The sequence below is a fragment of the Devosia sp. SL43 genome, from assembly GCF_021729885.1.
Taxonomy (GTDB): domain Bacteria; phylum Pseudomonadota; class Alphaproteobacteria; order Rhizobiales; family Devosiaceae; genus Devosia.
Map to the genome: position 1 here is coordinate 2,162,501 of NZ_CP063401.1, position 115,343 is coordinate 2,277,843.

The following is a 115,343-nucleotide window of genomic DNA, read 5'->3' on the forward strand; positions in this document are numbered from 1 at the left end:
GATCCGCAACCAGCCCTTCATGCGCATTCGCGCGACGCTGGCGACGGCCGCGACATCTCTCTCAGATGGCATTCCCGATTACGATCCGGTGGCCATCCTCAATGCCACCCAGCCCATCACCGCCGCTGCCGACGCGATCGATATCAACACCGACGTCTATGGTGCCGAGGTCGAAGGCGAAGTCGCCGTTCGTCTGGCTGAAATGCCGACCACCTTCGTGCCGCCCAGCGCCATCTCCGACCAGTCCGCCGCCGCCTTCGTGCGCGGCCTGTTCGAATCGACCACCTCGATCGATGGCGGCGCTCCGACCCTGGCCTATGCCGCCCTCGGTCCGACCGTGCGTGATCTGGGCATTGTCGGCGATGGCACCACTGTCAGCGGCGTCGCCGAGAACGTTACCGTCGTGCCCAAGACCACCATCGCCTCCGAAGCCGGCCTCGGTCGCTCGGAACGCTTCCTCACTTTACGCGACGCTACAACCCTCGACGACATCCTGGGCAAGAACGGCTTTACCCCCAACCAGACAGCGCTTGTGGCCGACGCTCTGCGCAATGTCCTGCGCAGCACCGATCTCGCCGCGCGCACGCGCTTCCGCATTCTCTATGGTCCGCTCAGTCGCGATGCCACAAGCCTCGTGCCCTATCGCTTGAGCCTCTATCTTCCCACCGAAGACGGCAACTACGCGCATCAGGCCACCGTCGCGCTCACCGATACCGGCCAGTATGTGCTGGGCATCGAGCCGGACTTCGTCGAATTTCCTGAGGAAGACACCGAAGAGATCAACGTCGCCAACCTGCCCAGCGTCTACCGCTCGATCTGGGAAACCGGCCGCAAGCACGATCTCGACGACGCCACCATCGAGCGCATCATCGGTATGTTTGCCTACGACGTCGACATGACCAAGAAGATCGCTGCCGGCGACTCAATCGAGATTCTCGAAACCGCGCCCGATGCCGAGGGTCGTACCGAGTTGCTCTATGTCGGGCTGACCCTGGGGACGACCATCCGCCAGCTCTACCGCTTCGGCACCGATGATGGCGTTATCGATTTCTACGATCCGGATGGCGAAACCGGCAAACGCTTCCTGACCCGTCGTCCGCTCGAAGGCGGCGGCACCCTGCGCTCGCGCTTCGGCTACCGCATCCATCCCATCTTCAAGACGCGCCGCCTGCACACTGGCGTCGACCTGGCCGCCCGCTCCGGCACCCCGATCTATGCCGCCGGCGATGGCGTCATCAGCTATTACAAATGGCAGTCCGGCTATGGCAACAAGGTCGAAATCCAGCACGTCAACGGCTACGAGACGGCCTATGGCCACATGTCGCGCTACGTTGACGGCCTTGGAGTCGGCAGCCGTGTGCGGCAGGGCCAGGTCATCGGCTATGTCGGCTCGACCGGTCAGTCCACCGGCCCGCACTTGCATTTCGAGATCAAGATCAACGGCAACCTGGTCGACCCGCTCAGCGTCAAGCTGCCCAAGGACAATGTCCTTGCCCAGCAGTATGAGGGCAAGTTCCAGGAGACCATCGCGCAGATCAACGACCTGATGACCCGCGATCCGTCGCCGGTCAATGTGGCAGCCGTCAATTAGTGCCACGCCCTCGTGGTTCTGTTCTCGCGAAGAGCTCGCACCTCACCATGAGGGCTACTGTTAGCTCAATATCAGAGTAGCCCTCATGGTGAGGTGCGCTTCTTCAGCGCCTCGAACCACGAGGGCGTGGCGCGATCTACCCCACCTTCCGCTCGAGGGTGAACCAGGCGATACCAGCAGACACCAGGCTCAAGACCGCCGTGACATAGGCGACAACAGCAAAAGCGGCATCGGTCGCGCCAAGCCGCAGCGCTTCTTCGTCGGCACTCAATCCTTCGGCCGGCATCCCGAAAAAGATCGGCAGCTCCGCAGCGCGGTCCAGGCTCTGCTCGAACACCGCCGCCACCAACGCCCCGAGCAACGCCACCGCGACCAGTCCCGCCACACGAGCCACCGCATTGTTGACGCCCGACGCAGTGCCGGTGTCGCCATCCTCGACCGAGGTCATCACCGCCGTCGACAGCGGCGAAACTACCAGCCCCATACCCAGCCCAAGCAGCACTACCGACGGCAGCACCCCCGTCCACGGACTATGCATCGGCGCGGTGATGCCCATCACCGCAAAGCTCAGGGCAACAATCAGCGACCCCAGCGCGATCAGCGGCCCGGGTCCATACCGATCCGCCCACTTGCCACTGAACGACGACAGGAGGGTCAGGATGATCCCCAGCGGCAGCAGCGTCAGCGATACCGTGGCCGGTGACTCGCCCCAGCCGCCGATCATGGTCATGGGCAAAAAGAACATCGTGCCGCCCAATGCGAAATAGAGGGCGAAGGTCAGGCCATTGGCGCCGGAAAACCCGCGATTGGCGAAAAGCCGAAGGGGCAGCATCGGCAACTTGGCGCGCCATTCCCAGATGATGAAAGCCGCAGCCAGCACGATGCCAAGCCCGCACCAGAGCAGTGTATGCGACAAGGGCGACACGCTCTCGCTGCCGTCGCCGATGAAGCCATAGGCGATGAACATCAGCGCCACCGTGGCGAGTGCCGCGCCGAACACATCAAGCCGCCGCCCCGCTTCGACGCGATCCGGCGCCACCTTGAACCACAGCAGCGCCAGTGCCCCCACACCGAGCGGCAGGTTGATGGCGAATATCAATCGCCAGCTCCAGTCACCCAACCCGGTTAGCACCAGCCCACCGATGATCGGCCCGGCCACCGAGGTGATCGAGGACGCCGCCGCCCAGATGCCAATGGCCTGCCCGCGGCTCTCCTTGGGATAGGCCTTGGCAATGATGGCCAGGCTTCCCGGCACCATGAACGCCGCACCAATCCCCTGGATGGCCCGCGCAACGATCAGCCATCCCGGTGTCGGCGCCAGCGCACAGGCAATCGAGGCCAGCGTAAACAGGGCAATGCCCAGGCCAAATGTCCGCCGTAACCCGAACCGGTCACCCGCCGCACCGCCCAGCAGGGTGAGCGCCGAAAGGAAGAGCAGATAGGCATTGCTCACCCACTGCGCATCGGCCAGCGTGGCGCCCAGATCGGCGCGGACCGAGGGAATGGCGATGGAAATCACCGACCCGTCGATGAACCCCATGCTCGACGCCACGATCGCCGCCACCAGCACGAAGCGGCGGCTTTGCGGATCGGTGATATCCTGCGGCATGGCAATGTCCGGGGTACGAATCTGCGAGCCAGCCTATTCGCGCGCCACGTAAACCGCCATCTCGTTCCCACCCGGCTCGCGGAAGTGGAAGCGCCGACCGCCCGGAAAATCGAACTGCGGTTGCGTCACCACGCCACCGGCCGCCAGCACCCGGCGCTCCGCCGCATCCAGATCATCGGTGCGCACCACGGCCATCGTGGCGGCTACCTTGCCCTCAGCCTGATCGATGCCGCCGTCGATCCCTGCTCCATCCAGCCCATCGTAGTCGGGCCCGTAGCTCACAATGCCCCAGCCAAACGCCGCCTGAAAAAACGCGCTGCTCAGCGCCCGGTTCGCCGAGGGAAACTCGATATAGTCGATTCTGTCGGTCATGCTGTGCCTCTATGTTCTTTGTTTGTTCTTATCAAATCAAAGCGTGTTCCGCAAGGAACCGCGACCGTCGAACGTTCGATGCAAAATGTGAACTGTTGGGCTAGGCTAGCTCGACGCCACAGCTCTGGGAGGCATAGGCATGATCCATCTGACAACATTGGCGCGCCACGCGCGCTTGGCAGCAATCGCACTATCGTTGGCCGGCGCACTTGCCGTGCCGGCACAAGCCGACGAGGTCGCCGACTGCGCGGCCCTGATCGCCAGCCCCTTCGAGGCCGGTTACAAGGCCACGGGCATCAACCCCCGCGAGGCCGATCGCGTCGCGGCCGAAGAGGTCTGCAACGCCGCCATCGTTGCCCATCCCGATTCCATGGAAGCCCGCACCTGGCTGGCGCGCATCCACTTCTACTATGGCGAGTATCCCCAGGTCGTCGATCTGGTCGAACCGGCAGCCGCAGCCGGCAATCCGCTCGCCCAGCAGATGCTGGCCGACATTCTCATCGACGGCCTTGGCGGCATTCCGGTCGATGAGCCCCGCGCCATCGAATTGCTCGAAGCCTCGTCCGACGCCGGCTTCGCCCCGGGCCAGAACAGCCTCGGCGTCAGCTATGAGCGCGGCCAGGGCGTGCCGCAGGACGATGCCCAGGCGGCCAAGCTCTATGCGTCTGCGGCCAAACAGGGGCTGGCTGTGGCCGAGGTCAATCTGGGCATGTTCTACGCCGACGGCATCGGCGTGCCGGAAGACGATGTCCGTGCCACCAAGCTGTTCATGAGCGCCGCCGAGAAGGGCGATGCCGGCGGCATGAACAGCCTCGCCGTCAGCTACGAAATCGGCGAAGGCATCGAACAGGATTATGCCCTGGCGCTCGACTGGTACCAGAAGGCTTCCGAGGCCGGCTCGGTGATCGCCGGCGCCAATATCGGCAATCTTTACATTCAGGGCCTGGGCGTCGAGCAAGACTATGCCGAGGCTCTCACCTGGATCCGCAAGGCGGCGAAGGACGGCAATTCATACGGCCAGTATCTGCTGGGCAGCATGTATGAAGAGGGTCAAGGCGTCACCGCCGATATCGACAAGGCTATCGAGTTCTACACCCAGGCCGCCGACGGTGGCAGCAGCGACGCCGAGGATGCCCTGGTTCGACTGGGCCAGTAACAGACCTGGAAAATGCGAAGGGGCCGGTCTCACGACCGGCCCCTTTACCTATGCCGCGGCGTCGGCCTCAGGCGCCCGACCCGGCAGCAGCACGATGCCGTCGTCATTGGCATCAACCACCACATTGGAGCCGTCGCTGACCCGTCCGCCCAGGATTTCCTCGGCGAGGCCGTCCTGCACCGAGCGCTGGATCACCCGCTTCAGCGGACGAGCGCCATAGGCCGGATCGTAGCCTTCATTGGCGAGCCATTCGCGGGCCCGCGGCGTCAGCTCGAGGCTGATATCGCGATCCTTGAGCAGCTGCTTCAGCCGCCCGAACTGGATGTCGACGATCGACCCCATATGCTCGCGGCCCAGGCGGTGGAACAGCAGGATTTCGTCGATTCGGTTGAGGAATTCCGGCCGGAAAGCCGACTTCACCATATCGAGCACCTTGCCGCGCACCAGCTCCACCGATTCCCCGTCCTTGAGATCGACCAGATATTCGGCCCCAAGATTGGAGGTCAGGATGATCACCGTATTGCGGAAATCGACCGTACGCCCCTGCCCATCCGTCAGCCGCCCATCGTCGAGCACCTGCAGCAGGATATTGAAGACATCAGGATGTGCCTTCTCGATCTCGTCGAACAGCACGACCTGATAGGGCCGACGCCGCACGGCTTCGGTCAGCACACCGCCTTCGTCATAACCGACATAGCCCGGAGGAGCGCCGATCAGGCGAGCGACCGAGTGCTTTTCCATGAACTCGCTCATGTCGAGCCGCACCATGGCGGTCTCGTCATCGAACAGGAACTGGGCCAGCGACTTGGTCAGCTCGGTCTTGCCGACGCCGGTTGGCCCCAGGAAGATGAACGAGCCGATCGGCCGGTTCGGATCCTGCAGCCCGGCCCGCGACCGCCGCACGGCTTTCGCCACCGCCGCCACCGCTTCGGCCTGCCCGATCACCCTGCCGCCCAGCACGTCTTCCATCTTGAGCAGCTTTTCGCGCTCGCCTTCCAGCATCCGGTCGACCGGAATGCCGGTCCAGCGACTGACGACCTGCGCAATATGACTGGGCGTCACGACCTCTTCGGCCATCAGCGGATCGATCTTGCCGTCGCCATTGGGGTCTTCGGCCGTCTTGATCTTCTTTTCGAGCTCGGGAATGACGCCATAGGCAAGCTCACCCGCCCGCGCCAGGTCCCCCTGCCGCTGCGCAATCTCGAGCTGGCTGCGCGCGGCATCGAGCTCTTCCTTGAGCTTCTGCCCGCCCTGCAGGCGGTCCTTCTCAGCATGCCACTTGCTCGACAGGATCTGCGCCTGCTCTTCAATATCGGCGAGTTCGGCTTCGAGCCGGCCAAGCCGCGTCCGCGAACCGTCATCATCTTCCTTCTTCAGCGCCTCACGCTCGATCTTGAGCTGCATGATGCGGCGATCGAGTTCGTCCAGCGCCTCGGGCTTGCTGTCGACCGCCATGCGCAGCCGAGCGCCAGCCTCGTCCATCAGGTCGATAGCCTTGTCGGGCAGGAAGCGGTCGGTGATGTAGCGATTGGAAAGCGTTGCCGCACTCACCAGCGCCGAATCGGAAATCCGTATGCCGTGATGCAGCTCATACTTTTCCTTGAGCCCGCGCAGGATCGAGATCGTGTCTTCCACGGTTGGCTCATCGACAAACACTGGCTGGAAGCGACGGGCCAGGGCCGCGTCCTTTTCGACATGCTTGCGATATTCGTCGAGCGTGGTCGCACCGACGCAATGCAGCTCGCCGCGGGCCAAAGCAGGCTTGAGCAGGTTGGACGCGTCCATCGCGCCATCGCCCTTGCCGGCGCCGACCAGGGTGTGCATCTCGTCGATGAACAGGATGATCTGGCCATCGTCCGAGGTGACTTCATTGAGGACTGATTTCAGCCGCTCTTCGAACTCGCCACGATATTTCGCGCCGGCAATCAGCGCGCCCATGTCGAGCGACAGCAGGCTCTTGTTCTTGAGGCTCTCGGGCACGTCGCCATTGACGATGCGGATGGCGAGGCCCTCCGCGATGGCGGTCTTGCCGACGCCGGGCTCGCCAATGAGCACCGGATTGTTCTTGGTGCGGCGGCTCAATACCTGGATGGTGCGGCGGATTTCCTCGTCGCGGCCGATCACCGGATCGAGCTTGCCCTCGCGCACGTCCTGGGTCAGGTCGCGCGCATATTTCTTGAGCGCATCATAGCTGTTCTCGGCCGTCGCCGAGTCGGCGCTGCGGCCCTTGCGGATCGCTTCGATGGCGGCATTGAGCCCCTGCGGCGTCACGCCGGCCGAACTCAAAATCTTGCCGGCATCGGTATCCTTCTCGACCACCAGCGCCAGCAGCAGCCGTTCGACGGTGACATAGCTGTCGCCCGCCTTCTGCGCCGCACTTTCCGACGTGTCAAAAACCCGCGCCAGTTCACGGCTCAGATAGAGCTGCGAGCCGTCGCCGGATACGGATGGAAGTTTGCTGAGGGCCGCTTCGACAGCGGCGCGCACCGCCTTGGGATCGCCTCCGGAGCGTTCGATCAGGCCGCTCGCCATGCCCTGGTCATCATCCATCAGCACCTTGAGCAGATGGATAGGTGCGAACTGCTGGTGGCCTTTGCCCAACGCAATGGTCTGCGCGCTCTGGATGAAGCCACGGGCCCGCTCGGTATATTTTTCGATATTCATTCAACTCTCCTGGTCTCGCCCGCTGCCCGGCCCCGAAGGCATCTGAACACAGGGCGGAAGCGTCGTCTGACGAAGCGCCCGGACCGGAGTTTGACAGCAAAAGTGGTCACCACCTTTGCGCTTGGTCAAATCGCCGGCTTCAATATCGGCACTGCTTCATCACCGACCATATGTGGGGAGCGTTTGGCGAGGGAAAAGGGGCCTGCGGCCAACTCGCGGCCTCGCGGAGAGAGTTAGTTGCGGAGAGATCATAGGCAGGTCTTGGAGTGGATCCGTCTAGAGTTTGAGTGTGTTTGCCCACCCCCTCCCAACCTCCCCCATCGAAGGGGGAGGTGTCGCGCCACTCGTGAGGCACGATCCTGCCCCAACCACAGAACAGCACCTCACCCTTTATGGGGGAGGGTGGGAGGGGGTGATTGGAGTTGGCCCCGATGTTTCCGAGCTATGAAACGGCCTGCGCCAGCAAAGCCCAGAAGTTCTCGTTGACTGCCACCACCATTCCGTCAAGCTCCACCCAGCCGCTCCGGCCAATAGGAACCATCATGTCCGTTCAGGATAAGCCCGCGACCCCAGTCGTAAAGCCCAAGCCGCAGGTGACCCCGGTACCGCCCCTGCCCAAGAAGTAGGTCGGCAAAGAAGAAGGCCGGACATTGCTGCCCGGCCTTTTGGATTATTCTGCGGCGCTGGTGGTGCCCGCCGTCAGGAATGCCGGCAATTCGCCGACGTCAGGCTGATCGGCGCCTGCCAGATCACCGGCATCGCCCCCCGCCGGACGGCGGCGGCGCGGACGGCGCTCGCGTGGCTTGCGCTCACCATCGGCGGCAGCCTCAGCAGGCTGCTCGACGGGGGCTTCCACTGCTTCGATCACCGCAGGCTGGGGCTGCTCGCTGGCAACCATGGGCTGCTGCTGAACTTCGCCTTCGGGGCGGAAGCGGTCGCGATTGCGGTTGCGATCGCGACGGTCGCCGCGCTGCTGGCGCTCGCCATCCTGACGCGGTTCGCGCTGCTCACCATTCTGCTGCTGGCGCGGCTGCTGATCGCCCTCGCTTTGCTGCTCGTCACCATCCTGCTGCACATATTGCTGCTGCGGCGGGGGCTGGGGCGATGCGAAGCGCGAGTTCATATCGGGCATGTCGTCATCGAAATCGTCGTCCTGGCCATCCGGCCGCTGGCCGTTCTGGGCCTGCTGGGCGCTTGAGACGATGCGGAAATAGTGCTCGGCATGCTGGAGATAATTCTCCGCCATCACCGAGTCGCCGCTCGATTGGGCGTCGCGGGCGAGCTGCAGATATTTCTCGGCGACATGGGAGGCGTTGCCGCGCACCTTCACGTCCGGGCCGTTGCTCTCGAAATTGCGGGACAGCGGATTGACATGCTTGCGCCCGCCATTCCGGCTCCGCTGCCGGTTCTTGTTATTCTGATTATTGGGTCTCATCTGGTCGCTTTATCTAACTCTAGAAAAATAAGCGTCACACTGCTGGCGGACCGGCATCGTGCCTGGTCTGGCCGCTCCCCCTGCGAAGACAATCGTCTTCCATCGTGGGGTTCTAACTGGCTTCATGAAGACCGGTACCGTCTGACGGCGCTCCGAACCTGTCCTGCGTCGTTCCAGCCTCTGCTGAAACCGCGCTGCACCTGCAGCTTGATGGAAGTGTCGGGTGGCATGTCGCCGTGGCGCTCATGATGCGCCGTTGACAGCAAGGGCAAACTATCGTGTTCGCCCCGTCTTTGCCAGCACTAATTGCTGATCTCACAGAGCCGTGGTTTCACAACCCTCAAGATGGTGCGCCGATACCACACGATCAAGCCCGTTAAGATCGCGGTGCACCGCCACATCGTCGAAACCAGCTTCGAGGAAGAGCGCGGAGACCGATGCGCCCTGATCGTAACCGATCTCAACCAGCACACGACCATTGGGCTTGAGCCATGCAGCGGCTTCTGCCGCGATGATGCGATGGGGCGCGAGCCCGTCCGGCCCGCCATCGAGGGCCAGGCGGGGGTCGAAATCCTTGACCTCAGACGCGAGCGTCTCGACGACCGCGGAGGTAATGTAGGGCGGGTTGGAGACGATGAGGTCGAAGCGTTCTCTCCCATCGGGGGAGAGGGGCTCAAACCAGCTACCTTCAAGAAACGAGATTCGCTCACCCACCCCGTGCCGCTGCGCATTTTCCCGCGCCGCCGCCAGCGCCAGAGCGCTCAAATCCACCGCCACAGCCATCGCATCTGGTTGATTGGCCAGCACCGCGATCGGGATGCACCCGGTCCCTGTCCCCAGATCGAGTAGTCGGCCGCCTGCGGGTAGCGCACCCAGCGCCATGTCGACCAGCAGCTCTGTCTCCGGCCTCGGCTCCAGCGTCGCGCTATTGAGCGTGAAGGCCAGTCCGTAGAATTCGCGTACGCCGATAATGCGCGCGACCGACTCGCCGGTCATGCGTCGGCGCACCAGTTCGGCAATGTCAGCCGCGTGGGCCTCGTCCACCGGCTCGTTCTCGCGGATTGCGAGTTCGAGCGCACCAAGACCTAAAGCATGCTGGGTCAAAAGCTTGGCATCGAGCGCCGCCGTTTCGAATCCCAGCCGCCCCAACACATCGCGCCAGCCGCGCCACAAGGCGCCAATGGTCGGCGCCTCGGTCAGTTGGAAGTCTCCAGCGCCGCCAGCTGCTCGGCCTGGCTAGTGGTGATCAGCGCCTCGATCAATTCATCCAGCGCTTCGCCCGTAATCACCTTGTCGAGCTTGTAGAGCGTCAGGTTGATGCGGTGATCGGTCACCCGGCCTTGCGGGAAATTGTAAGTACGGATGCGCTCCGACCGATCGCCTGACCCCACCTGACCCTTGCGCTCTGCCGAACGGGCAGAATCGCGCTCTTCACGCTGCATCTCATACAGCCGCGAGCGCAGCACGATCATCGCCTGGGCCCGGTTCTGGTGCTGCGACTTCATCGCCGAAGTGACCACAAGGCCCGACGGAATGTGGGTAATGCGCACCGCCGAGTCGGTGGTGTTGACGTGCTGCCCGCCGGCGCCGGAAGCACGCATCGTGTCGATGCGGATATCCTCGGCACGGATTTCGATGTCGATGTCTTCGACCTCGGGCAGCACCGCCACGGTTGCCGCCGAGGTATGGATGCGGCCCGAACCTTCGGTGGCCGGCACGCGCTGGACGCGGTGTACCCCCGATTCGAACTTCATCCGGGCATAGACGCCCTTGCCCGAGACATTGGCGATGATTTCCTTGAAGCCCCCCATCTCGCCGGGGCTTTCTTCCATCACGGTGACCTTCCAGCCACGATTGGCCGAATAACGCTCGTACATCCGGAACAGGTCGCCGGCGAACAAAGCCGCCTCATCGCCGCCGGTGCCACCGCGAATTTCGAGGATGATGGACTTCTCGTCGGCCTCGTCCTTGGGCAGGAGCAGGATGCGCACGGCCTGGAACAGCGCTTCGATCTTCTCGTCGAGCTCCTCGATCTCGGCCGCGGCCATCTCGGCCATGTCCTTGTCGCCGCTCTTGAGCAGCGCCTCGGCCTCGGCCCGATCACTCAGCGCCTTGTTATAGGCGCGGATCTCGCCGACGATCGGGGCGAGTTCGGCATGTTCCTTGGAAAACTTGACGAACTCATCCGGCCCGGCCCCACCAGACAAGGCCGCCTCGACATACTGAAACCGCGTCTCGAGCGCGTCGAGCTTGTCCTGGGGGAGAGATGCCATAGTGAAGTCTTTCAAGTCTGCAGAGGCACGCTTTAGGGATAAGGCGGGTCAAGAGCAAGGGCGAGCTCCATACCACGTCCTCGTGGTTCGAGGCTCGCTGCGCTCGGCACCTCACCATGAGGACTACTGCAACACGGAGCCAAAAGTAGCCCTCATGGTGAGGTGCGAGTTCTGCACGAGCCTCGAACCACGAGGGCGTGGCACGATGCCCTACACTGGTAAATTCTGCTTCTCGATCCATTCCTGCAGCAATTGGCGGATCGTTACCCCATCGGCGCCATCACTGAGCGCCGCCCCCACCGACATCTGGATCGGCTTGAGATCGAGGTTCAGCACCAGCTCCTTGATCGGTCCGATTGAGGCCGGGCCCATGGATAGCCGGGTCATGCCGACGGCCATCAGCGCCAACGCTTCGAGCGGCTTGCCCGCCAGTTCGCCGCACATGGTGATGGGGATATTGTAGCGCCGCGCCGCATCCACCACGAGGCGGATCGCCCGCAGGCGCGGCATGCCGATGGGATCGTAATTCTTGGCGACGCGCGGATTGGCGCGATCGGACGCAGTGAGGAACTGCACCAGATCGTTTGAGCCTATCGAGACGAAATCGGCCTCGGGCAGCAGCTGGTCCAGTTCGAACAGCAGCGACGGGACTTCCACCATCACGCCCAGTTCAAGCCGGCTCGGAATTGCCTTTCCCTGCTTGCGCAACCGGTCGACTTCCTTCTGCACCACCAGCTTGGTCTGCATGAATTCGAAAGTCTCGGTGACCATCGGCACGAGAATCTTCAACGGGCGCCCGTCGGCGGCCAGCAACAGTGCCCTGATCTGCGTGCGCAGCAGCCCCGGCCGTTCCAGCCCCAGCCGGATTGAGCGGAACCCCATGGCCGGGTTTTCCTCGGCCATGGAGCGCTGATAGGGCAGCACCTTGTCGCCGCCGATATCGAGCAGGCGGAACACCACCGGCCGCTCGCCGGCAATCGCCATGGCCTCGGCATAGAGCTCCTGCTGCTCCTGCAGGCGCGGCAGCTTGGAGGCGATCATGAACTGCAATTCGGTGCGGAAGAGACCCACGCCCGCCGCACCGGTATCGTCGAGCATCGGCAGATCGGCCACGAGGCCGGAATTGTGCAGCAGCGTGATCTGCGTGCCGTCCTTGGTGATGGACGGCTTGTCCTTCAGCGCCGCATAATGCGCCCGCCGCTTGGCGGTGACGCGCACCTTGTCGATATAGGCCTGTTCAATATCGGGCGTGGGCCTGAGGTGAACGATGCCGGCGGTACCATCGAGGATGATGTCGTCGCCGCTTTCGCACATCGAGACGATCGACTGCGCCTGCCCCACCGCGACCATGCCGAGCGACCGCGCCACGATGGCCACATGCGCCGTGGTGCCGCCTTCTTCGAGCACGATCCCGCGCAGCTTAGTGCGGTCATATTCGAGCAGCTCCGCAGGCCCCATATTGCGGGCGACGAGAATGGCATTTTCGGGCAGCGACTTGCGCGACAAGGCGTGGCCATCGCCCGTCAGCACGCGCAGCAGGCGGTTGGCGAGATCATCGAGGTCGTGCAGCCGGTCGCGGATATAGGGATCGGTCTGGCGCAGCATGCGGGCGCGGGTATCGTTCTGCACCCGCTCCACCGCCGCCTCGGCCGAAAGGCCATTGTCGATCGCCTCAGTCAGCCGGTGCACCCAGCCGCGGTCATTGGCGAACATGCGGTAGGTTTCGAGAATTTCGCGGTGATCGCTGCCGCCGGCCATGTCGCCATGCTCGAGCATGGCGTCGATGGACAGCCGCATTTTTTCGAGCGACGTCTCCAGCCGAACCTTCTCGGCGTCGGTATCCTCGGCAATGAAGTTCGACACGACGACGCGCGGATCGTGCAACACGACGGTGCCCAGCGCGACGCCATCGGTAAAACTGACGCCGGTGAACATACGGGGCCGCCTGAGGTCGATATCGGACCCCGGCTTGATCAGATTGTCGAAATCGGAGGTGGCGATCATCTCGGCCAGGATTGTGGCCGTAGTCAGCATCGCCTCGATTTCGTCATCGCCATAATGCCGGCGCTCGGCATTCTGCACCACCAGCACGCCCAGCGTCTGACCAGCGCGCAAAACCGGCACGCCGAGGAAGGCGTTGTACTTCTCTTCGCCGGTTTCCGGGCGATAGGCATAGGCCGGGTGGGCAGGAGCATCTTCGAGACTGAGCGGCTCGGCTTCGGCCGCAATCAGACCGACCAAGCCCTCGCCCAGCCGCAGCGTCGTCATGTGGACCGATTCGGCGGCGAGGCCGCGCGTGGCGAACAGCTCAAGCGCACCGTCATCGCGCAGCACGTAGAACGAGCAGACGTCGGCGCGCATATTGTCGGCGATCAGGCCCACGATCTTGTCGAGGCGCGCCTGCGAAGCTAGCGGCTCCGCCATCGTCTCGCGCAATTGCCGCAGCAGCACCCGTGGGCCGCCTATGGTCGTGACCATCTACCCTAACAGACGGCCCGCAAAGCCGCCCCCCTTTGACCGGACGCGGCTCACTCCCCTCGACGGAGCTTATGCGTCCTTCTTGTCCAATCCGTAATACGTATGGAGCGCGCGAACAGCAAGCTCAGCATATTGCTCATCGATCAACACCGAGGTCTTGATTTCCGAAGTGGTGATCAGCTGGATGTTGATGCCCTTGTCGGCCAGCGCCTTGAACATCGAGGATGCAACGCCCGCATGGCTACGCATACCCACCCCCACGACCGAGACCTTTGCCCCGCCCTTGGAGCCGGAGATCCGCGCATATTCGATGCGATCGCCGGCATCCTTGAGTGTCTTGATCGCCTTGTCATATTCGCTGTCGGGCACCGTGAAGGTGATGTCGGTCGTCGCGCCATCATCGGCAATGTTCTGCACAATCATGTCGACGATGATGCCCTGGTCGGCCAGCGTGCCAAAGATTGCCGCCGCGACACCCGGATTGTCCTTGACGTCGCGCAGGGTGATCTTGGCCTCGGCCTTGGCGAGCGTCACGCCCGAAACGATCTGCTTTTCCATGATCTCATCCTCATCGCAAACGAGCGTACCGGGAACCCCGGGCGTACCATCGGGCGCCAGCTGTGGCGCGTCCGGGTCATCGAAAGTGGAGCGGACCAGCAGCCGCACCTTATAGGCCATCGCCATCTCGACAGAGCGGATCATCAGCACCTTGGCGCCGAGCGACGCCATCTCCAGCATTTCCTCGAAGGAAATCTTGGTCAGCCGCTGCGCCTTGGGCACGATGCGCGGATCGGTCGTATAGACGCCGTCGACATCGGTATAAATATCGCAACGATCCGCCTTGATCGCCGCCGCCACCGCCACCGCCGACGTATCGGAACCACCACGCCCCAGCGTGGTGATCCGGCCATGCGGCGACACACCCTGGAAACCGGTGATAACAGGCACCCAGCCATCCCTCAGGCGCTTGTCCAGCTCGGTCGGATCGATCTCGGTTATGCGCGCCGCGCCATGCGAATCGTCGGTCTTGATTGGCACCTGCCAGCCGGCGAAACTCCGCGACTGGATGCCCATTTCCGACAGCACAATTGCCATGAGCCCGGCCGTCACCTGCTCGCCCGATGCGACGACCGCATCATATTCACGGGCATCATGCAGCGGGCTGGCCTCATTGACCCAGCCGACCAGCTCATTGGTCTTGCCGCTCATGGCCGAAACCACGACCGCAACCTCATGGCCGGCCTCGACCTCGCGCTTCACATGACGCGCGGCCTGACGGATACGTTCGACTGTGGCCACCGAAGTGCCACCGAACTTGACGACGATACGGGCCAATTGCTTCCCCGAAACCCCGCCGAACCCGGCGGTACGCTTATTGTTGGCCGGGGACATGCCACAAAGGGCGCGCCGGATCAACGGGAATGGCGAAAGCGGTTAGCTGGGTGGGTATGGTGGATGGCGGGAGTGGGGTGGGTAGGGGAATGGCAGGTTTCAGGCATTATCATAGAAGCAGCTGCCAAAACGCGATCACGGAAAATATATGCGGCACGATCAATATCAGACGAAGGAAGCTCTTGAAGCCGACGCTGAGCTACTTGCGGGAATTCGGGTAGAAGCAATGCGGCCAAGCTTAGAGGCTGTGGGGCGATTTGATCTTGAAAGAGCAAGAGATCGCTTTCTTAAGTCATTCCGGCCCGACGATACCCAGATCATATGTGAAGGAGAAGCAGTCGTCGGATTTTACGTGGTCCAGAGGCACTCCGATCATCTTTATCTCGATCATCTATATGTCACCGCGCAGTATCAGGGGCGGGGGGTAGGTCGGCGCATCATTGATGAGCTGAAGGTCGAAGCCACAATGAGCACCTTGCCTATCCGGCTGACGGCTCTCAATGGCAGCCCCGCAAACAGCTTCTACCAAAAGTGCGGTTTTCGCGTCGTTTCTACTGATGCGCTCGACACCATTTACGAATGGCAAGGAACGATAGACGAGGACGGCACTGGGTCTGGACCTTGACCATGGAAAGTGTGGCCGTGGCAGCCTACAGGCACTACCAAGTTGTTCTTGAATGACGGAGATGGGGTCGGAAGCGGCGATAGCTTTGCCTCAGGCTTTTGCAGAAACCATCTGGCTGTCGCGCCTCCTGCACCGGCGATTCCCGCGTCGCCTCGCCTGCTCCAACCCTATTGCTCCAGATCGGGCGTCCACCAGCCGCCTGGTTCGTAGCCGCCGGACATCATCATGTCCTTTCCGGTTAGGGCCTGCTCGGCGAAGCAGTGGCGGGCGTTTTCGTGCAGGGCGGTGACCCATCCCTGCCCGACGAAATGCACCAGCTCGTCGATCTCATCGAGGCGACGCGCGATAGCAGCGGCGTGGCGGGCCTCGAAGGTGGCACCGGGAACACGGGCCAGAAGGATGCTCAGGAGGGGTTCCTCGGGCGTGGTGTCCCAGATGCCGCTCCGCACCCCGGTGGGCAAATGTGTGCCCCAGGTCTGGACGGTGATCCGCGGCTCGACAAACTCCAGTGTCAGCGGCGGGTGCACGGCCGATGCGGGGCCCTGGAACGGGCGACGCCGCGACACGTAATCGATGGGCGCACCGACGATATCGGCGAGGACGGCGCGCCATTGCGAGAACCGTTCGGGCTTGCCCGAATAGAGACCGTCGATGGCGACCTCGGCCAGCCAGGGGTGGCGTTCGTCATATTGCATCGCGGCAGCTCCTAGCAGTCAGTCATCAAGCCTTGCCAGAGGCGGGCAGTCGACGCTGTTTCTCGGGGAACAAGGGAGCAAAACCGCTTCATGGCCTTTGCGCGGCAGGCTGCGGGTTGGCCCGAGAGCGCGTACCAATGTCTCCTTTAGGCAAGCGCCAAATCGGTCAGATACGTCCGAGATGGGGTCGGTTGCGGCCTCTCGCAGCTTGTCGTGAACGACTGTCCGGTCAGGGCTCCAGTGGCACCCAGAATTCAATGTTCTGTGCTCGCTTAGCTGGCGAAAAGCCCGGTGGGAACATCACCAAATCCGGCTGGTCGGCGGCAGCAAGGCCCGCTTCGCCCATCAGCACTTGGTAGATCAGCGCCTGGGCATTGTGGATATCGCGTGCCGATCCAGTCAGGGTGAACACGGCATAGCGAGTCGCTGGCAGCTCCAACATCGAGAACATATCTGGCAGCCCGCTCCCTGCTGCGCCGACCAGAACCTGGCCGGCAAAGTAGTCGAAGCTGCTGCTGGCCCCGCCGTTGAAACAGACGCCCGTTCGGGCATCGGTGTCCGCATTGAGGATCCACTGATTGCGCTGTTCAAAGCGCGTCCAGAGCACGTCGATCTGCATATCCGCCGTGCTGCCGGCAATCGCTTCCTCCAGCCCTGCCAGCACGCGCGGCCCCTTCTCGACGATTTCGGGGCCCGCAATATCAAGCGAACCCGCCTCGGCTGCGGGATATCCGGCATAAATATCCCGGCAGCCCGCCAGGTCCAGAGCGGCGACCGGATTGGCAAGACAGGCAAGTCCGGCAAGCAGTACCAAGCGCATCGGGAATGCCCCGTTGTTGATGGGCCTACCATGACAACCGCCTTAGCCGGGCGCTTGATCGCCATTGCTCGGGAGCTTATCCACTTCAAGTCCAATTCCAACGGCTTTGGCGCAGGACGATAGAGCCGGAAGCAGTCGCACCAACTCGCCACTCGCACCGGCCAAGCTTCCCTCCCCCTTGTGGGGAAGGAATGAGGTGGGGTGCTGCACCTCCCAACCAAGTACTTATTCCTCTTATCCCCGTCCTTTCCGCCCGCATTATCATAGCCCCATCCCCGCCATTCACGCGGTGCCGACGAAGCATCGGGTGGGGAGACTGGCAGCCGGGGTCGCCCGGCGCCTGCGTGGACGCTGACCACCGGCCGGCGTGGCGACGAGGAGAGAGCGCAGGGTACGCGCCTCGTCTGCTGTGCCCAATCCCCGAATGAGTGGGTGGCCGCTCGATGCGTGCGCAGGAAATCCAGCTCGTGTGAAGCGGCTTTCGCCTCTTCAATAACTCAAACAGGCGGCGCAAGCCGTCGGGGCGAAAGCCGCTTTACGCCGTGATCTCGGGCGCTCTTGCGCTCCGACCCCCGCGACGCCAAAGGCCGGGCGGCGCGTTCTGTTGCCCAGCGGCGGCCAACGGCGTTGGCATCGCTCCAACGCCACCTGCGACGACCCGCGCCTTGTCTCTGCCATCACCTCGGGCTCATATGGCCCCACAAGGAGCCCGCGCCCATGACAGCCACCACCATCAACGATGCTGAAATCGCCAAGTTCACCGCGATGGCCGAACAATGGTGGGACCCCAAGGGCAAGTTCAAGCCACTGCACAAGTTCAACCCAGTGCGCCTGACCTATATCCGCGAGCACCTGCTGACCCATTTCGGCCGCGACGGCAGCCAGATGCGGCCCTTCGAGGGCCTGACCATTCTCGATGTCGGCTGCGGCGGCGGGCTGCTCTGCGAGCCGCTGGCCCGGCTGGGCGCCACGGTGACGGGCATCGACGCGGCCGAGCGCAATATCGCCATTGCCCGGCTGCATGCCGATAAATCGGGGCTCGATATCGACTATCGGGCAACCACAAGCGAGGCCCTCGCTGCCCAGGGCAAGACGTTCGACAAGGTGCTCAACATGGAAGTCGTCGAACATGTCGACAACGTGCCCCTCTACATGAAGAGCTGCGCCGACTTGGTGAAACCAGGCGGCCTGATGCTGACGGCGACGCTCAACCGGACCCTGCGTGCCCGCGCCCTCGCCATCTTTGCCGCCGAGCGCGTGTTGCGCTGGCTGCCAGTCGGCACCCACGACTGGAACAAGTTCCTGACGCCCGACGAGATCAAGACGCTGATCACCCGAAACGGCCTCAAGGTGACCGCCGAAACCGGCGTGGTGTTCCACCCGCTGGCCGACGAATGGCGCAAGTCGACCGACATGGCGATCAACTACATGGTGATGGCACAGCGTCCCGCTGCCAGCTAAGCTCGCGTCAAATTCTGGAGCCCGACATGCGCCTTGCCCTCGCCTCGCTTCTCGCCTTCGCCCTCCTCGCCACGCCAAGCTTCGCCCAGAGCGAAGAGGATGTGATGGCGCAGATCGAGAGCATCCACGGCGATTCGGTGGGTTTTGGCGAAGCCTTCGGCCTGCTGCAGGATGCATTCATGTTCGGTGATCCCGTCACGATAGCCGACCTCGGATTTTACCCCATGACCGTCAATGCCAATGGCGAGGTCTACGATATCTTCGAAGCGCAGGACCTGGTCGACAACTTCGACGCCCTGCTGACATCAGAAACCCAGAACGCAATCGGCGGCCAGGATTTCGCCGACCTGATCGTCACCAGCGAAGGCGTCGGCTTTGCCAATGGCGCACTGTGGATGACCAATGTCTGCCTCGACGATGGCTGCGCGCAGACGCAGTGGGGCATCCTCAGCATCAACAACTAGCCGCCCCCCGACCGCCAACCGTACCCGCCGGTACGGTTTTGATTGATCCTGTTCTGGAATGGGTCTAAGAAAGATCAACGCGCATAACGCTCAAGCGCAATGACTTCCGAGGATATTGCCATGCCAGCCTATCGTTCCCGCACCACCACCCATGGCCGCAACATGGCCGGCGCGCGTGGCCTCTGGCGCGCCACGGGCATGAAGGACAGCGATTTTGGCAAACCCATCATCGCCGTGGTCAACAGCTTCACCCAGTTCGTGCCCGGTCACGTGCACCTCAAGGATCTCGGCCAGCTCGTCGCTCGCGAGATCGAGGCCGCCGGCGGCGTCGCCAAGGAATTCAACACCATCGCGGTCGATGACGGCATCGCCATGGGTCACGACGGCATGCTCTATTCGCTGCCATCACGCGACATCATCGCCGACTCGGTCGAATACATGGTCAACGCCCATACCGCCGACGCCATGGTCTGCATCTCCAACTGCGACAAGATCACGCCCGGCATGCTGAACGCCGCCATGCGGCTCAACATTCCGGTGGTCTTCGTCTCCGGCGGGCCGATGGAAGCCGGCAAGGCCATGATCAAGGGCAAGCTGCAGGCGCTCGACCTGGTCGACGCCATGGTGATGGCCGCCGACGATCACTATACCGACGAGGAAGTGCAGGCCGTCGAAGAAGCCGCCTGCCCCACCTGCGGTTCGTGCTCGGGCATGTTCACCGCCAACTCGATGAACTGCCTGACCGAGGCCCTGGGCCTCTCCCTGCCGGGCAACGGCTCGACGCTCGCCACCCATTCCGACCGCAAGCGCCTGTTCCAGGAAGCCGGCCACCTGATCGTCGACCTGGCCCGCCGCTGGTACGAGCAGGACGATGCATCGGTGCTGCCGCGCTCCATCGCCACCAAGGCCGCTTTCGAAAACGCCATGGCACTCGATATCTCGATGGGCGGCTCCACCAATACGGTGCTGCATATCCTCGCCGCCGCGCATGAAGGCGGCATCGACTTCACTATGGACGACATCAACAAGCTGAGCCTCAAGGTTCCGGTCTTGTCCAAGGTCGCCCCGGCCAAGTCGGACGTGCATATGGAAGACGTCCACCGCGCCGGCGGCATCTTCGCCATTCTCGGCCAGCTCGATCGCGCCGGCCTGATTAACCGCAGCGAGCCGACGGTTCATGCCGCGACCATGGGCGATGCCATCGACAAGTGGGACATTTCCCGCACCAACTCCGAGAGCGTGCGCAACTTCTACATGGCCGCCCCCGGCGGCGTGCGCACCACGCAGGCCTTCTCACAGTCCAACCGCTGGGCCGAACTCGATCTTGATCGTCAGAACGGCGTCATCCGTTCGGCCGAGAATCCGTTCTCCAAGGATGGTGGCCTGGCCGTGCTCAAGGGCAATATCGCCATCGACGGCTGCATCGTGAAGACCGCGGGCGTCGATGAATCGATCTTGAAGTTCACCGGCCCGGCCCGTGTGTTCGAGAGCCAGGACGACACGGTCAAGGCCATCCTCTCCAACCAGATCAAGGAAGGCGACGTCCTCGTCATCCGCTATGAAGGGCCACGCGGCGGCCCCGGCATGCAGGAAATGCTCTACCCAACGAGCTACCTCAAATCGAAGGGCCTGGGAAAAGCCTGTGCGCTTCTGACCGACGGCCGCTTCTCCGGCGGTACCTCGGGCCTCTCCATCGGCCACGTTTCACCCGAAGCAGCCGAGGGCGGCACGATCGGCCTGGTGCGCGAAGGCGACATCATCGAGATCGATATACCCAACCGGTCCATCACCCTGCTGGTCAAGGAAGACGAACTGGCCCAGCGCCGCCACGACCAGGATCAGCTCGGCTGGAAGCCGGCACATCCGCGCAAGCGCAACGTCACCACCGCACTCAAGGCCTACGCCGCCTTTGCGACCTCGGCTGCGCGCGGTGCGGTGCGCGATACGCAGGCCATCGATAAACTCTGGAACTGATTGGACGCAGTCCGGACGGTCCGGGATAACCCGATGCGCGCCTACTACATCAACCTGGCCTCGCGAACCGATCGCCGCGAGGCCATTGAGCGGCAATTGTCAGCGTTGGGCCTGATCAGCGAGCGTGTCGAGGCGGTTCTGTTCGAGAACATGCCGGCGCGGCTCCAGGCACGGTTTACTGCCAAAATGAAGATCGGCCAGCGCGAATTCTCTACCACGGCAAGCCACTTGGCCGCTTATGGGCGGTTCCTGGCGACGGGCGATCGCTATGCGCTGATTGTCGAGGACGATGTCGTCCTGTCGACTGCGCTGCCCGGTTTCCTCGCAGCACTGGAAGCACACAGCGAGACGATCGATCTGCTGCGCCTCGAAACCTTCGGCAATCCGCAGCAGCTCTCGACGCAACCGCTTGAAAGCATGGACGGCTATGGGCTCCATTCGCTGCATGGCTGGGCCTGGGGCGCCGCTGCCTATGTCGTTTCCCGCGACGCTGCCCGGCGCCTCAGCACCAGCGAGCAGACGCTTGGCGGCGCCATCGACCGTGTGCTTTACCGACCAAATCGCATGCATATCGAACCGCTGGTCCGCCGCCAGCTGATACCGGCTCTGGCGATCCAACAAGACAGAATGCCCGGCGCGATTTGGGGTGGCGACAGTGATCTCAAGGCCGCGCGCACCGCAATGATAGCGGCGCACAAACCAGGCTGGCGCCTGCGGATTGCGGACTTCGCTGAAAATGAGGTACGCATCGGCCTGGCCTCGACAATCCACCGGCTGCTTGGCCGCTCGACCAAGCGCGACGTCCCCTTCCGACCGGAATAACCGCCATGCGCGCCTATTACATCAACCTGGCTCGCCGACCGGAACGGCAGGAAACCATGGAGCGGCGCTTCAGCGAGCTTGGTATTGTCTTCGAGCGCATCGAGGCCACCACGCCCGCCGATATCACGCACGAACAGCGGGCGCGGTTCTGCGACCCAACCGCCTATCGCTGGCAGACCGAAGGTGAACTGGCCTGCAGCCTGAGCCACACCATGGCTCTCCGCGCCTTCCTCGCCACCAACGAAACGCACGCCGCCATTTTCGAGGATGACGCCATCCTCTCGGCGACACTGCCCCGATTCATGGATGCCTTCGCCGGAGCGGCCGGAAATATCGATGTCCTCAGGCTCGAAACCGACAATGCCCGTTTGCGTCTGTCGCCAGCCCCCGAGGCCAGTATTGCCGGCTTCGCCGTTCATCAGCTCTACAATGCCGGGGGCGGGGCTGCGGCCTATATCGTGTCGCGCCGCGCCGCCGAGCGCATTCTCGATGGCGAGGAAATCCTGGCCAACCTGACCGACCAGGCGCTGTTTAATCCCCTAGCGCCTCTGTCGCGCAGCCTGGTGGTGCGCCAGCTCGTGCCGGCATTGGCCATTCAGGAAGATCGCGTCATGCCGGTGGAGCAGCGCAACCGGCTGGAAACCAGCGATCTCGAACCTCTGCGCCGCGATCGGGGGGCGGTCGATGGCGCGAACTTCTGGCGGCGGTCAGCCTACAATTTATACGACCTGTGGCAGCGCGACATTGTCGACGCGTTCCGCAAGCTGTGGAATCGCTACGCGCTAGGCGTGACCAAGACCGACATTCCGTTCCAAGCCGAGTAGCCGCAATCTCTCTTTGCGACATTGGGGTGACAAGCCCGGCGCAGCCATGCTAAGGCACCGCCAGCCGTCCGGTGGTCTGCCAAGATTGCTGGTCCGGTCAGGTTCGATAGCGGGGATTCCACCCTCCCTATCGAACCGACCTATTCTCCTACGAGCAGACGGCCGGCCGCGCCGGATAGATCAGGAAAACCCTGTCGTCGCTGTCCATGAGATTTCCTGAAAAGCCCCGACTGCCTTCCAGTTCGAGATAATCGACGACGGACAGCTCCATGCCGTCATTGCGCGGCAGCAGGTTGAAGTAGCCGGCATCGCCCTCGAGCGCGCAGAGGTCGGCGCGGCAATAGGCTAACCCAGAATAGTCCTGACCGTTGCGCAGCGTAAAGCCGAGATCGAGGGTGATCTCGTAGCCCGGCTCCTGCCAGTCCGAGTAACCCAGATGGATTGACTGTACACGCTGGCTGGGGTGGCTGTTGAGGTGGGCCCGGTCATACACTCGCGCAAAACAATCGCCGGGTGAACCAATCATCGGATCAAGAATACTTGCTGCCTGCGCAGGCAGACCCGACACCACAATGGCCAGTGCGGCAAAAATAGTCTTCTTCATGAAAAAAAAGCTCCCCTGAACAGCAGGGAGAGCTTGGCACGTAAGTATCACTGAGGAAAGACTATCAGCCCTTTCGACAGATCCGGTCCAGCGTGGAGAATTCGTTATCGCTGAGCGTGATTGCAGCGGCGGCGACGTTCCTTCCAGATGCTTGGCCAGCTGGCTGAGCGAGGCATTGTGCTTTTCTGCGATGGCACGGAATTCGGCGCTGGTCGCGGCGAGATTGCCGCCATCGATCGGTCGCCACGGAATGAAGCCAATGACGTTGGCCTCGCACTAATCAGCACTGGTTAGTTGTCGTCCGCCACGTCGGGCAGCGGCATGAAATCGATGCCTTCGTCGAGCAGGCCAGCGACTTCGTCGCGCGTCGCCTCGCCATAGATGCCGCGCGCCTCCACTTCCTCGAAATGGATCTTGCGGGCCTCTTCGGCAAACTTGTCGCCGACATAATCGGCTTCGCTGGTGACCTGCTGCCGGTAGGCTCGCAGCATTTCGCGAAATTTGACGGCGTCCGGATGCCCAGAACTCAGGGCCACCTTGTCGCCATCGGTGCGCGCCACCACTGGCGCCATCGGCGCTTTCTCGACAGCTCCATCGCCACAAACCGCGCAGGTCACGATGCCACGCGCTACCTGTTCGTCGAACGCAGCAGCGTTCTTGAACCAGGCGTCGTAGCGGTGGCCTTTGGAGCAATGGAGGGAATACTGGATCACGGAACAATCTCGCGAGCCCGAGGGGCTCTGGTTGCTTGAAGATATAGGGTGATGGCTCAGCCCTGCAACGGTTGCGGCAGAGCAAAGTTTCGCGCATTCGCAAGCGCCGGGATGCGCTGCCGCGCGTCGGCGACGTGATCGGGGGAAATCTCTGCCAGCAACACGCCCGGCTCGTCGTGATCGAGCTCGGCGACCACTCGGCCCCAGGGGTCGATGATGATGGAGTGGCCATAGGTCGCCCGGCCATTGGCATGCTGCCCGCCCTGCGCAGCAGCGATGACATAGGAGCCGGTTTCGATGGCCCGCGCCCGCAGCAGCACATGCCAATGCGCCTGCCCGGTCGGTACGGTGAAGGCGGCGGGTACGGCAATCAGGCTGGCGCCGGCATTGGCGAGGGCGTTGTAGAGCCGCGGGAAACGCATGTCGTAGCAGATCGAGAAACCGAGCGTGAACTCTCCCAGCGGCGCCGTGACCGCCCGCTCTCCGCCGGCGTAGGTGGCACTTTCGCGGTAGGCGTTGAGCCCGGCAATCTCAGCGTCGAAAAGGTGGATCTTGTCGTAGGTTGCAACCATCGCGCCATCCGGACCGAACAGCACCGAGCGATTGGCGAAAAGCCCATCGGGTAATGGAACGGCCAGCGAGCCGATATGGATGTGGATGCCGTACTGCCGGGCCAGTTCGCCGATCCGCGCCAGTTGCGGATGCCCCTCGAACGGCGCCGCCACCTTGGCCAGGCCCTCGCGGTTCTCCGCGAAGATCATGGTGACCTCAGGTGTCAGTACATACTGCGCCCCAGCCGCTGCGGCCTTGGCCAGCATGGGCTCGAGCGCGGCAAGATTGGCTGCGGGCTCCATGCCCGAGCGCATCTGGATGGCAGCGATTTTCACCGGCAGCTACTGCGCCAGCAGCGGATCGAGGCCGCCTTGGCGGTCCAGCGCGGCCATGTCGTCATAGCCGCCGACATGGGTGTCGCCGATAAAAATCTGCGGCACGGTGCGGCGCCCATTGGCGCGCTGTGTCATCGCCTGGCGCAGGTCCGGATCAAGCACGGTGATTTCGGTGTAGTCGGCGCCCTTGTCGGCCAGCAACGATTTGGCGGCATGGCAATAGGGGCAGGTCGGGGTGGTGTAGATTTCGATCTTGGCCAACTGAATTCTCCTTCGAGAAGAAGCGCTTGTTCTTATATGGGCAAGTCCGCGCCGATGACAACGCGGGCGAAGGTCACGACGTCGACAGCATCCACGCCACCGCGGATCAGCGTGCGAGTCACTGCTTTGGTGGTGGCGCCGGTAGTATAGACATCGTCGACCAGCACTACGCGTCGCCCCTTGGCGCGGACGAGGATATCGGGGTGAACGGCGAAAGCGCCCTGGACGTTGCGCGCCCGGCCATCGCCGCTGAGGCCCACCTGCTGTCGGGTCTTGCGACTGCGCCGGACCAGCCCCGCGTCGACCTCAAGACCGGTGAGCCTACCCAGAGCCAGCGCCAGTTCAGCTGACTGGTTATAGCGCCGCTCCCATTGCCGCGCCCGATGCAACGGCACGGGTACCAAAATGGGTTCACCCTCCCAGAGTTCATGCCCGGCACTGGCCATCAGGCGGGCGCAGAAGCGGGCGAGCTCGGGGCGATCGCCGTATTTGAGGCGGGAGACCACGTTGCGGGCAACATCATTATAGATGACGGCGGCACGAGCACGCCCGAAAGGCGGTGGGTCGGCAATAGCTTCGGCGGACAGCGCGTCGGCGCCCAACGACACCTCGAAGGGCAGGCCAAGGACGGGACAGTACGGCGCGGTGATCGGGCGCAAGCTCTTGAAACAGCTCACGCACAGCGTGTCGGACGTTGCTGTCGGCACGTCGCAGTTGAGGCAGACTGGTGGGTAGGCCAGGTCAAGCAACATGCCGCCGAACTGCCGGACACGCCTGCCAAGGCGTCTGGACAATCCCTCGTTTTTGACAAGCTCGTCGGCGCTCTCCATAAGGCGTCATAGTGCCACGTCCCCAAACGGCCGCAAGACCATCATGACCCAGCCGCCCCGGATTTTCGACACCGGCCTGATCGCCCGCCACCTGGCGCGACGGCCGGATACCGGCGATTTCGCCACCGACCTCGTGCTCGCCGATTTCGAGGACCGGCTGGGTGCGTTGATCCGCGATTTTCCGAAGGCCCTGATCATCGGGCCGGACGCCGCAAAACTCCCGCAAACGGCGCGCACTGCCAGCGCCGAAATTCGCTTCGAACGCTATGCGGCATTCGACGGCGATGATGACATGCCCCCCATTGTCGGGGAGGACTTCAATCTCATCGTCTCGCTGCTGCATCTGCAGGCGATCAATGACGTGCCAGGTTACCTGGCGCGACTGCGCGCCAAACTGGCGCCGGACGGTCTGCTCATGATCGCGGCGCTAGGCGGCGAAACGCTGACCGAGCTGCGCGAGGCCTTCCTCTCGGCCGATGCACTGGTGTTCGGCGGCGCGTCAGCGCGGGTGGCCCCGATGATCCAGGTGCGCGATGCCGGGGCGCTGCTGCAACGGGCCGGCTTGGCCCTGCCGGTGGCCGATGTCGAGACCCATATCGTACGCTATTCCTCGCCCTTCGCTTTGATGAGCGAACTCAAGGCCTTGGGCGCCTCCAACCCACTGGTCGACCGACCGCGACGGCTGGCCAGCCCGGCTTTGCTGGCGGCGGCGGCCAATGCCTATGCTACGCAGGATTCCGACCCGGATGGGCGCATCCGCGCTACGCTCGAAATCGTCTGGCTCATGGGCTGGGTGCCGCATGAAAGCCAGCAGAAACCGCTCAAGCCCGGCAGTGCAAAGGCGCGACTGGGCGACGTTCTAGGGAAGGCGTGATGGATCAGCTGGCCGGGCATATCCTGATCCTTTCGGGCTCGCCCGGCTCAGGCAAGACGACGACGGCAGAAATGCTGGCCCGGCTGCCGGGTGTGCCCAAGGTGCATCTCCATTCCGACGATTTCTGGGGCTACATCAAGCATGGGCTGATCGAGCCCTGGCTGCCCGAGTCGCATGAGCAGAACCGCATGATCTCTCAGATCGCGGCCAGCGTGGCGGGCCAGTATGCACGGCACGGCTATTTCGTGGTGCTCGATGGTGTGGTTCGCCCATGGTGGCTACCGGCGTTCACCGCCCTCAATCAGACCCTTCATTATGTGGTGCTGCGGACGTCGGTGGACGAAGCTGTGGCCCGTTGCCAGGCGCGCGGGGGTGACAGCCTTACGGACCCAGTCGTGGTCGCCGATCTCTATGCCCAGTTTGCCGATCTCGGCGAGTTCGAACGCCATGTCCTGCCGGTCGATGGACTGGAGCGGGAGGCTACGCTTGCGGCGGTGATCCGCGCCCTGGTGGGTGGTGGGCGTAGACTGACCTAAAATCGACCACAACCTATCACTTGCCATTCGATGTATCGCCGCACTCATGCCGAATGGGTGGACATGATGCGAAGCGCAATCGACCCAGATTGAGACCAAGAAAAAGGGCCGGTGTTTCCACCAGCCCTTTTGCATTTTGTCGAGGGTCTGTCGCTTACGCGGCAGCTTCCTCGTCGCCTTCGGCTTCGGCCGCATCGGCCTTGGTGCGCTTGGGCGACTTGGCCAGGTTCTTTTCGATCAGCTGCACGGCTTCGGTCAGCGTCAGGCGATTGACGGCACCGATTTCGCGGCTCATGCGATCCATTGCCTGCTCGAACAGCTGGCGTTCCGAATAGGACTGCTCGGGCTGCTCTTCGGAGCGATAAAGATCGCGCACGACTTCGGAAATGGCGATCAGATCGCCCGAATTGATCTTGGCTTCATATTCCTGGGCGCGACGCGACCACATGGTGCGCTTGACGCGGGCGCGACCGGTCACGGTGGTCAGCGCCTGGGTGACCATATCCTCTTCGGCCAGCTTGCGCATACCGACGGACTTGATCTTGGCGACAGGAACGCGCAGGGTCAGCTTGTCCTGCTCGAAACTGATGACGAACAACTCAAGGGTCAGGCCGGCGACTTCTTGTTCTTCGATGGACACGATCACGCCGACGCCATGCGCCGGATAGACGACGTATTCACCGGTCTTGAACCCAAGCCGTGTCTGTACCTTCTTGGCTACCATATTCATGGAACTCCTTGTTGACGCCCCAAATGGACAGTTCCCTGCGGGAAGGACCGTCCATTCCTACTCTCTACTGGCGTCCGAACGGGACGCCGCGCACAGAAAACCCCACGGGCTTCCGGGTCCGCTTTCCCCGGAGCTCATGCATCCAATGATGTTGTCAAAAAAATCGTGCCTTAAGGCACGGGCTGGGTGACGGGCTCAACTGCATTATTGGCACCATAGCACAAAAATTCAGCAAAATCAAAAGCTACGAATCAACTCGGGTTTTGGCGGCTGCCACAGCCGATTCCGCGTGACGAGCCCATATTGGCAACCGGGTTCGGGTCGGAATGCCGCACCGATCATTGATGGCCCGACCTACTCCGGCAGCGCAAATTCCAGCAGCAGGCTGCGCTGCCAGTCGTTGAAATTGTTGTCCGAACCGATGACGATGCGGGTCTCACCGTTGGGCGCAGTGTGGACCAGTAGCGATTCCATGTTGTCGATGCTGCTGCCGCTGGCCGACAGCAGCAGTTCACCGGTCATCAGGGCGCCGGGACGGACGTCGGCGGCGGGGACGCGGCGCAGAGCCATGGTGAAGGTCAGCATGGACACGCCGCGCTCCAATACCAGCAGGTCGCCATTGGGCAGGAAGGCGCAGTCGGTGGGATTGACCACGGGGCTTGCGGCATAGGCCATGGGGCCGGTGTCGTTCTGGCCGAGCAGCCAGCCCTGGTGATTGCCGTCGCCGTCACGATCTTCTTCGGTGATCAGCAGCGTCGAGCCCGCAATCGGCGAGGCCGGCGGCGCGATGCAGAGCGATTCCAGCGATTCGTTGGTGCGGAGGTCCGTCAGCCAGTCGGGAATGGGCACTTCCCGCGCCGCGCCACCCGGCTTGCCGTCGGTCAGGGTAAAGTCGGCGACGCGGGTCAGGTGTTCGAAGGCGACACGCACCGCGATCGGAGCGCCGTCGCGATAGACTGTATCGACGCTTTCGGCATCCTTGGCATACTGCCGGGGCAGCGGCGCGCCCTTTGAATTCTGCATCGGCTCGATGGTGACACCGATAAAGCCGAAGAGCCGCGCGGCGTCGTCATAGGCCAGTTGCCCGGCGATGAAGTTGCCGCGATCGCTGACGAAGCTCACCTGCTGGGTCGAGCCAGTGGTGGCGAGGCCCGAGAGGCCACCAAACGTATCGTCCTGCGCCACCATGGAGATGCCGCCGCGAAAGATCAGACCGTCGACCGGCTGATCGAGCCCAACACCCTTGAACTGGGTAATCTGCGCCGCGCTGACCGCCACCTCGACCGCCTGAGCCGGCAGGCCGGCGAACAGGACAACGGCGAGCACGGCGAGGGGGCGGATCATCCGCGTCCGCGCCGGCGTGACTGGGCCGGCATTTCTTCGTCGAACAGGGCCGCCAACTCGTCGGTGAGCGCGCCGGCCAGTTCCTCAGCATCGAGCAGCGTCACAGCCCGCTTGTAGTAGCGGGTCACATCGTGGCCGATGCCGACGGCAACCAGCTGGATCGGCGAGCGCGTCTCGATATCCTCGATCACCTGGCGGAGATGGGCTTCGAGATAGTTGCCGGCATTGACGCTCTGGGTGGAGTCGTCCACTGGCGCGCCGTCCGAGATCACCATCAGAATGCGGCGAGCTTCCGGGCGGGCCATCAGGCGCTTGCGGGCCCATTCGAGCGCTTCGCCGTCGATATTTTCCTTGAGCAGGCCTTCGCGCATCATCAGGCCGAGATTGCGGCGGGCATGGCGCCACGGCTCGTCAGCGGCCTTGTAGATGATGTGGCGCACGTCGTTGACGCGGCCGGGATTGGCCGGGCGGCCGGCCTCGAGCCAGGCTTCACGCGACTTGCCGCCCTTCCAGGCGCGGGTGGTAAAGCCCAGGATTTCGACCTTGACGCCGCAACGCTCCAGCGTGCGGGCGAGGATGTCGCCGCAGATCGCCGCGATGGTGATCGGGCGGCCACGCATTGAGCCGGAATTGTCGATCAGCAGCGTCACGATGGTGTCGCGGAAATCGGTGTCGTTCTCGACCTTGAAGCTCAGCGCCTGCATCGGATCGGTGACCACGCGGGTGAGGCGCGCCGTATCGAGCAGGCCTTCCTCGAGGTCGAACTGCCAGCTGCGATTCTGCTTGGCCATCAGGCGCCGCTGCAGCTTGTTGGCGAGGCGGGCCACGGCGCCGGCCAGGTTTTCGAGCTGCTTGTCGAGCAAGGCGCGCAACTGGTCGAGTTCGTCGGGCGGGCAGAGTTCGGCTGCCTTGACGATCTCGTCGAATTTTTGCGTGAACACCTTGTACTGGAACTGGTTGGTCAGGCGCTCGCCACCATCCTTGGCGGGCGGCGGCATGGGCGCGTCTTCGCCGGCTTCAGCCTGCGCGTCGTCATCGGTATCGGCCATATCGGACTCGATGCCTTCGACGTCGCCGGTCTCTTCCGATTCGCCGGCCTGTTCGTCCTGCTCGGAGTCCTGGCTGTCGTTTTCGCCCTCGCCCTGCTCGGGGGCCTTGTCGGAGCTGTCGCCCTGCTCGGGCTCCTGCTCGTCGCCCTCTTCCTCGTCGGATGAGTCAGGATCGTCGAGCTCACTTTCGGGCACGAGGTTGAGATCGCGCAGCAGCATCTTGGCGGCCTTGGAGAACTCATCCTGGTTTTCGTAGCGGGTTAGCAACTTGTCGAGCGACTCGCCGCCCTTGTCCTCGATCTCCTTGCGCCACAGATCGACCAGCGCATGGCCCGATGGCGGCACCGGCACGCCGGCCAGTTTCTCGCGCAGCAGAAGGCCCAGGGCCTCGGCGATCGGGGCATCGTTGCGGTCATCGACCTCGGCGAAATTGGCACGGAACAGCCGGTCTTCCAGCATCTCGCCGATATTGCCAACCATGCCGGGCATGCGCACACAGCCCAGCGCCTCGACACGAGCCTGTTCGAGCGCATCGAAAGCCGAGCGGGCGACGGGGTCCATCGGCGAACGCTTGCGATGCGTTTCGGGATCGTGGCTGGCGAGGCGCATAGCCATGGCATCGCCCTGCCCGCGTGCAATGGCGATATCGCGCCGCGTCGGCAGCCGCGGCAGGTTGGCGAGGCGCGCCTTGTCGGAGGTCAGCAGCGGCCGGTCGGCAGTGAAGGTCACTTCGAGATCAGGCTTGGCGCCGATCGCGCGCACCGTCGCACCCATGGCGGATTTGAACACCTGGGTCTGGTCGGGCTTGTTGGCTTTGCTGCGCGGTGGTTGTGCCATGATCTATCGGTTCACTCTGTGACCGGGAAGGAAGGCCCCCTCACCCGGCCCTTTGGGCCGACCTCTCCCCCAAAGGGAGAGGTGAAGTTGCGGCGCATTCGGTGCCCTATACACCTCTCCTTTGGGGGAGAGGTCGCCGCGTAGCGGCGGTTGAGGGGGCCTTGCTCCTAAGCCGTCACAGCCAGGTTGGCCGACGATTCCGGCAGATCTTCGCCGAATACGCGCTGGTAGAACTCGGCAACCACGGGGCGTTCGAGTTCGTCGCATTTGTTGAGGAAGGTCAGACGGAAGGCAAAGCCGGTATCGCCACCGAAAATCTGGGTGTTTTCGGCCCAGGTGATGACAGTACGCGGCGACATGACGGTCGAGAGATCGCCATTGATGAAGGCCGAACGGGTAAGATCGGCCAGCCGCACCATATTGCCGATGAGCTTCTTGCCCTTTTCGGTCTCGGCATATGGCTTGTTCTTGGCCAGCACGATCCCGACTTCCTTGTCATGCGGCAGGTAGTTGAGCGTCGTCACGAGACTCCAGCGGTCCATCTGGCCCTGGTTGATCTGCTGGGTGCCGTGATAGAGGCCCGACGTATCGCCCAGACCGATGGTGTTGGTGGTCGAGAACAGCCGGAACGCCGGATGGGGCACGATCACGCGGTTCTGGTCGAGCAGGGTCAGACGACCGGCGACTTCGAGCACGCGCTGAATCACGAACATCACGTCCGGACGGCCGGCATCATATTCGTCGAACACGAGCGCGACATTGTTCTGCACGGCCCAGGGCAGGATGCCGTCGCGGAATTCGGTGATCTGCTTGCCGTCCTTGAGCACGATCGCGTCCTTGCCGACGAGATCGATGCGCGAGACGTGGCTGTCGAGGTTGACGCGGACCAGCGGCCAGTTAAGGCGCGCCGCGACCTGCTCGATATGGGTCGATTTGCCGGTACCATGATAGCCCTGCACCATGACGCGGCGGTTGAAGGCAAAGCCTGCAAGAATCGCGAGGGTGGTGTTGCGGTCGAACAGGTAATCGGGATCGACCGGCGGCACGTGGCTATTGGCTTCCTTGTAGCCCATCACCTTCATGTCCGTATCGATGCCGAACAGCTCGCGGGCCGAAAATTCGGTATCGGGCAGGTTGGTGTATTCAGTCATGGCAAAGCTCTTGGCGGGAAATTTCGGAAGGCGGGCGGGGCAGCAAAGTCGGGGGCTCTATAGCAGCATTGTGACGGAGGCGGTAGCCACCGGCACCGCATGCCTACTTCGCGACGAAGCCGGTTTTCTTGAGGTGGCTATAGGCCGCGATGATCGTCCGCAACCGCTCTTCGGAGGACTTGTCGCCGCCATTCGCATCGGGATGGTGAATCTTCACCAGCGTCTTATAGGCGCGCTTGATGTCGTCCGATTTGGCCGGGCCGGTAATGCCCAGCGTTTCGAGCGCCCGGCGGTCCTGCTCATGCAGCGGCTTGACCCGCTCGGCAGCCGGCGTCTGGGCCTGGCGGTGGCGGAAGCGGGCGAAGACGCCGAACGGATCGCCGAACTTGTCGCCGGGGCGCAGGCCGGCCTGCGCCTGGCGCGAGGTTCGCGTGCCGGGATTGCCGGTGGCAAAGCTGGAGCGCGACTCGGCCTTGGGCGGCGCGTGCAGGGCCTCCTCGAGCTCGTCCTTTTCCATGCCGGCGAAGAAGTTGAACGCCGTGTTGTAGTGGCGGACATGCTCAAGGCAGAAATGGTGGTACTGCCCCTCGCTGCGGGCGCCCTTGGGTGCCCGATATTCGCCCGCCAGCTCGCAGCCTTCCCAATCGCAGACATGCTCGATCGCGGCCGGCTTTTCGTCCCGACGCGACTTGATGCGAATGGAGTCAAATATCTTGGATTGCAAATTCATTGCGCCTAGTTACATGCCTCAGACCGACGGAGACCTCGACGCGATGTCCGTAAAAGACACCTTAACCGCCAAGCTCACCAGCAAATTTGCCCCCGCTTTCCTCGATGTGATCGATGAATCATCGCTCCATCATGGTCACGCCGGGTGGCGCGAGGGTGGTGAAACCCATTTTCGTGTCAGAATCGCGACCCGTCATTTTGACGGGATGAGCCGCGTGGCGCAACACCGCGCCGTCAACGAAGTTCTGCAGGCCGAGCTGCAAGACCCCGTCCATGCTTTGGCCATTGAAGTTCTGCCGGTCGATGGACCGTGGGAACTGCCCAAGGGCGTTTAGTTACGACCGCATCTCGTCCAGATACGCCGCCACCGCCGCGCCGTCGACATTGTTCTCGATGAACGCCTTGCCGATGCCGCGCGTCAGGATGAAGGTCAGCGCGCCGCGCGTGACCTTCTTGTCCTGCGCGATGGCGGCCATCAGGGTCTCGGTTGATCCGAGCGTTCCGGGGATGTCGCTCAATTTGGTGGGCAAGCACGATTTCTGCAAGTGGGCGACGATACGGCCAGTATCCTGGCTCGGGGCGAGGCCCAGTTTGGCGGAGAAACCGTGGGCCAGCGCCATGCCGATGGCGACGCCTTCGCCATGCAGCAGGCGATCGGAATAGCCGGTGTCCTTTTCGAGTGCGTGGCCGAAGGTGTGACCCAGGTTGAGCAGGGCGCGAACGCCGAGTTCTTTCTCGTCCTCGATGACGACGCGCGCCTTGTGGGCACAGCAGCGGGCAATGGCTTCGCCACGGGCCGGGCCGCCAGCAAAGATTTCGGCCTGATGCTCTTCGAGCCAGAAGAAGAAATCTTCGTCGTCGATGAGGCCGTATTTCACCACCTCGGCATAACCGGCGGCGAACTGGCGGGGTGCCAGCGTATCGAGCGTGGACAGATCGGCCAGCACCAGCTTGGGCTGATGGAAGGCACCGATCAGGTTCTTGCCGTGGGGCGAATTGATGCCAGTCTTGCCACCGACCGAGCTATCGACCTGCGCCAGCAGCGACGTCGGCATCTGCACGAAATCCATGCCGCGCCGAGCAATGGAAGCGGCAAAGCCGGCCAGATCGCCGATGACGCCGCCACCCAGCGCGATGACGAGATCGCCGCGTTCGAGGCGGGCCGCGAGTATGCCTTCGACCGCCTGGCCGAGAAAAGCCCAGGACTTGGTCGATTCGCCGGCCGGCAGGATGATTTCGGTATGACCAAGCCCGGACGCGTCGAGCGAGGCGATCAGGCGCGGCAACTGTGCCTTGGCGACGTTGTCGTCGGTGATGATGCCATAGCGGCGTCCCGGGAACCGTTCCGCGAGAATCGCACCGGCTTCGTCCAGCAGCCGAGGACCGATGAGGATGTCATAGGCACGCTCCCCGAGGGCGACGTGAACCGTGTGGGCAATATCGGCCATGGCTAGTCCTGGCGTTTGAGATAGGCGAGCACGGCATCCACCACGTCCCCCGCCACCACATCCTGCGGCACATCGCGGCTGACGACGGTGACGTCGGCTTCGGCATAGATAGGATAGCGATCCTCGATCAGTTTTTCTAGCGTCGCCCGTGGGTTAGCGGTCTTGAGCAGCGGGCGGTTGGAGCGGCGGGAGACCCGCTCGAACAGAATATCGGCCTCGGCCTTGAGCCAAACGGTCACGGCTTCCGCCTTCATCAAGGCGCGCGTATCGACGTTGACGAAGGCGCCGCCGCCGGTGGCCAGCACCACGCCTTGGTCTTTAAGCACGCGGGCGATGACGCGCGTTTCGCCAGCGCGGAATTCCGGCTCGCCGCGCTGCGCGAAAATCTCGGGAATGGTCATCTGCGCCGCCTTCTCGATTTCCTCGTCGCTATCGAGAAAGTGCCGGTTGAGGCGGCTTGCCAGGCGGCGGCCGACAGTGGTCTTGCCCGCGCCCATCATGCCGACCAGCACCAGCGGCTTGCCGCCGAGGCGGTCGACAAGCTCCTCGGCGCGGGCCTGCCGCAATGCCGGGTCGGATCGGTTCAACGGCGGGCTCCCTTTGCTGCCGCTATCAACCCGCAGCCGCCCGCGCTGTCAAGAACTTGCGCGCCATTGGCCAAGCATCCAATTATACCTCATTGAATTGAAACCATTTGCTGTCACTTTATTGCAATTGCATTCGATGGACGCGTTATGCCCACTCTGATCCGCCTCATCATCATGCTGCTCTTCCTGGCGGGGCTGGTCTATGCCGGTATGTTTGCGCTGGTCGCCTTTGTCGAGCCGACGCAGAAAGAGCAGACAATCCGCATCCCCCAGCGCGACCTGCTGGGCGGCGGCGCGCCCGGCCTGCCAGGCAGCGCGCCCACCGAGGAACCGGCCGAAACGCCGGCTGTGGAACCCGCTCCCGCTCCCGCTGCTGAGCCGACCACGCCGCCGGCGCCGTTGACAGATTGAGCGGTCACCTGATCGGCGCCTTCCTTGAGATGATGAGCGCCGAGCGCGGCGCTGCGAGGAACACCATTGATGCCTATAGGCGCGATCTTTCCGACTATGGCGGCTATGTGCTGGGCCGCAAGCAGACGCTGCTGACAGCGGACCGCGAGACGGTCACCGCCTATCTCGACAGGCTCAAGATGCAGGGGCTCTCGGCCTCGTCGAGCGCCCGGCGGCTGTCGGCGATACGGCAATTCCACCGCTTTCTATGTGCCGACAACCTGCGCGGTGACGATCCCACACGCATCGTCGCCAGCCCCAAGAGCCGGCGGGCTTTGCCCAAGGTGCTGTCGATAGCGGAGGTGGACAAGCTGCTGAGCACGGCGGAAGCCGAGGCCAATGCCGAGGCGTCCGAAAGCAAGCACGCTGGAGCGCTGCGTCTCTATGTGCTGATCGAACTGCTCTATGCGACGGGCATGCGCGTCAGCGAGCTGGTGAGCCTGCGCCGCTCGATGGTGATGCGCGACACGAGCTTTATTACCGTGACCGGTAAGGGCAACAAGGAACGCGTCGTGCCGCTCAACGATCGGGCCCGCGATGCCATCAAGGCCTATGTGACGACGCTGGAGCCGGGGCCATTCCTGTTTCCGGCCACGGGTGCCGAGGGCTATCTGAGCCGGCAGGTGTTTGCGCGTGACCTCAAGCAACTGGCGATTGATGCGGGGATTAGCCCATCTCGTGTCGCACCCCACGTCCTGCGCCATGCCTTTGCCAGCCATCTGCTGGCCGGCGGCGCCGATCTGCGCGTCGTACAGATGCTTCTCGGCCATGCGGACATTTCCACGACACAAATCTATACCCATGTGCTCGACGAGAAGCTGCGGACACTCGTCGAAACCCACCATCCCCTCGCGGAAGGGTAGCGTCGTTCCACGGTTCCTGTGCGCCCTTGCCAACAAACCTTGACTTGGTGTTGCGCCATCGTCACTTTCCGGCCACTTTAAGGCGCAACAGCAGCGGCCTTACTCTCGGGTCCGCAAAATAGACCCCTAACGGGCGGGTGGGATGCAGTCTTATCTCGATTTCGAAAAGCCGGTAGCCGATCTTGAAGGCAAGATCGCTGAGCTCAAGGCGATGGCAGCGACCGATCAGGCCGTCAGCATCGACGAGGAGGTCAACCGGTTGTCGAGCCGCGCCGACGAGGCGCTGGTTGAAATCTACAAAAAGCTCACCCCCTGGCAAAAGACCCAGGTGGCCCGCCATCCGCAGCGCCCGCATTTTTCGGACTATGTGAAGAGCCTGATCACCGAATGGGTGCCGCTGGCCGGCGACCGCAAGTTCGCCGAAGACGCTGCCGTACAGGCCGGCTTTGGCCGCTTCAACGGCCAGTCCGTCGCCATTCTAGGCCAGGAAAAGGGCAATTCGACCGAAACGCGCCTCAAGCACAATTTCGGCATGGCCCGCCCTGAAGGCTACCGCAAGGCCGTCCGCATCATGGACATGGCCGACCGCTTCAACATTCCGCTGATCTCGTTCGTCGACACTGCCGGCGCCTATCCCGGCATCGGCGCCGAGGAACGCGGCCAGGCCGAGGCCATCGCCCGCTCGACCGAGAAGTCACTCGAACTGGGCGTGCCCAACCTCGCCATCATCATCGGCGAAGGCGGCTCGGGCGGCGCTATCGCCATCGCCACGGCCAATCGCGTGCTGATGCTCGAGCATTCGATCTACGGCGTGATTTCGCCCGAAGCCGGTGCCTCGATCCTGTTCCGCGACGCCGCCAAGGCGCAGGACATGGCGACGGCGCAAAAGATCACCGCGCAGGACCTGCTGGGTTTTGGCGTGATCGACGGCATCATTGCCGAGCCGACCGGCGGCGCCCACCGCCATCCCGAACAGGTGCTGGATTCGGCACGCGGCGCCATCGGCCAGTTCCTGGGCGACTTTGCCAATAAGGGCCGGCTGGAAGTACGCGAGCATCGCCGCGAGAAGTTTTTGGCGATCGGCAGCGCGCTGTAAGCAGCGCCCGATCGGCCTCCCTCCCCTAGATGGGGAGAGAATGAGGGTGGGGTGGCCGCAAACTCTGCGTCCGTGACTCACCCCCACCCTTGATCCCTCCTCACAAGGGGGAGGGAGACGACTGCGTTTTTCGGACCTCCAAACCGTCCACCCCTGCCCGAAGGGGCGAGGTCAGAACGATTTGCACACTTGTGTGATCGCCTGCCGCTTCCCGGCTGTTTTGCGGCGTGGTAACGCTTCGTTTACCAGCAATTCTCATGCTGCGGTAACCAACGGCCCCTATGGGTCACTGCATGCATCTCCGCTTTTGGGCCGCCGACCGTGACCGCCACACTCCTGCGCAAAATTTCGTCGGCGATCGTGCTGCTCTGGGTCGTCTTCGGCCTGGTCGCGTGCGGCGGCTTCCTGCCCAAATCCAACGACAATCGGCATAACCAGCCGCTTCTAAGCGGCACAGTATCGGCCCTGAGCGCCATGGGGTCCTCACCCGGGGAAGCCATGGTCATCCGCATCTTCAAGGAAGAAAAGACGCTTGAGGTCTGGAAGCGAACGAGCTCCGGCCAGTTCAAGATGTTCAAGACCTACGAGATTTGCGCCTTTTCGGGCGAACTCGGTCCCAAGATCAAGGAAGGCGACCGGCAGAGCCCTGAGGGCTTCTATACGATCACGCCCGGCCTGATGAATCCGCGCTCCAACTATTACCTGGCCTTCAATACCGGGTTTCCGAACAAGTTCGACCGGGCCTGGGGCCGCACCGGCAGCCAGTTGATGGTGCATGGCGATTGCTCGTCGCGCGGCTGCTATGCCATGACCGATGATGGCATTGCCGAAATCTATGCCCTGGCACGCGAGACCTTCAAGGGCGGCAACCAGAGCTTCCAGCTGCAAATCTTCCCGTTCAAGATGACGGCCGCCAACCTGGCCCAGGAGGCCAGCAACGAGCACCTGCCGTTCTGGAAGGACATCAAGGAAGGCTATGACCTGTTCGAGCTGAACAAGGCGCCGCCGACCTGGGATGTCTGCGAGCGGCAATATGTGTTCAACGCCACCGGTGGTGGTGCCCTCAACGCCATGGGTCCCTGCCCGGCCGCGGTGCAGAACGCGGCACTGACGGCCAAGCAGCAGGCCGACGAAGCCGCCTTTGCCGATACCCTGGCCGCTGAGGAAAAGAAGGCTGCCGAGGAGGCTGTCATCAAGGCACGCGGCGAGGCGGTGAGCGGCGCCGTGGGCGGGATATTCAGCGGCATCGGCAATCTGTTGAGCGGCGGCGAGGAAGAGGTCGTGCCGGTCATGTCAGGGAAGATCGCACCAATCCCGTTCCCCCGTCCGAGCTGGCTTTTGTAGCACTCGGAGACCTCATCCTGAGCTTGTCGAAGGACGAGGTCGGGCGCGCCGGCTCGTGTACCACGCCCTCGTGGTTCGACAAGCTCACCATGAGGTCTACATTTATGCTGACCCGTCACCATATCTGGGCCGCATTGTGCGGCCATCGCCTGTGCTAGGATTGCGCGAACCGGAGACGACGTCTTGGAAGAAAACCCTGCCGTCCCGAGCGAACGCAAGATTGTCATCGAAGCCCGTGACACCAAGCAGGCCGCCGCTCCGGCTCAGCCCGAAAGGCCGGCCCGCCGCCTGCCATGGACCAGTATCCTAAGCTTCGTCGTCGGGTTGGTGGGCGTGGCGGCACTGGGCGCCACGGCCTGGGTCTATACCGAGACGCAGCGCGAAATTGTGCGCATGTCGACCGACATCGCCCAGATCAGGCTCAGCCTTGAGCTCTATGGCCAGCGCGCCACGGGGGCTGCAAGGACGGCTCCTGGCGCTGACGGTCTGCTAGACCTGTCCAACCGTCTGGCCATCCTCGAACAGAGCTGGCGCGGTGCGACGCCGACCAATCCGGCGCCCGCGTCTGTGCTGCCGGCACTACCGGGCGAAACTGCACCGGCAACGGGCGCCGTGGCCACCGGCGGCGACTGCCTGCCGACCGGCACGCGCTTCATGGTCTCGGCCGGCGACAGCTACGCCGTCTGCGGCACGACCGGGTCGGTGGCCATAGCGGGCGTCGACGACGGCTTCATCACCCTCGGCGACGGCACCGTCATCGCGCAGGGCGGCACAGTGGGCCTACCCGGCACGCAATGCATGGTGGGGCTGATGCCATCGGACGGCGGCGGCATCAGTGGCTTTGCCGAAATCCGCGTCACCTGCTGAACCGCGCTACCTAACCCAGGCGTCGAACTCCTCTACGGACATTGGCCCTGCATGGGCGAAGCTTGTCGTGCCGGCCAAGTAGGACACAAGGGCCCGTGCCTGCCAAACGTCGCCGTAGCGCACCGCGTTAAACCCGCCGCCATAGGTACGACCGTCCAGCTCGTAGAGCACAATTCGCTCCTGGATGTCGTCACCCCCGGTCACGCCGAGCTGACTCATGATATTGCGGCGGTTGACCTCGGAATTGGCCATCTGTGGCGACGGAACGCGCGTCTTCAGAACCTTGAGATTGGTCAATCGGCCCGGGTCCAGCGCGGCCTCCAGGTTGCCGGCATACTGGCCGATATCCTGTCCGTCGCTGAACGAAATCACTGAATCCAGCGGGGTACCCGTCGGCGCGAGCAGGCTGAAGGCCAAATTGCGCAGCTGTGCTGCGGCCTCGCCGGTGAACTGTATCTTCGCCGCGTCTCGATAGAAGTCGAACTTGACTGGCGGGGCCGTGTTGTACAGCGAGATTGACTGCAAACGTTCGGCCATCTTGACGAAGCTGTAGTTGGTGGCGCGCCGCTCTATATCGAAGGCGAGGACGGCGGCACCAAGATCGGCGTCGCGCAGCGAGGCGGCAATGTGTTCAACAGCCTCTTCGGGTGATGCGAAAGCAAGACCCGTCGCGGCAGATTTGGAGTCCTTGGCCGACGCCGGGAGCGCTATCAGGCCCAGGCCGGCCAGCGCGGTAAGATGGAACGCACGTCGCTTCATGACCGATCCTCCAGCGGTTGCAGGAAGGATTGCGCAATTGACGCTGGTTTACCAGTGGAGCGAATAGCGCCGGTACTGGTCTCCGAAGACCGCCGCCGAGCGCATCCGGACCGACCAGCAAAAAAGGCCCGGATCGCTCCGGGCCTTTCTCATTGCTAGAACTGCCCGTGGCAGTGTTTGAACTTCTTGCCTGACCCACAGGGGCAAGGCGCGTTGCGGGAGACGCCTTCGAGCAGCTTGGGATCGATCGGCTTGAGCGAGGGATCGCCGCCGGTCGCGCCCAGGGAGGCGGCAATGGTGTCGCCGCCATCAGCGTCGTTCTCGCCGGTCAGCGGGTCGATATGGGTCTCGCGCAGGCGGCTCAGGTCGGGCGCCGGTGGCGTCACCGGGCGCGGCTGCAGCTCGATATGGCTCATCTGCGTGGTCACCAGCTCACGCAGGTTGGCCAGCAGCGCCTGGAACAGCTCGTAGGCTTCCTGCTTGTATTCGTTGAGCGGATCGCGCTGGGCGATGCCGCGCCAGCCCACCACCTTGGAGAGGTGGTCGAGCGTCACCAGATGCTCGCGCCACAGCCCGTCGATCGACTGCAGCAGGATGGATTTTTCCACCTGGCGCATCACGTCGGCATTGGTCGAACCGGCCGCTTCCATATTGGCGATGGTGCGCGCTTCCTTGGCGGCGGCATGCTCGTCGGCAGCCGCAGTCAAGCGCTCGATGACGGTCTCGGCGTCGATGCCCTCTTCGGCTGCCCATTCTTCCACCGGCACGTCGAGGTTGAGATAGGTCTTGGCCGCCGCCTTGAGTTGCTCGACATTCCACTGCTCGGGATAGGAGCGTGGCGGAATAGCCTTGTTGACGATGTTTTCGACCACGTCATGCCGCATCTCGACGACGGTCTCGTTGACGTCCTCGGCATCCATCATCTCGATACGCTGCTCGAAGATCACCTTGCGCTGATCGTTCATCACGTCGTCGTATTTGAGGATGTTCTTGCGGATGTCGAAGTTGCGCGCCTCGACCTTGCCCTGGGCGCGCTCGATGGCCTTGGTGACCCACGGATGGGTGATCGACTCGCCCTGTTCGAGGCCCAGCTTGCCGAGCATGGAATCCATGCTGTCGACCGGGAAGATGCGCATCAGGTCGTCCTGCAGCGACAGGAAGAAGGCCGAATGGCCCGGATCGCCCTGGCGGCCCGAACGACCACGCAGCTGGTTGTCGATGCGACGGCTCTCGTGGCGTTCGGTGCCGATGACCATGAGACCGCCCGCGGCCAAAGCCTTGGCCTTGTCGGATGCGATGGTCTTCTTGATATCGGCGATCTTGGCTTCGCGCGCCTCGCCCTCAAGACCTTCGGTCTCGCGCTGGATGCGCATTTCGAGGTTGCCGCCGAGCTGGATGTCGGTACCACGACCAGCCATGTTGGTGGCGATGGTGATGGCGCCGGGGAGACCCGCGTCTGCGACGATGAAGGCTTCCTGCTCGTGATGGCGCGCGTTCAGCACGTTCATGGCGCCGACATTCTTCTGGCGCAGCAGCTCGGCCAGCATTTCCGACTTCTCGATCGAGGTCGTACCGACCAGCACGGGCTGGCCGCGATCCTGGCATTCCTTGATCAGGTTGGCGATGGCATCGAACTTTTCGGCGGCGGTGCGGAAGATGGCGTCTTCGTCGTCCTTACGCGCCACTGGCACGTTGGTGGGGATGGTCACCACGTCGAGCTTGTAGATGTCGGCAAACTCTTCAGCTTCCGTCGCCGCCGTACCGGTCATGCCGGCCAGCTTTTTGTAGAGACGGAAATAGTTCTGGAAGGTGATCGAAGCCAGCGTCTGGTTTTCCGGCTGGATCTTGACGTGTTCCTTGGCTTCCAGCGCCTGGTGCAGGCCTTCCGAATAGCGGCGGCCCGGCATCATGCGGCCAGAGAACTCGTCGATGATGACCACTTCGTCGTTGCGGACGATGTAGTCCTTGTCCTTGCGGAAGAGCTTATGCGCTCGCAGGGCCGAATTGGCGTGGTGCACCAGAGCGACGTTTTCGACGTCATACATGGAGCCGGACTTGAGCAGGCCATCCTCGGCCAGCTTGGCTTCGAGCTTTTCGATGCCACTATCGGTGAAGGTGGCGGAGCGCTGCTTTTCGTCGAGCTCGAAATCCTCCTCGCCGATGATCGGCATCAAGGCGTCGATAGTCGTATAGAGCGTCGAGCGGTCTTCCGACGGGCCGGAAATGATCAGCGGCGTGCGGGCCTCGTCGATCAGGATCGAGTCCACTTCGTCGACGATGGCATAGGCATGGCCGCGCTGCACCATCTGCTGGCGCGTGTACTTCATGTTGTCGCGCAGATAGTCGAAGCCGAGCTCGTTATTGGTGCCGTAGGTGATGTCGGCGCCGTAGGCGGCCTTGCGCTCGACATCGCTCATGCCATGGACGATGACGCCCCAGGTCAGGCCGAGAAAGCTGTAGATCTGGCCCATCCAGGCCGCGTCGCGCTTGACCAGATAGTCGTTGACGGTGACCAGGTGTGCGCCCTGGCCGGTCAGCGCATTGAGATACATCGGCAGGGTCGCGACCAGCGTCTTGCCTTCACCGGTGCGCATCTCGGCGATGCCGCGCTCGTTCATCACCATGCCGCCGATCAGCTGCACGTCGAAGTGGCGCATGCCCAGCACGCGCTTGCTCGCTTCGCGAACAGTGGCAAAGGCCGGCACGATCAAATCATCGAGATCGGCGCCCTTTTCGATCTGTGCCTTGAACTCGGCGGTGCGGGCCCGCAACTGGTCATCGCTGAGCTTTTCGAGCTCTGCTTCCAGCGCGTTGATAGCGGCGACCTTGCCCTGGTAGCGCTTGACGTGACGATCGGATGGAGACCCGAAAATCCGCCGGGCGAGCGCAGCAAGTGCCATAGTCAAATCCTTCGATTGCTCATCGGCGCGCGTCTGTGGAGGGTGCGGCATAGGCCCCGCCAGGCCATCGTCGGCGCGATGAGAAAGCCTTTCCGGCTTTGAATTTCGGTATTCCCGCCGGGTGGCGGAAAAGCGGCTGAGATGTAAGAGCGGGCCCTTGTCTTGTCAACGTCGCCAAAATGGGCCACACCTCCCCGGCCCCACCGGAAATCCTGATAGAACCGGGGCTTTCGGACCTTTGGTTGCTCACGAAACGCGGCGCGGCACATTTTGGCCCCCTTGCCATGTGAGGCAACCCGAAACGACACCGACGGCATGCCATTGCCGACCAACACTACGCCAGGACGCTGGCAGAACAGCGCCGGCCAAGGAGACTGATCCAATGAAGTTTTCCCCCCTGCGTCTCGCTGCCGCGAGCGTCCTCGCGCTGATGCTGGCTTCGCCTGTCCTGGCTCAGGACGCGGCGCCCGCCGCCGAAGCCCCGGCTGCCGAGGTGTCGCCCGACACCGTGGTGGCTACCGTCGACGGCGAGACCATCACCGAGGCCGACCTGAGCTTTGCCGCCGAGGGCCTGGGCCAGCAGTTGCAGCAGATGGCGCCGGAAGATCGCAAGGCCTTCCTGCTGCGCGTCGTCATCGACATGAAGGTCATGGCCCGCGCCGGCCGCGCCGCCGGCATTGCCGACACCCCGCTGTTTCAGCAGCGCCTGAAGTTCCTCGAAGAGCAGGCCCTGCGCCGTACCTATTTCAACGACCTGATCACCAACACGGTGACCGAGGCGGCCGTGCGCGCCGAGTATGACAAGTTCGTTGCCGACTTCGTGCCGGCAGATGAAATCCGCGCCAGCCACATCCTGGTCGCGACCGAGGAAGAGGCCAAGGCCATCAAGGCCGAACTCGATGGCGGCGCCGATTTCGCCACCTTGGCCAAGGAAAAGTCGATCGATCCCGGCGCAGCCAATGGCGGCGACCTGGGCTTTTTCGGCAAGGGCATGATGGTCGCCCCCTTCGAGGCTGCTGCCTATGCGCTGACCGATATCGGCCAGGTCTCCGAGCCCGTGCAGTCGCAGTTCGGCTGGCACGTCATCCGTCTCGAGGAAAAGCGCCAGTCCGCCGCGCCGGCCTTCGAGCAGGTCGCTGGTGAATTGCAGCAGAAACTGCTGATGAACACCTTCGACACCACCGTTGCCAAGCTGATGGAAGGCGTGGCGATCGACATCCCCGACGCGACGCTTAAGGCTGCCGTGGACGCACAGACAGCGGCTGAACAGGCGGCGGCCGAAACGGCGCCGGTTCAGTAAAGTTCAGGCTCCGGGGGCGACCAGCCCCCGGACTATCTGCCTGGCCAGCTGCCGCAATTGATCCGGATCGCGTTCGATGCGGCCAGTCAGCAGGCGCTGCCAGATGAAGCCGCCCAGGAGGTCGGCGCACAATCCCACATCGATATCGGCGGACAATTCGCCCCTCGCTATGCCGCGCCGGAAGATTTGTCCGCTCTGCAGGCGCCGCTCGGCCGCATAGGCGCGCAACGAGTCTGCGGCGGCTTCGTCGCGCTGTGCTTCGGCCACCACGAAACGGAAGATTTGACCGGCGCCGGTATCGCCCCAATGGGTGAAGACACCCGTGAGAAAGGCGAAGATATCGCCTTCGACGGTGCCGGTATCCATATGCACGTCGGCCGGCTTCTGACGATGATAAACATCGAGCATCAGCGCCGTCTTACCCGGCCACCACTTGTAGATGGTTGGCTTGCCCGCGCGGGCGCGTTTGGCCACCGCCTCGATCGAGAAACCGGCTATGCCCTCCTCGGCCATTACGGCTTCGGCGGCGGCGAGGATCGCTTCCTCGGTCTCGGGATTGCGGCGGGCGCCAATGGAACGGCGGCGGTCGTCGGTGTCGTCGGCGGGCTCGGTCATGCGCCCAATATGGTTCAAATAGGTACTGAAGAAAAGACTTGAACGAAACGTTGCGTTCCATTACATAACGAAACGTACCGTTTCAATGGAGATCGTCCATGCAACCCTCTTTTGCTTCTAGGCTGCGCATGGCGCTGGTGATGACGATTGCCGTCTATCCGGTGGTGACGCTTTACCTCTACATCCTGATGCCACTGACCCAGGGTTGGGACATCTGGCAGCGTAGCCTCGTGCTGGTGCCGTTCATGGCCACGACGATCGTGATGCTGATCGTGCCGCTTATCGGTAAGCATTTCGGCGGGTTCATTGCTGGCAAAAAGAAGGCTGTGGCGGCTTGATGGACCACACCGCCACGCCCTCGTGGTTCGAGGCTCGCAAAGAGCTCGCACCTCACCATGAGGGCTGATGATACACCGCGTTCAAAGTAGCCCTCATGGTGAGGTGCGCTTCTTCAGCGCCTCGAACCACGAGGGCGTGGCACGTCTTGCACCCGCCACGTCTTTCGGGCAAACCGTCCCCACTTCGCATGAGGACTTTGCCATGGCTGCCCACCCGGTTTCCCCGCTCGCTCCAAAATCCTATCCGGACCTGCCCGAAATCGCCGGGGTGCGCTTTGCCACGGCCGAAGCTGGCATCAAGTACAAAAACCGTACCGACGTCCTGCTGATGGCCTTCGACGAAGGCACGACCGCCGCAGGCGTCCTGACCAAGTCCAAATGCTCGTCGGCGGCAGTCGACTGGTGCCGCGCCAACCTGCCCGGCGGCAAGGCACGCGGCCTGGTGGTCAATTCGGGCAATGCCAATGCCTTTACCGGCAGCAAGGGCAAGCAGAGCGTCGAGCTGACAGCGGACTATGCCGCCAAGGCCCTGGGCTGTGCCACCAGCGAAATCTTCCTCGCCTCGACCGGCGTCATCGGCGAACCGCTGCCGGCCGAAAAGTTTGCCGGTGTGCTTGATGAGGCGGCGACCCGACTGGGCGATACGCCATGGATCGAGCCGGCCAAGGCCATCATGACCACGGATACTTTCCCCAAGCTGTCCGGCGCGATCTTCGAAATCGACGGCGTCGAAGTGAAGATCAACGGCATTGCCAAGGGCTCGGGCATGATCGCGCCTGACATGGCCACCATGCTGAGCTTTGTCGTCACCGACATGCCGATTGCTGCGCCCGTGCTGCAGGCACTGCTGGCCAGGCATGTACAGACCAGCTTCAACGCCATCACCGTTGATAGCGACACCTCCACCTCAGACACGCTGCTCGCGTTTGCTACCTGCAAGGCGCGTGTCGAAGCCATCGAGAGCATCGACGATCCGCGGGCCGAGACCTTTGGCGAAGCGCTGCGCGACGTGCTGTTCGACCTCGCCATCCAGACCGTGCGTGATGGCGAAGGCGCCACCAAGCAGGTATCGGTACATGTCGAGGGCGCTACGTCCGACGCGTCGGCTTTCCGCATCGCCAAGTCGATCGCCGACTCGCCGCTGGTCAAGACCGCCATTGCCGGCGAGGACGCCAATTGGGGTCGCGTGGTGATGGCCGTAGGCAAGGCGGGCGAACCGGCGGACCGCGACAAGCTCGCCATCCGCTTCGGCGACCTGCTGGTCGCCAAGGATGGCGAACGCGCCACCGTCTACGACGAGGCCGCCACCTCCGCCTATATGAAGGGCGAGGATTTGGAGCTGACGGTGAGCCTCGGGCTCGGGGATGGCCGGGCGACCGTCTATACCTGCGACCTGACGCATGGCTACATCACCATCAACGGCGACTATCGGAGCTGATATGTCTCTGCCCAGCGTCCAAGAGATCGAGGCGGCCTCGCTGGTCGCCTGGCCTGCCCTGGAAGACATTCGCGACGGCTCCTGGAGCGTTCGGTTCTCACGCGGCTACACCAACCGTGCAAATTCGGTCCAGAGCCTTGATCCGGCTGACGACAGCGATGTCGAGGCCCGGATCAACAGGCACGCTGCCGATTATCGCACGCGCGGACTGACGCCGGTGTTCCGCGTCACCCCATTGGCCGGGCCGCAAACCGTTTCGACGCTCGATACCCTGGGCTGGGCGCCGTTTGGGCATAGTCTGGTCATGGCGCGCGAACTCAAGAAAGTGGCGCGGCCAGTATCGGCGCATACCCAATATTTCGAGCCCGCCGACCCGCTTTGGTGGCAGCCGCAGCGTGACATGTCCGAACGTGAGGGCAAGGACGCGCTTGGCGAGGTCGTGACCCGCATAACGGCCCCGGCCCGCGGCATCCTGCTGTTTGGAGAAGACCTCGAACCAGTCGCCGCCGCATTGGTCGTCAATGTCGAGGGCATTGCCATGTTCCTCAACGTCGTCGTTGCCGCGGCCGCGCGTGGCCAGGGGCTTGGGCGCGCCGTGATGAATGCAGGGCTCAATTGGGCAACGCTGCAGTCCAAGGCCACTACCGCCGCGCTGCAGGTGGCGGCCGACAACGAGCAGGCCGTGCCGCTCTATCGCTCGCTGGGCTTTGAGGAAATCTACCAGTACCACTACCGGAAGCCGGCAGCATGAGCCAGAAGCTGCTGCTCGTCGTCGCCTGCGCGCTGGTCGATGCGGACCGCCGCGTGCTCATCGCGCAGCGGCCCGAGGGCAAGGCCATGGCCGGGCTATGGGAATTCCCCGGCGGCAAGATCGAGCCAGGTGAAACACCCGAGGCGGCACTGATCCGTGAATTGCAGGAAGAACTCGGCATTTCGACGCAGACGGCCTGTCTGGCTCCGGTATCTTTCGCTAGTCACTCTTACGAGAATTTTCACCTGTTGATGCCACTTTACGTCTGCCGGAAATGGCAGGGTACGCCGGAACCCCGGGAGCATATTGCACTCAAATGGGTGCGGCCGCAGGGACTGCGCGACTACCCGATGCCGCCGGCGGACGAGCCGCTGATCGCCGCTTTGTGTGATTTGCTCTAGCTCGCCCGGGAATACCAGGCTTGGGGGCGAGCATGTCGGTGGCGAAGTTGCAGGCTTTTATCGGCGACGAAAGTGGTGCCACGGCCATCGAATATGGGCTGTTGGCCGGACTGGTCGCCATCGCCATCATCGGTAGCTTCACCCTGGTGGGCAACAGCATCCAGAGTCTGTTCAACAACGGCACCGCCGAAGTGCTGGCGAACCAGACGGCTGCGATCCGCTAAGCCCGATCCGCGCACTTCCCAGCAAATCTCATCTTGAAAGGCAAGCCTGCCAGGGCCCGTCACTACTGCAGGGACACGACTTTGTATTGCTGGCCCGCGACCAGGGGATCGCCGGGATAGAGGTCGTTGATGATGTAGAACAGCTCGGTGCCGCGGGTGAGCGAGCCCATCTGCCGGGCGAGGCTGTCCGCTGTGTCACTGGCCTTGGCCGTAACGACCTTGACCGCGACCTTGCGCACGCCGCCCAGATCGGCGGCGGTGGTGCGGCGGAAGCTGGCCAGCGTGGCGGCGGCACCCTGCGCAAAGCGCTGGCTATCGGCCTTGGCGGCAAAGATGAAGCGATAGACCTGGCCATCGAGCCGCATCACCGAGACGCGGAAGAACCACTGGTCGGTCTGGGCCAGACCCGACGCCATCTCGATGCCATTCAGCGTCTGGCTGGTCACACTGTCGGTCTTGAGACCGGCGATCCAGCCCGACTTGAGATAATCGCTCAAAGCCACATTGGGCTGGACATCGGCGCTGTCGAAGCGCACGGCCTCGCCGTCACCGGCCACGCCCACCACTGCGCTCTGCGAATTCTGCAGCGCATAACCCTCGGGCACGGTGAAGGTGAACTTGGAGGCCGGATGCATGAACTTGCGACCGCTGATCGTGCCCTGGGAGGGACTGTCGCCGAAGGTGAGGCCGGCGATGGCATTGAGATAGCCGGCGCGGTCCGTCTCGCCCATGCCGGCCTGGCCGAACATGGATGTCGCCGTATCGAGCGCCTTCTGGATGCGGGCCGGGGTTGATGGATGCGAGGACAGGAACCCCTGGTCGGCATTGCCGGCGCCCGCCGAAAAGCTGGCGAAGCGGCTCATGACGCCGAGGAACCGCGCCGCAGCCTGCGGATCGTAGCCAGCCTTGCCGGCAAACTTAATGCCTTCGCGGTCCGCCTCGAGTTCCTGCGCCTGGCCGAAGGCCGCCATGGATTCGCGGGTCCGGTTGGCCATCGCATCCACCGAGGTATCGCCCCCGAACACGCCGGTGATGACGCGATCGACGATTTCGGTGGTACGTGTGCGGTCGGTACGAGCGCGCGCGTGGCGCAGCGTCACGTGGGCGATTTCGTGTGCCAGTACGGCAGCCAGCTCGCTGGTATCGCTGGCCAAGGCCAGGATACCGCGCGTCACATAGATATAGCCACCCGGCAGCGCGAATGCGTTGACCTCGGAAGTATCGAGAATGGTGACCTGGAACTGCGCATTGGGTTGGTCAGCAGCGGCGAGCAGGCGGCCGACGATACGGGCCACCATGATTTCGGCAGGTCGATCGGAATAGACCCCGCCATAGGCAGCGATGATGCGCGGATGCTCGCGACGGCCGATGACGGCGTCATCAGGGTCGGTGCCCTGCGGCACGACAGTCGGCGCGGGATTGTCGCCGGTCTGGCTGGTGGAAATATTGGAACTGGTCAGCGTCGTGCAGGCGGATAGCGCCAGCAGCGACACGGCCATCAGGCCATTGCGCAAACCTTTAGCGATGTGCCCCATACCCGTCATCGTGTCGCCAATACCTCGATCTGCTCGGGATGGGTCACTTCGATGCGTGGACCATCCCGGTCGTCCACCCATCCGCGCACGCGCACCAGTGCTCCCTCGAGCACCAGTGGATCGATACCTGCTTCGGCGAACACTCGTAAAGCCGGCGCCTCGATCACGGCGGTGAAGTCTTCCTTCCAGAACCGGCCAAAATTGAGGTAGACCCGCCCGCCGCCTTGTTCGGCGAGGAGTACGCGTCCTTCGACGAGTTCATATTGGCCGGCCCGGGCGAGGAGGTCGCCCGGCGCATTCGCCGCCCGAACGCTGTAATAGGGATCGCGCCAGATGCCAAGCCCGGACAGCCTCGCGCGGCCCTCTGCCGCGAACAACAGATCGAGACAAGCCCGGTTGTCCGGGAAGGAATAGACCCGCGCCAAACCCCGGGCGACCATAGCCTGCTGCGCCCAGACATCGCCTTCAGGCGTCGCAACGAAAACATGCGCCAGCGCCCGCTCGTAGCGGTCGATTTCCGCGCCGCCATAGCCCAGTTGCACCGTCTTGTTGAGCGCTAGTGCCTCAAGCGCCGCCTTGGCTTCGGGCGCCAGCGGCCAGGTTGGGAAACCCTCGCGGCCCAGCGGCAGTTTGGGCGCCTGCATGCCGATCAGCCGCACCACCAGACCGCTATCGAGCACCAGCGTATCGCCATCGGTGACCTGCACGACCGTACCGCCCGGCACCATGCGCAGGTCGGCACAGGCCAGCGCCGCGGTCGAGACTGCCGACAGCGCTGCCAGAGTGGCAAGACGAACGAGACTGGTGCTGAGCAAAGCAGGCTCCGGAAAGACTTCGTTCACCATGCACGCGAATACGGCAAAAAATGATGAACGAAGCGCCGCTTCAAAAGCCCGTCAGCAATTGCTTGGCTTCCTTGAGCCGGGCGCGGCTCGCTGATATGAGGAGCGACCTTTCCGATCCGTGCCGGAGCCCCTGCCCCTTGTCGTTTGTCCGCCGCTTTGCTGTCGCCCTCCTGCTCGCCCTCATCAGCCTGGGGCGTGCCGAGGCCAATCCGATGCTGCTGGTAGATATGGACAATCTCAACGTGCTCTACGCGCAGGAGGCCGGTCAGCCCTGGCATCCGGCATCGCTGACCAAGCTGATGACGGCCTATGTCGTGTTCGAGGAGATCGCCAAGGGCACTGTCAACCTCGATACGCCGGTGATCCTGTCGCGCAACGCCATCAACCAGGCGCCGTCCAAGTCGGGCCTGCCGGTCGGTTCGGCCCTGAGCATGAAGGACGCGCTCTATGTGATGCTGGTCAAATCGGCCAATGACGTCGCCATGGGCATTGCCGAGACGGTCGGCGGCAGCGAATCCGGCTTTGTCGCGAAGATGAACGACGTCGCCAGCCGCATGGGCCTGACGGCGACGCACTACGAGAACCCCAATGGCCTGCATGATCCGGCACAGGTGACCTCGGCGCGCGACCTCGCGGTACTTTCGCTCTATATCCGCCAGAGCTTTCCGCAATACCTGCCTATCTTCGGCACGGGCGCGGTAATGCTCAACGGCAAGGCGCTCGAATCGGAAAACAAGCTGCTCGAAAGCTTTGCCGGCACCACAGGCATGAAGACCGGTTTCGTCTGCGCCTCGGGCCTCAATATGGTGGCGACCGTCGAGCGCAATGGCCGCAAGTTCATGGCGATCATCCTGGGCGGCTCGTCCGGCCGCGACCGCAACGAGCGCGCCGCCGAACTGGTGCTGAAGGGCTTTTCGGGCGCCGCCCAGCCCAACGGCCAGAATGTTCTGACGCTGGCCAACAATGCCGGCGGCACGCCCGTCGATATGCGCCCGCTGATTTGCGGCAAGGACGCCAAGGCCTATGTTGCGACGCAGGAAGCGGCGTTTCCCATGGGCCTCAAGGACCAGCCGAGCTACCTCAACGACACGGTGCCGCTGGTGACCTACACGGCGACCGACCTTGGGCGCATCGCTGTCGGCGTGAACCTGCCGCGACCGCGGCCGCAGCACACGCCGATCTTTGCCGCGCCGGTGGCAGAAGCGTCGCTGGATGGCGATTTGCGCCCGGGGATAACGCCGGTAGCGGGCGATCCGGCTGTGCCGTTTCCGCGACCGCGGCCGGCGAATTTGTAGGCTCCTTCACCTCTCCCTCTGGGGGAGAGGTGTAGATCTAGCTCGGCACGTAGGTCAGCCGGATCACGCTGTCGCCGATGCGCTCGTCGGCGGCGAGGCGCAGGTTGGGACGGAAGCCCGCGAAATAAGGCGCGCCGCTGCCCAGCACGACGGGATGCAGATAGACCTGGTATTCGTCGATGAGGCCCAGATCGCTGAGACTGCGGGCCAGCTTGGTGCCCCCAACCTCGATCACGCCCGCGGTCCTGGCCTTGAGGTCGCGGACCGCCGTGGCGAGATCGCCCTTGACCAGCGTTGCATTGGGGCCGACCGCGGTCAGCGTGCTTGAAACCACCCATTTGGGCACGGCGCGCCAGGCGGTAGCGAATTCGCGCAGATCGTCGAGGTCGCTGGGACGGTCCTGGTCCCAATCATCGCCGTCCCAATACTGCATCAACTCGTAGAGGCGTCGTCCATAGAGGCTGCCGGACAGGGTATGCGTCTGCGCGATGAAGTGCCGAAACAGCACGGCATCAGGCATGAACTTGTCGTGGTCGACATAGCCGTCGAGGGACACATTCATTCCATAGACGAGCTTGGCCATCGCAGATCCTCCATCACACATGGCAGACGAGCCGGCGGGCAAACGCGAATAGGTCAGCCCTTCACAATATCAAAGCGCAGCACGTCGCCTTCGCTGGCAAGGACGTAAGTGTGCCCGTGCTGCCGACAATGCAGCGGAATATCGATCTTGGCCATCGGGTCGGTGGCGAGCACCGTCAGCGTGGCGCCCGGCGGCAAGGTCGCCAGCCGCTTTTCCATCTTCAGCACCGGCAGCGGGCATTTGAGCCCGCGCGCGTCGATGACCTCATTGGTCAAGGACAAGCACCCAGTGAACGCCATAGGTGGACGCGCCATTGAACGCAACCGCAACGCCGGCCTTGGTGGCATTGGCCTTGAGGCCCGCCGCATCGGCCGGATTGTTGCGCCAGCCCGAGAAGGTCTCGGCAAAGGTGGCGTAACCGGCGCTCAGCTTCATCACCACCAGGTCCTGCGGGGTCTTGGGCGGGGTGCCGGTCTGCGCATACTGGTTGGCCAGCACCTGCGCGGTGCCGTCGAGCCCGGCATCGGGCGTGAGAGCCGGCAGGCCGTTGGTGGCGCGATAGGCATTGATGATGGACAGGGCCTGCGCCTTGTCGAGGCTGGCACCCGGCTGGTCCATGCGTGCCGACAGGCCCGGCGCCAGTGCGATGCTGGTGCTGCCACTGCCGCCCATGCTGCAGGCGGAGATGGCCAACGCGGCAGTCGCAGCGACGAGTGGCAGGAGGGCGAGCTTGAAAACGGTCATGGAGCAATCCTGAAAAGGCAAATGGGTTGATTGGCGACTATGGGGCTAGCAAGGCCAAATCATGATCTGGCCCACCCAATAGCGTCAAATGGCCTGCCATAGGCTTAACAGCCGATTAGCTCTTGCGCAGCGGCGGGGCGGGCGACTACAAGACTTCAGTTATTTTGCATCCCGATTTAATTCGGGAACTGCCAGCGAGCCCCGCTCCGTCATGAAGACCGCCGACCCCGAATTGATGCGGGCGATCAATCGCTTTCACGTGCTGGACACCATCAGGCGCCACGGCGCCATTGCCCGTGTCGAGATCGGCGAGTTGACCGACCTGTCGGCCACCACCGTCTCGGCCATCACCGCCTCGCTGCTCGAAGACGGGCTCATAACGGTCCGGCACGAGGGCGATATCCGCAGCCAGACCTTGCGCGGCCGCCCGCGCGTAATGCTGGCACTGAACCCGGAGGCAGCCTGGGTGGTGGGAGCCAAGATCGCCGCCAACCGCATCGTCTTCGTTGCCACTAATTTTCAGGGCGATGTGCTGGCGGGCCTGACCCTGCCGGTGCGTGTCGACCGCCTGCCCACCGAGGTCATCGCCGATCTCGTCGAAGACGGCGTGCGCCGCTGCGTGCGCGATGCGGGGCTGGGCCTCAACCAGATCAAGACCATTGCCCTGTCGCTGCCCGGGATCATCGAGCATGGCACAGGCAAGGTGCTGGCCAGCAGCGTGCTGCGCGACACCGATGTGTCGCTGCGCCTGGCCATCACCACCAGGCTGGGCATCGATACCATCGTCGAAAGCGACGCCAATGCCATCACCATGGCGCAGCACTGGTTCGGCCAGGCGCGCGATCTCGACGATTTCGTGCTCGTCGCCATCGAGGAGACATTGGGCCTGGGCGTGATGCATGGCGGCCAACTGTTCCGCGGTGCACGCGAACTGAGCCTGACGCTGGGCGACATGATCATGGGCGCGGGCAGCGACAATGCGGTCAAGCTTGCCGATCTCGCCAGCGAGCGCGCCATTCTCAACGGCAGCCATGCCGATCCCAAGGTTGCCGACGCCATCCGCGTGGGCCAGGGCATGGCACAGGTCAAGGGCATGGTCGAGGCCGGCGACGCCACGTTGCGCGAAGCGGCAGCCCGGGCCGGAGCAGCCCTCGGCATCGCCATCGCCAATTTGGTAGCCCTGTTCGCACCGCCCCGCGTGATCCTGGTCGGCTCGACGCTGGCCCTGGGCGATCACCTGCTGATCCCGCTGCGCCAGGCCTTTGCCAACGCCATCCCGACGCCGCTGGCGACCCTGGCCGAGATCGTCATCGACGAAGCCGGCGACGACCTCTGGGCCCGTGGTGCGGCCGCCGTGGCGCTGGGCGAACTCTATGGCTCGCCCTGGGGCACCACCGGCCCGGCGCGGCGGGCGATGCAATAATCAACGTGCCGGACGCCCAACTGCGCCGGCCAGCTATTTTGAATGAGGAGAATTGCCATGCGTGAAGCATTGATCGTCTGGGGCGGCTGGAGCGGGCACGAACCCGAGCAATGCGCTGCCATCTACAAGAATTGGCTCGAGGAAGACGGCTTCAAGGTCTATGTGGAGAACACCACCGAGGCCTTCGCCGACCCGGCGATCAAGGACCTGAGCCTGATCATCCCGATCTTCACCATGAGCAAGATCGAGAAGGAAGAAGTGAGCAACCTCACCGCAGCCGTCGAGGGCGGCGTAGGTCTGGCTGGCCACCATGGCGGCATGGGCGACGCCTTCCGCGAGGCGGTGGACTACCAGTTCATGGTCGGCGGCCAGTGGGTGGCCCATCCGGGCAATATCATTGACTATCGCGTCGACATCACGCGCTCGGACGATCCTGTTATGGCGGGACTGCCCGCCAGCTTCCCCTACCATTCGGAGCAGTATTACATGCATACCGACCCCTCCAACGAGGTGCTGGCGACCACGACCTTCACCGGCGAACACGCCAGCTGGATCGACGGCGTCACCATGCCGGTGGTCTGGAAGCGCAAGCATGGCGCCGGCCGGGTGTTCTACTCGGCACTCGGGCACGTCTCGAGCGAGTTCCAGGTGCCGGAAATGGCGACGATCATCCGCCGCGGCATGAACTGGGCGGCAAGGTAGGGCGGCGAAGCCGAGTCCTGGCGGATACCCCCACCTAACCTCCCCTGATAGGGGGAGGGACAGATCGAGTATTCGGCGCCATGCTACCGCAACCACCGCGCGGTCCCTCCCCCTTTTCAGGGGGAGGCTAGGTGGGGTATTCTTGCTTCCTACCCGCCGATCACCATCTCGACATCCACATCATCGCCCACCGTCACTCCGGTCTGCTTGCGCACCGCCACCTTGATTGGCAGCAGGTATGTCCCATCCTTGGGAAACAGCGACGTGGTGAACGTCACCCCGCCGATGACAGCTTCGACCGGGATGACGCCCCAGCCATAGCTGGCCTGCTTCTTGATGCGCGCGATCTCGGCGGCATGCTCCGCCGGCACTGGGGCATAGACGAACGGCGCCGGGCCGCGCCATTCGATGATCGTGGTGTGGAAGGCCAGCTTCAGCACGTCAGATCGCCTGGCTATCAGTGAACACGGCCAACTGCGCCGCGAAGGCGCGCTGGTAGGCGGGGCGGGCTTTGGCGCGGGCGCAATAGGCGGCGAGGCCGGGAAATTCATCGAGCAGGCCGGATGGGGCGAGTCTGAGCAGCACATGCACCATCATCAGATCGCCCGCGCTGAAGTCACCATCGAGCCAGTCGGCGTCACCAAGGCAGCGGGCAAGTTCGGCGAGTCGCACCCTGATACGGTCCTTGACCAGCGGCAGGCGCTGTTCGGTCCATGGCTTGTCGCCTTCGGCGAATTGGGCCTCCTGCAATTCCAGAACTGGCGGTTCAACCGTTGCCAGCGCCGCAAACATCCAGCTGATGGCACGGGCACGCGCATTGGCGTCCGTCGGCAAAAGACCCGGGTGAAGCTGTGCAATGTGCAAGACGATGGCGCCGGATTCGAACAGGGTGAGATCACCGTCCTGGTAGGTGGGGATCTGCCCGAAGGGTTGGCGCGCCACATGATCGGACTGCTTCAACTCCGCGAAGGAGACGAGGCGCACATTATAGGGCTGGCCGACCTCTTCGAGAGCCCAACGCACGCGCATGTCTCGCGCCAGGCCCCGGCCGCGGTCAGGGGAATTCGCAAAGGCAGTGATGGTAGGGGACATCGAAAGCTCCGAATGAGAGAGGCTTTCCTTGAGACGAACGAGGCGCGTTCGGTTCGACAGCGTCGGAAAATATTCGGCGTGGTGACCCCGGCGGGATTCGAACCCACGACCCCCGGATTAGGAATCCGGTGCTCTATCCGGCTGAGCTACGGGACCACGCGGGCGCAACCTACGCAAAACCGGCAAACGAATAAAGTCGTTTTGTCAGATCGTGTCAGGAGGGCTGCTGACACGAAGTGGCGATGTGGCGCGTTACCTCCGGCAGCACCAACAAGGAGATACGAGATGACCACCATCGTCACCATCCTCACCCAGGGCTATGCCGATTGGGAGACCGCTCTGCTCAATGCCGCGGCGCGCAGCTTTTATGGCATCGAGACCAAATTCGCGACGCCCGGCGGCCAGCCGGTAACGTCGGCAGGTGGGCTCAAGGTCACGCCCGACATGGCGGTGGAAGATATCGACGTGACGGCCATCGACGCTCTGGTGGTCAATGGCGGGACGGCGTGGAGCCTTCCCGATGCGCCTGATGTCACCGACGTTCTTGTCGCGGCGCGCGATGCGGGCAAGACGGTGGCCGGCATCTGCGACGCCACGCTGGCGCTGGCCAAGGCCGGACTGCTCGACGACATCAGCCACACCTCAAACGATGCCGAGAACCTGCCCAAGACGGGGTATCGCGGCGCAGCGCATTATCAGGACCAGCCATCGGCTGTGGTGGCCGGCAAGATCGTGACGGCACCCGGCACGGCGCCGGTCAGCTTCATGGCCGGTGTGTTGGAAACGCTGGGACTGAAGGACGGGAATTTGGAGTTTTATCTGGGCATGCATGCGGCTGAGCATAAGACGGCTTAGCGCGATCTGGCTCCCTCCTGAGGGAGGGAGCCGACCGAGGGGGCGCGTTGAGACCCTAAACCGGCAGCATCAGCGTCGTCTTGCGCGTCACCTGCGCGCTCAGCGGCAGGTCGGCGGAGGACAGCCCCACACGGATCGTGAACGTCCCGTCCTCCACCAGCCAGTGCTTCGCCTGGGTCCGGAAGAACGCGAAGGCCCGCGCATCAAGGCCCATCGTCACCTGAGCCGACTCGCCGGGCTTCAGCGCCACTTTGCTGAACGCCTTGAGCTCCTTGGCCGGGCGCGGGTCGGACGATGCGTCGTCGCTGACATAGAGCTGCACCACGGCCGAGCCTTCGCGGCTTCCGGTATTGGTGACGGTGACACCGACTGTCAGATTGCCCTCGGCCTCGAACTCGTCATCGGCGATGGTGAGGTCGCTGACGGCAAAGCTGGTGTAGCCGAGGCCGAAGCCGAACGGGAATAGCGGCGTCAGGCCCAGCTTGTCGTAATGGCGGTAGCCGACGAAAATGCCCTCCTCATAGCGCACCTTGCCTTCGAGGCCGGGATAGACCTCCTTGTCCTGGCTATGGGCCGGGTTGTCGGCCCAGCGCACCGGGAAGGTCTGTGGCAGGCGGCCGGAGGGTTCGGCGGCTCCAACAAGCACATCGGCAATGGCGTTGCCGGCTTCCTGTCCAGGATACCAGGCCTGGATCAGCGCCGCGACCGAGCCGATCCACGGCATTTCCACCGGGCCACCGGTTTGCAGCACGACGATGGTGTTGGGATTGGCATTGGCGATGGCCGCGACCAGCTCGTTCTGCCGGCCGGGCAGGTCAATCGACGGCAAGTCGCTGCCTTCGGTGTCCCATTCGCCATTGCGGCCGACAAATACGATGGCGGTATCGGCATTGCGGGCGGCGCGGACGGCCTCGGTGATGGCGGCATCATCAAGCGGCAGGCCGATACCCGCCGCGAAGGCGGCAAGGCCCAGCGTGGCAAAATCCTTGGTGGCGAACTCGATCACCACCTCATGGGCACGGCCCGCTTCGAGCTGGATGGTGCCGACGACCTCGTCGCAGCCCTCCTCGAAGAAGGTGCGGCCCTTGGTCCAGTTCGTCCAGGCATCGGCGACCAGCTTGCCATCGACAAACACCTTGGCAAAGCCGGCCGAATAGATGCCGACGCGATGGATGCCAGAGGTTTCCGGCGTGAAGGTGCCGGTCAGGCGGGCGGAGAAGTGCAATGGGTCGACCTTGCCGTCGGCGATATGGCCGATCCAGAAGGCCTGCGCCTCGTCCTGCATGGCGACATGCGCCGGTTCACCGCTGAGCGTCTGATTGGCAAAATACTCAACCTTGAACCCGCCCCGCAACACCGGCTCAAAACGATGATTGGTGCAACCGGCGGCATAGCTAAGACGGTCCTCACCGACGGCATTCACCAGCCCCTGCCACGGCGTGACGCGATAATGGGCATTAAGCTGGGCACTGCCGCCACCCATGATCTGGGCAATTCTTGCGTTTGGCCCGATGACGGCGATGGAGCCGTCGCCTTTGAGCGGCAGCGCGCCATTGTTCTTGAGCAGCACGGCGGCTTCGGCGCCGGCGCGGCGGATCAGCGCACGATGCTCTGGGCGGTCGTCGGCCTTCTCCTCGAACGGCCTGTGATCGTCGAGCGAACCGACCCGCTCCATCAGCCGCAGCATGTTGATGACGCGTTCGCGCAGGGTGGCCTCGCTGACAGCGCCGGATTTGACGGCATCCACCAGCTTCTGGCCGCGATCGCGCGGCGGGCCGGGCATTTCGAGTTCGAGCCCAGCATTGACGGTTTCGGCCGTGGAATGGCTGCCGAACCAGTCCGACATGACGATGCCGTCATAGCCCCACTCGTTGCGCAGCACATCGGTGAGCAGCCAGTCATGCTCGGAGGTAAAGGTGCCGTTGAGGCGGTTGTAGGAGCTCATCACGCCCCAGGTCTGGGCTTTCTTCACCGCCCATTCGAAGGGAATGAGGTAAATCTCGCGGAGGGCGCGTTCATCGATTTCGCTCGAAATGGTGGTGCGTTCGATCTCGGATTCATTGCCGGCGAAATGCTTGATGGTGGCGCCGATCCCCTGCCCCTGCAGGCCCACGATGTAGGCGACAGCCAGTTCGCCCGAGAGAACAGGATCCTCCGAATAGCACTCGAAATTGCGGCCATTGGTGACCGAGCGGTGGATATTGACGGTCGGCGCCAGCAGCATATGGGCGTTCTTGGACTTGACCTCGTCGGCCAAAGCCGCGCCGATCTCCTTGACCAGCTCGACATTCCAGGTGGCACCCAACGCAATGCCGACCGGGAAGCTGGCGGACTTGACGCCGCCGATCAGCGAACCGCCGCCACGGGCACCATTGGGACCGTCGGTGACCCGCAGCTTGCCGATGCCGAGGCGCGGAATTGCCGGAACCGACCAGAAATCCTCGCCCGACAGGATCGACACCTTCTCCTCCAGCGTCATCTGGTCGGCAAGTTGTTCGATACGGTCACTCATGGCGATACTCCTCGGATCATTCTTCTTGTGGCGCAGACAAAGACAGCCCAGCGAGGGGAGCTGTCAATCGCGTTGGGAAGCCGGAAAGCGCGAAAAGTCAGACCGGGTCACGCCGAATTCCATTGCTGCGACAACGGCACCCTAGGCACAGAAGAGAACCACGTCTATATAAGTGCCTCGGTTCCCATCAAGAAGGCGCAGCAATGTCACTGCAGGACACCTCCAAATCAGCCAATTGCCACGCCATGTCGGATGTTCTCAACCGCATCGGCGACAAGTGGAGCGTCATGGTCGTGGGCATGCTGGGCCGCAACGGTACGCTACGCTTCAACGAGCTCAAGCGCATGATCAACGGCGTCAGCCAGCGCATGCTGACCCTGACGCTGCGCAATCTCGAGCGCGATGGCCTGGTCACCCGCACCATCTATCCCGAAGTGCCGCCGCGCGTGGAATATGGCCTGACCGAAATGGGCAAGACGCTCGATGGCCCGATCTCCAAGCTGTGGGACTGGTCGGCCGAACATCATGGCGCCATCGTCGATGCCCGGGCAATCTATGATGCCCGCGCCAGCGCCCATGCGGCCGAGGACGAATCCCGCAAGATCGCCTACGCACGGGATTAGGCTGTGATCTCGACCCGTGCGGGGTTGCAGCAGCAGTTGTCGGCGCTTGGCCTGACGGCTGGGGATGCCGTGCTGGTGCATGCCGGATTGCGTTCGGTCGGACCTGTTGTCGGTGGGCCAGACGCGCTCATCGGCGCGTTGACCGATAGTGTGGGGCCAGCTGGAACGATCCTCGCCTATTGCGACTGGCAGATGGAAGAAGAAGCACGCGACGATGCGGCCTTGCGCGACCACGTCCCGGCCTTCGACCCCCTGGCCTCCCGCGCCATCCGCGACAATGGCACCTTCCCCGAATTGCTGCGCACCACGCCGGGCGCCCGCCGCAGCGGCAGCCCCGGAGCATCCTGCGCGGCGCTGGGCGGCAAGGCCGAGTGGTTCACGTCAGACCACGCGCTCGATTATGGCTATGGCCCGCAATCGCCCTTCGGCAAGCTGGTCGAGGCGGGTGGCAAGACCCTGCTGCTCGGTGCTCCGCTCGATACCATGACCCTGCTGCATCATGCCGAGCACCTCGCCGATATCCCCGGCAAGCGCGTATTGCGCTACGAAAGCCCGATCCTGGTGGATGGGCAGAAGATCTGGCGGTGGTTCGAGGAATTCGACACCGGCTTGCCTGTCGTTGAAGGGCTGGCCGAAGACTATTTCGAAGAGGTGGTGGAAGACTTCCTCGCCACCGGACAGGGCCGGCGCGGCCTGATCGGGCACGCCCCGTCGGTCTTGGTCGACGCCCCGGCCATCGTCGCCTTCGCGGTCGAGTGGCTGGAGCGTCGCTTCAAGCGCTAGACCAGCGCCACGATGGTCTTCTTCTTCCACACGAACTGATACCAGCTCGCCTGCAGCACCAGCATCATGGTGAAGCTGGTGGCATAGGCGATCCAGATGCCGGTTAGCCCGAGGCTGGTCTGGCTGAGCAGGATCGCGCCCGGCAGTTCGATACAGAGAATACAGGCGAGCGACAGCAGCATGGGCGCATAGACCGTGCCGCTGGCGCGCATGATGCCCGAGAACACCACCGACCAGCCAAAGCAGATGATGCTCCACAGCACCACATGCAGCAGCGTCTCGGTGAGTTCGATCACCTCCGGATCGGTGATGAACAAAGCCACCAGATGCTGGCTGAAGAGATATGCCAGCAGCACCAGCGAGCCGGTAATGATCAGGTTCAGCACCAAGGCAGTCCGCGTGATGGCGGCCAATTGCTGGTTCTGCCGGGCGCCGATCGCCTGCGCGGCAAAGATCGAAGCGGCGATGCCGATCGACATGGCCGGGAATTGCACATAGCTCATCACCTGCCCCAGCGCGCCATAAGCGGCCGTCGCGTCGGACCCGAAGCGGTTGACTAGGCCCACCACCACGATGCCCGCAATGGACGAAATGACCATCTGCAGACCCGCCGGCACGCCCAGCTTGAGGATGAGCCCCAGCAGCTTGAAGTCTGGCCGCAGCATGGCGCCCAGCAACACCGCGTCAGGCGCCAGCGGCATGTTTCGGGCGCGCATATAGATGAACAGGAACACCAGCACCGTCGTGAAGCCGGCAATGACCGCAAAGGCCGCCGCGCTGACGCCCAGTTGTGGCAGGCCGAACCAGCCCAGGATCAGCGCCGGCGTAACCAGCAGGGAAACCACCATCGACATGATCAGCGAGAACAGCGGCGTGATCGTATCGCCAACCCCGCGCAGCACCGAAGTGACGACGAGGAACATGAAGAAGCCCGGCATGCCGATCAGCATGATGCGCGCATAGCCGGTCGAGATTGAGCGAATGTTTTCGGGCGCCCCGAGCACCGTCATGATCTGCTCGGTCCAGATGCCGCCCACAACCGCAACGATGAGGCCGAGCCCAATCGCGGTGACCAGCGTCGTGCCGGTGACCTGCTTGACCTTGTCAATATTCTTGGCGCCCCAGGCCTGGCCGATCAGAATTGTCGAGCCGGCTGACAACCCGATGATGAAGCTCATCAGAAAGAACATGATGGGGAAGAAGGTGGCGGTCGCCGCCAGTGCCTCGACGCCGATCAACTGCCCGATATAAATCGAGTTCACGGTGCCCGAGAGCGCCTGCAGGATATTGGACGCCATCAACGGCACGAGAAAGAAAGCGAACCGCTGCCAGAGCGGCCGGGATTGGGGGTTCATTCGAACACTCCTGAGAACCTCGTCAACAAGCGCGTCACGTCACGGGCCCCTGATGCGACGGCGGTCTGAGCAAAGTTCAGGCCGTTGCGGGGACCGATTCACACCCCGAAGATGGGGCGCTGGCTGGACGGGCGCTGGAGGCTTGGAAATGACACGGCGGTGTTGATACGCTCGAGGCTGGGGGTCGTCAATGTGGTGGTCCATCACGCCTGCAAATGCTCGCTATCACCACTTGTCATCGCCCGCATGACGATTTCCCGGTGCGCCTGTCGCGCGCGCCCGCTACACAATTGGCATGTCCACCACCGCGCCGACCGCTGACAGTTTTGCCGAGCATGTCTTTGCCGGTGCGCGCACCTTCCTGCCGGTCGCCATTTCCATCGCCGCCTATGGCGTGGTCTGGGGCGTGCTGGCGCGGGGCGCTGGCCTCAGCCTGCTCGAAGTGATGCTGATGAGCGGCATCGTCTTTGCCGGTTCAGCGCAGTTCGTGGCGCTTGATCTCTGGACCGTGACGCCGTCGAGCCTACCGATTGGACCGCTCGTAGTGGCTGCCCTGATCATCAACCTGCGCTACGTGCTGCTGACGGCGACGCTGCGTCCCCTGTTCGGGCCAGACGCTCAGGTCCGCGGCGCGCTGACCATGTTCATGGTTTCCGACGAAACCTGGGCGCTCACCATCGGCGAAATGGGCAAGGGCAAGCGCGGCACGGTCGGCTTTCTCATCGGCGCCGGTATCGTCGCCTACACGGTCTGGATGGCCAGCACCGTCACCGGCCACGTGCTGGGCTCGGCCATCGACGACCCGACGAAATACGGCCTCGACTTTGCCTTCACCGCCACCTTCCTGGCCCTGCTGCTGGGCATGTGGAAGGGCAAGGCCGACCTCGTGCCGTGGATTGTCGGCGCGCTGGCCGCCATCGTCTCGGCGCGGCTGGTGCCCGGCAGCTGGTATATCCTGATCGGTGGTCTGGTCGGCAGTTTTGCCGGCGCTGTTTTCGACCGACTGCGCCATGACCACTAGTCCGGAAGCCCTCATCGCCATCCTGGGCATGGCGCTGGTCACCTTCGCGGTGAAAGCCGGCGGCCTGCTATTGGCCAACCGCCTGCCGCGCGACGGCTTTGCTGCCAGCTGGCTCAAACATATCCCCGGCGCGGTGCTGGCCTCGCTGGTCGCGCCGGCACTGGTGACGGGCAGCCCCGCCGAAGTCATCGCCGCCATCGCGACCACGCTGGTCTACTTCGTAACCCGCAACCTGTTCGCAGCCATGGCTGCGGGCGTGATCGTCGTTTACTTCGCCCGGTTGTGGCTTGTCGGCTAACCCGACCTGGGTTAGAGACTTTTCCCGTGCCCCTCTGGCGGAATGGTAGACGCAGAGGACTCAAAATCCTCCGTCGCAAGACGTGCCGGTTCGAGTCCGGCGGGGGGCACCATATTCCTTTGAATTATCTATTATATTCAATAGGTTGATCGAACTTATCGAGGTGCGATCCACCCTTTGAACCACCTATTTTGACCAGCTTTACGGCCATATCGTCAAGGCCTACCGCAAACTGACAACGGATACCGCATGTTCGAGCGCTTCGGCGATTCGCTATAGTTGTCGCCCGGCTCCGGTCGCGGCAATGTCTCAAATGGGGCCGAAACCGGAATGGCGGCTTTTGGTGCATGTCGGTCGATACCGGACATTCGTGGCACGGTGGTGCCGATGGCCGATTTGGGGCGGTGGGATCAACCGGCAGTTTTTGGACTGGCAACCTTCAGTGTGCACGACTGCCCAAGTATACAGATACGCGCTGACGTTGCCCGTCAGCACTGGGTCGAACTCAACGCAAAAGGAAGCCGACAAGAAGGGGAGAGGGAGAAGGCGGTGGTAGGATAATGCGTGCATCAGTTTTGCGCTCATAGTTTTGAACGCGGATTGAGACACCGCATTCAAAAGGCACTCCGACCTGTGCCTGCTCGAAAATGGATTCAGTGGAGCGCTCGAGGGTCAATTGTGCGCCGTCCACGGGACCAGATCGCGACAATCCCGCACGCAGGTAGCGAACAAATTCCTCGTTCACCCGAACCAGCCGCTTCTTTCTATCCAACGCGAATGAGGGTGCCGGCGACAACTGCATTAGCGTAACCAGCGCAAGTGGCGCCGTAATGGGGCGAAGCTCTTTGTTTTCTGTGAGAAGACGCCTTACTATCTGGCTCCGAATGAGGCGGGCGGCGTTCACGTCACCAGCACCGTCGCTTTCCAACAATTCGCGGGCGACCGCCGCGGGCTTGCGGTTTGACCGCGAAGCAATATCTTCGATGGCGTCCCAGAAAGCGGCTTCCAGCCTCAGAGCTTGCCGGCCCTTGGACGTTGTGATGGTCCGAAAGATCGGTGTCGAAAAGTGCTGATCGTTCCTAGTCTGATCATCGCTCAACGAGTGCATCCTGGAACACTTTGTTGATCGGCTTGAGCAGATATTGGAGGATGGAGTGTTTGCCAGTTATGATGTCGACAGTGCTGACCATGCCAGGGAGAATGAGCAACTCGTCCCCCCGATAATTTAATGAAGTCTGTTCCGCACGAATGGTAACAACGTAGTAGGTCTCGCGGGTACTCTCATCGACGATGCTATCTGCTGAGACGTTAGTTACCTCGCCATCTATGCCGCCGTAGACAGAAAAGTCATAAGCTGAAAACTTGATCCTAGCCTGTTGTCCGCCAATGACGAAAGCAACGTCGGAAGGTTTGAGGCGTGCTTCGACAAGCAGGAAGTCAGATTTCGGCACAACATCCAGCAACCGCGCACCACCCTGAACGACGGCGCCGATGGTGTTGACCTCTATTCTGTTTATGGTTCCATCGACGGGGGAGCGAATATCAGTGCGGGCGACGCGGTCTTGCGCACCCCGGAGCTGCTGCTGTGCGCTGGCCAGTTCGGCTGTCTTTATGGTCAGCTCGGATTGAGCTTCCTGACGAAACTGCAAGTCGGCTTGCTGCACCTGGAGTTGCGCTTCGGTCAGTGCTGACTGCAATCTTGCAATGCCTTCTACAGCCCCAGATATCTGCCCCTTCATATCTGCGACTTCTGCCTGCAGAGCGAGTAGATCCGTGCGGGCTGCCAAGCCGCGGGCCGCCATCGGCTCAATCAGAGCCAAGCGTTCCTCCGAGATCGCCAGGCTGCTGCGCAAGCGCTCCTGATTGATCGAAATCTCATTCAGTTCGCGCTGCCTTTGTTCCACACGTTGGACAAGTACACTTTTGCCACTGGCGAAGGCCATCAGGCTTGTACTTAAGAGATTCCGTTCCGCATCGCACACTTGCGGCGCAAGCTCCAAAACGGTTGCAGGGCAAACAAAATCCGCCTCTGTTCCGCCCGAGCTTTCCACACGCAAGCGCTCGACCTGGACAAGCAGCGCGGTAACGCGCGCTTCCACTTCACCGGCGCTCGAGGCAGTGTTGGTGTCATCAAGTCTGATGAGCAACTGCCCAGCCGAAACTTGCTCGCCCGACCGCACCAAAATCTCCGTGACAACACCAACTTCGGCGCTCTGAACAATCTGAGTTTTACCGGAGGGAATGACTTTCCCCTCGGCCCGGCTGATCTCGTCAACCTCTGCAATGCTGGCCCACAGGAGAAAGGCCACTGAGAAAAGTGCTATGACGACAATCACGACCGCCCAAGATGCAGGAGGCTTATCTGCCCGCAACTCAAAGCTTTTGCCGGTATCTTTCGGTCGGGGCTGGAAGTTCAAGCGCTCTGCCCCCGGGCTCGCAATTGCTCGAGAACCTTGTCCTTTGGACCATCCGCAATCAGTCGACCATTCTCGATCACCATCAGCCTCTCAACGAGGCTGAGAAGGCTATGGCGATGGGTAGCAATCAACACAGTTTGCTCAGGCCCAAGACTGTTTTTCAGGTGCTTGATTAGTTGGTTTTCCGTAGCGAGATCCATCGAGCTCGAAGGCTCATCAAGAAACAGTATCTTGGGTTCCACCAATATGGCGCGCGCCAAAGCAATCGCCTGTCTCTGCCCACCTGACAGAAGTACCCCACGCTCACCGACAGGCATGTCATAACCCAAGGGATGCTTGGCTACGAAGTCTTCCACCCCCGCCCGCTTAGCGGCCTGCATGAAGCGCTGCTCGCTGGCCCCGGGGTCGCTCAGCACAATGTTGTCACGAACGGTGCCGCTAAATATCTCTGGATCCTGGACGACCAAGCCCACGGAACGTCGCAAGTCGTCCGGGTGATACTGATCGATATCGATGCCATCGATCGTGATCTGTCCTTCCCCTGGACGGTAAAAGTTTACCAGCAACCGCCCTATTGTGGTCTTCCCAGAGCCGATCCGGCCAATAATGCCAACCTTCTCGCCTGGTTCGATGGTGAGCGAGATGCCATCCAGCACGAAGACCTTGCTTCTAGGGTATGCGAAGCGGACCTTGTCGAGCGTTATCCGGCCCTTACGAACAATGCGCTGAACATTGCTGAACTGGCTGGGACGCTCGTCGTCCAGTGACATGATCTGGTCTACTGTGCGATAGGCTTCCATCGCCGTGCGAGCACGAAGCAAGGTAGCCGCAATCATGGCGATAGGAGCGATGAGGCGGTTTGACAACATCATCGCTGCAATGATGGCGCCCATCGTGACCTGGCCGTCGGCGAAGAAATAACTGCCAGCCACAATGATACAAATCAGGGAAAGCTGAGAGAGAGTGGCCGTGATGTTGCTCGCGACGGCCTGCAATTGTCTGATCTTGTCCTGGGTACGTGATGACGCGAGGACCGCGGCTTCCCAACGCCGCAATAGCTGACCTTCGGCCCTGGCAGCCTTGACTGATTGCGCCGCGCTTAGGGCTTCGACAAGTACTGAATTTCGCGCCGATGACTCTGCCAATGCCGATTTGACGGCCCGGCCGGACATAGTACCCACGATGAGCGTGACCACGATCGAGATGAACCCAGCGACCAGCGGGAACACCACAAGCCAGCCAACAAGGGACGCGATAATGTAGGCGAATACGCCCAGAAAGAGCACATCGACAAACATCACAAGAGTGCTTGCGGCGACAAACTCTCTCAGGACTTCGTACTGACCGACCCTGCTGACGAAAGCCCCCGTCGACTCCGGGCGTTGCGACATTGGCGTATTCAGCACGCGGTCGAAAAGCGCCGACGACAACCGAAAGTCAATACTTCGTCCCACGAACTCAATGACCGCCGACCGGGCAAGCTTCAGAAGCAGATCAAACAGAGACACACCGAGAACGCCGATGGCCAGAACCCAAAGCGTAGCCTGGGCTGCGTTTGGTAGCACGCGGTCGTAGACGTTCATTGTGAAAAGGGGGAACGCCAATGCAAACACGTTGATGAACGCGGCCGCCAGCAGGACGTACCATATGCTGGTCACGTGCCCCGAAGTGACACCCCAAAACCAATGCCCCCGCGAAGCAAAGCGCTTACCCGAGGACTCTTGCACATTGTCGTAATTGGGAAAGGCCACAAGCATTGGTCGGCGCTGCCGCGCACCAACCTGCCCGTAGTCGACATGCGTCTCAATCTGCCGAACAGGGTCGTATGCAAGGAATTTTCGCCAGCCGGCGCGCCCAAGCAGTACAAGTGGGGACTGCCCGTCCCTGAAGACAAGGGCCGGATAGTCAAACTGCTTCAGCTGCGCGGGACGCGCTTCGATCTTGCGGACCGAAATGCCGACGCGGGCAAATGCAGGTTCGATTAAATCTGACGTGAGACGACCGTCAACGAGGGGCAGCCCGGCTGTCAACGTCGCAGGCGAGTCGGACTTTCGCCAAGAACGCGCGAGGAACCGAACACACTCAAGTATCGGATCGATGGCCTGGCCAGAAATGGCATCGCGAGCCTCGGCGGCTTCAACCATCGTCATCAACTACACATGTCCCAGTTACGCCCACTTCTAGGTCGACGTTATACGCCTCCCTATGCCCGCAACCGGTTAATATCCCAAAGTTGGAATGGTCAGCGGCTCTAGTATACGAGGCTCAGATTCCTCCCAGGAAGGCGTATCCGTTGCCGCTCTCGTATCGGCAACCGCGCTGCCGTCTGCCGTGACCTGAAGAAATGGCAACAAATCACCACTTGCAGCAAGCACGCGATACTCTGCAAACATTACACTGTAACGCGCCGTTTCTTGTAATATCTGAACATTGATGCGCGTGTTCTGGGCATCAAGAACGTCAAGCAGTGATCGCTCGCCGATCTTGAATTGATCTCTATAGGACGCCACCAACTCAGCCGATGAGTCTAACTGCTGCTGATAAACGCTCGACAATTCGGCCTGACTTTTCAGCCTCAACCATGATTCCTGGACAGCCTGTTCGACTTCGCGCGCAGTCTGGTCGAATACCAGCTTGGCCTCGCTCTCACGACGCATCTCTTCCTGGACAGCAGCCGATTTAATGCCGCCATCGAAGATATTCCAGCGCATAGACAGCCGCAGACTGGCGTCATTGGTGATGCCGTTCGTGCCAGACAAGTCATAGCCGGTCGCAGCACGTCCCTCGAGTGTTAGCTTCGGCGCTAAGGCTGACTCTGCTTGGTCCACCAAAGCGGATGCGGCATCAATATCTGCTCCTGCCGTAAGCATCCGGGGGTTGTTCAAGATTGCCTTGGCAATGGCGATTTCAAGCGAACCCGGTATCGCACCAGCAGCGCGGGCGGGGGCTGTTACCGTGCCAGGCGTCATCCCTACCAGCATCTTGAACTCGATTTGAGCCGCAGCCAGCTCAACGCCCGTCTCGGTCAGTCGAGCGCGAGCCGCCGCCAAGCGTTCAATAGACTGGAACCGATCAGCCTCCGTCAGTTGACCGGCCTCGATCGCGGCAGCCACGTCACTCACGATGCCTTGATGGAAGGTTACGTTCTGGCGGGAAAGCTCAACAATCTGCAGTTGAAGCAAGACTTGGTAGTACACGCGCACAATCTGTAGCGCGATAAATTCGCTCCGCTCCAAAACGCGATAGGACGCGCTATCAACCCGGGCGGACTGGCGGGCAACTTCCGCATCGCGAAATCCACCATCATACAGATCGAAGGTCGCGATTACCCCAATTTGGGCTGGGAACAAGGCATCCCCCCCGATCCCGAGCGCCCTGCGCGACGGGCTGTCGAGCACCTGGGTTCCAGCCGACGCTTCAAGGTCAACACGTGGAGCGTAGAGACCGAGCGCTTGCCGCAATTCGAAAGCAGTAGCGTCGTGATTTTGTACGGCCTGGCCAATATCTGGATTGGATTCGAGCGCAATCTGTACGGCCTCTTGCAGAGGCATTGCGACAGCGGTCTGCGCCAGCAATATGGCCGCAGTTCCCGACAGCAGAAAGGACCTAATTCTTGGTATTCTCATTTGCTGTTTCCTGACGCCAGCGTTCAGCGGAAAGCTAAGTAACGCTGGAAAAAGCAGTCGCACTTTTGGACCGTTTCAATATTGAGATTGCCACCTTCGAGGTAGCCCACGGCTGCCGAGCACGCCCACCGAGCTTCCATTGCCCACACGAAAGACGGTCGCATTGACGCGAGCACACTAGGCTCGCTCATAGCGCTGATCGCATCGGCCAGATTGGCACCAACCGTTCGCCGGATTTCTGCAATATCAAGATTTGGTAGCGTCGACTGGCGGTAACTGACACAGGCCGAAGTTCGATACGGCCCCAAGTCTGCCGCTCCAGACGGCACGACCGAGATCATCGCCGCAGCGACGAACAATAAGCTTCGGTACACAGCAATCCCCCCCAAATTACATTTCAATATATTCTAGCGAGGAAATTACCGCAATCTTACGCAGACCTAAAATAGTGCTTTCGGCATTATTGATGCCATTCGGACACAAAAGAAATTTCAACGGCACGCCGTACATTTTTAGCGGGCAGGCAGCTCGCGCCAGATGGGCCCAAATGCGTAAAATTTTACGGATTTTATAGTTCTGATGTAAACTACATATCTTTCCGAGGCATTTATTTGGTATTGGTAATGTCCCTCCAGATCAGGAGGGCGCTATGCCAACCAACATCGCGAAAATCTTCAGTATCGTGTTCGCATTTGCTTTTGCAATTTACTCTGGATCCACAGTCGCGGACACGATTACTGTAAGAAGTTCACCGCCGGTCATTGCAGCGCCGCAGTTTAATCAAACCACCCCAAAATACAATGCATTTGGATCTGTGGCCATCTCCGCGGCTTCGCTGCCCGCCGCAAGGAAATGGCGCGATGTAACTGATCAGGACTATACCGGATTCTTTGGCGCAGCCTGCACCGACAGTTTTTCTGGGTGCAATGGCACCTTCGGCAGAAAGGTTTCTGCGGCCATTGGAATCGCGCAGGAAACAAGTGGCGTTGCGTTGCTGAGTCTCGCCAACCGGACCGTCAATTCCGCTCTGACGTATCGCTCAGATGCGCAGAACTGGCATAGCAACGACTATTGGGCCACTGTTTCGGAAATGGCTGTCAAAGGCGCAGGGGACTGCGAGGATTTTGCAACAGCCAAGTACTGGTTCTTGCGTGCGGCCGGGGTTTCGGAACGCGACCTGCAGGTGGTCGTCCTCAGCGACACCCGTCGCCAGCTGTACCACGCCGTGCTGGCGGTTTACCTCGATGGCCAAATCTACATCCTGGACAACCTGTCCAGCCGTGTGCGGCGCGACAGCCAATTGCCGAACTACATGCCGATCATGTCCTTCGCCAACGGCAAGAGCTACATCCACGGCTTTACGAACAGAACCTCAGGCTTCGCCGGCAGCTTCGACGCAGTCTCGCCCGGCGAGGGTATTTAGGAAATACAAATGGGCCGGCATTGCCGGCCCATTTGCTATGTTCGGATCGATCAGATTTCGAACTGGTGCGGTCCGGTATTGTCCAGGATCAGATTGATATGCTCGGCGGCACTGGACAAGTTGGAGCCGTTGTCTTTGAGCACCGCGACATCTTGCCAGTTAGCGCCATCGAAGACCTGGATGGTCACATCCCCATCCACGCCGCCGCCAGCGGTGCCGGCTGCCTTGGTCGAGTTGTCGGCGTATTTGAACTGAACATCCGCGGCATCACCGGCTACGCTTGCCAGCAGGACACTCAGATCGACCGTGTCACCGACGAGATAGTCGGTGATGCTGTCTACGTTGGCGGCGCCCAGATCGCTGGCAGCATAATTAAAGGTGTCGTTACCGGTGCCACCAGAGTGTGCGTCGGTACCCAGGCCCCCGATAAGAATATCGTCGCCGTCACCCCCTGTGAGGATGTCGTTGCCGCTTCCACCGGCAAGGGAATCATTGCCCGAACCGCCATAGAGCTTGTCATTGCCGGACAATGTCGAGAGCGTGTCGTTGCCGCGGCCGCCCGACAGCACATCGGCCTGACCGTCAAGCCCACTGAGCGTGTCGTTGCCATCGGTTCCGAGCAGCGTAGTTTCAGACGCGGTGGTGGTATGCGCATCAGCATTAGCAGTGCCCTGCCAAGTACTCGGATCGGGCATCAGTTTTGCCGTCACTTCGCCCGAAACTGGGTCACCATCGCCATCGACGCCGGTCACTCCCATGACGATGTCAAACGGCGTGACCGTATTGGCGGTCGTAAAGCTCGGTGAGGTCAGGTTGAACGTGTTCGTGCCGGACAGACCCGTAATCTCGACGGCGCTGAACGGGTCGCTGTTCGAGATTATGGTAAAGGTGTCTCCATTGCCGATATTCGACAGAGTTACCGTGCCGTCAGGATTGACTGTGACCGTCGGCACCACGCCGCCAGCGTTTGCAACCGTCACCGTAATTGGCTGTGCCGTAGATTCACCGGTGTTGTCGCCAACAAAGATTTTGTCGTTGTCGGCATTTACTGCGCGTATCGTAAAAGTGGCCGTCCCGTTGCCGGAAATAGTTACCTTCTGGGTGTAACTACCGACTTCATAGTGTTCCGTGAAGGTACTTCCGATTTTTGTGCCATCGGTGCTTGCATTCTTCACCATGTCAAACCGAATGGTCTCGCCGCTTGTAATGCTATTTCCTTGGGCGACCCCCCACTCCGTATTGTTGGTGTTGACAGAATTACCACCGTTTGCCGTGATCAGCATATCGTTGGGCGAACCACCAGGAGAGTCCAGAACTACGGCTTCTGAATTGCCGCCCCCGGGATTGAGGAACGTCGTCGTGTTGAACGCCGCTCCGTTGAACAACGTGCCATTGGTGGCAAATGTCCACGTGCCGCTGACCGGATCAAGGGTAGCCACAAACCCGACATCGCTGCCGTTGGCAGCCGACGACCTACCTTGAACGGTATGACTGTCGACTACATGATAGAAAAGCTGTTCGCCGTTTAGGAATACCGCGTTGCCCATTTCGTCGGTAACGCTTGAACCTTCCGTCACATTGAACTCGACGTTGCCGACGCCATCGGCACCAGCAAAGAAGTTTATGTGCTCGCTTATTGCGGAATGCGCTGTGTTCTCGACGAATATCGGGTCAGGAGCCAGAATGCTGGGCGCGTCATCAACAATATTGACCGAGATCGTTCCGCTAATCTTGTCGCCGCTGGCATCGGTCGCGACGACAGTCACTGCGCTTAGAATGACATCAAGCAGCGAATTCGGCGCGAGATGATTGAAGCCATTCACCAAAGTTGCCGTAACGCTTATTGTTGCATCGGCCCCAGCCGCCCCACCCGTCGCCCCGCTCAGGGCCAGGATGAGCGCCGCCTGACCACCGAAAGAGAGCGTCAGCGTGCGACCACCGTCGGACAGCGCCCACTGCGCGGTGCCGCTGGCGATGTTGTTGACCGACGGGATCATCGATGTCGGGTCGGCAAAGACGATGGAGGTGATGGCTTCGCCCGTCGCATGGAACGTGAGGGTATTGGCATCGATGGCCGTCTCAGCAGTCGAGAGCGGCGTGGTGCCGGTCTTGGTGCCGGCAGCGAGGTCGTCACCGTTCTTGATGGTGTCCAATGCTGCTTCGTAGACCATCAGGGATGCAGCACCATCGGTCACCGTCGGCGTCGTGTTGGCGATGACGCTTGTGGTGCCCGTCGGTACCAGGTTCTCGTATTCTTCGTTGCCGCTGACCGTGTTGATCGAGTTTAAGATCGGCGTTGGGTAACCGAAGTTGTAGTGAACATCGACCGTCTTGGCCGTGTCGCCCACGTCCAGAACGATTGCGGTCCCGTTAGCCAACGTAAAGGTTAGCGGCGCGCCGCCAGTCGGGGAGAACGGGGTCAGGCCGGAACTCAAGGTGATCGTGTACGGTATGATCACACCGGTGGCATCGTAGGTCGCCGTGCCAGCAGTCAGGGTGGCGGTGACCACATCCTGGTCGTCCACGATGGTGGTCACCGCCGGCGTCTGGTCGGCTTGCAGCTGCTCGAACGCACCCACGGCATTGGCATTGGCCTGCACCGCCGTCTGGATGAAGTCGCTGACCGTGTCGGCCTCGACGTAGACGTCGTCCTCGCTAAAGGGAACCGCTGCGCTGTCCGCCGTGTTCGATCCTGCCGGGATCGTGATGATCAGACCGCTGTTCAGCGTCACCGTCACCGCATTGTTGGTCGTCACCGGGTTGCCAAGGGCATCCACCAGGCTGGCCGTGTAGACGATCGTGCCGGCCTGTTCGCCCGTCGACGGTGTCGCCGTCAGCTTGACCGTCACCACATCCTGGTCGTCCACGATGGTGGTCACCGCCGGCGTCTGGTCAGCTTGCAGCTGCTCGAACGCACCCACGGCATTGGCATTGGCCTGCACCGCCGTCTGGATGAAGTCGCTGACCGTGTCGGCCTCGACGTAGACGTCGTCCTCGCTAAAGGGAACCGCTGCGCTGTCCGCCGTGTTCGATCCTGCCGGGATCGTGATGATCAGACCGCTGTTCAGCGTCACCGTCACCGCATTGTTGGTCGTCACCGGGTTGCCAAGGGCATCCACCAGGCTGGCCGTGTAGACGATCGTGCCGGCCTGTTCGCCCGTCGACGGCGTCGCCGTCAGCTTGACCGTCACCACATCCTGGTCGTCCACGATGGTGGTCACCGCCGGCGTCTGGTCGGCTTGCAGCTGCTCGAACGCACCCACGGCATTGGCATTGGCCCGCACCGCCGTCTGGATGAAGTCGCTGACCGTGTCGGCCTCGACGTAGACGTCGTCCTCGCTAAAGGGAACCGCTGCGCTGTCCGCCGTGTTCGATCCTGCCGGGATCGTGATGATCAGACCGCTGTTCAGCGTCACCGTCACCGCATTGTTGGTCGTCACCGGGTTGCCAAGAGCATCCACCAGGCTGGCCGTGTAGACGATCGTGCCGGCCTGTTCGCCTGTCGACGGCGTCGCCGTCAGCTTGACCGTCACCACATCCTGGTCGTCCACGATGGTGGTCACCGCCGGCGTCTGGTCAGCTTGCAGCTGCTCGAACGCACCCACGGCATTGGCATTGGCCTGCACCGCCGTCTGGATGAAGTCGCTGACCGTGTCGGCCGCGACGTAGACGTCGTCCTCGCTAAAGGGAACCGCTGCGCTGTCCGCCGTGTTCGATCCTGCCGGGATCGTGATGATCAGACCGCTGTTCAGCGTCACCGTCACCGCATTGTTGGTCGTCACCGGGTTGCCGACAGTATCCACCAGGCTGGCTGTAGACGATCGTGCCGGCTCAGCCCGCCCGTCGACGGCGTCGCCGTCAGCTTGACCGTCACCACATCCTGGTCGTCCACGATGGTGGGTCACCGCCGGCGTTATCGATTTGGCTGTTGAACGCACCCACGGCATTGGCATTGGCCTGCACCGCCGTCTGATGAAGTCGCTGACCGTGTCGGCCTCGACGTAGACGTCGTCCTCGCTAAAGGGAACCGCTGCGCTGTCCGCCGTGTTCGATCCTGCCGGGATCGTGATGATCAGACCGCTGTTCAGCGTCACCGTCACCGCATTGTTGGTCGTCACCGGGTTGCCAAGAGCATCCACCAGGCTGGCCGTGTAGACGATCGTGCCGGCCTGTTCGCCTGTCGACGGCGTCGCCGTCAGCTTGACCGTCACCACATCCTGGTCGTCCACGATGGTGGTCACCGCCGGCGTCTGGTCGGCTTGCAGCTGCTCGAACGCACCCACGGCATTGGCATTGGCCTGCACCGCCGTCTGGATGAAGTCGCTGACCGTGTCGGCCTCGACGTAGACGTCGTCCTCGCTAAAGGGAACCGCTGCGCTGTCCGCCGTGTTCGATCCTGCCGGGATCGTGATGATCAGACCGCTGTTCAGCGTCACCGTCACCGCATTGTTGGTCGTCACCGGGTTGCCAAGGGCATCCACCAGGCTGGCCGTGTAGACGATCGTGCCGGCCTGTTCGCCCGTCGGCGGCGTCGCCGTCAGCTTGACCGTCACCACATCCTGGTCGTCCACGATGGTGGTCACCGCCGGCGTCTGGTCGGCTTGCAGCTGCTCGAACGCACCCACGGCATTGGCATTGGCCTGCACCGCCGTCTGGATGAAGTCGCTGACCGTGTCGGCCTCGACGTAGACGTCGTCCTCGCTAAAGGGAACCGCTGCGCTGTCCGCCGTGTTCGATCCTGCCGGGATCGTGATGATCAGACCGCTGTTCAGCGTCACCGTCACCGCATTGTTGGTCGTCACCGGGTTGCCAAGGGCATCCACCAGGCTGGCCGTGTAGACGATCGTGCCGGCCTGTTCGCCCGTCGACGGCGTCGCCGTCAGCTTGACCGTCACCACATCCTGGTCGTCCACGATGGTGGTCACCGCCGGCGTCTGGTCAGCTTGCAGCTGCTCGAACGCACCCACGGCATTGGCATTGGCCTGCACCGCCGTCTGGATGAAGTCGCTGACCGTGTCGGCCTCGACGTAGACGTCGTCCTCGCTAAAGGGAACCGCTGCGCTGTCCGCCGTGTTCGATCCTGCCGGGATCGTGATGATCAGACCGCTGTTCAGCGTCACCGTCACCGCATTGTTGGTCGTCACCGGGTTGCCAAGGGCATCCACCAGGCTGGCCGTGTAGATGATCGTGCCGGCCTGTTCGCCCGTCGACGGCGTCGCCGTCAGCTTGACCGTCACCACATCCTGGTCGTCCACGATGGTGGTCACCGCCGGCGTCTGGTCGGCTTGCAGCTGCTCGAACGCACCCACGGCATTGGCATTGGCCTGCACCGCCGTCTGGATGAAGTCGCTGACCGTGTCGGCCTCGACGTCTACGTCGTCCTCGCTAAAGGGAATCGCTGCGCTGTCCGCCGTGTTCGATCCTGCCGTGGGATCGTGATGATCAGACCGCTGTTCAGGTCACCGTCACCGCATTGTTGGTCGTCACCAAGCGCTGGCGCATCCACCAGGCTGGCCGTGTAGACGATCGTGCCGGCCTGTTCGCCCGTCGACGGCGTCGCCGTCAGTTTGACCGTCACCACATCCTGGTCGTCCACGATGGTGGTCACCGCCGGCGTCTGGTCGTATTTGCAGCTGCTCGAACGCACCCACGGCATTGGCATTGGCCTGCACCGCCGTCTGGATGAAGTCGCGCGACCGTGTCGCCCCTGACGTAGACGTCGTCCCTGGGCTAAAGGAAACCGCTGCGCTGTCCGCCGTGTTCGATCCTGCCGGGATCGTGATGATCAGCCCGCTGTTCAGCGTCACCGTCACCGCATTGTTGGTCGTCACCGGGTTGCCAAGGGCATCCACCAGGCTGGCCGTGTAGACGATCGTGCCGGCCTGTTCGCCCGTCGACGGCGTCGCCGGCAGCTTGACCGTCACCACATCCTGGTCGTCCACGATGGTGGTCACCGCCGGCGTCTGGTCGGCTTGCAGCCGCTCGAACGCACCCACGGCATTGGCATTGGGCCTGCACCGCCGTCTGGATGAAGTCGCTGACCGTGTCGGCCTGACGTGGTCGCCGTCCTCGCTAAAGGGAAATCAAGCTGCGCTAACCGCCGTGTTCGATCCTGCCGGGATCGATGATCAGACCGCTGTTCAGCGTCACCGTCACCGCATTAATGGTTTCGTCACCGTGGTTGCCAAGGGCATCCACCAGGCTGGCCGTGTAGACGATCGTGCCGGGCCTGTTCGCCCGTCGACGGCGTCGCCGTCAGCTTGACCGTCACCATCCTGGTCGTCCAGCCGATGGTGGCCGCCGGCGTCTGTCGGCTTGCAGCTGCTCGAACGCACCCACGGCTGGCATTGGCCTGCACCGCCGTCTGGATGAAGTCGCTGACCGTGTCGGCCGCGACGTAGACGTCGTCCTCGCTAAAGGGAACCGCTGCGCTGTCCGCCGTGTTCGATCCTGCCGGGATCGTGATGATCAGACCGCTGTTCAGCGTCACCGTCACCGCATTGTTGGTCGTCACCGGGTTGCCAAGGGCATCCACCAGGCTGGCCGTGGTAGACGATCGTGCCGGCCTGTTCCGCCCGTCGACGGCGTCGCCGTCGCTTCTGACCGTCACCACATCCTGGTCGTCCACGATGGTGGTCACCGCCGGCGTCTGGTCAGCTTGCAGCTGCTCGAACGCACCCACGGCATTGGCATTGGCCTGCACCGCCGTCTGGATGAAGTCGCTGACCGTGTCGGCCTCGACGTAGACGTCGTCCTCGCTAAAGGGAACCGCTGTGCTGTCCGCCGTGTTCGATCCTGCCGGGATCGTGATGATCAGACCGCTGTTCAGCGTCACCGTCACCGCATTGTTGGTCGTCACCGGGTTGCCAAGGGCATCCACCAGGCTGGCCGTGTAGACGATCGTGCCGGCCTGTTCGCCCGTCGACGGCGTCGCCGTCAGCTTGACCGTCACCACATCCTGGTCGTCCACGATGGTGGTCACCGCCGGCGTCTGGTCGGCTTGCAGCTGCTCGAACGCACCCACGGCATTGGCATTGGCCTGCACCGCCGTCCGGATGAAGTCGCTGACCGTGTCGGCCTCGACGTAGACGTCGTCCTCGCTAAAGGGAACCGCTGCGCTGTCCGCCGTGTTCGATCCTGCCGGGATCGTGATGATCAGACCGCTGTTCAGCGTCACCGTCACCGCATTGTTGGTCGTCACCGGGTGGCCAAGGGCATCCACCAGGCTGGCCGTGTAGACGATCGTGCCGGCCTGTTCGCCCGTCGACGGCGTCGCCGTCAGCTTGACCGTCACCACATCCTGGTCGTCCACGATGGTGACCTGGAAGAGCGCGTCGCTCTTGTCGCCGTCGCCGTCCGTCACCGTGAAGGTGAACTGATCGGTGCCATTGGAGACATAGGGATCGTCCTGCTGTGCAACAAAGCGATAGCTGCCGTCGGCTTTGACCTGCAGCGTGCCGTGATCGCTACCCATCGGCGCGGACCACCCATCGTTGCCAAAAATCAGTGGCTCGCCGTTGATCGCGGTCAGCGTCGCACCGTCGGCGCCCGGCGTGAAGGCCAGCGTGCCCGTGACGGTCACGCCTTCGTCAACGATTCTTGAACCTGCACTCGCCGTCGGGCCATCGTCGTTGACGGCCACGGTAATGCTGGACGTTGCGGTGGTCCCATTATCGTCTGTGACCTCAACCGCGAATGTGCCGCCGAAAACCTGGTCTGCCGGACCGCGGTCGGAATCGGCGTCGGTCCCCTGGGGAGCGCCTGGATCGGTATCGGTGTGGGTCAGCAGGTTGTCGGTAAGGACGAAACGGTAGTTCACGGTCCCGCCCGTCGCATTGGGTGTATATCCAATGACCTGCAGGATACCGGAGCCATTGGTGGCCGCGACAAGCGGGGCGTTGGGGGTCGCTGAGGCGAGATTGGAAAGCGTGAAAGTGGTATCGCCGATCTTGATCGATTGCACGCCGTCAGGCGCCACGATAGCGAAGCTGCCGGTGCCGATTTCACTATCGCCAGGCACTGATCCCGCCGGTTCCTGACCGCGAGCGGGCAGGCCCTTTTCGTCGACGGTCACGTCGCCGCCGGTATTGCCGATACCGGTAATGGTGACGATATCGTCCGCGCCATTGACGGCAATTGTCAGGGTGGTCTGGGCGGTGTCGCCATCACCATCGGTCAAGACATAGGTGAACTGCTCGCTCAGGGATTGAGTGGGCGTCAGGGATTGCACCAGGTGGAACGCCGCAGGGTTCTGCGCGACCGTGTAAAGCTCGTATGTATACTGCCCGTCTGCCTGGACGGTCAGTCGACCATAGAGGCCGTCGATGACATGATCGCCGTTATCGCCGACCCATTCAATCTTGCCCGGGCCGTCAGTGCCGAAAGTATCGGTACCAAGGCCTGCGTTGCCCGCAATGACATTGCCGGTCGCCGGTGCGCCGTCTTCGGTGACACTGTTGACGTCCGCAGCAACGCGCGGGCCGTCATCCTGGAATTCGACCTTGAGAGCGACAGGTGACGTCTTGGAAACCGCATCGCCGTCGGCGTCGGTCAGGGTGGCGGTAATGTGCAGAATGGCGGTGATAGTCGCAATATCATCATGGGCGGCGTTGCTGGACCCGTCGACCGAGTGGGCAATGGGCAAGTACTGACCAACCCAGACAATCCCGGCGCTATCAACGAGCACCTTGAACACCGTCAAATTTGTGTTCGCGGTCGTGCCGACGAGAACGCCGTTGGCATCGGTGTTGAGGATAATGGCTTCGCCAGAAGTGGACACAAGGCCGGACGCAACGTTTGTCAGGGCGGCGCCATTGGCACCGGTGATACCGAACGTGTATCCGCCGGGCGCGTCGGCGCCAACCATGCCAGCAAAGAGCGAACCAGTGGCCAGAACGCTGGTGCCAAGGCTTGCGACACCCGTTGCGCCTGCTAGCGCGCCTGGAACGTTGAGCAAGGACGCGTCGTTGGCCGAATTGGGATCGCCGGCTACGTTCTGCCCCAACGTCTCGTCATGGGCGATCTTGAGCGTTTCGAGCGTTGTGGTCGTGGTGTGGACGTCGGCTTCCAGGCCATAGACCTTGAAGGAATTGCCCGAACTGAGGGTCGTGTCGGAACCGACGGCGTCGGAGATGAACTTGTAACCGTTGTAGTTGCCGATCTTGACCGAGTCGAAGCCCGTGGCGCTGGTGATGACGAAATCGGCGTCGTCGGGCACGTTCTCGAAAACGATGCCGACCATGTTGGCGCCGTCATAGACATAATGCCAGCTTCCGACCGGAGCTGCGGCACCGTTTATCGTGATGACAAAATCGCCTGGCGAAACCACGCCACCATTGTTCATGACCTGCACGAAAACGACGGCGTCGTCATTCTGGCCGGCTTCGGCGGCGTCGATGGAGAAGCGCATGACATTGACGTCGTAGGCGGCGCCGTGGGTCGGGACACCATTTCCGTTGGGGACGTTGACGTTATCGAAGAAGGACAGGGTCAGGACTTCGGGGCCGCCCTTCTTGTCCTGTCCGTCGATCTGCTGGCCAGTTCCAATGCCTATCGAATTGTTGCTGGTGTTCGCCGTATCATCGTTGCCGTTGAGATCGTCACCCGTGATCCAGATTCCCTTGGCGGGATTGGCTGTGGTGACCCCACCCACGACGGCGTTGCCGCCCTTGAGGTCGAAGACCAGGGTGTCGGAGGTTGTGGTTGTGGTGGTTCCGGCAGGACGAGCCGTGAGAACGGGAATGTCGTCGAGAACGTCAACGACGAAGCTGCCTGCACCGAGCGCAATGCTGTCACCATCGCCGTCTGTGGCCTGAACAAAGCGCGACAGGTCGATCAGATTGTTGAGCAGGTTTTCCGCATTGTCCCCGTTGGTCGCATTGAGGGTCGGATGATCGATCTGGTCGTTGAGAGTGAACGTGTAGGAGCCGTCCGAATTGACCTTAAGTGTAAAAACCAGACGGTCCGAACCGTCCTGGTAGCCCGCAACACCGCTGTCGACATAGCCATAGAGGGTATCCCCGCCGCCTGCGACCAGGACATTGGCGCCCAGGGACGTCACACCGGCATTGGTGGGTGAAGTTGTTACGACCGAGAACGAGCCTTTGCCGTCGGCACCAAAGCTAACGAGATTGTTGAGAGAACCGGCGGCGCCAGTGTAAGTGGCAAGTCCGGTCCCGACGACTTCGCCTGGAAGGAGGGGGGATCCGTCCGGATTGCCGGTCGCCAGAGCCGTGTTCAAGCCATCTTCGTCGACCATCACAACTTGTGGGGCGTATTCACCCGCCATGGTCGGTCGATCGTCGTTGATCTTGACGGTCAGTTTGACGGGCGAGATGTCCCCGTCGCCGTCAGTCACCTGGAGATCGAGAGTGAGGGTCAGGGAGTCAGCTTGTTCGTTGGTCGGGGTCCCCAACTGCACCAGCGGTGCGTTGACCGTGAAGGTATAGGCGCCGTTCGGTTGCACGACCAGGGTGGCCACTGGTGCGTTGATGGGGTAGTGGGCACTGATGGCGGAGAAGGTCGTCACCCCGGTTTGCGGGTCGACCGACTTGACCCAGGAGGTGATGGCTTCAGGAACGCCGTCAGCACCCAACTTGTAGATCACCGAAAACTGCGTGATCCCCAACAGGTCGATCGTGGCCAGGCCATCGGCACCAGCGGCAAACAGGGTTCCTGCTCCACCAATGACCTGGCTATTGTTGACAATGGTGTCGGCGGGGGTGTTGTTGCCGGCAAAAAGGCTCTGAGCCTCGTCATCCAGGGTCAGGGGAGCAGTGACCGACTTACCCACCGGGGTGTCGTCGTCGACTGACACGCTCAGGCCAGCCTGCGTCGTGTCGCCATCGCCATCGACGATAGTTAGACCAAAGGCGAGCGTTTTATTGTTCTCGGCATTTCCGACGGGGTGAGCCAGTGGGGCCAGCATGGTAAAGACGTACGAGCCATCGTTGCCGACGGTGAGCACGGCGGCATTGGCACCGTTTACCGCGCCGGTCGCCGTGAAGGTGACCGAGCCATCTGGATTGGCGACACCAGGGTTCCAATTGACGGTCTGCTGGGCAGCCAGACCGTTGAGGTTGTAAATGACCGAGAAGACCGGCGCTGCGGTCAGGGTGATTGAACCGACACCATCAACACCGGCGTAGAACAAGGTACCGGGCAGACCGGCCGTGGTGGCGAAGTTGAAAAACACGTCGCCGCTGCCGCCAGGATTGCCCGGGAAGAGCGACTGTGCCTCATCATCGAGCACGACAAAGGAGGTCGCCTGGAAACCAGTGGGGGCGTCGTCGCGGAAGTGTATCCCGTTGCCGATGCTGGCTGAGATTGTCTTGGAGTCCCCGTCGCCGTCGGTGATGGTGACGGTCGCATTGAGGGCGCCGGCAATCTCGTCGAGCGACGCCAACTCATTGGCATTGGTCGGCTCGCCATGGGCAAGAGAGACATACTGGATGAGGGTTACCTGCCCAGTCTGCGGGTCCATATGCAGTGCAAAGGCAGCCGGATCCTGCCCAGACGCGCCATCATCAACGCGACCGACGATCAGTCCATTCTCGAGGACGAGATAAATGGGCTTGCCTTCGGTGGTCTGCAGCCCCGAATCCAGAGGCCCGGTGCTAGGCTCGCCAGCCTTGTTGGTCAGGGAGAAGCCGTACACCAGAGACTGGTTCGTAGCTGCGCCGTCCGAACCAAAGTCCAGCCCGGCGATGGTCACTGCGGATACCGAACTCTGGGCGAGGCCAAGAGGCAGGCCGAGCACTCCGCTTGGATCCTGGCCAGGCAGTGCAACCCCTGCGAACCGCGCGGCGAGCGCGATCGACTGCAGTACGGTCGCGTCGTTGGTACCGGTTTGAGCGAGGAGTGACTCATCGTGGGTCAGCGCGAACGCGCTATTTGCCGCAACATTCGCCACTGGGCCGTCATCGTCAAACGAGATGGGTGAGCCATTCGCGGTGATCAAATCGATCTGTGCAGACTGGGTGACTGTGTCGCCATCGCCATCGGTCCGCGTAACTGTCAGTTGCAGCTGGATCGCCGCAGCTTTGTCGCCAAGCGACAGAGTGACATTGCCGTCGAACAAATTTGCATCGGTGTGTTCGATCGCTTGGTAAAGCGTGGTCTGCAGCTGGCCGTCGACGATCTTGATGTCGAAGACGACAGCATTGCCCGCAGTTTTGCCTTGGATCACGCCGTCAACCAGGAACAGCGTGATCGGTCCGCCATTGGTGGCGGACAGATTGGTGGCAATGCCGCCCTCGAGCGGGAACCCGACAAAGCTCAAGACGCTGACATCGCCGCCGCCGTCCGAACCGAACGAGCCACCAACGGTGAACAGGCTGGCAAGTCCGGTGCCGCCGATGGCGGTCGTGGACCGGCCGAAATAGCCAATGCCATCATCGTTGTTGCCAGCGTCAGCAAGCTCACCCAGGCCGTTGAGGCGGTCGGGGCCGACGGTCTCGTCGAGCTCCATCGTCAGGCCAGCCTGAGCGCCCTCGCCCGTCGCGACACCAACCGCCAGGGTCGGGCCGTCATCGTCGAACGAGATCGGCGAGCCGCCAGCGGTGATCAGGTCGATCTGCGCCGACTGCGTGACTTTATCGCCATCGCCGTCGGTGCGGGTGACAGTGAGCTGCAGTTGGATCGGAGAATTCTCCCCACCGAGTGCGAGGGCAGTGTTGCTGTCAAAGAGGTTGTTATCGGTGTGCTCGATCGCCTGGTAGAGCGTCGTCTGCAGTTGACCATCGACGATCTTGATGTCGAAGACGACGACGCCACCCGCGGTACGGCCCTGGATGAAACCATCAACCAGGAACAGCGAGATCGGTCCGCCATTGGTCGCAAAAAGATTGGTGGCAACACCGCCCTGGGCAGGGAAGCCGACAAAGCTCAAGACACTGACATCACTGCCGCCGTCCGAACCAAACGAACCGCCAATAGCGAACAGGCTGGCAAGGCCCGCGCCGCCGACCGTGGTCGTGGCACGGCCCAGATAGCCAATGCCATCGTCATTGTTGCCGGCATCACCGAACTCACCGAGGCCGTTGAGGCGATCAGAACCGACCGTCTCGTCGATCTCCATCGCCAGGCCCGCCTGTACACCCTCGCCGGTCCTGACACCGACCGTCAAGGTCGGGCCGTCATCCTCAAACGAAATGGCGCCACTGCCAGCCGAGGCAAGCGGCACCTGAGCGGTTGCACTCGCCACATCGCCATCACCGTCGGTTGCGGTGACCGTGTATGTCAGGGACAAGACGTCATCGCCTGCTAGGGCAAGATTCAGGATGTCGTCTGCGCTCAGAGCGTCGCCGTGCGAGAGCGGAATGAGCTGCTGTACGAGAAGGCTCACACCGGTCGGGTCGGACGCGTCGATCAGCGAAATATGAAACGCGATGAAGCCGCCTGCCCCACCAACGCGACCGGTTATCGAGCCGTCCGCTTCGCTGAAGAGATAGATCGTTCGGTCGGAAAGCCCGGCGAGCTGGGTGCCAGCTACTCCTGTGGCAGTCAGATTGGTCGAAACGCCCTGCCCCGAACCGCTCAGCGAGAGCGCAAATGCATGGGCAACGGTGCCCGCATCGGCGCCCAAACTGACCGTGGCAGAGAACAATGCAGCCAAGGCATTGTTGGCCCCATTGGCCGTAGCGACTTGACCGAACGCCTTACTGCCGACTTCCGCCAGACTTGTGGTGAGATTTGCCGACGAAAAGCCGGCGCCATTTGCGTCATCAACTGCGGGGTTTGCATCGCCGACCTTGATGCCAAAGGTCTCGTCCAGACCGAGTTGAACGCCCGAGCCCTCGCCCACACCGGGCGCCGTTACGAGGGCCACCTCAGGGGTGTCGTCATCAATATTGACCGTAAGAGTGCCCTCGGCGGCGTCGCCGTCGAAATCTGTTACGCGATAGACGATGTCAAACTGAACATTGTCTTCATTAGAGCCGGCATGACTGATAGCTGCCAGTTGCTCAATCTGGTACTCGCCGCTGGTCGCGTCGCTCAGCGTGACCCGCATGACATCAACGCCATCCTGCAGGATGGTAAGGACCAGCCCGTCATCGGAGATGGAAAACGAAAAGCCCGAGCCAGCCGGAAAATCGACACGGTCGAACACGAGCGCGCCGACGCCGTTGCCGCCGAAATCATGGGCAAGCAGACCAGTCAGCGGGCCCGAAAGGTCGTCACCCAGGCCACCAGCATTACCGCCGGTCAAATCGTCGTCGTCGAGAAGGGCAGCGACATTGGTACCCACGGTCGGCTCGTCGACCAAACCTTCAAAGAATGGACGCTCCTGATTGTTCCCGAAAGACAGGGCAGTGGGATCGAGAAGGCCACCGATAGCAAACGCGTCCCCAATATTGCCAACGGGCACCTGGAAATTGCCACCCGAGCCACCACCGGGGCCGCCGGCGGGGCCACCCGCAGCGGCACCAGGACCGGCCGCAGCCTGAATGTCATTGGCGGCAAACAATGCTGCTACGGTTTGCGGCGGGATCTCGATCGCGCCGATCATGACCGTCAGGCCTTGGACCGCGCCATTAGTAACAACAATTACAGAACCATCGGGCTGGACGAACTCGAGGTTCGCTCCGTTAACCCTAGGCTGGTCGATACTGGCGCCGTCTGGCAGACGAACGACGTTTCCTTCGTCGACCCCAACGGTGAGCGGTTGCCCAGACGGCGAGCCGCCTAGTCCTTCGACATCACCATTAAGTTCCGCGACGTGAATGACCTCACGGATGGTGACATCCGTCGATCCTTCAAATTGGCCAGCATCCACCGCAACGTCATTACGCTCAACCATGGCCCACTCATTAATAACTGATTAACTTTGAGCCGAGTCCTATTCTTACTAAAGCGTTTACTCAATCCAAGGCGATCGCTGTTTGCATACCTGAATATGTCTCCGGTTCGACATAGTTGCTTAACCCTAATAAGTTCGCATATCTGGGTATGTTTGCGCGTGCGCCATATTCCGACAGGGTCGGCCTTGTTCGTCCGCTATCGACGCTAAAGACCGACCCAACTGCAGGCGAACCCAGACAACGAAGATACCAATTGCGTGAAGACTGCCCGTACAAAATAAAGCGGAATTTGACAGTGGGGAGTTTGGCGGGCCCTAGGTGTTTCTCGCAGACCACCTCAGATGCCTTGCCGCAGCTTTGCTGTTCGATTGTCCGGTTGTGGTCTGGCAGTTTATGGCCTGCACTAAGGCATTAGCAGACGGTAACTCTCCGCAGCATGTTGGCAAAAACCAGATTGCCTCGCGGCGAAGGCGCTTGACGCCAGACGTTGCAACGCGCGTCTGGGACAGACATCGAACGCCTTGCAAAAAGGCGGCATCTTCCATTTCAGACGCTTAACTGGCAGGCACTGCGCGTCAGCGCTTGATGTTTACGATTTTGAGCTGCGTGTATTCCTCAAGCGCGCGGGCGCCCCCAAGCTCGGAGCCAATGCCGGACTGCTTAGAGCCAAGAAACGGAATGTGGTCCCAGGCTCCGCCATGCCGGTTGATCCAAACCATACCAGCCTCGAGGCGGTCCGCCAGAGCGTAGGCGCGTTCGGCGTTGGACGACCAAATCGAGCCCCCTAAGCCAAACAACGTGTTGTTGGCACGCGCTAGAGCGTCCTCATCCTCGCTAAACTTGAGGACAGGCAGCACTGGACCAAACTGCTCCTCATCAACCAGCCGACTGCCTTCTTGTATGTCACGGACGATGGTGGGTCGGATGAAGTAGCCACGTTCCGCGGCCGCCCCGTTGCTGCTGGGCATGACGGTGCCGTTAATCCGAGCATCGGCGAGAAGCTCTTTGACCTTTTCGAACTGCCGCCTGTTGTTGATGGGTCCGAATTCAGTACCCTGGTCCAAGCCGTCGCCGACGACGGCCTGGTCGGCCAACTTCGCCAGCTCGTCGCAGATCTGATCGTAGACCGACGCGTGGACGTAGAGACGCTTGATCGCCGTACAGACCTGCCCAGAATTGTAGAAGGCCCCGCCAAACAGCTGCGCGGCGATCTTGGCTGGGTTGACGTCATCCAGGACGATGGCGGCATCGTTGCCGCCAAGTTCAAGCGTCAAATGTTTCAAGGTCACAGCGCCGCTGGCCATAACCTTTCGGCCGGTCGCAATAGATCCGGTAAAGGATACCTTGGCGACGTCGGGGTGTTCCGCCAGCGTGGCTCCCAGGTCGTTGTCGTCTGTGATGATGTTGAGAACACCGGGCGGCAGGAGGTCTCGGGCGAGCTCGCCCAGTCGCAGGGTGGTGAGTGGAGTGGTCGGCGCCGGCTTCACAACGAGCGTGTTGCCCACCAACAGCGACGGAGCGACCTTCCAAGACATCATTCCGAGGGGGAAGTTCCAGGGAACGATCGCTGCAACCACACCAAGTGGCTTGCGGTGCGCTTCAACCCGCATGTCGTCGCTGTCTTCGAGAACTTCCACGTCGAGAGTCTGCTCGGCCCAGTACCGAAACCGCTGAGCCGTCCCGCGGACTTCGCCCATGGTGTGGTCCAGGGGTCTGCCCTGCTCCTGCGTCAGCAGCCGCCCGAGTTCATCTGCATGCATATCGATTGCATCCGCCAAAGCGAGCATGGCTTGCCTTCGCTCGGCGATGGGGGTAGCAGCCCATTGAGGGAACGCAGACTTTGCTGCGGCGACCGCGGCATTGAGCTGATTGAGAGACGCCCGCGGAGCATGCGCCAGGACTTCCTCGGTGGCCGGATTCACCACGGCCAGGGTGAGGTCGCCGTCGACAAGCGCACCCCCAATAAGGAGCCTAAACTTGTTCATGTTCCCCTCCGTCTTGAGGGTGCAAAGCATGTCACAAGCACGGCAACCTGCACACCCCTCAAGAAGAGACGCGCGGCGGTCTTGGCACAGACACCTGGATTGCCTACCCAGTCCCTTAACTGCCCAACAAAGAGATAGGGATTTCTGCTCTCTCTTGCCAAATTGTCCAGTCACCGGAACGACCGCTTTTGCGATACGTCCGAGCCCGCGCCAATGGCTGAAATGGGGCGCAAAGCTGCCCAGTGAGCTGTCTCGTAAACGAACCTTTTAGGGACAGTGCTTCCAAGCCTCTGAGCTACCGAAATCCGACCACCTCTTGTGTCACATAAATATGTCACGTAATGTAATGTCACGAAAACGATAAATGGATACGTGACATGCTTGTCGGCTATGCGAGAGTTTCCACGGACGACCAGAACTTGGATCTCCAGCGCGATGCCCTCTCGAAGGCAGGCTGTGAGAAGATTTTTGAAGAGAAGGAGTCGGGAAGGGCTGGCACCAAACGGCCCGCTTTTGAACAGGTTCTGACGTACTTGCGTCCTGCCGACCATTTGGTCGTTTGGAAGGTGGACAGGCTGGGCCGCTCGCTTAGGGAGATGCTGGAGACGGCTCACAACCTGCAGGCAGATAGCATCAAAGTAATTTCCCTCACCGAAAACATCGATACCGACACGGCCAACGGCCGAATGATGTTCAACATGCTGGGAACCATCGCTGAGTATTTTTTAGACCTCAATCGGGAGCGAACAATGGCAGGTCTCAAGGCTGCGTTGGCGCGAGGAAGGAAAGGGGGGCGTCCGCGCAAACTGAGTGAAGAAGACCTAACCGCCGCTCGGGCCTTGTTGAACAATCCCGAAATTGCAGTGGGCAACATAGCCAAGCGTTTGGGTATCAGTCGCGGTGCTTTCTACCGGTACTTTCCAGCGGCGCGGACCAAGCCGTTACCCTGAATTCCATTGAGCCCTAAATGGCCTCTACCGCCCCCCTTTCGGACCTTCACAGAGTGCCGAACCCCGCCCGAAAGCGGACCTTCACCGTCCCCGATTGACACGGCGACCCCGCGAGTGAAGTATCGGGTATGGGGATCGCGAGCTCCCCAAGAGGCGGCAGCCGAAGTTTCGCGTCCATCTTCAGATCGAGGACGCACCATGCCTTCTTACAATTCCATTGCGCCGGAAAAGCTTGCCCGCCTGATCGGCACGCCAAAAGCTCCCGTTATCATCGACGTCCGTGAGGTTGATGCCTTCGACGCCGACCCTCGCATACTGCCCGCCACGGCGCGGCGCAGTCACGCCGACGCCGAAACTTGGGCCGGCACCTATAGCGGCCAGTCCGTCGCGGTCATCTGTCAGCGTGGCAAGAAACTGTCGGAAGGCGCCGCTGCCTGGCTGCGCCATTCCGGGGCCAATGCCGAGGTGGTCGAGGGCGGCTTCGAGGCATGGCGGGATGCGGGCCTGCCGCTGGTGCCGAGCGCCACAATACCTGCCCGGAACGCGGCGGGGTCCACGGTTTGGGTGACCCGCTCGCGGCCCAAGATCGACCGCATTGCCTGTCCCTGGCTGATCCGGCGGTTCGTCGATCCCGGCGCCGTGTTCCTGTTCGTGGCGCCAGCCGAAGTTGACGCGGTGGCCGACCGCTTCGGGGCGACGCCCTTCGATGTCGAAGGAGTGCATTGGAGCCACCGCGATGATCTGTGCACCTTCGACGTGATGGTTTCCGAGTTCGGTATATCGTCCGGCCCGCTCGATCGGCTGGCCGCCATCGTTCGCGCCGCCGATACGGATCGCCTCGATCTTGTTCCCGAGGCTGCCGGCCTGCTGGCGGCCTCTCTGGGTCTCTCCCGCATGTATGGCGACGATCTGGAACAGCTCGACGCTGGGATGCTCCTCTATGATGCCTTTTACCGCTGGTGCCGGGACGCAAGGGAGGAAACCCACAATTGGCCGGCGAGCAAGGTCAGGAGCTGACCATGGCTGACATTCCGCTCGACACCTCCCGGCCGACCTATTCGCCTGGTGAGACGATCCCGTTCAACGAAGCGCTCAAGGTGTGGGCGCGGGTGGCCGCCCTAAGTTTCGGTGGGCCGGCCGGGCAGATCGCCGTGATGCATCGCATCATCGTCGAGGAAAAGAAGTGGATCGGAGAACACCGTTTCCTGCATGCCCTCAACTACTGCATGCTGCTCCCCGGCCCCGAAGCCCAGCAGCTCGCCGTCTATATTGGCTGGCTGCTGCATCGGACCAAGGGCGGTCTGGCGGCCGGGGCACTGTTCGTGCTGCCGGGTTTCCTGTCGATCCTGGCGCTGAGTTATATCTATGCCGCCTTTGGCGATGTAACGGTTATCGAGGGCCTGTTCTTCGGGCTCAAGGCCGGTGTGCTTGCGGTCGTGCTGCAGGCGGTGATGCGCATCGGAACGCGCGCGCTCAAGAACCCGGTTATGATCGCCATCGCCATCGCGGCGTTCATCGCGCTGTTTCTGTTCCGCGTGCCGTTTCCCATCGTCATCATTGCCGCCGGCCTGATCGGTTTCATCGGCGGCAGATCGGGTTCGCCCATGTTCAAGGTCGGCGGCGGGCACGGCGGGGCCAGGGGCGAGGCTCTGGCCGACGCCGATTCCGTGCTGGGCGAAGCGACGCCCGAACATGCCCGGCCGAATCTGCGATGGTCGCTCTCCATATCAGCCATTTTGCTCGCCCTGTGGCTGTTGCCCGTGGCGGGGCTCCTGGCATTCCTGGGACCGGACAACGTCTTCAGCCAGGTTGCCGTGTTCTTCAGCCAGATGGCGGTGGTGACGTTCGGTGGCGCCTACGCCGTCTTGGCCTATGTGGCCCAGGAGGCGGTGCAGAACTATAGCTGGCTGCAGCCCGGAGAAATGCTGGATGGCCTGGGCATGGCGGAAACAACACCCGGTCCGCTGATCCAGGTGGTGCAATTCGTCGGCTTTATGGGCGCATTCCGCGATCCAGGGTCGCTCAACCCGATGGTTGCCGCCACGCTGGCGGCGGTGCTGACCACATGGGTCACGTTCGTCCCGTGTTTCCTCTGGATATTTCTCGGTGCGCCATTCATCGAGGTCCTGCGCGACAACAAGGCCCTTACGGGCGCGCTGTCGGCGATAACAGCGGCCGTGGTCGGCGTCATCGCTAACCTCGCCGTCTGGTTCGGGCTACACACGCTGTTCCGGCAAGTCGTGCAGTGGCAGGGATTCGGGCTGAACGTCGATATCCCGGTATGGGCGACGGTGAACCTGCCGGCAGTGGTTCTCGCCGCTGCGGGTGTCATCGCGATCTTCGGCTTCAAGGCCAAGATGATCCCGGTCCTGCTGGCCTGTGCCGCAGCGGGCATGGCCTGGACGCTGACGGCAGGCGTCTAGCCCTATCCGTGACTATGCCCGTGGCGGTGGTGCAGGTCCGGATAATGCGGGTGCTTGTGTCGCATGGGTTCATGCCGGTGCGAATGCGCGTGCGGCTCGGTGATCGGTCCCTCGTGACCATGCCGATGATGCTCGTCATGCACATGGGCGTGGTCGTGCTCCAGGGCCTCATGGTCGTGCTCGTGGTCGTGCCGCTCCGCCAGGTGCAGCCATAGTCCGATGGCCATCAAAGTACCGGCTCCGACCAACTGCCAGGTGATGGCATCGCGGAAGATGGCGATGGCCAGCACGGCGCCGATGAACGGTGCCAGCGAGAAGTAGGCGCCCGTTCGAGCCGTCCCCAGGTGGCGCAGGCCGAGCATGAACATGACGAGGCTTACGCCGACGCCGAGGAAGCCGACCAGAGCACCCGCGCCGATCAGACCGACAGCGGGCAGCGATGCCCCGAGCGACAGCGCCAGCAAAAGATTGGTCGAACCGGCGACCAGACCCTTGATCATGGCGATCTGCACTGGATCGGCCGACGAAAGCTTGCGCGTGAGGTTGTTGTCGATGCCCCAGCTCAGACAGGCCGCGGCGATGAACAAGCTGCCCGTGTCGAGGCTCAGGCCATCTCCGGTCCATGACAGCAACACCGCGCCGGCAAGAATGGCGGCCGCGCCCAGAATGAGTTGTCGATCAACGTTCTCCCGGAACACGATCCAGGCAATGGCCATGGTCGCCAGGCCTTCGAGGTTCAGCAGTAGCGATCCCGATGAGGCGCTGGTTTGCGAGAGGCCGAGCATCAGGAACAGGGGGCCGAGCATGCCACCAAACACGATCACCGCGGCTAACCACGGCAGGTCAGACCGCCGCAACGACGCCTCGGGTGATGGCAGTCCGATCAACGGGCGGCCGACATGGACGATGGCCAGCCCTAGCCCGGCTCCGAGGTAAAGAATGCCCGCCAGCAGCCATGGATCGACTGAGCCGATCAGGAGCTTGGAAAGCGGCGCGGACGCGCCAAAGAGGACTGCCGAGCCCAGCGCAAGGGGCACGCCCGGCCAAAGAAGTAAACTTTTGGTCATGACTCTAGGGTAGCGCAACGTCCGCGGCGTGCCAACGGAGCCGGTCAGTCGCAACGGCTTAAGCGAGAGGACCGAAGGGTCGTCCGCTTTCACCACCGGCGTGCTGTTAAGCCGCCAATCCGCAAACCACCCCCAACAAGACCGAACGCTTGCAGCTACAGCTTCCCGAGTTCAGCCTGCCGGACAAGCTCATCAACAACGATCCGGACCCGGGGGAGCATTCTCCGCGTTGCCGGCCAAAGGGCATGAACCGGTGTCTCCGCTCGGCAAATATCAGGCAACACCACCGTAGGGTCTCCCTGCTCAATATGGCTTTGAACAAGTGATTGAGGCATCTGGCATAGGCCGAAGCCAGACAGGGCCATGACGATGACCACCTCGCCATCGCTGACCAGATGTGTCGCAGGCGGCTCGATGATCTTGGTTCTGCCTTCTTCATCGACCACGCGCCAGGACACCGGTCGGTCTGGACGGCTCCCGAGAATGCACGAGTGATACTGCAGATCATCCAGGGTCGCCGGCATCCCGGCAGACGCCAGGTATGCCGGCGAGGCACAGATGAGCAGGCGCTGTGACCCAAGCCGCCGCGCCACGATGTCACTCCGGTCCGGCAGTTCCCCGAACCGAAGACACAGATCGACACCTTCCTCTACCGGATCAATCACGCGATCGGAGAAGCTGGCGGCCAGACGCAGGTCAGGATGTGCTTTGAGGATATTCAGTAGGATCGGTATGGCCACGCGCCGACCAAATGCCGCCGGCATATCGACCCGCAACACACCACGGACCGTGCCTGCCTTAGACCGAGCAGCGTCTTCAGCTGCTCGGAGCTGGTCCAGGGACGCTTCGGCCTGCTCGACGAACGCGGCGCCTTCCGGGGTGAGAGAAAGCCGACGTGTTGTACGATGCAGAAGTTTGACCCCGAGCCGACCTTCAAGCTGCGTAACGGCCTTAGCCGCCGCAGACTTGGTAATGCCAAGCTGAGCAGCTGCCGCGGTGAAGGAACCAGACCGAGCCGCACGGATGAAGACTTCGACTCCAGCAAATGCGTTGGCAAGCGCCATCTGTTGCACCTCGACTGTTTACCTCAAGGCTACAGTGTGACGACCGTAAGCTCAATTGTTACTGATCCCGTTTGGCTCCATATGGGATTGAACTAAGGAGTTGCACTATGTCCCGCTTGTTCGACCCGTTGCAGGTTGGCGCTCTCAAGCTGCCGAACCGGATCATTATGGCGCCACTTACCCGCAAACGGGCTGGATATGATCGTGTGCCGAACGCCATGATGGCCGAATATTACAGTCAACGCGCCGGAGCTGGACTGATCCTGAGCGAGGCAACTTCGGTGTCTCCCCAAGGTGTTGGTTACCGGGGTACACCGGGCATCTGGAACGACCAGCAGGTTGAAGGATGGCGACAGGTCACCGCGCAGGTGCATGAAGCTAGCGGCCGCATGTTCCTTCAGCTCTGGCATGTGGGCCGTATCTCCGATCCCGAGCTGCTTGGTGGTCGACTTCCGGTGGCGCCAAGCGCTATTGCTGCTGCCGGACATGTATCCGGCCTCAGACCGAAGCGGCCGCACCCTGTGCCCCGTGCTCTGGAAGCCGAAGAAATACCCGGCATTGTTGATGATTTTCGTCGAGGTGCACAGCGGGCGAAGTCCGCCGGCTTCGACGGCGTCGAGCTGCATGCGGCCAATGGCTACCTGATTGACCAGTTCCTGCAGGACAAGACCAACAAGCGAGATGATCGCTATGGCGGTTCGGTCGAGAACCGTGCTCGTTTCCTGCTCGAGATTGTCGATGCGGTGATCGAAGTCTGGGGTGCCGATCGCGTTGGCGTTCACCTGCGTCCTCGCGGCGAGGAACATGATATGGGCGACACCAATCCGAGCGCCATCTTCGGCTATGTTGCAGACGAGCTGGCCAAGCGCGGAATCGCTTTCATCTTTGTTCGTGAGATCGAAGGTGAAGACAGCTTACTGGGTGAGATCAAGCGCCGGTTCGGCGGGGTGGTCATTGCCAACGAGCTGATGTCGAAAGAGGACGGCGAGCGGTTCATTCAGACTGGCGCGGCCGACGCCCTGGCCTTTGGTCGAGACTATATCGCGACACCTGACTTGGCTGAACGTCTCCAGCAAGACCTTCCTCTGAACATACCCAACAAGGACACGTTCTATGGCGAAGGACCGGAGGGCTATACCGACTATCCAAGAATGGTGCCCACGGCCTGACACCGGTGATGCCAGAAGCCACGTCAGCTTCCACCTGTCTGCTGACCAGAAGCGGACCGTCTGCAAGCCACCCCATTTCGGACATTATGTGGATCGTGTCGCGCGTAGCATTTCACCGGCAACTCAAGCGCTAAGATCTTACTCTTCGCCTAAAAGCTGGCGCATGCTCCGGAGTAACTCCGACAGCTCCCGGCGCCTTGAAATGGCCTCCGCGGAATAGCGACCATGTTTTAGCGCGTTCTTGTTGCCGATGGGCGCGCCTGTCGAGGCACCGCCGTGCATCCTACAGCGACCGTTGGTCATCGCCGGAGACTGGCACGATGCTCCCGACCTTGTCCTGGCGAGACAACGGGAGCTGGCCAACATTGCCAATTTGTTTTGCATGGGGTTGTTCCTCAATTTGGCTCGCGTCCCCACCCCCCGGTTGACCGGGTCCGGAGGCGACCATGCCCACCACGGCCTTGCCACCTGCGTGGACATGCACGTGCTCTACAGTGACCTTCTGCTGGCCCTTCCCCCGATGACGGTTCAGAGCCTCCAACAGTGCTGCGTGCGTCCGGGAAAGCTTGTTTGCCTGCGACAGGTTCTCCCGCCGGCCCTCGAACGACTGCTCACCAATCATTGCGCGCCGATAGCACTCCATTGCAGCGTTGTGGGCGGCGATCAACTGAGCGGCCATCATGCCCTCGAGTTCGTCCTTGGGCGCGATGCCTGCGAGCGCGGCGATCGTCGCGCTTAACTGCTTGTCCCGTTCCTCGCTCGTGGAGTTCTTAAGCCAGAGTGCCTGCATCACCTGGTTTGCGAGGATGTTGTTCCAGAGATCCGACTTGGAGCCTCCGATCCGTTTGAGGCGGCCCTGGGTGTCAGCGGGGTCATCTGCAACGAGAGTTTTCGGTTCTTTTCCTGTACCCTTGGGTTTGGTCACGAAGGCCTCCAGTCGGGTTCAAACGCAGCTTGTCGCTGCTGGCCGCTTGTGGCTTCCATCTCCGTCGCGCGATTCGGTCGGGCATCGAGCTGGTCCTGGACGGCATTGCGGAAACTGTTGATCTGCTGGTCTATGGCCGATTGGGAGAAGCCACACTTGACCATGCAAGCGGCAAGACGACTGACGACCATTCGCCAATATATCTCCCGTTCCTTGGGGCTGCCTTTGCTCGAGTAGAGCTCGGCGACGTGACGAGCTTTGCCGACGTTGCGGGCTTGGGGGAAAATGATCAGCTCAGCCACGCGCAACCTCCCTGCTGCTCCGCAGTGTCCGACGAAGGGAGTCGGTGACCTGGACAGTCGCTTCCGCGATGGGGGTGGGATCTAATTGAGAGTTCGAAGACAGAAGGGCTTGCTTGCTCGCCGTTTGGATTGCCAGCGGCGCAAGCCCTTCTCCTCGCAGATCGGGACCAGCACCCGCACTGGGTATGGCTGATAATCTAGATGTGTCGCATGCGTGCGACTGTGTCGTGGCCAAAACAGTACTTACAGTCGCAGCAAGGCGACTGTGATGGCTTAAATTGGCTGCCGCAGGAGTCTGGTGTCGCGTGGGTGCGACCGTGGTGTCGCGCTGGTGCGACTGTGTTTTGGAATTTGGCGACCACCGCAGGAACTCCTTTGTGGCGAGCAATTTCGATCCCGGCCGGTCGTCCTTCGCCTCAGTAAGGCGGTATTGTCGGGCAAGGTGAACTTTTCGATTGAAGCTACTGTCTTCAGTAACAACTATGAGCCCATGCTCGATGAGTTCCAGTAAGGCGCGGGCACCGGTGCTGTGATGTGTGCTCTGGCCTATGGCTTGGGCGGCTTCGCGTGAACTGATTGATATCAGTCCATTATTGTTGCCTCGATAGCGCCGCTTGACCTCGGTGTAGACGACCTTGGCGTTGGCGGACAGTGCGACATACGCCTGGCAGGCCAGCAGGTAATGTTCCAACTGGACCCAGTATTTCGCGGGGCTCGACTTTTCCTTGGCGCCGTAGGTCCTTCTCATCGTGCCAAGACCTCAACTATGGCCTTTGCTCGGGCCATCGCTTTGACGGCATTCCGGAAGTCGAGTCCGAACATCTCGCGAAGCGTCCTCGTCATCGGTTGAGGTGCCACGTGCCAGTTGTCAGCCAACCAGGTCGCAGCATTTGCGATCTGGTCTTCAATCGTCTCGCACCCAGCCTCGACCAGTTCGAGCTTTCTGCTAGAGCTATTCAGGCGCTCAACCATCTTGGCGAGCTCCCGCAACCAGGCTCGGGAGCCTGCGGCGATCTTTGGCCATCTGGATGACCTGGGTGATTTCAGAAGCAGGCCAGCGCGAAAGCGCGCCGATCTTAATCGGCTGAGGGACTGTGCCGTCGGCAACGCGCCGCCAGAAGGTGGGAAGGCTGACTTGAAGGATTCTTGCGCCTTCACGTGCAGTCAAAAGTGGGTCGGTGATTTCCATTACGTCGTCTCGCGGTCAGATGATGCGAGAAGACACTAGGTCCAGAACACAACGAGAACCGACGGTTACGAGCGACCTTTGAAAGTAACCGGCGGTTTCGTGTTGGCCGTCACGAAAACCCCCGCTTTCTTACTGCGGCCCTGTGCAGTAGTCAGTGAACCAGTCATCGAACCAGTTATCGCTCAGAAGCTGCCCTCCGCGTTGAAAGAGATTTTCGCCGGTGTCTCGATCGTGCTGAAGGGCAAGTTGCTTTGCGCGCCGCACGGCCATTCCGGGCAGCACCTTCGTGAACATTTTTGAGTTTTCATCAGCTAGTTCATTCAGGATACGGCGCCGTCGATCAGCGGCAGTGCTCTGCCCACCTCGCTTACCGTTCTCCCGGTTCCCTTCTGCAATTTGCTCGTAGCGAAGTGCAGGCTGTTCCCAGCGAAGGCGCAACCGATATTCAGAAAGAAGATAGCCGAAGCGGAGGTCGTCCTGATGGCAGTAGTAAAGCGACATCAAATTTGCCGCGTACCAGAGCCGGCTGAGCGGCGGGCACAAGAAAACTGCGGCAATCTCCAAAGCATACGAGGACCAGTTTTCACTGTACCCTTTCTTAGCTGCCTTGATTGTTCCCGGCGCAACTTCCTCGAGCTGGCGAGCCAAATCGTCGGATAGGTCGCCATAAGGCACGAGCCATTTGTGCTCGATCAGGACCTGCCATACCTCCCCATACCAGTCCATCTCATCAAAAACCTGCAATTGGCAGGCGCTGAACCCTTTGCCCCCGTCGTCTTCGACAACACCCTTTCCCTCAACAATCTTGAGCATATTGATGGCCGTGTCGAACGGATCGCCAGTTATCACGTGAGAGGCGATACCTGCTTTCGCCCAGTGTCCAACGACTTCAGGCTCCGGCGCGGCGGGAAACTCCAGATGATTATCACGAACATGCACGGGAAAAAGCACCGTTTCGCCGGGCTCCCCGTCGTCAGGCTCCTCCCAACCCGGCATATTCTTGAAGGAAGAGCAGAACATGGCGTTCCACTCCTTCTTCGGGATTTTGTAGAACCGCCGGCCAGCCAATGTAACTTGGGGCCACTTATCCCATTGCGAAACCGCCCGCGTTTTGGCGCCGCCAGAAGATCTTTTTTCAACTCCCAACTGTGCTGACCTCCTTCACAAGAGAAATGACGTTGCCCGCGTTTTGCCCGGTCACGAATCTCGCCCACCGCTCCATCAGGGTGCGCCGCTGCTCAATGAAGTCGGTACGGCGGTAAGCTCGCTCGACGCTGCCGCCTACCTTATGGCTGAGAACCATTTCGGCGACTTCGTGGGCAGCGTTCGTGGTCTCGGCTAACCAGTCGCGCAGGCTGGATCGAAACCCGTGGGGGCGAGCTTCGAGCCCGGCGCGTTCCATGTGCCGAGCCATGGTCGCATCGGAAATGACGCCCTTTCTAGCGCTGGGAAACAGGTAGCCATTTCGGGCAAGGCGTCGAGCTTGACTGACGACCGCCAGCGCCTCGGCCGAGAGCGGGATGCGGAAGTCGACGGTAGCACCTTTGCGCCCCTTCATGGCCTCGCCGGGAATAGTCCAGATGTCGCCGACGACCTGGTCCTCATGCAGGAAGCGGAGCGGCATCGACCGTGCTGCTGTGAGGATGGTCAGGCGCAAGGCCAAGTGAGTGATAGTGCACTCGTTCAAAGTTGCGTAAAACGCTGGAACGTCCTGCCAATGCATGGCGGGAATGTTCTGAGCGACATGACGTTGCGTTCCCAGCAGAGCCCTTGCCTTCTCGGTTGCTTGTAGGTCCACGTCGAGACCAAGGGCAGCGGCGTGGCGCAAGCAGATGGCTAGCCGGTTGAGAGACTTGCGTGCAGTGTCGGCCTTCGTGTGCCAGATCGGCGCCAGCGCGTCCCTGATCGCAATTTGCTCTATTTCCCCGACGGGGGTGTCGCCGAGCTTTGGGAGGACATGGAGCTCCAATGGGCTGAACCAGCGGCCGGCTATGCCTTCGTCTTTCAGATCAGCCTTACGTGACTCAAAGGCATCTGTAGCGATGTCCTTGAGCTTATGAAGGTTGCGGGCGGCTTCCCGCTTCTGCCGCTGGCGATCATGGATCGGGTCGATGCCCTCACGCACCTTGACGCGCCACTTGGTTGCCGCTTCGCGCGCCTCACGGAGCGGAACATCCACGGAGCCCAAACCCATTTCCCGGCGGCGTCCATGCAAGGTATAGCGGAAGAACCATTGGCCGGCACCGTTTGGACCTGCTTCGCGCTTATGAAGCCAGAGGCCACCTCCGTCTGCATATTTGCCAGCCAAGGCATTTCGAATTTGAAGCGATGTTAGTCTGTTCAGTCCACGACCCATGTTTTGCTGTCCACCTGTGTGTCCACCTTTGGCGGTGCAACTGCATGCTGATCTTTGATACAACATGACACGGAACACAACAAGAACGAAATAGATCTCGTGCGGGTTTGCCGGCGAGCCGACACCGGGTGATAGCTGTTGATGTTCGTTTCTTGTGCCGGCGGGGGGCACCAATTATCCGTACAGTTCCGCGCCTTCACGCAGCCCGCAACGTTCCGGCTGTTGCCGCCTGCTTGGCGTGATTTGCTCCATGTGGACGTCCGGACTTGAGACAGTCGGCGCCAGATTGGCAGCCGTACGAGCACCCTTTCACCGGACCACCTCCCGACGCTGGCCGGGTATGCATCACGACATGGCCGTTAACTGTGTTCCTTACCCCGACGTTAATTTTTTGAGTCGCATTTTGCGCTGAAATTCGACCCCAAAGACTTTGCCGATGAGGTTACATTATGAAGCGCCAGGCTTTTTCACTCACCGCTTTCCTGCTGCTGACTGCCACCGCCAGCGCCGCCGATCTTGGCTGGAACGCTGGCGCCGACCCGATCTATTCGCCCACCTCGGCTTCCAGTTGGTCCGGCTTTTATGCTGGCGTCAGCGGCGGCTATGGCTGGGGTACGCTGACCCGCGAACCGGCCGGCGGCGGTGCCGAGACACAGAACAACACGAGCGGCTGGAACCTGGGTGGCCAGGCTGGCTACAACCTCGATCTGGGCGGCTTCGTGGTCGGCGCCGAGGCCGACCTGCAATGGTCCAACCTTGGCTATAGCGAAGACATTCCGGGCGTCGGCAGCTTCAAGACCGGCATCGACTTTTTCGGCACGGTCCGGGGCCGCGCTGGCATGAGCTTCGGCTCAGTCATGCCCTATATCACGGGCGGTTTCGCCGCGGGTCGCGGCACCGCCAGCCTCACCGATCCGGGCAATGTGGTCACCAGCCAATCGGCCACCCATATGGGCTGGACGGTCGGCGGCGGTCTCGAGGCCAAGGCCACCGAGAACATCACCTTCAAGGCTGAATACCTCTATGTCGACCTCGGCACCCAGCCCTACAACGGCCTGCCAGCCGCCGTGGGCAACCTCGACGTCACCCAGCGCTTCAGCGTCATCCGCGGCGGCGTGAACTACAAGTTCTAGATCGTCCCAACGGCCGCGAAAAATCTGGGCTTCGAATCGCCGCCGATAGGCGAGACCAAGACGCTCGATCTCGTGTGCGCGCCTAGACCCCGGGCCCTATTGCGCATTTCCGCTGGTAACCAGAGCCTCGCGCAGCGGCAGGTTGCTGGTGTTGCGGAGGTCGAGGTCCGCCTCGATGTGATCGATATGGGTCAACAACAGCCTGCCAGCGCCTTCGCCGTCGTGCTGTTCCAGGGCCGCCAGGATGCTGGCATGGTCACCATGGCCGCAACTTGACGCGCCGGAGCGGCCATAGAGCGCGATCACCAGGGATGAGCGGGCGACCAGCTCTTCCATGAAGCGCAACAGAATGGTGTTTCCCGCAACCCTTGCAAGCAGCAGGTGGAAATCGCCCGAGGCATGAATTTCGGCGCGCCGCGCGGTGGGGCCGCGCTGGCTCAGCAATTCGCTTTCGTGGTGCAGCCGTTCGCGAAAGGCCGCCACTTCGATGGTGGTTATGCGTTCGGCGGCGGCGATGGCCAGTCCCGGTTCGATCAGTCGTCGAGATGCAAACACCTGGCGGGCTTCGTCGGGCGTCGGATTGGCCACGAACGCGCCGCGGTTGCGTTCGGCCTTGACCAGCCCTTCGAAGGCGAGCGCCTGCAGGGCGGCGCGAACGACCGTTCGGCTGACGTCGAAGAGTGTTCCGACTTCGGCTTCGTTGAGTTTGGTGCCCGGCGCCAGCCGACGATCGACAATTGCGTCGCGCAGATGATCGCGGATCCTCATGGCACGATCCTCGGCTACGAGGGGTCCGGCGAAGGTCTGGTTGGGAAGCGTCATGTCATCAGTCATAGGGACAATCGTGTCGCTGCGAAAGCGTCAAGTCGCATACAGTCACCACGAAGATTGCATACAATTTCGGCGCACGATGCGAACATGTGCCCATTAATCAGGCAGCGTCTTGGATTGCTCATAAAGCGGACAATGCCAGATTGACCGAGATTTCACGCTATAACAACAAGTTAATGACCTAGCCTCGAGCTGGCACGGCAGATGCATAGTCATGTCCCGACAATCGGGGATGCTGGATGTCCAAAGCTGCCGAGATCGACATCGCTTCCGTTTCCAAAATCTATGGGAAAACGACGGCCGTCGATGCCATCAGCCTCAAGATTCCAGCGGGGAGCTACTGCTGCCTGCTCGGGCCATCGGGTTGTGGCAAGACCTCCACCTTGCGCATGATCGCCGGGCACGAAAGCGTCTCGATCGGCGATATCGTCCTGGGTGGCGAGGTGGTGACCAACCTGCCACCGGCCAAGCGCGGCACGGCCATGATGTTCCAGTCCTACGCGCTGTTTCCGCACCTCGACCTCGTCGACAACGTCGCCTTCAGCCTCAAGATGAGCGGCGTTGACAAGGACACGCGACGAGCGCGCGCGCTCGACATGCTCAAGCTGATGCAGATGGAGGCTTACGCTACCCGCAAGCCGGCGCAACTATCGGGCGGCCAGCAACAGCGCGTGGCGCTGGCCCGCGCCTTGATCACCGATCCGGAAGCGCTGCTGTTGGACGAGCCGCTCTCGGCGCTCGATCCATTTCTCAAGATCCGCATGCGGGCCGAACTGAAGAAGCTGCAGAAGCAGTTGGGCATTACCTTCGTGCATGTGACCCATAGCCAGGAAGAGGCCATGGCCCTGGCCGACATCATCGTGGTGATGAGCGACGGTCGCATTGAGCAGGCTGCCAGCCCGCGCGATGTGTTCGAGCGCCCGGCAACGGCCTTCGTGGCGCGGTTCATGGGCGACCACAACGTCATCGCTGGCAAGGTCGTGGGTTCCTCCAACGGCCTCGTCACCTTCGAGGTCGTGGGCGGCGGCACCTTTTCTGCCTCCGGCGAGCCGCGGCCTGCCGGCAGTGGAGTCGACGCCGCCATCCGCACCGATCACGTCAAGATCGGCGAAAGCCCAGTTAAGGGCCTCGGCTTCACCGGCATCGTCTCCAACCTCGAATATCGCGGCGGCACCATCAAGCTCACCATCGACGGTGCCGGCATTTCCGAATTCACCGCCATCATCACCGACACCGCCTTCTACGCGACCCCGGTCGCGGTGGGCGATGCGGTGCCCCTCCATTGGGATGCCCAGGACGCGATCATCCTCGGCACGCTCAATTCCTAAATCAAAGCCAACAACAGGGACGTAAGGCAATGACAGAGACCACCAAGAAATCCGGCATTTCCCGCCGCAACCTGCTCAAGACCGGCGCAGCCGCTGCAGCTGGCGCCGCCCTCGGCACCGGTGTCATAACCGGCTTCCCGACCATCTGGGCGCAGAACCCAATCACGCTGCGCCAGTTCGGCACCGGCGTGTCCAACCTCAACGCCATTGCTGAAAAGTGCAAGGAAGACCTCGGCATCACGCTCGAGATGACGGCGACCGATTCGGACGCAGCCGCCCAGCGCGCCGTGACCCAGCCTGACAGCTATGACATTGCCGATATCGAATACTGGATCCTCAAGAAGGTGTTCCCGACAGGCGTGATCCAGCCGATGGATACGTCCAAGCTGACCTATTACGACAAGATCGTGCCGCTGTTCAAAACCGGCAAGCTGCTGCCCGATAGTGTCATCGCGCAGGGCACCGCGCCGCACACCGTGGGCTTTGTCGAAGCGCCCGGCGACAAGACCTTCGCCGCCGGCGAGACCGGCTGGTTCACGATGGTCCCGACCATCTACAACGCCGACACCCTCGGCATCCGTCCCGACCTGGTGGGTCGCGAGATCTCGACCTGGGCCGATATCATGGACCCGGCCTTCAAGGGCAAGACAGCCATCATCAACGTGCCCTCGATCGGCATCATGGATGCGGCCATGATCATGGAAGCCATGGGCAACATCACCTATGGCGACAAGGGCAACATGACGACGGCCGAGATCGATGCGACCATCGATTTCCTGATCAAGGCCAAGCAGGACGGCCAGTTCCGCGCCTTCTGGAAGAGCTTCGACGAGAGCGTGAACCTGATGAGCTCGGGTGAAGTGGTGATCCAGTCCATGTGGTCGCCGGCCGTCGCGGCAGTGCGCTCCAAGGGCATCGCCTGCAAGTATCAGCCGCTCAAGGAAGGCTACCGCTCGTGGGGCGGCGGCCTCGGCCTTGCCGCACACCTGCAGGGCGCACAGCTGGACGCAGCATACGAATACATCAACTGGTACACGTCCGGCTGGGTCGGCGGATATCTCAACCGCCAGGGCTATTACTCGGCGGCGATGGAAACGGCCAAGGAACACATGTCGGCCGACGAATGGGGCTACTGGATCGAAGGCAAGGCGGCCACGGGCGACATCCTCGCCCCCGATGGCACCGTGATGGAAAAGGCTGGCGCCATCCGTGACGGCGGCTCGTTCGAAGAGCGCATGGGCAAGGTCGCCTGCTGGAACTCGGTAATGGACGAAGACCGCTACATGGTCCGCCGCTGGAACGAGTTCATCGCAGCTTAATGATTGCGAGGGGGCCGGCAAGGCCCCCTCATCCGGCGCTGCGCGCCACCTTCTCCCACGAGGGGAGAAGGGTCTGACTGTGAGCTCTCGGATGGTCCCCTTCTCCCCTTGTGGGAGAAGGTGCCCGAAGGGCGGATGAGGGGTCTACGATGTCGGGGACAGTCCAATGAACAACCTGCTCGCACGCGCCACGCCTTATATCCAGGCGACACCGCTGCTGCTGATCCTCGGCTTCTTCCTCGCCATCCCCATCCTGCTGCTGCTGGTCGTCAGTTTCTGGGACTACGACTTTGCCGGCATGTACCCCGATTTCATGACCCTGAACTATGCCGAGACGCTTGGGAGCTGGGTCACCTGGAAGACTTACGGCAACACCCTGAAATTTGCGGCCATCGTCTGGGTTATCACGGCATTCGTCGGCTTCTGGGTCGCCTATTTCCTGGCCTTCCATGTGCGCAGCGCCACCTCGCAGATGGTGCTGTTTCTTGTCTGCACCGTGCCGTTCCTCACCTCCAACATCATCCGCATGATTTCCTGGATCCCGGTGCTCGGCCGCAATGGTCTGATCAACTCGGGTCTGGTTGGCGCAGGGGTGATCGATCAGCCCATCGAATGGCTTCTCTATTCCGATTTCGCCGTGATTCTGGCCATGGTGCACCTCTACACCCTGTTCATGGTGACGCCGATCTTCAACACCATGATGCGCATCGACAAGTCGCTGGTCGAAGCCGCACGCGATGGCGGCGCAGCAGACTGGCAGATCATCTGGAACGTCATCCTGCCGCTGGCCAAGCCGGGCATCGCCATCGGTACAATCTTCGTGGTGACGCTGGTTATGGCGGACTTCTCGACTGTCCAGGTCATGAGCGGGGGTCAATCCGCCTCGGTCGCACTAATGATGCGTAACCAGATGAGCCTGCTGCAATATCCGGCCGCTGCCGCCAACGCCGTCGTCCTGCTGGTGCTGGTCCTGTTCATGGTCGCGGGCATTCTCCGCATCGTCGATATCCGTAAGGAGCTCTGAGATGGGCAGCGAGAAACGCACCGCCGGGTTCTACGTGCTGGCAGCCTTCTTCGTGCTGTTCGTGCTGTTCCTTTATGGCCCGCTGTCGGCGGTGTTCATCCTCAGCTTTCAGGGGCCGCAGGGTGGTCTGACCTTTCCGCTCAATGGCGTTTCGGTGCGCTGGTTCCAGAACCTGTTCGAAACCCAGGCGGTGGGGAACTTCGGCGCCAGCTTTGGCCGGTCGCTGGTGCTGGGGCTGATGGTCATGGGCGCGACGGTGTTGGTATCGCTGCTGGCCGGACTGGCCTTCCGGCGCAAGTTCATCGGTGCATCGCCGCTGTTCTACCTGACGGTCGCAAGCCTCGTGGTCCCGTCGATCATCGTCTCGCTCGGTATCGGCGTGCTGTTCCAGCAGATCGGCATCCAGCCCAACTGGTTCAGCTCCGGTTTCGGCGCTCATCTGACATGGACGCTGCCCTTTGGCGTCTTGATCATGTTCGCGGTGTTCAACCGCTTCTCGCCCTCCTACGAGGAAGCGGCGCGCGACCTTGGCGCCAGTTCCTGGCAGACCTTCTATCATGTGGTGCTGCCGATGATCGCCCCGAGCCTGATTGGCGTGGGCCTGTTTGGGTTCTCGCTGAGCTATGATGAGTTTGCGCGCACGCTGATGACCTCGGGCAGCTCCAATACGCTGCCGCTCGAAATCTACGGCATGACCACCAATGTGACGACTCCGGTGCTCTATGCGCTGGGGACGGTGACGACGGTGTTCTCGTTCCTCGTCATCCTGGTCACACTGGGCATCATTCTCTGGGTCAACCGGCGTCGGGCGACCGCATGACCCGCATCGCTGTCATCAATCCCAATACGACTGCCAGCATGACCGTGACCATCGCGCACGCCGCGCGACTGGTGGCGGCGCCGAACACGGAGATCGTCCCCGTCACTTCGAGCATGGGTCCAGCCTCCATTGAGGGCTATTACGACGAAGCGTTTGCCCTGCCCGGCCTGCTGCGTGAAATCGGCAAGGCTGAGCGTGAAGGCGCGCAGGCGGCGGTGATCGCCTGCTTCGACGATACAGGCCTCGACGCTGCCCGGGCCATGGCGCGCATGCCGGTGATCGGCATCTGTGAGGCTGCCCTGATGACCGCAGCCCTGATCGCCAAGCGCTTCACCGTAGTCACCACCATGGAGCGCTCGCGCGTGCCGGTCGAGGAACTGGCCCATCGCTACGGCATGGCCGGGCGGGCCCGCATTCGTGCCGCCAACATCGCCGTGCTGTCGCTGGAAGATCCCAATTCTGGCGCACGCGACCGGCTGCGCAACGAGATCGTTCGCGCCCTTGCTGAAGACAATGCCGAGGCTATCGTGCTGGGCTGCGCCGGCATGGCCGATCTGGCCCATACACTCAGCCGCGAGTTCGGCCTGCCTGTCATTGATGGCGTGGGTGCTGCGGTGAAACAGGCCGAGGCGCTGGTGGCTCTGGGTCTTTCGACCAGCAAGCGGGGCGCCTATGCCGCGCCCCTGGCCAAGCGTTATGACGGTGCGCTCGCCGAATACGCCCCGGCATGAACCGCACCATCCGGAGGCTGAATCTGGCTGAAATCCAGACGCTGCTGGATTGGGCGGCGGCCGAGGGTTGGAACCCGGGCCTGGATGATGCGCTGCCTTTCCAGGCCGCCGATCCCGATGGCTTTCTTGGTGCCTTTGTCGACCAGCAAATGGTCGCCGGGATTTCTGCTGTCGCCTACGACGACCACTTCGGCTACATCGGCCTCTATATTTGTCACCCCGACTGGCGTGGGCAGGGACATGGCAAGGCCGTGTGGGACGCTGCCATGGCCTATCTCGGCGACCGCACCATCGGCCTCGACGGCGTAAAGGAGCAGCAGGCCAATTACGCAAGGATGGGCTTCGTGCCTGCCCACGAAACCATTCGCATGAGTGGAACTTTGGCTGACAAATCCGCAGGCGACCAAATGCTGGCGGTTGGATATCTCGACGACCTAAGGACCCTTGACCGGCAGTGCTTCCCCGCTTCGCGCCAGGCCTTCCTGCGACACTGGCTGGCCCCTCCCCGCATCAGCCTTGTTCACCGGACAGGTGGCGCAATCGACGGCTATGCCGTGTCCCGCAGCTGCAGGGACGGCTCAAAAATTGGCCCGCTTTTCGCCACCACGATTGATGCCGCCGCAGACATTCTGGCCACCCGATCCGGCCTCATCCACCTGGACGTCCCCGCCGAACAGACGGCGTGGCTGCAGGTCCTGTCCCGCCTTGGCTTTGTTGGCGGGTTCACGACCCGTCGCATGTATCGGGGCAAGCCACCGACCTTGCCCATGCACAGGATCTTCGGGGTCACCAGCCTCGAACTCGGCTAGCCGTTGACCCCTCGAGGCTGCGGGTCTCGTTCGCTCAGAGCTGTCCCGTTAGGCCACCTTGGCGATCAGGGCCTTGAGCTGGTCGCGCTCGTCGGCGGAGAGATCGATGAGGGGTGGGCGCACCGGACCGGTCTGGCGACCGCGCGCTGCGACGCCCGCCTTGATGATGGAAACGGCGTAGCCCTTGCGGCGATTGCGCAGCTCGACCAACGGAAAGAAGAAGTCCTTTAGGAGCCGGTCGGTGGTCGGCTTGTCGCCCGCGCGCAGCGCCGCATAGAAGCTCTGCGCTAGTTCGGGCACGAAGTTGAACACGGCCGAGGAATAGGTGGTGACGCCGGCGGAGAAATAGGCCTGGGCATAGAGCTCATGCGTCGGCATGCCGCCAATATAGACCATGCGGTCGGCCAGCTTGGTGGTGATCTCGATCACGCGATCGACCTCGCCATGGCCGTCCTTGAAGCCGATCAGGTTGGGGCACAGGTCGGCCAGCCGCTGGATGCTGTCGGCCGTCAGGATACAGTTGTCGCGGTTGTAGACGACGACACCGATGCCGACCGCATCGCACACTGCTTTGACATGGGCGACCAGGCCATCCTGCTCGGCAAACATCAGATAGGGCGGCAGCAAGAGGATGCCATCAGCACCGGTCGCCTCGGCGGCCCTGGCCATCTCGACGGCCATGGCCGTGCCATAGGCCGCGCCGCCAACGATGGGCGTGCGGCCGGCAGAGGCTTTTGCCACCTTGGTGACATGTGCCACTTCCTGGGGTGTCAGCGAGAATATCTCACCCGTGCCGCCGGGCGCGAACAGCACCGCGGCACCAAAGCCATCGAGCCAGTCGATATGGGCGCGATAGGCATCCTCGTCGAATGTCAGGTCAGCCTGGAAGGTGGTGACGGGAAACGAAAGCAGTCCGCTGCCAAGCGCGACCTTGAGCTCATTGGGGGTCATATAAACGAGTCCTGAGGCAAGATTAGTAGGTGTCGAGAGCCTGAAGCAGTGCGGCCGTGTAGCCGTAGCAGAAAGCGAAAGCCACGCCCTGTGGGTCACGGCCGGCAATGGCGGGTACGTGATCGGGCATGATCATGTATTTGTAGCCGATCTCTTTGTAGACCTTGAGCGAGGCGGCCATGTCCATGTCGCCTTCATCGGGAAAGGTCTCCATGAAGGAGAGCTTGCGACCGCGAATGTTGCGGAAGTGCAGATTGAATATCTTGTCGCGGCTACCGAACCAGCGGATTACGTCAGCAATCTCTTCCCGCGGATTGTCCAGCATTTCGCCGACCGTGCCCTGACAGAAATTGAGCCCGTGATAGGGGCTCTCGTGCATCTGCACGAATTTCTTGAGGCCGTCGACGGTCCCGAGTACGCGGGTGACACCTTTGTAGCCGGGCGGCGTATAGGGATCGTGCGGATGGCAGGCGAGGCGGACCTTGTTGCTTTCGGCAACGGGAACGACGCGCTCAAGGAAGTAATCGATCCGCTCCCAGTTCTCCTCTTCCGACAGCACCCCGGCCAGGCCAGGAGCCGCATTCTGATCGGTCTTGTCCCAGCGGAACGAGGCATTGAGCGAGCCACCGCGGCCCCGCTCGTCAGGGGTGCGCGGAATGCCGATGAGGTTGAGATTGTACTTGGCCGCAGGGATGCCGGCGGACGCACAATTCTCGATCAGGTGGCAGATGGCGTCGATCTGGCGATCCCGATCAGGGCCGGCAAGCAGGATATCGGGATAGGTCGCATTCTCGATCGGATTGGACGGCAGGGGGAGCTGGATCATATCGAGGATCAGGTCGAAGCTTTCGACCTTCTCGCGCAGGGCCTTGAGATCGTCCAGGGTCCAGGTGCCCAGCCTGGTGAAAGGGTCCTGACAGATATGCCTGATGCCAAGCTGCGCCCAAACCCGGTAGTCGTCGTCCTCGCGGGCCTGAAGTTGCGTCCCTACATACATGTCAGTCTCCTGGATCGAGGTATGACATAATATGAATTTTCACCTATGTCGACCCCGTCTTAACGAGCCAGACGCCGGTATCGCTTCTGACTGCTGGTCAAATGGTCGCGCATCGCGGCGCGGGCGGCCTCTGGATCCTGGTCAGAAATGGCCTCCAGAATGGCCTCGTGCTCGTTCAGGACCTTGGTCAGGTAGTCGCTGCCTTCGGCGTCCGGCAGCGTCGGAAACTGACTGCGCGGGATCGAGCGAGAGCCAAATCGATGCAGCGCATCGATGAAATGGCGATTGTTTGCCGCCCTCGCAATAGCTTCGTGAAAGGCGAAATCGGCATCGATCGTGGCCTCGCGAGCGGCAATGCGTGCCGCCAGAGTCTGGTTGGCAAGACGGATATCGGCCTCTTGCTGTGCCGAACGCCTATAGGCGGCGATGGCCGCAGCCTCGGTTTCCACTGCGATTCTAAATTCAATCATTTCAAGAGTTTGCGGGATACTTTGGACTTCGGTCGGGGTGAGTAAAGCACTAGCCGGGGAGTCGGTCACGAACATGCCCTTGCCCTGGATCGGCGTTACCAATCCCGCCGCGCGCAGATCGGCAATAGCCTCACGGACCACCGTCCGGCTGACGTCGAACTGAGCTTCCAGCTGCGGCTCGGTGGGCAACCGGTCGCCAATGCTCAGTGCTCCGGTTTGAATCTGCCGCTTCAGTTCGTCAATCACGGCCTGGGCCAGGCGCTCCCGGCGCCGGGTTGGCATAGTTTCCATTGCTGCTTTCTCCCCCAATCGCTCACCAGGTCGACGCTATTGCCTTCAACGTCAAAAGGCCATATTCATATTACGACATACCAACGACATCCTATGTCTGCTATGGTATCGTGTGGAGGAGTTTAGATGAAGCATATTTCCAGGCGCCTTATGGCGGGCGCTGCACTTATCGCCATGATCGCGGTTGCACCGGGCGCTTACGCTGCCACGCCGAACGACCAGCTCATCATCGGGACGTCGCTGGCGCAGGTGCTCTCGCTCGACCCGCAACAAGGTACCGAGGTCAAGACCCAGGAAATCCTGGCCAACACCTATGACCGCCTGATCGCCTTCAACCCCGAGACCAGCGTATTGCATGGTGAACTGGCCGAGAGCTGGGATATTGACCAGACCGGCATCACCTTCCATCTGCGCGACGCCAAATTTGCCTCGGGCAATCCCGTGACCGCCGCAGATGCCGTGTTCTCGCTCGTGCGCCTGTTCAAGATGGACCAGTCCGCCGCTGCCGGCCTCAAGACCTTTGGCTTTAACGCCGACAATGCCGAAACGCTGATCACGGCCGTCGACGACAAGACCCTGCGCGTCGAATTTGCCGATCCCGTCATCCCCGATGCCCTGCTCTACCGCCTTGCCAACGGCGTCGGCAGCGTGGTCGACAGCGTCGAGGTGCTCAAGCACGTCGTCAATAGTGACTATGGCAACGAGTGGCTGCGTACCAACACTGCCGGCTCCGGCCCGTTCGTGCTGAACCGCTGGTCGCCCAACGAAATCGTGCTGCTCGAGGCCAATCCAAATTTCTGGGGCACGGCCCCGTCCATGGCCCGCGTGGTCTTCCGCCATGTGCCAGAGAGCCAGGCCGCGCGCCTGATGCTCGAACGCGGCGACATCGACATTGCCAACGCCCTGACGGCACCCGATGTGCGCTTCTTTGAAGGCACCGAAGGCTTCAATATCGACCAGGCCAAGACCGGCGGCTTCTATGCCCTGGCCATGAATGCCGGCCGCGAGCCGCTCGACAACCCCAAGGTGCGCGAGATCATCGCGGCCTATGGCATCGACTTTGCCGGCATTGCCGAGACGATCGTCGGCCCCTATGGCCGCGTACGCAACGTGCCGGTCCCGGAAGACCGCGAGGGCGCAATTGCCAATCCGGACTGGTCGTTCCGGCCCGAAGAGGCAAAGCGTCTGCTGGCGGAGGCGGGCTATCCCGACGGCTTCTCGCTGACCATCAAGACCATTGCCCAGCCACCGCGTGTCGACATGGCCACGGCCATCCAGGCCAATCTGGCCGAAATCGGCATTACGGCCAGTGTCATCCAGGGCAATGGCGCCGATATCGTCGCTCAGCACCGTGCCCGCGATTTCGACCTGCTCATTCCGCAGACATCCGCGGCAGATCCGACCGCGCTGGGTTCGCTGGATAATTTCACCAACAACCCGGACAACTCGCTCGAAGCCAACAATGCCGGCAACTTCGTCTGGCGTTCCGATTGGGACATCCCTGCGTTGAACGACCTGCGCGTTGCGGCCAATGCCGAGCTCGATGCGACCAAGCGCGCCGCGATGGTGACCCAGCTGCAGGAAGAGTTCGTTGCGTCCAGTCCGGGTGTTTTCCCGATGTTCGAGCGATTCGAACCGGTGGTGATCAGTGCCCGGGTACAGAGTTACGACGCCCATCCCTGGGGCCTGACGCGACTGGAAACCGTCACCAAGGGCGACGCAAACTAAGCTCGGACGGCCGATCATGAAGGAATTCACTTTCACAGAACTGGGCAAGCGTGTGGGGCAGTTGCTCGTCAGCTTGTTCCTGCTGCTTGTCGTTACCTTCGTGATCGGCCGCGTATTGCCGACCGATCCGGTGGGCGCCATCGTCGGTGAACTTGCCGATCCCGCGACCTACGCGGCCATGCGGCAGCGCCTTGGCCTGGATCTGCCGCTCTATCAGCAGTTCTTCGTCTATCTGGGGTCGCTGCTGCAAGGCGATCTGGGCACGGCGATTCTCACCGGCAATCCGGTGCTGCTCGACCTGGGCCGGGCCTTCCCGGCCACACTGGAACTGGCAACGCTTGCCATCATCCTGTCGACCGCCATCGGTGTGCCGCTGGGCATGACCGCCGCTTTCTTCCGCGACAGCTGGTTCGACCAGTTTGCCCGCGTCATCTCGCTGATCGGTCACTCCATCCCGGTCTTCTGGTTCGGCATTGTGGGCCTCGTCATCTTCTACGCGACGCTGCAATGGGTCGGCGGACCGGGTCGCATCGATATATATCTCGAGGGCCTGGTCGAACCCCGGACCGGCCTGTTGCTGATCGACAGCCTGTTGGCTGGCGACACCGAGGTGTTCTGGAATGCGGTCAACCACGTCATCTTGCCGGCCTGTATCCTGGCCTATTCGGCCATGGCCTACATCACCCGAATGACGCGCAGCTTCACCCTTGAACAGCTGAACCAGGATTATGTGATCGCCGCCCGCGCCAAGGGTGCCTCAAACTGGCGGATCGTCACAGGGCACCTGCTGCCCAATATCGCCGTGCAATTGGTGACGGTGCTGGCCATTTCCTATGGTGGGCTGCTCGAAGGCGCCGTCGTCACCGAGGTAGTGTTTTCCTGGCCCGGCATCGGCCAGTACATGACCAATGCGCTGATGATTGGCGACATGAACGCCGTGGTTGCCGGCACGCTCATCATTGGCCTGATCTTTATGATCCTCAATTTTATCTCCGATCTGGCCTACATCGTGCTCGATCCACGCACCCGTGAGGTGACTGTATGAACACGACCAGTGCTGTGCCGCAGCCGGGCAAGTCGACCCTCGTTCTCACACGCCTGACGCGCAGCTTCAGCAATGCGCTTGGCAAGCTGTCGCGCGAGCCAGTGGGCCTGTTCGGTGTTCTCGTGCTGACCATCCTGGTCGTGGTGGCGATCCTCGCCCCATGGATCGCGCCCTATAGCCCCACCGTGCAGAACCTGCCCAATGCGCTGCAGGCGCCAAGTTGGCAACACTGGGCCGGCACCGACGAATTCGGCCGCGATATCCTTTCGCGCCTCATCTATGGCACCCGCATCACCATCCAGACCGTGCTGTCGGTGTCCTTCATCGTGGGCCCCGCCGGCATGATAATCGGCATCGTCGCCGGCTTTGTGGGCGGGCGCACCGATGCCATCCTGATGCGCTTCACCGATATCGTGCTGTCGTTTCCCTCGCTGATCCTGGCTCTGGCCTTTGCCGCTGCGCTGGGTGCCGGGCTTGAGACGGCCATCATCGCAATCTCGCTCACCGGGTGGCCGCCGATCGCCCGGCTCGCCCGCGCGGAAACGCTGATCGTGCGCAATACCGACTATGTCGCAGCTGCCCGCCTCTATGGCGCCTCGCCGCTGCGGCTGCTGCTGCTCTACATCGCGCCAATGTGCATACCCTCGGTGGTTGTGCGCCTGACGCTCAACATGGCCGGCATCATCCTCACCGCGGCCTCGCTGGGGTTTCTCGGCCTGGGTGCACAGCCACCGGCACCGGAATGGGGCGCAATGATTTCGAGCGGCCGCCAGTTCATGCTCGATAACTGGTGGGTCGCCGTCATGCCCGGCATCGCCATCCTCCTGACCAGCCTTGCCTTCAACCTCGTCGGCGATGCGCTACGCGACGTTCTGGATCCCCGCCATGTCCGCTCCTGATTCCGTGCTCCGCGTGCGCGACCTGTCGGTTCGCTTCGGTCGCTCCGGCGTCCGCGCTGTCGACAGGGTCAGTTTCGACCTTGGCACCGAACGCCTCGGCATTGTGGGCGAGTCCGGATCGGGGAAATCCACCCTGGGCCGCGCCATCATGCGACTGCTGCCTGCGGTCGCCCATGTCGAGGCCGAACAACTCGACTTCGACGGCGTGCCCTTGCTGGCACGCTCCGAGCGCGACATGCGCGGACTGCGGGGCAACCGCATGGCACTGATCATGCAGGACCCGCGCTATTCGCTGAACCCGGTTCTACCCGTGGGCAAGCAGGTGGCCGAAGCCGCTCTGCTGCACCAGCGCATCGGCAAGCGCGAGGCCCAGATCAAGGCGGCCGACATGCTGGCACGGGTCCGCATCGCTGATGTCGAGCGCGTCATGGGCCTCTATCCGCACCAGATTTCCGGCGGCATGGGGCAGCGCGTCATGATCGCCATGATGCTGCTGGCCAGGCCACGCCTGGTGGTGGCGGACGAGCCGACCTCGGCGCTCGACGTCAGCGTGCGCGGCGATGTGCTGAAGCTGCTCGACGAGTTGGTGCGCGAGAACAATTCCGGTCTCATGCTGATCAGCCACGACATCCGCATGGTCGCCGCCTTCTGCCAGCGCATCCTGGTGATGTACAAGGGCAAGGTGGTCGAGACACTGACACGGCTCGAAGATGCTCAGCATCCTTATACGCGCGGGCTAGTTGCCGCCATGCCCGATCCGCGCAACCCGGTACGCCGACTGCAGACCTTGGATCGCCGCACCATCGACGCCCTGGAGACTCCGGCATGATTACGGTCAGCAACCTGTCGGTTTCGTTCGGCCGCGGCGATGCCCGCCGGCAGGTGGTCAAGGGCGTGTCCTTCTCCGTCGCCAAAGGCGAGACTCTGGGCATTGTCGGTGAATCGGGATGTGGCAAGTCGACCGTCCTGCGCTCGCTGGCCGGGCTGGACCGCCATTGGGACGGCGAGATTGGCCTGGCGGGC

The 115,343-nt window shown here is 62.1% G+C and carries 102 protein-coding genes and 2 tRNA genes (2 of these 104 running past the window's edge); 48 read left to right on the plus strand and 56 right to left on the minus strand.

The genetic code is table 11. From position 1 onward, the window contains the following. Window positions 1-1,591, plus strand: the 3' portion of a protein-coding gene (locus IM737_RS10600) for a M23 family metallopeptidase (protein WP_236893856.1). 380 nt of this gene lie to the left of the window's left edge; the window shows 1,591 of its 1,971 coding nt (coding positions 381-1,971); the start codon falls outside the window, past its left edge; it ends in the stop codon at window positions 1,589-1,591. Between the two features lie 136 nt (window positions 1,592-1,727). Here IM737_RS10600 and IM737_RS10605 read toward each other — a convergent pair whose 3' ends face one another. Then, window positions 1,728-3,200: an MFS transporter gene (locus IM737_RS10605; protein WP_236893857.1), complete on the minus strand. Its 1,473-nt coding sequence runs from the start codon at window positions 3,198-3,200 to the stop codon at window positions 1,728-1,730. A 33-nt stretch (window positions 3,201-3,233) separates the two neighbouring features. Further along, window positions 3,234-3,572: a VOC family protein gene (locus IM737_RS10610; RefSeq protein ID WP_236893858.1), complete on the minus strand. Its 339-nt coding sequence runs from the start codon at window positions 3,570-3,572 to the stop codon at window positions 3,234-3,236. 139 nt (window positions 3,573-3,711) lie between these two features. Between IM737_RS10610 and IM737_RS10615 the strand changes: the two genes are divergently transcribed. Then, the gene (locus tag IM737_RS10615) at window positions 3,712-4,728 is read left to right on the plus strand and encodes a tetratricopeptide repeat protein (RefSeq protein WP_236893859.1); all 1,017 of its coding nucleotides are present in this window, start codon (window positions 3,712-3,714) and stop codon (window positions 4,726-4,728) included. A 48-nt stretch (window positions 4,729-4,776) separates the two neighbouring features. On the opposite strand, the gene clpB is transcribed toward IM737_RS10615, so the two are convergent. From clpB to IM737_RS10645, 6 genes are all read right to left on the minus strand, one after another. Continuing rightward, window positions 4,777-7,392: an ATP-dependent chaperone ClpB gene (gene clpB, locus IM737_RS10620; protein ID WP_236893860.1), complete on the minus strand. Its 2,616-nt coding sequence runs from the start codon at window positions 7,390-7,392 to the stop codon at window positions 4,777-4,779. A gap of 670 nt (window positions 7,393-8,062) precedes the next feature. Then, complete coding sequence (locus IM737_RS10625; protein WP_236893861.1) at window positions 8,063-8,827, minus strand: DUF4167 domain-containing protein; 765 nt, start codon at window positions 8,825-8,827, stop codon at window positions 8,063-8,065. Window positions 8,828-9,142: 315 nt separating this feature from the next. Continuing rightward, window positions 9,143-9,979, minus strand: a complete 837-nt coding sequence (gene prmC, locus IM737_RS10630) for a peptide chain release factor N(5)-glutamine methyltransferase (protein ID WP_236899908.1) — start codon at window positions 9,977-9,979, stop codon at window positions 9,143-9,145. Between the two features lie 44 nt (window positions 9,980-10,023). Continuing rightward, on the minus strand, window positions 10,024-11,100 hold the full coding sequence (prfA, locus tag IM737_RS10635) for a peptide chain release factor 1 (RefSeq protein ID WP_236893862.1): 1,077 nt from the start codon (window positions 11,098-11,100) through the stop codon (window positions 10,024-10,026). Window positions 11,101-11,310: 210 nt separating this feature from the next. Beyond that, window positions 11,311-13,578, minus strand: a complete 2,268-nt coding sequence (gene ptsP, locus IM737_RS10640) for a phosphoenolpyruvate--protein phosphotransferase (RefSeq protein WP_236893863.1) — start codon at window positions 13,576-13,578, stop codon at window positions 11,311-11,313. A gap of 69 nt (window positions 13,579-13,647) precedes the next feature. Further along, window positions 13,648-14,913, minus strand: coding sequence for an aspartate kinase (locus tag IM737_RS10645; protein ID WP_236893864.1), 1,266 nt, complete (start codon window positions 14,911-14,913; stop codon window positions 13,648-13,650). A gap of 205 nt (window positions 14,914-15,118) precedes the next feature. Between IM737_RS10645 and IM737_RS10650 the strand changes: the two genes are divergently transcribed. Continuing rightward, complete coding sequence (locus IM737_RS10650) at window positions 15,119-15,595, plus strand: GNAT family N-acetyltransferase (RefSeq protein ID WP_236893865.1); 477 nt, start codon at window positions 15,119-15,121, stop codon at window positions 15,593-15,595. 167 nt (window positions 15,596-15,762) lie between these two features. Here IM737_RS10650 and IM737_RS10655 read toward each other — a convergent pair whose 3' ends face one another. Further along, entirely contained in the window at window positions 15,763-16,290 is a 528-nt protein-coding gene (locus tag IM737_RS10655; RefSeq protein WP_236893866.1) for a hypothetical protein, read from the minus strand. Window positions 16,291-16,519: 229 nt separating this feature from the next. Next, entirely contained in the window at window positions 16,520-17,110 is a 591-nt protein-coding gene (locus IM737_RS10660) for a GyrI-like domain-containing protein (RefSeq protein WP_236893867.1), read from the minus strand. A 717-nt stretch (window positions 17,111-17,827) separates the two neighbouring features. Here IM737_RS10660 and ubiG point away from each other — a divergent pair. The 5 genes from ubiG (at window position 17,828) to IM737_RS10685 (ending at window position 22,655) form a co-directional block, all read left to right on the plus strand. Continuing rightward, a complete protein-coding gene (gene ubiG, locus IM737_RS10665; protein ID WP_236893868.1) occupies window positions 17,828-18,571 on the plus strand; it encodes a bifunctional 2-polyprenyl-6-hydroxyphenol methylase/3-demethylubiquinol 3-O-methyltransferase UbiG in 744 nt (247 codons plus the stop codon). A 26-nt stretch (window positions 18,572-18,597) separates the two neighbouring features. Next, window positions 18,598-19,035, plus strand: a complete 438-nt coding sequence (locus tag IM737_RS10670) for a hypothetical protein (RefSeq protein WP_236893869.1) — start codon at window positions 18,598-18,600, stop codon at window positions 19,033-19,035. Window positions 19,036-19,155: 120 nt separating this feature from the next. Next, window positions 19,156-21,009 carry a dihydroxy-acid dehydratase gene (gene ilvD, locus IM737_RS10675; RefSeq protein ID WP_236893870.1) on the plus strand — a complete coding sequence of 618 codons (1,854 nt, stop codon included), beginning with the start codon at window positions 19,156-19,158 and terminating at the stop codon, window positions 21,007-21,009. A 33-nt stretch (window positions 21,010-21,042) separates the two neighbouring features. Further along, on the plus strand, window positions 21,043-21,831 hold the full coding sequence (locus IM737_RS10680; protein ID WP_236893871.1) for a glycosyltransferase family 25 protein: 789 nt from the start codon (window positions 21,043-21,045) through the stop codon (window positions 21,829-21,831). Window positions 21,832-21,836: 5 nt separating this feature from the next. After that, window positions 21,837-22,655, plus strand: coding sequence for a glycosyltransferase family 25 protein (locus tag IM737_RS10685; protein WP_236893872.1), 819 nt, complete (start codon window positions 21,837-21,839; stop codon window positions 22,653-22,655). A 148-nt stretch (window positions 22,656-22,803) separates the two neighbouring features. Here the strand turns inward: IM737_RS10685 and IM737_RS10690 are convergent, their stop codons facing one another. The 5 genes from IM737_RS10690 to IM737_RS10710 form a co-directional block, all read right to left on the minus strand. Further along, a complete protein-coding gene (locus IM737_RS10690) occupies window positions 22,804-23,259 on the minus strand; it encodes a hypothetical protein (RefSeq protein ID WP_236893873.1) in 456 nt (151 codons plus the stop codon). A 290-nt stretch (window positions 23,260-23,549) separates the two neighbouring features. Then, window positions 23,550-23,972, minus strand: a complete 423-nt coding sequence (locus IM737_RS10695) for a DUF1178 family protein (RefSeq protein ID WP_236893874.1) — start codon at window positions 23,970-23,972, stop codon at window positions 23,550-23,552. 56 nt (window positions 23,973-24,028) lie between these two features. Continuing rightward, window positions 24,029-24,859 carry a carbon-nitrogen hydrolase family protein gene (locus tag IM737_RS10700; RefSeq protein ID WP_336886202.1) on the minus strand — a complete coding sequence of 277 codons (831 nt, stop codon included), beginning with the start codon at window positions 24,857-24,859 and terminating at the stop codon, window positions 24,029-24,031. Window positions 24,860-24,865: 6 nt separating this feature from the next. Beyond that, window positions 24,866-25,120, minus strand: coding sequence for a glutaredoxin 3 (grxC, locus tag IM737_RS10705; protein ID WP_236893875.1), 255 nt, complete (start codon window positions 25,118-25,120; stop codon window positions 24,866-24,868). A 32-nt stretch (window positions 25,121-25,152) separates the two neighbouring features. Further along, window positions 25,153-25,914, minus strand: coding sequence for a ComF family protein (locus tag IM737_RS10710; protein ID WP_236893876.1), 762 nt, complete (start codon window positions 25,912-25,914; stop codon window positions 25,153-25,155). Window positions 25,915-25,993: 79 nt separating this feature from the next. Here IM737_RS10710 and IM737_RS10715 point away from each other — a divergent pair, with 79 nt between their 5' ends. Further along, entirely contained in the window at window positions 25,994-26,824 is an 831-nt protein-coding gene (locus tag IM737_RS10715; protein ID WP_236893877.1) for a class I SAM-dependent methyltransferase, read from the plus strand. Continuing rightward, window positions 26,824-27,360, plus strand: coding sequence for an AAA family ATPase (locus tag IM737_RS10720; protein WP_236893878.1), 537 nt, complete (start codon window positions 26,824-26,826; stop codon window positions 27,358-27,360). Before IM737_RS10715 ends, IM737_RS10720 begins: the two co-directional genes overlap by 1 nt. Window positions 27,361-27,514: 154 nt before the next feature. Here the strand turns inward: IM737_RS10720 and IM737_RS10725 are convergent, their stop codons facing one another. The 5 genes from IM737_RS10725 to IM737_RS10745 form a co-directional block, all read right to left on the minus strand. Then, a complete protein-coding gene (locus IM737_RS10725) occupies window positions 27,515-28,090 on the minus strand; it encodes a CarD family transcriptional regulator (protein ID WP_236893879.1) in 576 nt (191 codons plus the stop codon). A gap of 354 nt (window positions 28,091-28,444) precedes the next feature. Continuing rightward, entirely contained in the window at window positions 28,445-29,434 is a 990-nt protein-coding gene (locus IM737_RS10730; RefSeq protein WP_236893880.1) for an esterase-like activity of phytase family protein, read from the minus strand. Then, the gene (gene cobT / locus IM737_RS10735; protein ID WP_236893881.1) at window positions 29,431-31,320 is read right to left on the minus strand and encodes a cobaltochelatase subunit CobT; all 1,890 of its coding nucleotides are present in this window, start codon (window positions 31,318-31,320) and stop codon (window positions 29,431-29,433) included. Before cobT ends, IM737_RS10730 begins: the two co-directional genes overlap by 4 nt. Window positions 31,321-31,487: 167 nt before the next feature. Beyond that, on the minus strand, window positions 31,488-32,471 hold the full coding sequence (gene cobS, locus IM737_RS10740) for a cobaltochelatase subunit CobS (protein ID WP_236893882.1): 984 nt from the start codon (window positions 32,469-32,471) through the stop codon (window positions 31,488-31,490). A gap of 103 nt (window positions 32,472-32,574) precedes the next feature. Continuing rightward, window positions 32,575-33,195, minus strand: coding sequence for a J domain-containing protein (locus IM737_RS10745; RefSeq protein WP_236893883.1), 621 nt, complete (start codon window positions 33,193-33,195; stop codon window positions 32,575-32,577). 49 nt (window positions 33,196-33,244) lie between these two features. On the opposite strand from IM737_RS10745, the gene IM737_RS10750 reads away from it, so the two are divergent. Then, window positions 33,245-33,535: a BolA family protein gene (locus IM737_RS10750; protein ID WP_236893884.1), complete on the plus strand. Its 291-nt coding sequence runs from the start codon at window positions 33,245-33,247 to the stop codon at window positions 33,533-33,535. Here IM737_RS10750 and aroB read toward each other — a convergent pair whose 3' ends face one another. Continuing rightward, a complete protein-coding gene (gene aroB / locus IM737_RS10755) occupies window positions 33,536-34,648 on the minus strand; it encodes a 3-dehydroquinate synthase (protein WP_236893885.1) in 1,113 nt (370 codons plus the stop codon). 2 nt (window positions 34,649-34,650) lie between these two features. Next, window positions 34,651-35,235 carry a shikimate kinase gene (locus tag IM737_RS10760; RefSeq protein ID WP_236893886.1) on the minus strand — a complete coding sequence of 195 codons (585 nt, stop codon included), beginning with the start codon at window positions 35,233-35,235 and terminating at the stop codon, window positions 34,651-34,653. A gap of 147 nt (window positions 35,236-35,382) precedes the next feature. On the opposite strand from IM737_RS10760, the gene IM737_RS10765 reads away from it, so the two are divergent. The 5 genes from IM737_RS10765 to IM737_RS10785 all read left to right on the plus strand — a co-directional run bounded on the left by IM737_RS10765 (window position 35,383) and on the right by IM737_RS10785 (window position 39,855). Next, window positions 35,383-35,646, plus strand: coding sequence for a hypothetical protein (locus tag IM737_RS10765; protein ID WP_236893887.1), 264 nt, complete (start codon window positions 35,383-35,385; stop codon window positions 35,644-35,646). Between the two features lie 29 nt (window positions 35,647-35,675). Further along, window positions 35,676-36,548, plus strand: coding sequence for a site-specific tyrosine recombinase XerD (locus IM737_RS10770; protein WP_236899910.1), 873 nt, complete (start codon window positions 35,676-35,678; stop codon window positions 36,546-36,548). 142 nt (window positions 36,549-36,690) lie between these two features. Next, a complete protein-coding gene (locus IM737_RS10775) occupies window positions 36,691-37,644 on the plus strand; it encodes an acetyl-CoA carboxylase carboxyltransferase subunit alpha (RefSeq protein WP_236893888.1) in 954 nt (317 codons plus the stop codon). A 321-nt stretch (window positions 37,645-37,965) separates the two neighbouring features. Next, on the plus strand, window positions 37,966-38,988 hold the full coding sequence (locus IM737_RS10780; protein ID WP_236893889.1) for a L,D-transpeptidase family protein: 1,023 nt from the start codon (window positions 37,966-37,968) through the stop codon (window positions 38,986-38,988). Between the two features lie 183 nt (window positions 38,989-39,171). Beyond that, entirely contained in the window at window positions 39,172-39,855 is a 684-nt protein-coding gene (locus IM737_RS10785) for a hypothetical protein (protein WP_236893890.1), read from the plus strand. A 6-nt stretch (window positions 39,856-39,861) separates the two neighbouring features. On the opposite strand, the gene IM737_RS10790 is transcribed toward IM737_RS10785, so the two are convergent. Together IM737_RS10790 and secA are read right to left on the minus strand one after the other, a co-directional pair. After that, window positions 39,862-40,614 (minus strand): hypothetical protein, encoded by a 753-nt coding sequence (locus tag IM737_RS10790; protein WP_236893891.1) that lies wholly within the window; start codon window positions 40,612-40,614, stop codon window positions 39,862-39,864. A 155-nt stretch (window positions 40,615-40,769) separates the two neighbouring features. Next, entirely contained in the window at window positions 40,770-43,514 is a 2,745-nt protein-coding gene (secA, locus tag IM737_RS10795) for a preprotein translocase subunit SecA (protein WP_236893892.1), read from the minus strand. A 382-nt stretch (window positions 43,515-43,896) separates the two neighbouring features. Here secA and IM737_RS10800 point away from each other — a divergent pair, with 382 nt between their 5' ends. Beyond that, on the plus strand, window positions 43,897-44,814 hold the full coding sequence (locus IM737_RS10800) for a foldase protein PrsA (protein WP_236893893.1): 918 nt from the start codon (window positions 43,897-43,899) through the stop codon (window positions 44,812-44,814). Between the two features lie 3 nt (window positions 44,815-44,817). On the opposite strand, the gene IM737_RS10805 is transcribed toward IM737_RS10800, so the two are convergent. Next, entirely contained in the window at window positions 44,818-45,429 is a 612-nt protein-coding gene (locus IM737_RS10805; protein ID WP_236893894.1) for a TetR/AcrR family transcriptional regulator, read from the minus strand. Window positions 45,430-45,527: 98 nt separating this feature from the next. Between IM737_RS10805 and IM737_RS10810 the strand changes: the two genes are divergently transcribed. The 5 genes from IM737_RS10810 (at window position 45,528) to IM737_RS10830 (ending at window position 48,581) form a co-directional block, all read left to right on the plus strand. Beyond that, the gene (locus tag IM737_RS10810) at window positions 45,528-45,767 is read left to right on the plus strand and encodes a hypothetical protein (protein ID WP_236893895.1); all 240 of its coding nucleotides are present in this window, start codon (window positions 45,528-45,530) and stop codon (window positions 45,765-45,767) included. Between the two features lie 202 nt (window positions 45,768-45,969). After that, complete coding sequence (gene argJ / locus IM737_RS10815) at window positions 45,970-47,205, plus strand: bifunctional glutamate N-acetyltransferase/amino-acid acetyltransferase ArgJ (protein ID WP_236893896.1); 1,236 nt, start codon at window positions 45,970-45,972, stop codon at window positions 47,203-47,205. A 1-nt stretch (window position 47,206) separates the two neighbouring features. Continuing rightward, entirely contained in the window at window positions 47,207-47,956 is a 750-nt protein-coding gene (locus tag IM737_RS10820; protein WP_236893897.1) for a GNAT family N-acetyltransferase, read from the plus strand. Further along, window positions 47,953-48,357, plus strand: a complete 405-nt coding sequence (locus tag IM737_RS10825; RefSeq protein WP_236893898.1) for a (deoxy)nucleoside triphosphate pyrophosphohydrolase — start codon at window positions 47,953-47,955, stop codon at window positions 48,355-48,357. Before IM737_RS10820 ends, IM737_RS10825 begins: the two co-directional genes overlap by 4 nt. Window positions 48,358-48,389: 32 nt before the next feature. Continuing rightward, entirely contained in the window at window positions 48,390-48,581 is a 192-nt protein-coding gene (locus IM737_RS10830; RefSeq protein ID WP_236893899.1) for a Flp family type IVb pilin, read from the plus strand. A gap of 62 nt (window positions 48,582-48,643) precedes the next feature. Here IM737_RS10830 and IM737_RS10835 read toward each other — a convergent pair whose 3' ends face one another. Together IM737_RS10835 and IM737_RS10840 are read right to left on the minus strand one after the other, a co-directional pair. Continuing rightward, complete coding sequence (locus tag IM737_RS10835; protein ID WP_236893900.1) at window positions 48,644-50,116, minus strand: M48 family metalloprotease; 1,473 nt, start codon at window positions 50,114-50,116, stop codon at window positions 48,644-48,646. Between the two features lie 5 nt (window positions 50,117-50,121). Beyond that, entirely contained in the window at window positions 50,122-50,931 is an 810-nt protein-coding gene (locus IM737_RS10840) for a thermonuclease family protein (protein WP_236893901.1), read from the minus strand. A gap of 167 nt (window positions 50,932-51,098) precedes the next feature. Between IM737_RS10840 and IM737_RS10845 the strand changes: the two genes are divergently transcribed. Further along, entirely contained in the window at window positions 51,099-52,256 is a 1,158-nt protein-coding gene (locus IM737_RS10845) for a D-alanyl-D-alanine carboxypeptidase family protein (protein WP_236893902.1), read from the plus strand. A gap of 37 nt (window positions 52,257-52,293) precedes the next feature. Here the strand turns inward: IM737_RS10845 and IM737_RS10850 are convergent, their stop codons facing one another. Genes IM737_RS10850 through IM737_RS10860 form a run of 3 tightly spaced genes read right to left on the minus strand, consistent with a single transcriptional unit; the run spans window position 52,294 to window position 53,583 of the window. Continuing rightward, entirely contained in the window at window positions 52,294-52,839 is a 546-nt protein-coding gene (locus tag IM737_RS10850; protein ID WP_236893903.1) for a dihydrofolate reductase family protein, read from the minus strand. A gap of 53 nt (window positions 52,840-52,892) precedes the next feature. Next, window positions 52,893-53,114: a sulfurtransferase TusA family protein gene (locus tag IM737_RS10855; RefSeq protein WP_442874125.1), complete on the minus strand. Its 222-nt coding sequence runs from the start codon at window positions 53,112-53,114 to the stop codon at window positions 52,893-52,895. Next, a complete protein-coding gene (locus tag IM737_RS10860) occupies window positions 53,104-53,583 on the minus strand; it encodes a CAP domain-containing protein (protein WP_236893905.1) in 480 nt (159 codons plus the stop codon). The genes IM737_RS10855 and IM737_RS10860 overlap by 11 nt, the downstream gene beginning before the upstream one ends. A gap of 211 nt (window positions 53,584-53,794) precedes the next feature. On the opposite strand from IM737_RS10860, the gene IM737_RS10865 reads away from it, so the two are divergent. Further along, the gene (locus tag IM737_RS10865) at window positions 53,795-55,006 is read left to right on the plus strand and encodes an ROK family transcriptional regulator (protein WP_236893906.1); all 1,212 of its coding nucleotides are present in this window, start codon (window positions 53,795-53,797) and stop codon (window positions 55,004-55,006) included. Window positions 55,007-55,063: 57 nt separating this feature from the next. Then, window positions 55,064-55,708 carry a ThuA domain-containing protein gene (locus IM737_RS10870; protein ID WP_236893907.1) on the plus strand — a complete coding sequence of 215 codons (645 nt, stop codon included), beginning with the start codon at window positions 55,064-55,066 and terminating at the stop codon, window positions 55,706-55,708. Window positions 55,709-55,857: 149 nt separating this feature from the next. On the opposite strand, the gene IM737_RS10875 is transcribed toward IM737_RS10870, so the two are convergent. From IM737_RS10875 to IM737_RS10885, 3 genes are all read right to left on the minus strand, one after another. After that, the gene (locus IM737_RS10875; RefSeq protein WP_236893908.1) at window positions 55,858-56,148 is read right to left on the minus strand and encodes a DUF1905 domain-containing protein; all 291 of its coding nucleotides are present in this window, start codon (window positions 56,146-56,148) and stop codon (window positions 55,858-55,860) included. Window position 56,149: 1 nt separating this feature from the next. Further along, window positions 56,150-56,800, minus strand: coding sequence for a glutathione S-transferase family protein (locus IM737_RS10880; protein WP_236893909.1), 651 nt, complete (start codon window positions 56,798-56,800; stop codon window positions 56,150-56,152). A 79-nt stretch (window positions 56,801-56,879) separates the two neighbouring features. Continuing rightward, window positions 56,880-56,956 (minus strand) — tRNA-Arg (locus IM737_RS10885). A gap of 129 nt (window positions 56,957-57,085) precedes the next feature. On the opposite strand from IM737_RS10885, the gene IM737_RS10890 reads away from it, so the two are divergent. After that, entirely contained in the window at window positions 57,086-57,655 is a 570-nt protein-coding gene (locus IM737_RS10890) for a DJ-1/PfpI family protein (RefSeq protein WP_236893910.1), read from the plus strand. A 55-nt stretch (window positions 57,656-57,710) separates the two neighbouring features. Here the strand turns inward: IM737_RS10890 and IM737_RS10895 are convergent, their stop codons facing one another. Then, window positions 57,711-60,167, minus strand: a complete 2,457-nt coding sequence (locus IM737_RS10895) for a beta-glucosidase (protein WP_236893911.1) — start codon at window positions 60,165-60,167, stop codon at window positions 57,711-57,713. Between the two features lie 203 nt (window positions 60,168-60,370). Here IM737_RS10895 and IM737_RS10900 point away from each other — a divergent pair, with 203 nt between their 5' ends. Beyond that, a complete protein-coding gene (locus tag IM737_RS10900) occupies window positions 60,371-60,790 on the plus strand; it encodes a winged helix-turn-helix transcriptional regulator (protein WP_236893912.1) in 420 nt (139 codons plus the stop codon). Window positions 60,791-60,793: 3 nt separating this feature from the next. After that, window positions 60,794-61,573, plus strand: coding sequence for an aminoglycoside 3-N-acetyltransferase (aac(3), locus tag IM737_RS10905; protein WP_236893913.1), 780 nt, complete (start codon window positions 60,794-60,796; stop codon window positions 61,571-61,573). Here aac(3) and IM737_RS10910 read toward each other — a convergent pair. Beyond that, window positions 61,570-62,928, minus strand: coding sequence for an MATE family efflux transporter (locus IM737_RS10910; protein ID WP_236893914.1), 1,359 nt, complete (start codon window positions 62,926-62,928; stop codon window positions 61,570-61,572). The two genes, aac(3) and IM737_RS10910, sit on opposite strands and share 4 nt — an antisense overlap. A 295-nt stretch (window positions 62,929-63,223) precedes the next feature. Here IM737_RS10910 and IM737_RS10915 point away from each other — a divergent pair, with 295 nt between their 5' ends. From IM737_RS10915 to IM737_RS10925, 3 genes are all read left to right on the plus strand, one after another. Further along, window positions 63,224-63,949 carry an AzlC family ABC transporter permease gene (locus IM737_RS10915; protein ID WP_236893915.1) on the plus strand — a complete coding sequence of 242 codons (726 nt, stop codon included), beginning with the start codon at window positions 63,224-63,226 and terminating at the stop codon, window positions 63,947-63,949. Beyond that, complete coding sequence (locus tag IM737_RS10920; protein ID WP_236893916.1) at window positions 63,939-64,247, plus strand: AzlD family protein; 309 nt, start codon at window positions 63,939-63,941, stop codon at window positions 64,245-64,247. The genes IM737_RS10915 and IM737_RS10920 overlap by 11 nt, the downstream gene beginning before the upstream one ends. 28 nt (window positions 64,248-64,275) lie before the next feature. Beyond that, window positions 64,276-64,359: transfer RNA gene (locus IM737_RS10925), tRNA-Leu, on the plus strand. 393 nt (window positions 64,360-64,752) lie between these two features. Here IM737_RS10925 and IM737_RS10930 read toward each other — a convergent pair. From IM737_RS10930 to IM737_RS10945, 4 genes are all read right to left on the minus strand, one after another. Further along, the gene (locus IM737_RS10930; protein ID WP_236893917.1) at window positions 64,753-65,346 is read right to left on the minus strand and encodes a ribbon-helix-helix domain-containing protein; all 594 of its coding nucleotides are present in this window, start codon (window positions 65,344-65,346) and stop codon (window positions 64,753-64,755) included. Then, window positions 65,336-66,664, minus strand: a complete 1,329-nt coding sequence (locus IM737_RS10935) for an HlyD family type I secretion periplasmic adaptor subunit (RefSeq protein WP_236893918.1) — start codon at window positions 66,662-66,664, stop codon at window positions 65,336-65,338. The genes IM737_RS10930 and IM737_RS10935 overlap by 11 nt, the downstream gene beginning before the upstream one ends. Then, the gene (locus tag IM737_RS10940) at window positions 66,661-68,814 is read right to left on the minus strand and encodes a type I secretion system permease/ATPase (RefSeq protein WP_236893919.1); all 2,154 of its coding nucleotides are present in this window, start codon (window positions 68,812-68,814) and stop codon (window positions 66,661-66,663) included. The genes IM737_RS10935 and IM737_RS10940 overlap by 4 nt, the downstream gene beginning before the upstream one ends. Window positions 68,815-68,883: 69 nt before the next feature. Further along, window positions 68,884-70,239 (minus strand): TolC family protein, encoded by a 1,356-nt coding sequence (locus tag IM737_RS10945; RefSeq protein WP_236893920.1) that lies wholly within the window; start codon window positions 70,237-70,239, stop codon window positions 68,884-68,886. Window positions 70,240-70,939: 700 nt separating this feature from the next. Here IM737_RS10945 and IM737_RS10950 point away from each other — a divergent pair. Continuing rightward, window positions 70,940-71,713 (plus strand): transglutaminase-like cysteine peptidase, encoded by a 774-nt coding sequence (locus IM737_RS10950; protein WP_236893921.1) that lies wholly within the window; start codon window positions 70,940-70,942, stop codon window positions 71,711-71,713. 50 nt (window positions 71,714-71,763) lie between these two features. Here IM737_RS10950 and IM737_RS20950 read toward each other — a convergent pair whose 3' ends face one another. From IM737_RS20950 to IM737_RS10970, 4 genes are all read right to left on the minus strand, one after another. After that, a complete protein-coding gene (locus IM737_RS20950; RefSeq protein WP_272906529.1) occupies window positions 71,764-77,043 on the minus strand; it encodes a beta strand repeat-containing protein in 5,280 nt (1,759 codons plus the stop codon). 153 nt (window positions 77,044-77,196) lie between these two features. Beyond that, window positions 77,197-77,709, minus strand: coding sequence for an immunoglobulin-like domain-containing protein (locus IM737_RS10960; protein WP_236893922.1), 513 nt, complete (start codon window positions 77,707-77,709; stop codon window positions 77,197-77,199). 176 nt (window positions 77,710-77,885) lie between these two features. Next, window positions 77,886-86,222 (minus strand): DUF5801 repeats-in-toxin domain-containing protein, encoded by an 8,337-nt coding sequence (locus IM737_RS10965; protein WP_236893923.1) that lies wholly within the window; start codon window positions 86,220-86,222, stop codon window positions 77,886-77,888. Between the two features lie 867 nt (window positions 86,223-87,089). After that, window positions 87,090-88,499 carry an aldehyde dehydrogenase family protein gene (locus tag IM737_RS10970; protein ID WP_236893924.1) on the minus strand — a complete coding sequence of 470 codons (1,410 nt, stop codon included), beginning with the start codon at window positions 88,497-88,499 and terminating at the stop codon, window positions 87,090-87,092. Window positions 88,500-88,876: 377 nt separating this feature from the next. Between IM737_RS10970 and IM737_RS10975 the strand changes: the two genes are divergently transcribed. From IM737_RS10975 to chrA, 3 genes are all read left to right on the plus strand, one after another. After that, window positions 88,877-89,449 (plus strand): recombinase family protein, encoded by a 573-nt coding sequence (locus IM737_RS10975; RefSeq protein ID WP_236893925.1) that lies wholly within the window; start codon window positions 88,877-88,879, stop codon window positions 89,447-89,449. 198 nt (window positions 89,450-89,647) lie between these two features. After that, window positions 89,648-90,466 (plus strand): chromate resistance protein ChrB domain-containing protein, encoded by an 819-nt coding sequence (locus IM737_RS10980; protein WP_236893926.1) that lies wholly within the window; start codon window positions 89,648-89,650, stop codon window positions 90,464-90,466. A 2-nt stretch (window positions 90,467-90,468) separates the two neighbouring features. Next, window positions 90,469-91,872: a chromate efflux transporter gene (gene chrA, locus IM737_RS10985; RefSeq protein WP_236893927.1), complete on the plus strand. Its 1,404-nt coding sequence runs from the start codon at window positions 90,469-90,471 to the stop codon at window positions 91,870-91,872. A gap of 2 nt (window positions 91,873-91,874) precedes the next feature. Here the strand turns inward: chrA and IM737_RS10990 are convergent, their stop codons facing one another. Both IM737_RS10990 and IM737_RS10995 read right to left on the minus strand, forming a co-directional pair. Then, on the minus strand, window positions 91,875-92,939 hold the full coding sequence (locus IM737_RS10990) for a DMT family transporter (protein ID WP_236893928.1): 1,065 nt from the start codon (window positions 92,937-92,939) through the stop codon (window positions 91,875-91,877). Window positions 92,940-93,094: 155 nt separating this feature from the next. Then, complete coding sequence (locus IM737_RS10995; protein WP_236893929.1) at window positions 93,095-94,003, minus strand: LysR family transcriptional regulator; 909 nt, start codon at window positions 94,001-94,003, stop codon at window positions 93,095-93,097. 107 nt (window positions 94,004-94,110) lie between these two features. Between IM737_RS10995 and IM737_RS11000 the strand changes: the two genes are divergently transcribed. Beyond that, window positions 94,111-95,172: an alkene reductase gene (locus IM737_RS11000; protein WP_236893930.1), complete on the plus strand. Its 1,062-nt coding sequence runs from the start codon at window positions 94,111-94,113 to the stop codon at window positions 95,170-95,172. Between the two features lie 138 nt (window positions 95,173-95,310). Here IM737_RS11000 and IM737_RS20955 read toward each other — a convergent pair whose 3' ends face one another. The 7 genes from IM737_RS20955 to IM737_RS11030 all read right to left on the minus strand — a co-directional run bounded on the left by IM737_RS20955 (window position 95,311) and on the right by IM737_RS11030 (window position 99,944). Further along, the gene (locus tag IM737_RS20955) at window positions 95,311-95,556 is read right to left on the minus strand and encodes an HGGxSTG domain-containing protein (RefSeq protein WP_336886203.1); all 246 of its coding nucleotides are present in this window, start codon (window positions 95,554-95,556) and stop codon (window positions 95,311-95,313) included. Continuing rightward, window positions 95,456-96,097: a hypothetical protein gene (locus IM737_RS11005; RefSeq protein WP_236893931.1), complete on the minus strand. Its 642-nt coding sequence runs from the start codon at window positions 96,095-96,097 to the stop codon at window positions 95,456-95,458. The genes IM737_RS20955 and IM737_RS11005 overlap by 101 nt, the downstream gene beginning before the upstream one ends. Next, window positions 96,094-96,399 carry a DUF6074 family protein gene (locus IM737_RS11010; protein ID WP_236893932.1) on the minus strand — a complete coding sequence of 102 codons (306 nt, stop codon included), beginning with the start codon at window positions 96,397-96,399 and terminating at the stop codon, window positions 96,094-96,096. The genes IM737_RS11005 and IM737_RS11010 overlap by 4 nt, the downstream gene beginning before the upstream one ends. Before the next feature lie 744 nt (window positions 96,400-97,143). Next, window positions 97,144-97,371: a hypothetical protein gene (locus IM737_RS11015; protein ID WP_236893933.1), complete on the minus strand. Its 228-nt coding sequence runs from the start codon at window positions 97,369-97,371 to the stop codon at window positions 97,144-97,146. Further along, a complete protein-coding gene (locus tag IM737_RS11020) occupies window positions 97,364-97,588 on the minus strand; it encodes a helix-turn-helix transcriptional regulator (RefSeq protein ID WP_236893934.1) in 225 nt (74 codons plus the stop codon). Before IM737_RS11020 ends, IM737_RS11015 begins: the two co-directional genes overlap by 8 nt. A 129-nt stretch (window positions 97,589-97,717) precedes the next feature. Continuing rightward, window positions 97,718-98,734: a hypothetical protein gene (locus tag IM737_RS11025; RefSeq protein ID WP_236893935.1), complete on the minus strand. Its 1,017-nt coding sequence runs from the start codon at window positions 98,732-98,734 to the stop codon at window positions 97,718-97,720. Continuing rightward, entirely contained in the window at window positions 98,724-99,944 is a 1,221-nt protein-coding gene (locus IM737_RS11030; protein ID WP_236893936.1) for a tyrosine-type recombinase/integrase, read from the minus strand. The genes IM737_RS11025 and IM737_RS11030 overlap by 11 nt, the downstream gene beginning before the upstream one ends. A gap of 449 nt (window positions 99,945-100,393) precedes the next feature. Here IM737_RS11030 and IM737_RS11035 point away from each other — a divergent pair, with 449 nt between their 5' ends. Further along, window positions 100,394-101,077, plus strand: coding sequence for an outer membrane protein (locus IM737_RS11035; RefSeq protein WP_236893937.1), 684 nt, complete (start codon window positions 100,394-100,396; stop codon window positions 101,075-101,077). 96 nt (window positions 101,078-101,173) lie between these two features. Here the strand turns inward: IM737_RS11035 and IM737_RS11040 are convergent, their stop codons facing one another. Next, window positions 101,174-101,899 (minus strand): GntR family transcriptional regulator, encoded by a 726-nt coding sequence (locus tag IM737_RS11040; protein ID WP_442874202.1) that lies wholly within the window; start codon window positions 101,897-101,899, stop codon window positions 101,174-101,176. A gap of 248 nt (window positions 101,900-102,147) precedes the next feature. Between IM737_RS11040 and IM737_RS11045 the strand changes: the two genes are divergently transcribed. From IM737_RS11045 to IM737_RS11070, 6 genes are all read left to right on the plus strand, one after another. Beyond that, entirely contained in the window at window positions 102,148-103,236 is a 1,089-nt protein-coding gene (locus tag IM737_RS11045) for an ABC transporter ATP-binding protein (RefSeq protein ID WP_236893939.1), read from the plus strand. A 29-nt stretch (window positions 103,237-103,265) separates the two neighbouring features. Continuing rightward, the gene (locus IM737_RS11050; RefSeq protein WP_236893940.1) at window positions 103,266-104,555 is read left to right on the plus strand and encodes an ABC transporter substrate-binding protein; all 1,290 of its coding nucleotides are present in this window, start codon (window positions 103,266-103,268) and stop codon (window positions 104,553-104,555) included. Between the two features lie 166 nt (window positions 104,556-104,721). After that, a complete protein-coding gene (locus tag IM737_RS11055; protein WP_236893941.1) occupies window positions 104,722-105,579 on the plus strand; it encodes an ABC transporter permease in 858 nt (285 codons plus the stop codon). Between the two features lies 1 nt (window position 105,580). Next, window positions 105,581-106,399 (plus strand): ABC transporter permease, encoded by an 819-nt coding sequence (locus IM737_RS11060; RefSeq protein WP_236893942.1) that lies wholly within the window; start codon window positions 105,581-105,583, stop codon window positions 106,397-106,399. Then, the gene (locus IM737_RS11065) at window positions 106,396-107,130 is read left to right on the plus strand and encodes an aspartate/glutamate racemase family protein (protein ID WP_236893943.1); all 735 of its coding nucleotides are present in this window, start codon (window positions 106,396-106,398) and stop codon (window positions 107,128-107,130) included. The genes IM737_RS11060 and IM737_RS11065 overlap by 4 nt, the downstream gene beginning before the upstream one ends. Then, entirely contained in the window at window positions 107,127-107,939 is an 813-nt protein-coding gene (locus IM737_RS11070; protein ID WP_236893944.1) for a GNAT family N-acetyltransferase, read from the plus strand. The genes IM737_RS11065 and IM737_RS11070 overlap by 4 nt, the downstream gene beginning before the upstream one ends. Before the next feature lie 48 nt (window positions 107,940-107,987). Here the strand turns inward: IM737_RS11070 and kdgD are convergent, their stop codons facing one another. Genes kdgD through IM737_RS11085 form a run of 3 tightly spaced genes read right to left on the minus strand, consistent with a single transcriptional unit; the run spans window position 107,988 to window position 110,648 of the window. Continuing rightward, complete coding sequence (gene kdgD, locus IM737_RS11075) at window positions 107,988-108,890, minus strand: 5-dehydro-4-deoxyglucarate dehydratase (protein ID WP_236893945.1); 903 nt, start codon at window positions 108,888-108,890, stop codon at window positions 107,988-107,990. Between the two features lie 22 nt (window positions 108,891-108,912). Beyond that, a complete protein-coding gene (locus IM737_RS11080) occupies window positions 108,913-109,887 on the minus strand; it encodes a mannonate dehydratase (protein ID WP_236893946.1) in 975 nt (324 codons plus the stop codon). Window positions 109,888-109,946: 59 nt separating this feature from the next. Next, a complete protein-coding gene (locus IM737_RS11085; protein ID WP_236893947.1) occupies window positions 109,947-110,648 on the minus strand; it encodes a FadR/GntR family transcriptional regulator in 702 nt (233 codons plus the stop codon). A 126-nt stretch (window positions 110,649-110,774) separates the two neighbouring features. Here IM737_RS11085 and IM737_RS11090 point away from each other — a divergent pair, with 126 nt between their 5' ends. The 5 genes in view from IM737_RS11090 to IM737_RS11110 are tightly spaced (at most 16 nt apart) and all read left to right on the plus strand, a layout consistent with a single transcriptional unit that may run on beyond the window. Continuing rightward, entirely contained in the window at window positions 110,775-112,376 is a 1,602-nt protein-coding gene (locus tag IM737_RS11090; protein WP_236893948.1) for an ABC transporter substrate-binding protein, read from the plus strand. Window positions 112,377-112,392: 16 nt separating this feature from the next. Continuing rightward, window positions 112,393-113,421 (plus strand): ABC transporter permease, encoded by a 1,029-nt coding sequence (locus IM737_RS11095; RefSeq protein ID WP_236893949.1) that lies wholly within the window; start codon window positions 112,393-112,395, stop codon window positions 113,419-113,421. Further along, the gene (locus IM737_RS11100) at window positions 113,418-114,320 is read left to right on the plus strand and encodes an ABC transporter permease (protein WP_236893950.1); all 903 of its coding nucleotides are present in this window, start codon (window positions 113,418-113,420) and stop codon (window positions 114,318-114,320) included. The genes IM737_RS11095 and IM737_RS11100 overlap by 4 nt, the downstream gene beginning before the upstream one ends. Then, window positions 114,307-115,149 carry an ABC transporter ATP-binding protein gene (locus tag IM737_RS11105; protein WP_236893951.1) on the plus strand — a complete coding sequence of 281 codons (843 nt, stop codon included), beginning with the start codon at window positions 114,307-114,309 and terminating at the stop codon, window positions 115,147-115,149. The genes IM737_RS11100 and IM737_RS11105 overlap by 14 nt, the downstream gene beginning before the upstream one ends. After that, on the plus strand, window positions 115,146-115,343 hold the beginning of the coding sequence (locus IM737_RS11110) for an ABC transporter ATP-binding protein (RefSeq protein WP_236893952.1). Its footprint extends 540 nt past the window's final position; the window shows 198 of its 738 coding nt (coding positions 1-198); its start codon is at window positions 115,146-115,148; its stop codon lies off the right edge, out of view. Before IM737_RS11105 ends, IM737_RS11110 begins: the two co-directional genes overlap by 4 nt.

Coding starts and splice junctions, on each gene's coding strand:
- IM737_RS10800 (WP_236893893.1), top strand. CDS start 43,897: ATGAAGTTTTCCCCCCTGCGTCTCGCTGCCGCGAGCGTCCTCGCGCTG.
- IM737_RS10690 (WP_236893873.1), bottom strand. CDS start 23,259: ATGAAGAAGACTATTTTTGCCGCACTGGCCATTGTGGTGTCGGGTCTG.
- IM737_RS11020 (WP_236893934.1), bottom strand. CDS start 97,588: ATGGAAATCACCGACCCACTTTTGACTGCACGTGAAGGCGCAAGAATC.
- IM737_RS10835 (WP_236893900.1), bottom strand. CDS start 50,116: ATGGGGCACATCGCTAAAGGTTTGCGCAATGGCCTGATGGCCGTGTCG.
- cobT (WP_236893881.1), bottom strand. CDS start 31,320: ATGGCACAACCACCGCGCAGCAAAGCCAACAAGCCCGACCAGACCCAG.
- IM737_RS10860 (WP_236893905.1), bottom strand. CDS start 53,583: ATGACCGTTTTCAAGCTCGCCCTCCTGCCACTCGTCGCTGCGACTGCC.
- IM737_RS10970 (WP_236893924.1), bottom strand. CDS start 88,499: ATGAACAAGTTTAGGCTCCTTATTGGGGGTGCGCTTGTCGACGGCGAC.
- IM737_RS10610 (WP_236893858.1), bottom strand. CDS start 3,572: ATGACCGACAGAATCGACTATATCGAGTTTCCCTCGGCGAACCGGGCG.
- IM737_RS10995 (WP_236893929.1), bottom strand. CDS start 94,003: ATGGCGCTTGCCAACGCATTTGCTGGAGTCGAAGTCTTCATCCGTGCG.
- IM737_RS10975 (WP_236893925.1), top strand. CDS start 88,877: ATGCTTGTCGGCTATGCGAGAGTTTCCACGGACGACCAGAACTTGGAT.
- ilvD (WP_236893870.1), top strand. CDS start 19,156: ATGCCAGCCTATCGTTCCCGCACCACCACCCATGGCCGCAACATGGCC.
- aroB (WP_236893885.1), bottom strand. CDS start 34,648: ATGGCCGATATTGCCCACACGGTTCACGTCGCCCTCGGGGAGCGTGCC.
- IM737_RS10980 (WP_236893926.1), top strand. CDS start 89,648: ATGCCTTCTTACAATTCCATTGCGCCGGAAAAGCTTGCCCGCCTGATC.
- IM737_RS10805 (WP_236893894.1), bottom strand. CDS start 45,429: ATGACCGAGCCCGCCGACGACACCGACGACCGCCGCCGTTCCATTGGC.
- IM737_RS10655 (WP_236893866.1), bottom strand. CDS start 16,290: ATGCAATATGACGAACGCCACCCCTGGCTGGCCGAGGTCGCCATCGAC.
- IM737_RS11095 (WP_236893949.1), top strand. CDS start 112,393: ATGAAGGAATTCACTTTCACAGAACTGGGCAAGCGTGTGGGGCAGTTG.
- IM737_RS10750 (WP_236893884.1), top strand. CDS start 33,245: ATGTCCGTAAAAGACACCTTAACCGCCAAGCTCACCAGCAAATTTGCC.
- IM737_RS11015 (WP_236893933.1), bottom strand. CDS start 97,371: ATGGTTGAGCGCCTGAATAGCTCTAGCAGAAAGCTCGAACTGGTCGAG.
- IM737_RS11000 (WP_236893930.1), top strand. CDS start 94,111: ATGTCCCGCTTGTTCGACCCGTTGCAGGTTGGCGCTCTCAAGCTGCCG.
- IM737_RS11080 (WP_236893946.1), bottom strand. CDS start 109,887: ATGTATGTAGGGACGCAACTTCAGGCCCGCGAGGACGACGACTACCGG.
- IM737_RS10605 (WP_236893857.1), bottom strand. CDS start 3,200: ATGCCGCAGGATATCACCGATCCGCAAAGCCGCCGCTTCGTGCTGGTG.
- IM737_RS10865 (WP_236893906.1), top strand. CDS start 53,795: ATGAAGACCGCCGACCCCGAATTGATGCGGGCGATCAATCGCTTTCAC.
- IM737_RS10625 (WP_236893861.1), bottom strand. CDS start 8,827: ATGAGACCCAATAATCAGAATAACAAGAACCGGCAGCGGAGCCGGAAT.
- IM737_RS11040 (WP_442874202.1), bottom strand. CDS start 101,899: ATGACGCTTCCCAACCAGACCTTCGCCGGACCCCTCGTAGCCGAGGAT.
- chrA (WP_236893927.1), top strand. CDS start 90,469: ATGGCTGACATTCCGCTCGACACCTCCCGGCCGACCTATTCGCCTGGT.
- IM737_RS10880 (WP_236893909.1), bottom strand. CDS start 56,800: ATGTCCCCTACCATCACTGCCTTTGCGAATTCCCCTGACCGCGGCCGG.
- IM737_RS10825 (WP_236893898.1), top strand. CDS start 47,953: ATGAGCCAGAAGCTGCTGCTCGTCGTCGCCTGCGCGCTGGTCGATGCG.
- IM737_RS11030 (WP_236893936.1), bottom strand. CDS start 99,944: ATGGGTCGTGGACTGAACAGACTAACATCGCTTCAAATTCGAAATGCC.
- IM737_RS10895 (WP_236893911.1), bottom strand. CDS start 60,167: ATGAGTGACCGTATCGAACAACTTGCCGACCAGATGACGCTGGAGGAG.
- IM737_RS10915 (WP_236893915.1), top strand. CDS start 63,224: ATGTCCACCACCGCGCCGACCGCTGACAGTTTTGCCGAGCATGTCTTT.
- IM737_RS10900 (WP_236893912.1), top strand. CDS start 60,371: ATGTCACTGCAGGACACCTCCAAATCAGCCAATTGCCACGCCATGTCG.
- IM737_RS11055 (WP_236893941.1), top strand. CDS start 104,722: ATGAACAACCTGCTCGCACGCGCCACGCCTTATATCCAGGCGACACCG.
- IM737_RS11070 (WP_236893944.1), top strand. CDS start 107,127: ATGAACCGCACCATCCGGAGGCTGAATCTGGCTGAAATCCAGACGCTG.
- IM737_RS10850 (WP_236893903.1), bottom strand. CDS start 52,839: ATGGCCAAGCTCGTCTATGGAATGAATGTGTCCCTCGACGGCTATGTC.
- IM737_RS10990 (WP_236893928.1), bottom strand. CDS start 92,939: ATGACCAAAAGTTTACTTCTTTGGCCGGGCGTGCCCCTTGCGCTGGGC.
- IM737_RS10770 (WP_236899910.1), top strand. CDS start 35,676: ATGATGAGCGCCGAGCGCGGCGCTGCGAGGAACACCATTGATGCCTAT.
- IM737_RS20955 (WP_336886203.1), bottom strand. CDS start 95,556: ATGCAAAACAAATTGGCAATGTTGGCCAGCTCCCGTTGTCTCGCCAGG.
- IM737_RS11105 (WP_236893951.1), top strand. CDS start 114,307: ATGTCCGCTCCTGATTCCGTGCTCCGCGTGCGCGACCTGTCGGTTCGC.
- IM737_RS11035 (WP_236893937.1), top strand. CDS start 100,394: ATGAAGCGCCAGGCTTTTTCACTCACCGCTTTCCTGCTGCTGACTGCC.
- IM737_RS10810 (WP_236893895.1), top strand. CDS start 45,528: ATGCAACCCTCTTTTGCTTCTAGGCTGCGCATGGCGCTGGTGATGACG.
- IM737_RS10940 (WP_236893919.1), bottom strand. CDS start 68,814: ATGACGATGGTTGAAGCCGCCGAGGCTCGCGATGCCATTTCTGGCCAG.
- IM737_RS11100 (WP_236893950.1), top strand. CDS start 113,418: ATGAACACGACCAGTGCTGTGCCGCAGCCGGGCAAGTCGACCCTCGTT.
- ubiG (WP_236893868.1), top strand. CDS start 17,828: ATGACAGCCACCACCATCAACGATGCTGAAATCGCCAAGTTCACCGCG.
- IM737_RS10965 (WP_236893923.1), bottom strand. CDS start 86,222: ATGATCGGCGCGATCGAGATCCCGCCGCAAACCGTAGCAGCATTGTTT.
- prfA (WP_236893862.1), bottom strand. CDS start 11,100: ATGGCATCTCTCCCCCAGGACAAGCTCGACGCGCTCGAGACGCGGTTT.
- IM737_RS10660 (WP_236893867.1), bottom strand. CDS start 17,110: ATGCGCTTGGTACTGCTTGCCGGACTTGCCTGTCTTGCCAATCCGGTC.
- IM737_RS10870 (WP_236893907.1), top strand. CDS start 55,064: ATGCGTGAAGCATTGATCGTCTGGGGCGGCTGGAGCGGGCACGAACCC.
- kdgD (WP_236893945.1), bottom strand. CDS start 108,890: ATGACCCCCAATGAGCTCAAGGTCGCGCTTGGCAGCGGACTGCTTTCG.
- IM737_RS11065 (WP_236893943.1), top strand. CDS start 106,396: ATGACCCGCATCGCTGTCATCAATCCCAATACGACTGCCAGCATGACC.
- IM737_RS10830 (WP_236893899.1), top strand. CDS start 48,390: ATGTCGGTGGCGAAGTTGCAGGCTTTTATCGGCGACGAAAGTGGTGCC.
- IM737_RS11090 (WP_236893948.1), top strand. CDS start 110,775: ATGAAGCATATTTCCAGGCGCCTTATGGCGGGCGCTGCACTTATCGCC.
- cobS (WP_236893882.1), bottom strand. CDS start 32,471: ATGACTGAATACACCAACCTGCCCGATACCGAATTTTCGGCCCGCGAG.
- IM737_RS11085 (WP_236893947.1), bottom strand. CDS start 110,648: ATGGAAACTATGCCAACCCGGCGCCGGGAGCGCCTGGCCCAGGCCGTG.
- secA (WP_236893892.1), bottom strand. CDS start 43,514: ATGGCACTTGCTGCGCTCGCCCGGCGGATTTTCGGGTCTCCATCCGAT.
- IM737_RS10685 (WP_236893872.1), top strand. CDS start 21,837: ATGCGCGCCTATTACATCAACCTGGCTCGCCGACCGGAACGGCAGGAA.
- argJ (WP_236893896.1), top strand. CDS start 45,970: ATGGCTGCCCACCCGGTTTCCCCGCTCGCTCCAAAATCCTATCCGGAC.
- IM737_RS10950 (WP_236893921.1), top strand. CDS start 70,940: ATGCCAACCAACATCGCGAAAATCTTCAGTATCGTGTTCGCATTTGCT.
- IM737_RS10820 (WP_236893897.1), top strand. CDS start 47,207: ATGTCTCTGCCCAGCGTCCAAGAGATCGAGGCGGCCTCGCTGGTCGCC.
- IM737_RS11045 (WP_236893939.1), top strand. CDS start 102,148: ATGTCCAAAGCTGCCGAGATCGACATCGCTTCCGTTTCCAAAATCTAT.
- clpB (WP_236893860.1), bottom strand. CDS start 7,392: ATGAATATCGAAAAATATACCGAGCGGGCCCGTGGCTTCATCCAGAGC.
- IM737_RS11050 (WP_236893940.1), top strand. CDS start 103,266: ATGACAGAGACCACCAAGAAATCCGGCATTTCCCGCCGCAACCTGCTC.
- IM737_RS10670 (WP_236893869.1), top strand. CDS start 18,598: ATGCGCCTTGCCCTCGCCTCGCTTCTCGCCTTCGCCCTCCTCGCCACG.
- IM737_RS10650 (WP_236893865.1), top strand. CDS start 15,119: ATGCGGCACGATCAATATCAGACGAAGGAAGCTCTTGAAGCCGACGCT.
- ptsP (WP_236893863.1), bottom strand. CDS start 13,578: ATGGTCACGACCATAGGCGGCCCACGGGTGCTGCTGCGGCAATTGCGC.
- IM737_RS10720 (WP_236893878.1), top strand. CDS start 26,824: ATGGATCAGCTGGCCGGGCATATCCTGATCCTTTCGGGCTCGCCCGGC.
- IM737_RS10775 (WP_236893888.1), top strand. CDS start 36,691: ATGCAGTCTTATCTCGATTTCGAAAAGCCGGTAGCCGATCTTGAAGGC.
- IM737_RS10615 (WP_236893859.1), top strand. CDS start 3,712: ATGATCCATCTGACAACATTGGCGCGCCACGCGCGCTTGGCAGCAATC.
- IM737_RS10730 (WP_236893880.1), bottom strand. CDS start 29,434: ATGATCCGCCCCCTCGCCGTGCTCGCCGTTGTCCTGTTCGCCGGCCTG.
- IM737_RS10920 (WP_236893916.1), top strand. CDS start 63,939: ATGACCACTAGTCCGGAAGCCCTCATCGCCATCCTGGGCATGGCGCTG.
- IM737_RS10715 (WP_236893877.1), top strand. CDS start 25,994: ATGACCCAGCCGCCCCGGATTTTCGACACCGGCCTGATCGCCCGCCAC.
- IM737_RS11060 (WP_236893942.1), top strand. CDS start 105,581: ATGGGCAGCGAGAAACGCACCGCCGGGTTCTACGTGCTGGCAGCCTTC.
- IM737_RS10910 (WP_236893914.1), bottom strand. CDS start 62,928: ATGAACCCCCAATCCCGGCCGCTCTGGCAGCGGTTCGCTTTCTTTCTC.
- IM737_RS10725 (WP_236893879.1), bottom strand. CDS start 28,090: ATGAATATGGTAGCCAAGAAGGTACAGACACGGCTTGGGTTCAAGACC.
- IM737_RS10765 (WP_236893887.1), top strand. CDS start 35,383: ATGCCCACTCTGATCCGCCTCATCATCATGCTGCTCTTCCTGGCGGGG.
- IM737_RS10890 (WP_236893910.1), top strand. CDS start 57,086: ATGACCACCATCGTCACCATCCTCACCCAGGGCTATGCCGATTGGGAG.
- IM737_RS10680 (WP_236893871.1), top strand. CDS start 21,043: ATGCGCGCCTACTACATCAACCTGGCCTCGCGAACCGATCGCCGCGAG.
- IM737_RS10790 (WP_236893891.1), bottom strand. CDS start 40,614: ATGAAGCGACGTGCGTTCCATCTTACCGCGCTGGCCGGCCTGGGCCTG.